Genomic DNA, 96,318 nt, shown 5'->3' on the forward strand with positions numbered 1-96,318 from the left:
GCAGCCCTTTCGCGACGCAAGGCCGCTCCCACACGGATCGCGCCAGCTTTCAGAAATTGAGCAAGACAGTTGCTCCCACAAAGGCTATTTTCCTGTGCTGGCCAATACCCGTTGCCAGTCCGGTTCGTTCAAGCGCCCCAGGATACGTGCCTTGCCATTGCCATCCACCGATACGAACAGGGCGCTGGCATAGTTGCTTTGACGTTCGCCGCCGGCAACGTGCTGCTGGCGGGCAAAGTGGTCGATGCAGCCGTTGTGAGTCACCAGCACCAGGTTGTGGCCCGCGCGTTTGTGTGCAAGCGCTTCGTTGGCGAACTGGCTGTCGCAGCTTTCGAGCCAGTCCTCGCTGGCCACCGCCTGACCCAGTATGAAGTGTGCGGTTTGCCGGGTGCGCAGTTTCGGGCTGCTGAGCAGGTCGGCTTTGTTCAGGCCCAGCTGGTGCAGCCCTTGGCCAACGCGGGCAGCGGCCTGGCTGCCGCTCAGGGTGATCCCCGTGGAGTCGTCCAGGCAGGGGCCGGGGGCGCTGTCGCAGCGTTCGGCGTGGCGGATCATCACGATCACCGCACCGTCGGCCCAGTCCTGCAGCAGGCCGCTGTCACTCAGTTGTTGCTCGTTGCCAAGGTCCACGATATGCGTCCTCGTCGCCAGCCAGGTGGTCAACGCCGCCACAACCATGCACAGGCCCAAGGCGGCTCCGACGGCTTTGCGAGTCAGGCGTCGCTTGCGCCGGGCATGAATGGCGGGGTGCCCCAGGGTGTTGCTCGATAGCATGCGTTGCTCCGTTGGCAGTGCCGCGGCTGGCGCGGTGGTGGATGGCGGCATCCTGCCAAGCGGCCTGTCGGGGGCCGGTGAAGGGCGTGTGAAAATTGCATTTGGCGGCTGCCGGCTGGGTGAAACCCGCGCCCGCGCCTACGCTGTAAACTGCAAGGCGGTAAACCGGAGCAGGCCCGATGACCCCCATCCTCGAACTGGAAAGCGCACGGCTGGTGCTGCGCCAATGGCATGACGATGACTTGCGCGAGTTCGCCGCACTGTGCGCCGACCCACAGGTGATGCGCTACTTTCCGGCGCCGCTGACGCGCGTTGAGGCGGCTGCGTTGATCGGCCGCGTGCGTGGGCATTTCAATGAGTACGGTTTTGGTTTGTGGGCCCTGGAGCGCAAGGACAGTGGCGCGTTCATCGGCATGACTGGGTTGCTCAATGTCAACTTCGACGCGCCTTTTGCCCCGGCGGTGGAGATCGGCTGGCGCCTGGCACGTCGTCACTGGGGCCTGGGCTTTGCCAGCGAGGCGGCGTGGACCTGCCTGCGTTGTGCTTTTGCCCAATTGCGCCTGGAGGAGGTCGTGTCGTTCACCAGCGAATGCAACCTGCCGTCGCAAAAGGTGATGCAAGCCATCGGCATGCAGCAGGACCTGCACGGCAGCTTCGAGCACCCCCGGCTGCCCATCGGCCACCCGCTGCGCCCGCATGTGCTGTACCGGATCGATCGCGCGCATTGGGAGCGCACCCTGCGCGCCTGAATGCACAGCCATGCCCGGCGCGAATGACAAACGCTGTATCATTTGCCTACTTGGAAGGCGCTTGCCCGTAACACGTTCAGCGCCTGTGAAATCGAGCGCCGCTCGGGCGGCGCATCGCGAGCTAGGCTCGCTCCTACGGAGAACCGCCGATGAGTCATGTGTTGGACGACCTGGTCGACCTGTTGAGCCTCGAATCCATCGAGGAGAACCTGTTCCGTGGACGTAGCCAGGACCTGGGCTTCCGCCAGCTTTACGGTGGCCAAGTGCTGGGCCAGTCGTTGTCGGCTGCCAGCCAGACAGTGGAGGACGCGCGCCATGTGCATTCGTTGCACGGCTACTTCCTGCGCCCGGGCGATGCCAGCCTTCCAGTGGTTTACTCGGTAGACCGCGTGCGCGATGGCGGCAGCTTCAGTACACGGCGGGTGACGGCGATCCAGAAGGGCCAGACCATCTTCACCTGCAGTGCATCGTTCCAGTACGACGAGGAAGGCTTCGAGCACCAGGCGCAGATGCCTGACGTGGTCGGCCCGGAAAACCTGCCTACCGAAGTCGAACTGGCCCGTGCCATGGCCGACCAGTTGCCCGAGCGCATTCGCGACAAGGTGCTGTGTGCCAAGCCGATCGAGATCCGCCCGGTCACCGAGCGCGACCCGTTCAACCCCAAGCCGGGCGACCCGGTGAAATACGCCTGGTTCCGCGCCGACGGCAACCTGCCGGACGTGCCTGCCCTGCACAAGTACATGCTGGCCTACGCCTCGGACTTCGGCCTGCTGACCACGGCGTTGCTGCCCCATGGCAAATCGGTGTGGCAGCGCGACATGCAGATCGCCAGCCTCGACCATTCGCTGTGGTTTCACGGCAACCTGCGCGCCGACGAGTGGCTCCTGTACGCCACCGATAGCCCCTGGGCCGGTAACTCCCGTGGCTTCTGCCGCGGCAGCATTTTCAACCAGGCCGGGCAACTGGTGGCATCGTCGAGCCAGGAAGGCCTGATTCGCCATCGCAAGGACTGGGCATGAGCCTGGGCGAGGTGCGCAACTGGGTGTTCGACATGGACGGCACCCTGACCGTGGCCGTGCACGACTTCGCCGCCATTCGGGTGGCGCTGGACATCCCGGCCGAACACGACATCCTCACCCACCTGGCGGCCTTGCCGGCAGAGGAAGCGGCGGCCAAGCATGCCTGGTTGCTGGAGCACGAAAGGGACCTGGCAACGGCCTCCACGGCGGCCACCGGGGCGGTGGAGCTGGTGCGCGAGTTGGCCGGGCGCGGGTGCCGGCTGGGTATTCTGACCCGCAATGCGCGTGAGCTGGCGCATGTAACGCTGGAGGCCATCGGCCTGGCGGACTGCTTCCCGGTGGAACACATTCTTGGGCGTGACGAGGCTGCGCCGAAGCCGAGCCCGGATGGGCTGCTGAAGATTGCCAGCGCCTGGGGCGTGACGCCGAGCGAACTGGTGATGGTGGGGGATTACCGCTTTGACCTGGACTGTGGGCGGGCGGCGGGGGCGCGCACGGTGCTGGTGAACCTGCCGGACAACCCCTGGCCAGAGCTGGTGGATTGGCATGCGGCGGATTGCCGGGCGTTGAAGGTGATGCTGGGCTGACGCGTGTGTTGGCAATGCGGGCCTCTTCGCGGGCATGCCCGCTTCCACAGGTATTGCGCACGTCTCGGGGCCTGTGNCCCGCGAAAGGGCCGGATCTGTCTATGCTGAACCCCATTCTTTGCTCTGATACGGAGACCCACCCATGAGCAGCAAGGCCATCTACGTACAACCCGGCGGCGGCTACGACAAGGTCGAGGTCGGCACCTGCGAGGCCCAGGCCCCCCAGGCCGGCGAGATTACCGTGCGCCTGCACGCCAGTTCCCTCAACTACCACGATTTCGCCGTGGTCAGCGGCATGTGGGGCCCAAGCGAGCGACGCATCCCCATGGCCGATGGCGCCGGCGAGGTGGTTGCGGTGGGGGCTGGCGTCACTGAGTTTCAGGTCGGCGACAATGTGGTCAGCACCTTCTTCCCCGACTGGCTCGATGGCCAGGCCAATGTCGAGGGCTTTGCCCGGGTGCCCGGCGACGGCATCGATGGCTACGCCCGTGAGCAGGTGACTGCCCGCGCCACCGCCTTCACCCTGGCACCCCAGGGTTTCAGCCATGCCGAGGCTGCCACCCTGACCACCGCCGGCCTTACCGCCTGGCGGGCGCTGATGAGCGATGATCACCTCAAGCCCGGCGACACGGTGCTGGTGCAGGGTACCGGCGGTGTGTCGATTTTCGCCCTGCAGTTCGCCAAGCTGGCGGGCGCGACCGTGATCGCCACCTCGTCCAGCGATGCCAAGCTGGAGCGCCTGAAGGCCCTGGGTGCCGACCACCTGATCAACTACAAGAGCACCCCGGCCTGGGGTGAGAAGGTGCGCGAGCTGACTGGCAACCGTGGTGTCGATCATGTGATTGAAGTGGGCGGCCCGGCGACGCTGGAGCAGTCGATGATTGCTGCGCGCATTGGCGGGCATGTTTCGCTGATCGGCATCCTTACCGGAGTGGCCGGGCAGTTGCCGTTGGTGCAGGCGCTGGTGCGGCAGATTCGGCTGCAAGGGGTGCTGGTTGGCAGCCGAGCGCAGCAGCAGGCGATGGTGCGGGCGATCGATGCCAACGGCCTGCGGCCGGTGGTGGACAAGCATTTCGAGCTGGAACAGATCGTCGAGGCGTTCCGTTACCAGGAGAGCAACCGGCATTTCGGCAAGATCTGCCTGACCTGGTGAAGTGAGGGCAGGGTAGCTGGATGTAACGGCCACCCTGCACGCCACTCTGTTCGTAGCATCAAGCCCGAGGCCTTGCACTGCCTGACAGTCAGTCCGGCAGTAGCCGGTCTCGGCTGTTGGACAGGTGCAGGCACACTGCCGCCCGAGCGGCATCCGGGTCTTGTCGGCGGATGGCATTGAGGATCGCCTCATGCTCCAGGTTGGCCAGGTACGCTTGCCGCGCCAGCTTGGCCCCCGCGCGCTCGGCCAGGGCCATGCGGTTGCGCGGTATCAGGCCGTTACCCAGTTGCAGCAGCATCTCGGTGAAATACAGATTGCCGGTGGCCTCGGCAATCAGCAGGTGAAAGCGCCGGTCGGCTTCGATGCAGCTGTCGCCGGCAGCGGCCAGGTCCTGATAGTCATCCAGCGCCTGGCGCATGCGCGCCAGTTGCCCCTCGTCACGACGCAGTGCGGCCAGCGCGGCAGCCTGGCCCTCAAGGCCAATACGCAGCTCCAGCAGATCGCGCACATTCGCCGCGCTCTCCGCCGCAACGCGCAGGCCGGCCTGGGCCTGGCGCTCCATCACGAACGTACCGATCCCGTGGCGCGGCTCCACCAACCCCGAGGCCTGCAGCTTCGACAAGGCTTCGCGAACCACTGTGCGGCTGACCCCGTGCTCGCGCACCAAGGTGTTTTCCGAAGGCAGTTTGTCGCCTGGTTTGAAGGTGCCCAGCAAAATCTGCTGGGTCAGGCTGGAAACCAGGTCATGGGCACGGCTGTGGCCGCGTTTGCGCGCGTGTTCGGGTTCCATGTGTGATCCGCTTCTTGATTTGCTTGTACGACAAGTTAATCGATAGAAATATTTTTTGCCGATTTTTCGCGTATCCAATTCAGCATGTAGTTGATCTGTTTTTGCACGTTAGGATCAAATTGGCATTATGACAGCTTGTATTTTGCTATTTTGCCGACGTTAATGATCTTGTCGTACAACCTCGCTGCGAATAAGCTCCTCCCCACTGCCATGTCAGACAACCCGACCCGCACAAAAACAATTAGTGGGAGATCCGCAAGTGAACGACACCCTCGCTCCGTCTGCCCGGCATGAAGGCGACGCGTTGGCCAGTGCCGTGGCCAAGGTCAAGCGCCACGTCCTGCCGCTGTTCGTCATCATGTTCATCGTCAACTACCTCGACCGCGTCAACATTGGCTTCGTCCGCCCGCACCTGGAAAGCGACCTGGGCATCAGCGCTGCGGCCTTTGGCTTTGGTGCCGGGCTGTTCTTCATCGGTTACGCGCTGTTCGAAGTCCCTTCGAACATGCTGCTGCAAAAGGTCGGTGCCCGGCTGTGGCTGACCCGTATCATGTTCACCTGGGGGCTGGTGGCCACGGCCATGGCCTTCGTACAGAACGAAACCCAGTTCTACGTGTTGCGTTTTCTGCTCGGGGTGGCCGAAGCAGGCTTCTTTCCTGGCGTGATCTACTACTTCACCCGTTGGCTGCCGGCGGCAGAGCGCGGCAAGGCCATTGCCATCTTCCTCAGTGGCTCGGCGCTGGCTTCGTTGATTTCCGGGCCGCTGGCCGGGGCGTTGATGCAGATCCAGGGCCTGGGCCTGCATGGTTGGCAGTGGATGCTGTTCATTGAAGGCATGGCCTCGGTGGTGCTGTGCTTCTTTGTGTTCTTCTGGCTCGACTCCAAGCCGCAGGACGCCAAGTGGCTGAGCAAGGCCGAGCAGGACGCGCTGGTCGCCACCATCGACCGCGAGCAGCAAGCGCGTGAGGCCATCGGCGCGGTCAGGCCGTCGGCCTGGAGCCTCCTCAAGGACCGCCAGATCGTGCTGTTCTGCCTGATCTACTTCTGCATCCAGCTGACCATCTATGCCGCCACCTTCTGGCTGCCCAGCATCATCAAGCGCATGGGCGACCTCAGTGACATGCAGGTCGGTTTCTTCAACTCGATCCCTTGGCTGATCTCGATCCTGGCCATGTACGCCTTCGCCGCCGGTTCCGCGCGCTGGAAGTTCCAGCAGGCCTGGGTGGCCGGCGCCCTGCTGGTCGCTGCCACGGGCATGTTCATGTCCACCACGGGTGGGCCGGTGTTCGCCTTCGTCGCCGTGTGCTTCGCCGCGATCGGCTTCAAGTCAGCGTCGTCACTGTTCTGGCCAATCCCCCAAGGCTACCTGGACGCCCGCATCGCTGCGGCGGTGATTGCCCTGATCAACTCGGTCGGCAACCTCGGCGGTTTTGTTGCCCCCACCACCTTCGGCTTGCTGGAGCAGCAGACTGGCTCGATCCAGGGCGGGCTGTACGGCCTGGCGGTGACCTCGGTGCTGGCGGCGATTGCCATCTTCTTCGTACGCACTCGCCCCAAGGGCGCCCCTTCCGATGACCTCAAGGCCCCTTCGGCCCTGGGCCAGACCCACTGATGACTGCGAGACAACAACCATGAATATGCAGACCAATCCCCCCGTACATGCCAGCACCCCGGTGGTCACCGACCTGCGCGTGGTCCCCGTGGCCGGCCATGACAGCATGCTGCTCAACCTCAGTGGCGCCCATGGCCCGTACTTCACCCGCAACGTGGTGGTGCTGCGCGACAGCGCCGGCAACACCGGCCTGGGTGAAGTGCCCGGTGGCGAGAAGATTCGCCAGACCCTGGAGGACGCCCGCAGCCTGGTGGTCGGCCAGCCGATCGGCCATTACCAGCGTGTGCTCAATGCCATGCGCCAGACCTTCGCCAACCGCGACTCGGCGGGCCGCGGCCTGCAGACCTTCGACCTGCGCATCACCGTGCATGCGGTGACGGCCATTGAGTCGGCATTGCTCGACCTGCTCGGCCAGCACCTGAATGTGCCGATGGCGGCGCTGCTGGGCGAGGGCCAGCAACGCGATGCGGTGAAGATGCTCGGTTATCTGTTCTACATCGGCGACCGCCAGCAGACCGACCTGGCTTACCGTCACGAAGCCGATAGCGATGACGATTGGTTTCGCGTGCGCCACGAAAAGGCCCTGACCCCGGAAGCAGTGGTGCGGCTGGCCGAGGCCGCCAAGGCGCGCTATGGCTTCAGCGACTTCAAGCTCAAGGGCGGCGTGCTGCGTGGTGAAGAAGAGATGGAGGCTGTGACAGCGCTGGCCGAACGCTTCCCCGAAGCGCGCATCACGCTCGACCCCAATGGTGCGTGGTCGCTGAAGGAGGCCATCGCCCTGTGCCGCGACAAGCACAATGTGCTGGCCTACGCCGAAGACCCCTGCGGCGCCGAGAACGGTTACTCGGGCCGTGAGGTGATGGCCGAGTTTCGCCGGGCCACCGGGCTGCCCACCGCCACCAACATGATTGCCACCGACTGGCGGCAGATGGGGCATGCGATCCAGTTGCAATCGGTGGACATCCCGCTGGCCGACCCGCACTTCTGGACCTTGCAGGGCTCGGTGCGGGTGGCGCAGATGTGTAACGACTGGGGCCTGACGTGGGGGTCGCACTCGAACAACCACTTCGACATTTCGCTGGCGATGTTCACCCAGGTGGCGGCTGCTGCGCCGGGGGATATCACTGCGATCGATACGCACTGGATCTGGCAGGATGGCCAGCGGCTGACGCGTGATCCGCTGCGCATTGTCGATGGGCATGTGCGGGTACCGGCGCGGCCGGGCCTGGGCGTGGAACTGGACGAAGACCAGCTGGCCAAGGCCCATGAGTGCTACCGCAACATGGGGCTGGGCGCGCGCGATGACAGCGTGGCGATGCAGTTCCTGATCTCGGGTTGGAGCTTCGATAACAAACGACCTTGCCTGGTACGGTAAGGCGGCTGGCCGCTCCCACCGGGATTGCGCAAGATTCTAGAAATTGAGCAAGCCAGTTGTTTCCCCAGGTACTGCATCAGCCTCAAGCCTGCGGGGGCACCTGTGGGCTTGCCCCGCGAAGCATCCAACACAGTGCATGGCACCGGCTCCGCCGGTGTTCGCGGCTAAAGCCACTCCCACAGGGATTGCACCTGGCTTCAGGCTGGTGTGGGGCCTGTGGGGGTGGCAGGCCCTCAAGCGGCTTCAAAAAAGGCCCGCGCCATTGCAACGAAAGACCCCAGCACCGGGTTGGGGTTGTCCTGGCAGAACGCCAGGAAGATTTCTGCCTGTTGCTCCATCCCCTCCAACGGCCGGAATACCACCTGCTCCAGGCGCAGTGCCTGGGCAGAGGCCGGCACCACGGCACAGCCCAGTCCCACATTGACCAGGCCCAGAATCGAATGAGTCTGACCCAACTGGTGCAGGTAGCGCGGCTGCACTTCGTGCCGCGCAAACAGGTTGGCAATACGGTCATGGAAATACCGCCCTTCGTTGGCGCTGTACATCACGAACGGCTGCTGGTCGAAGTCGCTGGGCGTCAGCCGTTCGTGGTTCGCCAGCGCGTGCCCGGCGGGCAGGGCGGCGACGAAGGGCTCGCGGTGGATTGGCAAGTACTCCACCCGCGCGCTGGGCAGTACCTGGCGCACCAGCCCGACATCGATCAGCCCTGCTTCCAGGTCATGCACCTGGGTGCTGGAGACGCGCTCGCTGAGCACCAGCTCGATGTCCGGCAGCGTCTGCCCGGCGTGCACCAGCAAACGGGGGACCATGCTGTACGCCCCAACGGCGGTGAAACCCAGGGTCAGGCGGCCTGCTTCGCCGTGGGCGATGCGCCGCGCGGAGTGGCTGGCCGATTCGGCAATCTGCAAAATGCGCCGGGCATCCTCGAGGAAGCTCGCGCCCGCCAGGGTGAGCCGCGCCTGACGGTTGTTGCGCTCGAGCAGCAGCACACCCAAGGCATGCTCGAGCAGCTGGATCTGCCGGCTAAGCGGTGGCTGGGTCATATGCAGGCGGGTGGCAGCGCGGCCGAAATGCAGCTCTTCGGCCACGGCCACGAAGCAACGCAGCTGGTGCAATTCCACGATTCAAATCCTGAATTATTCAATCCAGCATCTATATTAGACCTGTATCAAATGCAGGCCTAGCATCGACTCATGTCTTCTCAATGCCGGAAGCCCGCGATGACTCACACCCCGATTGAAGTGCTGCTGACCCAGCCCGTACCCGAGGCGATCGATGCCCAACTGGTCAGCGCCTACCACGTGCATCGGTTGTACCAGCAGCACAACCCGCAACAGCTGCTGGACGAAGCCGCACCGCGCATCCGCGGCGTGGTCACCGGCGGTGCCAAAGGCCTGTCTACCGCGCTGATGGACCAGTTGCCTGCCCTTGAGATCATCGCCATCAGTGGCATCGGTACCGATGCGGTGGATCTGCGCCATGCGGCCAGCCGCGGCATCCATGTCACCACCACCCCGGGGGTGTTGACGGCCGACGTTGCCGACCTGGCCATGGGGTTGATCATCAGCAGCCTGCGTCGCCTGGGCGAGGGGGAGCGGCTGGTGCGCGATGGCTTGTGGGGCAGGGTCGACCTGCCGCTGGCGCGCAGGGTCAGTGGCTGCGCGCTGGGCATCGTCGGCCTTGGCCAGGTGGGCAAGGCCATCGCTCGCCGTGCCGCCGCCTTCGACATGAGCATCGCCTACAACGGCCGGCGCGAGCAGCCAGAAACGGGCTATCGCTATGAGCCGGATCTGGTTGAGTTGGCGCGCTCGGTGGATGTCCTGGTCGTGGCCGCTTCTGCTGACGGCGGGCAAGTGCTGGTGACGGCCGAGGTGCTGGAGGCGCTGGGGCCTCAGGGTTACCTGGTCAATGTGGCACGTGGCAAGTTGGTCGATGAAGACGCGCTGGTGGAAGCGTTGCGCGAGCAGCGTATCGCCGGGGCAGGGCTGGATGTATTTGTCGATGAACCACAGGTGCCGCCGGCATTGCTGGACCTGAACCAGGTCAGCCTGCAACCGCACCGGGGCAGCGCGACGCTGCAGACCCGACTGGAGATGGGGCGCATGGTGCTGGACAACCTTCAGGCCTGTTTCCGAGGTGAAGTGCCACCGAATCGGGTGATCGACAGTTAGCCCCCTTTCGCGGGTACAGGTACTACAAGGCCCTTGCGGCCACCCCTTCTGCGTACAAGAACAATCGCTTCCATCGAGAAGCAAGAGGGTCCACATGAACAGCAAATCCGCCGTTGCCGCACCGCAGGCCGTGGCCGGGATCGGTCGCCATCGCTTCCTGGTGCTGGCGCTGATCTTCGTCATTACCGTCATCAACTACGCCGACCGCGCCACCTTGTCGATCACCGGCACCGAGGTGCTCAAGGACCTGGGGCTCGATCCGGTCATGCTGGGCATGATCTTTTCTGCCTTCGCCTGGGCCTACGCCCTCGGCCAAGTGCCGGGGGGCTGGCTGCTCGACCGCTTCGGTGCCCGCCGCGTGTACGGTATCAGCCTGATCCTCTGGTCGCTGTTTACCTTGCTGCAAGGCACTGTGGGCTGGATGGGGCTGGCCGGCGTCTCGGCGGCGGTGGCACTGTTTTCAATGCGCTTCATGCTTGGGCTGGTGGAGTCGCCGGCCTTCCCGGCCAACTCGCGCATCGTCAGCTGTTGGTTCCCGACCCAGGAGCGTGGCACTGCATCGGCACTGTTCAATTCGGCGCAGTACATGGCGGTGGTGGTGTTCGCCCCCTTGATGGCATGGATGACCCATGCAATGAGCTGGGAGCAGGTGTTCATCTGGATGGGGCTTCTGGGCTTGCTGCTGAGCCTGTTCTGGTTCCGCTTGTACCATGAGCCCCACAGCGCACCTGGGTTGAGCCGTGAAGAGCTGGAATACATGCGCGAAGGTGGCGCCCTGGTCGACCTGGAAAAGGAACGCAAGGCTGCCAAGAGCAAGCCGACCCGGGCAGAGCTTGCGCAACTGTTCACCAGCCGCAACCTGTGGGCGGTGTACCTTGGCCAGTACTGCATCACTGCGCTGACTTACTTCTTCATCACCTGGTTCCCGATCTACCTGATCAAGGGCCGTGGCATGACCATCATGGAGGCCGGCTGGGTGGCCGCACTGCCGGCAATCTGTGGTTTCACTGGCGGTATTCTGGGTGGCTTCGTATCCGACTGGCTGATCCGCCGTGGCGTGCACCCGTCCAGGGCGCGCAAGACCCCGTTCATCATCGGCATGGGGCTGTCCACCAGCCTGGTGCTGGCCAACTATGTGGATGGCAACGCGGCGGTCATAGCCCTGATGACCCTGGCGTTCTTCGGCAAGGGCCTGGCTGCGGTGGGCTGGGCGGTGCTGTCGGACGTGGCGCCGAAGAAGATGGTCGGCCTGTGCGGTGGCGTGTTCAATGGCATCGGCAACATTGCCGGCATCGTCACCCCGCTGGTGATTGGTTACGTGGTTGCCAGCACCGGCTCGTTTCACAACGCACTCTGGTTCGTGGCCGCCCATGGCGTGCTGGGGATCCTCGCTTACCTGTTGCTGGCCAGGCGCTTCGAGCGTACCGGGCAGGCGTAGGCAGACGCCTTGGCAACAGAGGCCCCGGGAAACCGGGGCTTTTTTGTTGGCGGCTTGCAGAAGCGGGTTCATCGAGCGTCGGCGTGCGGCGAAGATATCGGCACCGGCAACACATCCAAATGAAAAACAAAAGCACCAAATGGCCCGGTGGCGCGATCGGGCATGCCATTCGCGACATCTGGCGCTATTGGAAATGCCCTGTCGTGATCGAACAGTTCCGGGGCGTTCTCGTGTAATTAGCCACAGCCCTGCGGGGCTTAAATGAACCCCGAACCGCACTGACACCTTGCTCTGTGACGCGTGCCAAATATCAACAACAGCGCGCGAACAACGTGTCGACTTATTGATTTCAAAGGAGATATTTTCGCCTACGCCTGCCCGTCCTTCCTTGTGTCAGCAAAAAGAGAACAACATCAATGAACACCGTGGGATCTGATGGCAACCTTGCACAAGGTTTCAAGCCACGTCATGTAACGATGCTGTCCATCGCCGGCATCATCGGCGCCGGACTTTTCGTCGGCTCTGGCCACGCCATCGCGGCAGCCGGGCCAGCAACCATAATTTCCTATTTCGTGGCCGGGACCTTGGTGGTACTGGTCATGCGCATGCTCGGCGAAATGGCCGTGGCGCACCCCGACACCGGATCGTTTTCCACCTATGCCGACCAGGCCATTGGCCGCTGGGCCGGCTATACCATCGGCTGGTTGTACTGGTGGTTCTGGGTGCTGGTGATTCCTATCGAAGCATTGGCCGCTGGGCATGTGCTGAACGCCTGGTTCCCGCAGGTGGACAGCTGGATCTTCGCCCTGGCTTCGGTGTTGCTGCTGGCCGGTACCAACCTGTTCAGCGTGGCCAAGTACGGCGAGTTCGAGTTCTGGTTTGCCATCCTCAAGGTCACCGCCATCCTGGGCTTCATCGGCCTGGGCTTTGCCGCGCTGATGGGCTGGCTGCCCAACCGCGAGGTCAGTGGGCTGAGCGGGCTGATGGCCGAATACGGCGGTTTTGCACCGAAGGGCTGGTCGGCGGTGGTCGGCGCGTTCATCACTGTGATGTTCAGCTTCATCGGCACCGAGGCAGTGACCATTGCCGCGTCCGAGTCCAGCGACCCGTCGCGCAACATCGCCAAGGCCACCCGCTCGGTGATCTGGCGTATCAGCACCTTCTACATCCTGTCGATCTTCGTGATCATTTCGGTGGTGCCGTGGAACGACCCGCAGCTGGCGGTGGTGGGTTCGTACCAGCGTGCGCTGGAAATCATGAACATCCCCAACGCCGCGTTCATGGTCGACCTGGTGGTGCTGGTAGCCGTTACCAGCTGCATGAACTCGTCCATCTACATCGCTTCGCGGATGATGTTTTCGCTGGCCAAGCGCGGTGACGCCCCGGCCTTCCTCAACAAGACCTCCAAGGTCGGTGTACCGCGTGCTGCAGTGTTCGGCAGCACCCTGATCGGTGCGGCCATCGCGGTCCTCAACTACTTCGCGCCGAAGGGCGTGTTCGAGTTCCTGCTGGCCAGCTCCGGCGCCATCGCCCTGTTGGTGTACATGGTTATCGCCATCTCGCAGCTGCGCATGCGCCGCCGTCTGGAGCGCGAGAACACCGAACTGAAGTTCCGCATGTGGCTGTTCCCATACCTGACCTGGGCGGTGATCATTTTCATTGCCGGGGCGCTGGCGGTGATGATGTACACGCCTGAGCATCGGGCGGAAGTGAGCTCGACATTGGGCCTGGCGATCGTGATTTCCTTCCTGGGGATCGTGACGTCGAGGGGCCATGCGCAACCGGTGGCAGCGCGATCGATGGGGTGATTCAGTTCACCTGGCTGTAAGGCAAAGGGCACCCGAGGATGGGTGCCCTTTGTTTTTCTGGGCCAGACGAAGGTTCAGCAGCAAGACATGGGGCGGTTCTTCTGGTGTGCTCCAGCAGACTTTTCAAGTAAGGAAACTGGCATGACCACGTGTAAACTCATCCTGCCCGTGCTGGCCGCCGTGGAGAGTTGTGATGCCGTACTTACCCACCGTTCGGCTGTCGACAGAGGCGCGCGCCCGACCAATATTGCGCCTGGTGACTTTATGCAGTATGTGGTGCGCTTCACCGTTTCGTCACTCTCGTGCAGGGATGCTTTGCACGGATACAAGAGCGCTTTGCGCTAAGAGAAAGGAGCTTTTTATGCACGACGAAGGCAGTTCAACTATAGCGAATGGCGCAGCCGTCGAGTTGCCGCCTGGTGTGTTTCCACCGATGGCGGGCTACACCATCGGAGATCTTCTGGCGGTAGCCAATGCCCCTTTCGAGGCATTGCTGAATAATCACGATACCGACCCTGGGCTGATTCGTGAAACGGTTACTGCGCTGGCCCAGCACTTGTACGCGGCATTCGAAAGAGAGGACGCCCAGTACCAGATTGCCACGTGGTATCAAAAGCCGTACGACCAGCCTGGGAAGCGCCAGCGCAGTATTGAGACCATCGCAGAGCAGTTCGGCGTCATCACGCTGAAGGCAACGGCTGAATCATTGAAGGGGTCACCGTTGCTCGGCCTGGGCAAGGCGTTCTATATGAGCCTTGTCGATGCCGCCGGGCAGGCCATAAAGACGCATATTCTGAAGTTGAATCAGGGCTGATGATCTGCCGATGTTCACCCTCGTAGTGGCCGTCACTACCACGCCCGCCCCTGACCTCACCGTTGCGCTCGCTGCCCTGGTCGAAACCGATACGCTGCGACCACACCTGCCAGCGCACCATGCGTGATGAGGCGATGACGAGCGGTGTTATGCACCTGCATGCGTAGCTTGGGGGCGGCGGCGATGACCTGGCGTAAACGGGCAGGGATACCCAGGGCGTCCTTGACCGTTTTCAGAAACTTGCAGCCAGTGTCCTGAAGCTCATGGCGTGACGCCCTTCAGCGCATACAGGTTTGCGTGGCGTTACTGCGTGGCACTCGGCTGGGCAACTTTGCCTTGCCTCAGGCCGAGGCCCAGCAAGCAGCTGGGAGCGAGGTAAAGATCATGCGTTGAACCCCGTCGACAGTATCGGGTTTGGCATTGACCAGAATCTAGCGGCGCATGTTTTAGGGACGCGTCGAACCAGGGAGATGGCGAAATGGACAATAACTGGGGTACGGGTAGAGCGGGCGGCGGCCTGGATGGTGGATATACCGGGTCGCTCGATCATGCAATCTCCAACCTGCATGTCGGGCGCAGTCAGGGGCGCCAGCAAGGTCGTAAAGAGGGCTTCGACGAGGGGCGCTCTCAAGGCTATGCGCAAGGCTGGGACGCAGGGGTGGTATGTGCCAACCAGAAACTGGAGCCGCTCAGGGGGTACGTGAGGCAGTACTTCGAGGAGGCGGTGCAGCTTCGGGCTGTTGTGCAGCGCCAGAAAACCATCATCGACCTGATGTACCAGCAATTGTCCCAGGTCGCCGGCGCGGCCAAGCGCGCTGAGGCTAAACCGACGGCTAGCGAGTCCGAAGCATTTGCAGCCTTGCAGAGCAGTAATGAGTTGCTCAAGGCAAGGCTCGAGGTGATGGACATGCATTATGCAGCTGCGCTCGAGCAGTCCAGGCTGAGGCAGCTGCAATACAAGCGCAGCCTGGTGTTCATGCGGGCGGTGCAAGGGCTACTGGAAGAACTGGTTCACGGCGATAACCCCGAAGCGCGGGACATCCGGCAACGCTTTGTGAAGCGTTACCAGGACCAGGTTGCAAGGGATTTGCGTGCAGGCGAAATCCAGGTCGCCCCTGAACTGGATGAGGTGTTCGGCAAGCAGCTGCCGGAAACGCAGCGGTTCATCATGGACATGCTGCAGTCGGTTGCTCCCGAACAGGATGGTGACGAATCTGCCCCGGCGCCATGAATGACATGCGCGACACAAGGCCGCTACAGGGATTGCGCCAGATGTAATTGATCAGCCTCAGGGGCCAGGGTGCTGGCTGTTTCGCTGGCGGGGCTGTCGGAGGCGGTTGGGGGGCTCGTGGCGCCAGCAGCCAAGGCCTCGACAGGCATACAGACCCCGGCCGCGCACACCTGGGCGGGGTATTGCTGCCTCTCGTAGCGCTGGGCGTTGCGGGACGACTTGGCGAAATGGCCAACAACGCCATGCGCCCTGAGGTCAAGCAGGTCGATCAGGGTACGCTCGCTTCGCAGCCCGTGTGCCGTCCATTCCCTGCAACGATTGGGTCAACGCAAGGCCATCCACCACGCGGTTTCGTATCGGGGTAGGCGGGTGGTTCGCGCAAGATGCCTAGTGTAAAAATAAATGAGGTGTTTTCTCATTCTCGTTCGGCATATAGAGAAGGCCGGATTACAGGCCAGCCCGCCGACCCCCGACACGGAGCGAGAGAATGAGTTTTACCCCGGTTCCACAGCGCCACCCCTTGAGTCGTGCCCTGCATGCTGCACTGTTGGGCCTGGCAGTCAGCACCTACGCACTGCCGTCGCTTGCACAGCCTTTGAGCGCTGATCACAACAGCCCGCTCAAGCAATGGAGCATTCCCGCGGGCCCGCTGGCGCCGGCACTGGACCGCTTTGCGCGCGAGGCGGGTATCAGCCTTTCGTTCGATGCGCAGAACGTGGCCAACCGCAATACCAACGGGGTGCAGGGCGCGCTGGATACACAGTCGGCGCTGTCGTCGCTGCTGCGCGGAACCGAGTTGCAGTTTGAGCCGCAGGGCCCCAATGCGTACCTGGTAATACCGCAGCCTAAGCCTACCGGCCCGCTGGAACTGGGCGCGACCGAGGACTACCGCCTGGCGCCAGTCATCATCAATGCCAAGGTCAAGGCCAGTGCCGACGATGACGCCAACTCGGTGGTTGCCAAGGAGCTGTGGGTTGGCGGCAAGGTAGCGACCAGCATCCTCAACACGCCCGCGTCCGTGTCTGTGGTGACCAACAAGGAAATGCAGCAGCGCAGCGTCAGCACCACCGAAGAGGCGCTGCAGTACACCCCTGGCGTGGTCAGCGACTACTACGGTTCGGACGATCGCAACGACTACTTCCTGATCCGCGGCTTCCAGGCCACCACCTACCGAGACGGCCTGACCCTCAGCTCGATGCGCGGTGTGCGCGAAGACCCTTACGCCTACGAGCGTATCGAAATTCTGCGGGGTGCCAACTCCACCCTGTTCGGCCCGGCAGACCCGGGTGGCTCGGTCAACTTCGTGACCAAGCAACCGCGCTTCGAGAAGTTTGGCCAAGGCTACGTGACCTACGGCTCCTATGACCATGCCGAAACCGGGATCGATGTAGGCGATGCACTGAACGACGAACAAACCCTGGCCGGCCGCTTCACGGCCAAGATGCAGAACAGCGACCGCGAGTACGACCATTCGCAGGACGATAACCGCTTCGTGATGGGCGGCCTGACCTGGGCGCCGACCGACTTCACCTCGGCCACGGTGGTGCTGGATTACCTGAAGACCAACAGCTCGCCGAACAGCGGTGGCTACCCGCTGGACAAGGAATACGACCGCAGCGACTTCTACGGCGAGCCCGGCTACAACTTCCACGATGTCGAGCGCACCAGCCTGAGCGGCAACATTACCCACGACTTCGACAACGGCTTCACCCTGCGCAGCAACCTGCGCTACAGCGAGCTGAGCGATGACTTCGGCTATGTCTACCTGAGCGACAACGCCTCGCGTGTTGGCACCACCATTCCACGCTACGTCTTCGGCACCGACAGCGATGCCGACCAGCTCAATGGCAACTTGATGCTGCAGTACGATGCGCAGTTCGAGCACATCGACAGCAGCACGCTGGTGGGCGTCGAGTACCTCGACTCGACGACCAAACAGAGCTCGGTCTACGGCCTGGCGCCCTCCATCGACATCGCCAACCCGGTATTCACCGGCGTGCCTGGCGGCATCACGCCCTATACCCGCAAAAAGAATGACGCCACCACCAAGGCGGTTTTCCTGCAGCAGAACCTGTCGTTCTTTGACCGCGTCATCGCGACCGCAGGTGTGCGTAACGACTCGATGGACCTGTCGAGCAAGGAATACATCGGTCGCGAGCAGACGGAAAAGGACAACTTCTCCGAAACCTCCTACCGCGCGGCACTGACCTATATCGTCAACGATGAAGTGTCGACCTACGTGAGCATGGTGGAGTCCGTCTCGCCCCCGCAAGTAGGCGTTACCCCGCAGACCGGCAAGCAATACGAAGTGGGCATCAAGTATTCGCCCATGGGCATGGACGCACTCTTTTCTGCCGCTGTTTACGACCTGACCCAAGAGAACGTCACCATTGCCGTGGTGTTGCCAAGCGGCATCATCGAGCAGCAGACGGTGGGCGAGTCACGCGTGCGTGGCCTTGACCTGGAAGCCAAGGCACAAGTCACGCAAGACATCAGCGTGATTGGTGCTTACTCCTACATGGAGTCCGAGGTGCTGCGCGGGTCGCTGTATGACGGCTCTTCCTTGAAGGGCAACGAGTTCACCACGGCGCCCAAACACACCGCATCGCTGTGGAGCTACTACGACATACCTGGCACTGACGTGAGCGTCGGCCTGGGCGCGCGGTATGTGGGGGCGTACTACATGGATGCTGCCAATACCAAGAAGAGCGATGGGACCACGTTGTTTGATGCGGCGCTGAACTACAAGATCGCCAAAGGGACCGACCTGGCGCTGAATGTGAGCAACCTGTTCGATGAGCAGCATGTGGTGGGGTCGGGGACGGCGAATTACTACAACCCGGGGCGTGAGGTGACGGCGAAGGTGAGTTATAGCTGGTAAGGCGGGTAGGGGGCACAGGTTTCGGCGGTGTTCGCGAGTAAGTTTGCCCCCACAGGTGTGCCAAATCTGAGGGGGCAATTGCCTTGCTCAAAGTCTGAAAGTTTGCGCGATCACTGTGGGAGCGGGCGTGCCCGCGAACACCGGCATAGCCGGTGGCAACCAACGCGTCGCGTTCTTTGCGGGAAGGCCAGCTCCCAAGGTTCGTCCCGGGCAAGGCTTTCAGGGGCTAGCGTGTAATGCCTGGTTCCGGATCATCCAGCATCAGCAGAATAATGATCGGAGCCAGCTTGCCGAGCAGGTTGGCGCAGCCCCGCTGCTTATCTCGGTTGACACTGCGAAGAGCTAAGTGTCAGTACTTCATCAACCACGGCTGCAGTTCCTGGAGGTTGCTCACCACCAGTTGCTGGGCCTCGGGCAGTATCGCCATGTTGCGGTGGTCGATCTGATACCGCTGCAACACATACTTCACCAACGCCCTGCGGCTGGGTACCACCAATTGCCCATCCGTCATGCCGAAGTCGGTTTCGATGATTGCCTTCTGCGCCGCGTTCAACCGCCCATCAGGTTCGAAGATGACGGGCACTTCCACATTCCAGTCTTCATCCTGCTCACGCGTGTTCGGCGATGCGTCGAGCAAGTCCGGCTGCCCGCGCAAGCGGCTCAGCACGAAGTCGCGGTACTGGCTGTTCTTTTCGCAATAAGCCCGCACGTGCCAGCGCATGCCGGTGTACACCAGCGTGTGCGGGGCGATCAGGCGTACCTCGACGTTGGGGGTGTTGAAGGACACGTATTCGGTTTCCAGGCGCAGGCCTTCACGGCAGGCTTTGAGCAAGGGGCGCAGCACCTCTGGCCGGATTGGGCGATCGGGTACTTCCAGCACCCGGGTGTGTGCATAGGCCAGTGCCAGCCCGTCGATGTGCGGGGCGCGCTCATTGTTCTGGTACAGCAGGTGCAGATAGGCGCTTGCGCTGTTGTCGATGAACCGTGGCTCGAACTGCTCGCTCGGTACATAGCCCTTGATCTGCTTGTCATACGTCAAGTTTTCGGGCGCATGTTCGGTGATGTAGGTGTTGATGTCCTTCGACGCCTGCTGACGGCTGATGCCAAAGCTCTGCATCAGGTGCCCCGTGGTCAGCCGGCCTTCCCACCAGGCAACGGTCTCGATCAAGCGATAGCGAAGTGCCAGGTCCCAGCGTACCTGCTCGATGGATTGCTTGCGTTTCATACCCTCTCCATGTGCGCGATTACTTTACCTGTATAAGTCTACATTCTAGACGTGTAGTTTTTCATTACATACCTTTGGCTCGCCTTCGGAATGCATCGGAGGCATCAAAGGACATGAACATGACGATGCCGGAAGTGGTTGCGACGGGGGCCTTGGTGGCAATGGGGATCATCCTGCTGGTGCTGATCCAGCAAGGGTTGAAGCTGGGGGAGCTTGGCAAGAAGGTGGAGCACTGCCAGCGGGATTTGCGTTGGTTGCAAATTTGGGAGATGGAGAACCGCGAGCTACGGTCAGCGTTGCGGGCGGAGCGAGAGCATGTTGCGCAGTTGCAGCGCAAGGTGGTCATTTTGCAGGACATGGCTGTGACACAAGGCCGTTAAGTGAGGCTTTTGAATAAGCCGCGGCTTGGGCAGGTGCAGTGCTGAATGCCTACGGAACGGTTCAAAGCCGATTTCACCTGGCCCGGTGGAGACTTACAATCAAATGATGGCATTATGCCTCGTCAGCCTGCGGCTTCTTGAGCTCTAAGGGCTACTGCAGCCCTGCGCGGGGCACGGACCTTTAGAGGCGAAGCCAGTATCGGATCGTGTGAGACCCTGCGCCAGGCGCCATGTTGACCGCCTTGATACCCATGCTTCGCTTTTGCGGGCAGTTGGCAAACCATTTTATGAACGGAATCCGGCATGACCACTGAAGTAGTAGAAAGCAGCTCGTCGTTGATGAAGATGGTGGAAGCCATCGCCATTAGTCCCCAAGATGCGCGGGAGCTGGTCGCCCAGTACCAGGCGCAGGCGCGCAAGGCCTCGCCGTCTGCCTCGGAGCAGAAAATCGAGGACGCGGTGGTCGACAAGATTATCAGCCGCTACTCAAAATTGGCCGCCACCTCTGGTGCTGCCACTGCACTGCCGGGTGTTATCCCGGGTATCGGAACCGCGGTGAGTGCTGTGGGCGGCGGGCTGGCGGACATTTCGGTGTGCATGAAGCTTCAGATTGATATGACGATGTGCCTGGCGGTGGCGATCAACGGGAAGATGTCCAATGAGGACGCCAAGCACATGTCGTACATCATCGCCCTCTACGGTTCGCTGGAGCAGATGGGGACTACGGGAACGACCCGAATCGCCAGCAAAGCCGGGGTGCGGATGGTCAAGAAGTACCTCACGGGTCCGGTTTTGCAAGTGATCAAGGATTTGTTCAAGAAGATCGGGATTACGTTCACCCAGAAGGCTGCCGCTAAAGTGATTCCATTTGGGATTGGGGTTGTAGTGGGGGGCACGGCGAATTATGCGTTGACGAAGTATGTGGGGAAGACTGCTCGGGATACGTTTCGGCTGAGCCTTAAAGAAGAGGGTGTTGCGGACTGAGGGGTGGGGTTTGGGCAAATGGTTAAAAGCGGGCTTTTCGGGGGAGGGCTGGCTAGAGGCTGGGTGTCGGCTAGTGCTGTATTTTTGGGTTTTTAGTGCCGGGGGAAGGTGAACTGGATCAGTAACATGTTGATTAATTGAATGAATATCTGTTTGTGTTTTAAGGTGGAATACCAGTTGGAATACTGCGGCCATTACTCCTCGCCTGCCGATAACCGTCTATCAGCCGACCTCTGACCCAGTCATCTAGCTAAACAACAGCCGGATAACAAGGTGAGGTTGGGCAGATGGTCCTCACGTTCCTGGCAGTGACGGGTCTTGAGGCGCGCGTGGTCCGTAAAGAGGAGATGTGTGTCTGAAATCTTTACAGTTGAATGGGCGAATCGCCGCTGGTGCTGGAAACTGCCTGGCCAGGGCACTTGAACCTGCTCCAATTGTTTACCTGTATGAACAGACAACATGGACGCGGCCTGTCATTTTGCTTAGGGTATGGCCATTCGGCATTACCAGCAAGGCGGCTGCATAGCAGCGATTGCACCCCAGGATGCACAGCCGTGGCGAATTGAGGTTCGTAGGATTACACCGAATGAGCCGAGGGGGTGAGCTTAGTTCAGTGAAATGAAGGACGACTGAGGCGGCGGTGAATTGCTTGCCCCCAGTTCACCGACATCTCACCAGTTGCGCCGTTGGCTGCTTATTTTTGATTATCAATATCCTTGATTCTGGTCCTAGAGTGTGGCTAGTCGTGTTCGACTAAAGTCGCAACCTGTTTTCGGAGTGCGAAATTTTGAAACCTAGCGTCAGCCAACTCTTTAAAGACTGGATGATTGAGACGGGCAAAGCCCCAACCACGGCCAATAATTATGCCAGTGGTGTTAACACTGTTTCGAACGATTATGGTCGAGACGTGTTTGAAATTGACAGCATCGATGACCTCGAACAGGTTTATCAGATCTACAGCCCAGGAGGGGCGCGCGCAGCAATCGGTGGCAGCAATAGCGGTAATGTTTATAACGGCCTCAAGCAGTGGCTGGAGTTTCGGCGTACTCAGCTTCAACTGAGTCCTGGTCTAGCGCCGATGGATCTTGAAGGCTATGCCGATCCTCGGGTACGACAGCTGCTGAACAAAGGCACTGCGCATGAGCAGGCATGGGTGCGGACGTTGTTGGGCATTATGCGCCAAAGCTACCCGCAGGCTGATCACTGGACGGTAAACGTCAACCCCTCGGACATTCGTATCGGTGTTCGACAACTGAACGCCCTGAAAGGCAAGCCCGTATTCAGCTTGTATTGGGACTGGGGCAAGATTCGCTGTTCGCTGCGAAAGGTTGCAGACCATCGAGAGTTGATGGAAGCCGCCGGCCTGGCCTGGGAAATTGAGTCAGATGCGTGCCCAACCCCGACGGAGATCAAGGAGTGGCTCGATTCCGTTGACGAAGTACTCGGGGAGAGGGAATTGACGCTCGGCGGATCGGGTTTTGTGCCCCTTGATTATCATCACTCCGAGCAAGAGGAGTCCACTGTGACGACAGCCGCCCCAGTACCTGCGCTTAACCAGATCCTGTTTGGGCCACCCGGTACCGGTAAAACCTACGCCACCATCGACAGTGCTTTGAAGGTGCTCGACCCTGCATACCTTGACGAGCAGTTGGACAATCGCGAGGCACTTAAGCAGCGCTTCGACGAGCTGGTGGAACAAGATCGCATCCGTTTTGTCACCTTCCACCAGAGTTTCAGTTACGAAGACTTCGTTGAAGGGCTGCGAGCGACCACTGACGAAGCAACTCAGCAGCTGCGGTATGAGGTGGTGGACGGGGTGTTCAAATCACTCTGTGAGGCGGCGGCAGCCAAGGTTACTCAGCAGGCTGAGGCACCGACCGAAGTTGGCCAACGACGCATTTGGAAAATGTCGTTGGGCAACACTCTGGGCGAAGACGCCAGCATTTATCAGGAGTGCCTGGCGGGTGATTACGTGTTGCTGGGCTACGGTGATGCTATCGACTTTTCAGGGTGCACGAGCCGCCAGCAAGTCCAAGAGCGCTTTGCTGCAGTCGGTGTGAAACCTGAAAGCCCGGCGACGGACTATGGCATCACCAGCGTGACCGCTTTCGTCGCGCGGATGAAAGTGGGCGACCTGATTGTCGTGTCTGATGGCAATTTTAAGTTCCGGGCGATTGGTGAGGTGACAGGGGACTACCTGTTCAAGCCGCACGCCGAGTATGAGGCTGGCTATTCGCAAATGCGCCCGGTGAAATGGTTGCGCCAATACCAGCCGTCACTGCCTCACACTGAGTTGCTCAATGGGCAATTCAGCCAGATGACCCTTTACGAGCTGAAAGCACCAACCCTGAACCGAGACAAGCTTAAAGCGCTACTCGGTACTCCCGAAGTGGGCCCCGGTGCTTTGCTACACGTGGGGCAGCGTTTTAGCCAAGGCTATGTAGTGCGCAGCGTTGGGCAGGAATTGGTGGAGTTGGACAAGCCCAAGGGCGGCGTACTACCGCTGCCATTGAGCTTGTTGCGGCAGCTGCTGGTCTATGTGCGAACTGGCCAAATTACCGTTGAAGATATCCGGCGTGGGCGAGTGTTTGAGAAGGTCCCCGAAGCCGAAATGGAAAAGCACATGGTTAACGGCTACCAACATGTGTTTGCACCGATGGTTGAGCAGCTTTTGAAACCGCAAGCGAGCAGCGCGGTGACTGACGCTCGCGTGCTGATCATTGATGAAATTAACCGGGGCAATATTTCGCGCATTTTCGGTGAGTTGATCACGCTGATCGAACCCTCCAAGCGTGCTGGCGAAGAAGAGGCGCTGTCGGTAGTTTTGCCCTACTCCAAGCAGCGCTTCAGCGTGCCCAGCAACCTGCATTTGATCGGCACCATGAACACCACCGACCGTTCCTTGGCCGGGTTGGATATGGCGCTGCGCCGTCGCTTTGTTTTCCAGGAGATGCCACCACGTCCTGAGCTACTAGACGATGTAGTAGTGCAGGGGCTGAACATTGGCCAACTGTTGCGCGTGATGAATCAGCGCATAGAAGTACTGCTGGACCGCGATCACTGCCTGGGGCACGCCTATTTCATGCCGCTTCAGGACGATGGGTCGCTGGAGCATTTGGAGGCAATCTTCCGCAGCCAGATTCTGCCGCTGCTACAGGAGTATTTCTTCGAGGACTGGCAGCGCATTCAGTGGGTTTTCAATGACCATCGTAAGCTATCAGTCGACCGCTTCGTAGTGCCGGATGAGCAGGATTTGACAGCGCTTTTTGGTGACATCAGCGTGCCGGCGCAAGGCCCGACCTGGCGCATTAACCATGAAGCCTTTAAGCGTATATCTGCCTACTTCGGCGTCATCGCGGCAAATACCAAGGTCGTGATGCCTGCTGAGGTATTTGAGGAGTCGGGCGCGTGAGCGCAATCATCAGCGTTCGTGAGTATGCCCGCCTGACCACGGCTGCCGTCGCACCTGGCAGCTTGGATTGTGCGCAAATTTCGGAAAGTGCTTTCGAATGGTTATGCGAGCTGAGCGCCAGCTTCAACCGGAATGGCGCTTCGCTGCTGCATATTGAAGGGCGCCGTATGCTGAAGTGGGATTCCTACGTGGGCATGCTGGAAACACCCTGTGGCACGCGACTAGAGATACTGCCCAAGCACCACGAGCAAGAGGATTGCCTGGTAAAGAGCCGGCGGTTACTGCGCAAGCTAATACAGTATGCCTTACATCTGAAGCCGCGTGAGACGTCAGTGGCCAGCTTGGATTTGTTCGATGCGCCGCTGAGTGAGTGGGTGATTGGGCAGTTTCTTGCTGAGCTGGATTTATTGGTAAAGCGGGGTGTGCGCTTCGACTACCAGCGTATCGAAGAAGAGCAACGTTTTTTACGTGGTCAGCTGAACGTTGTGGCACAAATGCGCCAGCCGCCGGGAAGACAGCATCACTTCCAAATTCGGCATGACATTTTTTTGCCGGATCGGGCCGAGAACCGCTTGCTGAAGCTGGCGCTGGAGCAGGTGGCTAAAAAGACCCAACAGCCCGCCAATTGGCGCCTGGCTAACGAACTGCGCGCCATGCTCGCCGAGCTGCCGGTTAGCCGGCAGGTAAGCCAAGATTTCCGTGCCTGGAGCGGGGACCGGCTGATGGCACACTACCAAGCGATCAAGCCCTGGAGTGAGCTGATACTTAACCAGCAGATGCCTGTTGCCGTAAGCGGCGAGTGGCGAGGGATGAGCCTGCTCTTTCCTATGGAAAAACTATTTGAAAGTTACGTCGAAGGCTGGCTGCGCCGGCGACTGGCGCCGGCAGCACGGCTTACAGCGCAAGCTGCACGGCATAGCCTGTGCGTGCATGATGGCAGCGCTATGTTCCGTTTGGAACCGGACCTGTTGCTGGAGCAGGGCGAGAGAGCTTGGGTGCTAGATACCAAGTGGAAGCGGCTGGACGAGGGCGATAGGCGGAATAAGTATGGGTTGAGCCAAGCCGATTTTTATCAGCTGTTTAGCTATGGTCATCGGTATTTGGGCGGGAGCGGCGAGTTGGCCTTGATTTACCCGCGGACTGCGCAGTTTTCGGCGCCTTTGCCAGCGTTTGAGTTCAGCTCGGAAATGCGGCTTTGGGTGTTGCCGTTTGATGTTGAGGGAGATGAGCTGTTGATTGGTGGGGAGATGGGATTTGGGAGGTGCTTAACGGGGCAAATTGAATCAGGTTGCAGATTCTCTGATTAATAACTTTGATACCGGGTTGCATTTGGAGACAGGTATAGCGTGTGACCTATTCCTAGCCTGCCAAAAACAATAGTGATGACTTTAAGCCGACCTCCGCCCCAATCGCTGCCAACCTGGTCGAAGCGTCAGCCGGCTACGACTGATCTGTTCGAGCTCCTGCTTAGATAGTGGGCCTCGCCTTGGCGCCAACGCGGCGTATCCAACTGGCGGCACAGGCGGTCATCATCATGCGCTGCACTTGCCTGAGGTTTTTCACCACGATCAAATCCGCCTCGAGGGCTGGTCTTCAGGCTAAACGGGTAGATTTGGAAAATCGCTGCGTTTCAGGACGCCGAATCTAGGGGTTGAGCTTTCAGCTTTACGACAGTTACGGCTCAGGCTAAGGTGCTGGCATAAGGACATTATCCTCCAGCATTTGTCCACGGAAGGTTCCTGGGTGCGCGTAATGCGCCCGCTCACTCCGAGTTTGTGGTACCCCCGCAAAAGCGCGCTTGGCAGGGTGCTGTCATTGATCCCACTGGATTGGTCTTTGGCGCATCAGTGTGGGTAATGCGGCCTTACTGAACATCAAAAAATGCTTAATTGAAGGCGGATGGTATGGATTTTTCGACGCTGCGGCACCTATGGGATGGTGCAAGCTCCGAGCAGTTGATCGCACCCTTAATGGTTGCTGGGTTTGTCGCCATTTTGTGCACCTTTTATTTTTTCCACTATTTCTACAAATCTTTCGGTCTTAGCGCCCAGCTGAAGCGTTTGATCAAAAGCTTGGAGAACGCAAAAACAGTTCTCCCGTCAGATCGGCGATCAGAGCTGGAGCGACTGTTCAAAGGCTCCAATCTGGAGCATTCGTGGCGCGAATATGCCGAAACGCTGCACGACCAATACGAGCTCAAGGAAGGCGAACAGGTAATTGGCCGATCGCGAGCCACCGCAGCAGCTGCACACTTCTTTTCACCGCAAAGTGTGGTTGATACCCCGCTGGGAACCGAATTCTATAAACATCTGCCTGGCATTCTGACCGGGATCGGTATTGTCGGAACCTTCTTCGGCTTGATGCTAGGCCTCCAGCACTTTGACCCGAGCACACCCGAACAGGTTAACGCCAGCGTCGATAAACTATTGAAAGACGTGTTGTTCGCATTCTTCGGCTCTTTCATTTCAATCATGGCCTCCATCGCTGTCACGCTCACTGAAAAGTTGCGTTTGGGGCACTGTTACAAGCTGCTTGAGGCACTCAACGAAACGATCGACGGGCTTTTTGACAGCGGTGTCGGTGAGGAATACCTGGCTGAGCTGGTGCGCTCTAGTGCTGAAAGCTCGGTGCAAACCCGCCAGCTGAAGGACAGCCTGGTGACTGATCTGCGGGAAATGTTACAGAACCTGGTTGATACCCAGGTCCGTGAAAGCCTCAAATTGGCAGATACCTTGTCGACGACGTACCGCGACTCTGGGCAGCTGTTGGCCGACCAGGTGAGCGGTGCAATCGAGAACAGCCTCAAATCGCCGCTTGAAGCCATCGCGGGTGCCGTGCAGGCCGCCAGTGGCGATCAGTCCGGGCAGGTACAGAATCTGCTTCAGGATGTTCTGGTTGCCTTCATGAACAAGCTGGAAGGTACGTTCGGCCAGCAGTTCAATGGCCTGCACGAGTTGATGGGCCAGTCGGTTGCCGCCATGCAGTCGATGCAGCAGGGCTTCTCGACGCTGATCCAGGATATGCGTTCGGCTAGCGAGTCCTCGAATCAAAGCAGTTCGACCATGATTGCCCAGCTACTGGCCAATATGCAGGCAGGACAAAGCGCCATGCAAGCCGGGATGAACGAGATGCTCGCCAATCTTCAGGCTTCGGTTGCCCGTATCGGCAACGAAGGAGAGGGGGCTGGCGCGCGAATGGCCGAGCAACTGGAGAAGCTGTTCGCTCAAAGCGAGGCTCGCCAACAGGCAATGGCTGAGAATCTCCAGGCTTTTGTCGAGTCGATCAAGCAGAGCATCGGCCAAGGCCAACAGGAAACCATGGCCAAGATTGCAGGCTCGGTCGAGGTGCTGGGTGAGCAGCTTTCTGCAGTCTTCAAGCAACTGGAACAGGGCCAGCAGCAGATGGATCAATCCACCCGCGCTGCCCAGGCAGACCTGCACCAAGGTACCCGCGAACTGGTGGGCGGCCTCGACGAACAGGTCAAGGCGTTGCTGCAGACGGTTTCCGAGCAACAGAAGTCTGCCCAGGACACCGTCAATGCATTGAGTGCCCAGACTGAGCAGCATCTGCAAAGTATGCAGCTGGGTGCGGATAAGATGCGGGCGGCGGCTGAGCGGTTTGAAACCGCCGGACAAAGCGTTGCGCGAGCCAGTGAGTCGACTGCAGGGCTGATGGGTACAGTCCAGGGCGCAGGAGCTGAGCTTGCACAGGCATCCCGTGAGCTGAATACCGTAGTCGCGGACTACCGGAACAATCGTGAAGCGCTCGCGAAAACGCTCGCGGTCATCGAAGGGGTAGTTGCCAGTGCTCAAGGGGAAGCCAGCGGTCGCAGTCAGTATCTCCAGGACCTGAAGGTTCAAAGCGAGCGGATGCAGGCACTTAACCGTGAAGTGTATGAATACCTCGAAAACATCAGTGGTGTGCTGGGTAACGGCTTCAAGGAATTCGGTGAGGGTATGGACCGGGCGTTGAGGCAAACCTTGGGCAGCCTCGACACCGAGCTCGATAAAGCAGTCAAGAGCCTCGCTGGCGGTGTGGAAGGGGTCAAAGAAAGCCTCGAAGACTTCAGCGACATCATGGAACGCATCAGGCGGTAACGGAGGCTAGTCGATGTTTGGTAAGCAAATGCCTTCGGCTGCCCGTTCCAAGGACGAGGGAGAGAAGCCTTTCTGGATTTCCTTTGCTGATTTGATGACCGCGATGATGATTCTGTTTCTCGTGGTCATGGTGGCGGCTTTGAGCTCCGTGACGCAGCGGATCAACCAGGCGGAGCAGGGGGAGAAGCAGCGTAGCAAGGACATCAGTCAGATTTGCGAGCACCTGAGCCTCAAGGCGAAGACTGCCAGCAAGACCATCGTCGTGGACTGCAAGGACAACCGGATCAGCTTCGGCGATGCTGGCCGCTTTGGGCATAACCAGTACGCGCTGAGCAACGATGGCCAATCGGCACTTCAGGAGGTCGTGCCGATGATTCTGGACGCGGCCAACAGTGAAGAGGGGCGTAAATGGTTCAAGCAGGTTGTGATCGAAGGGTCGACCGACACTGACGGTTCCTACCTGTATAACTTGCACCTGTCATTGCAGCGTTCGGAGTGGGTGATGTGCAGCCTGCTCGATAGTCGCAGCCCGCTCCAGGTCGGATTGTCGCCGGAGCATCAACAGCAGATCAGATCGATGTTTCTGGCGGGTGGTGTGTCGTTCAACAATGCAAAGGACACCAAGGAAGAAAGCCGGCGAGTCGAGTTGCGCATGCAATTCTTTGGCTTGAAGGAGAAGGAGAGCAGTCTCAAGCCTGATGTGCCGGTGTTCACTAACACTGACGTGGAAAAATGTCAGTTGGCGATGAATCGATGACCAGCTCGATCGCGAGGCTTTCCGTCGCCATTAGCAAAAGCCTGTCAGCTCATCGCACAGTGCATGCCCCAGAGCCGTTGGAGCGCTTCCCTCGTCTGACTGCTGCGGGAGTCGACCTTTACGAGCGGTTCGAGCGCGCTGAAAAGGCCTTGCCGCCACCCGAAGAAAAGCGCCGTGCTGCGATAAGCAAATTTCGCAATGTGCTGCCACTTAACGCTTCAGAATGGCGCCTGGTGTTTGCCGGCCTTTCGGACAAGAGTGAACGCGTCGGACCGATATTGGACGATGACCAGCTTTACGCCCGGGTGCATAAAGAAGTTCATAAGCGTATCGAGAAGCGAGAACTGAGCCGCCGGGACTGGTTGGCGCTGTGCTTCAGCTACTTTGGCTACGATGCCGCTACGCCCGAGCAGAACGCCAATTGGTGCCTATTGCGCGAAGATGTTCAGCTCGGTTTCGAATGTGTCCGCGACCAGCAGAAGCGCGTGAAGGAATGGGTGCAGATCGTTCAGCAACATCAGGAGCTTTTTTCCGAGCAAGCAGGTGCCACGCTGGGTGACCAAATGTTCAAGGGCGAGATCAGCGACCTTTCGGCATTGCAGACGATTGCACAGATCCCCGACAAAAGTTGGCTGTGGAACAGGATTTTTAGCGTACTGGTTTCTCGTATTTTCTTGTTGGATGACGCTGAGTTCTCTCAGCGTTTGGCCGACCTGGTCGACATCGGCCGGCAGCACCAGGGGTACATGAATCAGATTCTGAGTGCATGCCTGTCGCGTTACCACTTGGCAGCTTATCGGGAGAAGCCATCGTCACTGCTCAAACAGCTCGCGCTCGACAATTGGGGTAGTCCGCAGATCCGCTCCAGACAAAACAGCTGGCTGCAGTATGTCGATAAAGATGTCTGTGCGATGGTTGTGGCGTGGTTTGCGAAGGAGGATCTGGAACACTTCTTCAACCTGCTGAAGGGCGATGATGACGTCGACCAGTCACGCCTTTTCTACTGGCTGCGGTTTGCCAACCAGATGAGCTACACCAGAATCATCATGGGCTCGGATGCATGGAGTAACGAAGGTCGAGACTTTGCTCATTTCCGTGAGAAGAACAAAGGGCGTCTTGGCCGCCTGATAGGCGCAGCTGGTCATAACAATGCTGTCGTCATGCAGATCGGGAACTACTTTTTCGTGGAGTTCTCGGGAATGGGCGCCTGCTATGTGTATCAGGCAGACAAAGCTCCGTTTGATCCAGAGAAGTCCCAGCTTGGACTCGCTACCGAAATTAAGCAGCGCCATCGTGTGGTGGAGTGGATGCGTCACTTCCCGGCGCCGAGCCGCTCAGATCGCGTTGAGGGATGGCTGATCAAGTTCGATGACACCCTAGAGAGACTGGGCATTCGTATTCAAAGCCATGAGGTAGAGCCTGTCACGTCAAGACTGCTTTCGTTTGACTATCAGCTTCGTGAGTCCATGAGGTCAGTAAAACACACGCTCCATGATCGACGTGCGCAGGGCGGTGCAATCCATATTCAACTCGAAGAAAACGATCAGGCTGCAACCATCGCCCTCCGGCGATTGGGCTTTAAGCCCGAGAACAATAAGCCACTACGGTTCTGGAGAGAGTGATGCTCAAGCGTTTCCTCAAAGGCATTGGCCTGCAGCCGAATTCGGCAGCAGAAAAGACTAAGCCGGCTTTTTCCATTGAGGAGCAGGGTATCTGTTATCCCCTGAGCTTGGCGGAGAATACCGAGTCCTGGTCGCTGGCCAGTTATCTTGATCAGCTGGAAGAAGAAGAGTTCGTCTCCCAGCTGAGCGATCGCTGGCTGCTGACGTGGGATGAGCTCTACCGGCTGCTGGATGAGCCCGAGCACGTAACAAGCCTGCCGCTATTGGGGTTGCCGCCGCTGACAGTCCTTATCCCTCAATTGAGCAGCCAGGGCAGCCTTGCCTCAGACGATTTCAAAGTCTCCATCAGTGGCTGGCGTGATCCGCAGTCCAATGCCAATGTGCAGGTGCAGCGAACGGGGGCCATCGTTCAATATCAGGGAGCCACAGAACTGCTGCCTGAGGCGTCCTGGAAACTGACTGGTGCGGTACGACAGCTTTATCTGGCACAACAAAATGAGCCCGGTGAAGTAACCAACCAGATCGGCTGGGCCAGCATCAGAAAGCTAGCGCGCAAGGCTGGCGCTGGTATGGATGGCTTCTTGGACAAGACCGTCGTTATCAAACCCGAGAAACTGCGGCTCAACCCACGAAAGTCGACGCTTGGCGACACACCAGTTATCGAGTTGCAACCGAGCTTTGATGGCCAGCCGGCCAACTGGCTTGAGAGCTTTGACGGTGCCAAGCAGGTTCAGGATCGATACCGGGTAACGGGTGACGATGGCTCGCTGACTCATGTTCTGATTGAGCCTGAAGTCAAGTCGGTACTGGACTACGTGCGTTCGTTGCCTGGGCGTCGGGTTGCTGGTGACGATGCCCTTTCATTTGTCCGTAACCCTTACAGCACACTCGGCGAAAGTGCCGCACATGTGCTGGATGCCGAATCCTATGAAGACGAGCTCGCCGAGGCCGGTATTTTCTTTCATCGCTTCCATCTGGAACCCAAACCGGATGAAGCGGGCCAGCGTATCGAGCAGGTAACACTGACGCTCGAACCGATTTCTCCAACCCCGCAAGCGCCTATCGAAATTGAGTTCAAAGCGGCTCATGAGTTCGCGCCGCTGGTGCATGAATTGCACCTGAAGTTGGCCGCCGGCATGCCTGCAGGCTTCTGGCAGGGCTATGAGCTGGAACTCAGCGATTTTGATTTGCGCCAGTTGGCAGGCATCAATGACCTGCTCAAGCGTTGGCAAAACGAAGCGGCCGGAATCGAGTTTGAATCGGTCCTGGACCTTTCTCTCTACGGCGACCGTGTGACAGGCATTGGTGAGGCGGAAAGAATTACTTCGCCTTTCCTGGTCAAAGAGGCGACCGAGAACTGGTTGCCGAAAGATGTGGCAGCGCTGGGCATCGACGCAGAAATCCTGGGTCGGTGGGATCCTTCCGATCGTGCTCAATTTGAAGCGTTTGGGCAGCGGCTGGATGAAGCACGCGGTGCCGGTGATGACACGGTCTGTTTGCCAGAGTCCGAAACACCACTCTCGATTGCCGCAGCAGAACAACTGTTGGATGCCTGGTCGAAGAAGATTGCACCTGTCGAGACCGGCCAGGTTGAGCAACGGGAGAAAGTTGGCCGCGCCGTACTGCAAATCGGCCACAATATTGACGAGCCGACTTACGTACAGGTACGTCAAGCAGCGTTACGCGCCGCTTTGGATGCAACGCCAGAGTTGCCTGGTTTGCTCAAGCCTGAGGTCGTTCTGCGTGACCATCAGCTGCAAGGCGTGGCGTGGTTGCAGCATTTGTTCCGCTTGTCCCCCACGGACGTATCGGGTTGCTTGCTCGCTGATGACATGGGGCTTGGGAAAACGATCCAGTTGCTCACCTTCCTGGTCTGGTACTTGGAACAGTACCCAAACGATCAGCCAACACTGATCGTCGCTCCGGTTTCGTTGCTCGATAACTGGGAGCGAGAGCTTCACCGTTTCTTCTTTGCTGACGCGCTGCCTGTATTGAAACTGTATGGCTCAGCCCTGAGTGCAGTGAAGTTCAAGAAGGATGAAATCCCTGCGGACTTGAAAGCCAAAGGCATCAGGAACCTGCTGCGCCCAGGTTGGATGGGCGATGCCCGAATCGTCCTGACGACTTACGAGACGTTGCGCGATCAGGAGTTTTCCCTGGCGCGTCAGCAATGGTCCATCGTCGTATGTGACGAAGCTCAGAAGCTGAAGAACCCGGCGGCACTGGTGACTCAGGCGATCAAAGCCATTCCCGCACGGTTCCGAGTGGCGTGTACTGGTACACCAGTCGAAAATACTTTGATCGATCTATGGTGCCTGTTCGACTTTATTCAGCCAGGATTCCTGGGCGGCTTGAACCAGTTCGGTCGCGACTATCAGCGCCCTATCGAAGCCACACTGGAGCGTGATACGGAGGCGCTGGAACGCCTGCGTGGGCTTATCGAGCCGCAGACTTTGCGGCGGACCAAGCAGGACATCGCCAAGGACCTGCCGGCCAAGATCGAGGACGCAGCATGCCGTTCACTTGGCATGCATGCCCTGCAGCGTAACCTGTATCTGTCCGAAGTATCCGCATACAGCCAGAAGCAGCAGATCGAAGAGCAGCTCGATCAGAAGACCTCCGGCATGCTGGGGTTGCTGCACAGGCTCAAGCTGATTTGTGCTCACCCTTACAGCGTTCAGCCAGACACCCGGTTGCGCGACAACTCGCCGAAGCTTCAGTGGCTGATTCAGACTCTCGAGTCGATCAAAAGGGCCGGCAACGGCGACAAGGTCATCGTCTTTACCGAGTTGCGCGATATTCAGCGGGAACTGCAGCATGCGATTCAGCAGCATTTCGGCTTTCGGGCAACGGTCATCAATGGCGATACCAGTACAAGCAGTCAGAGCGCCAATAGCCGGCAGCGGCTGATCGATCAATTCCAGGAGCTGCCAGGTTTCGCCGTCATCATCCTGTCCACTATCGCCGTCGGATTCGGGGTGAACGTGCAGGCCGCCAATCACGTCATTCACTTTACGCGCTGCTGGAACCCGGCCAAGGAAGATCAAGCGACGGATCGAGCCTATCGGATTGGGCAGCAGAAGGATGTGTATGTGTACTATCCGACGGTTCGAGATGCAGCGATGCCGACGTTTGAGGCGACGCTGGATGAACTTTTGAGTAAGCGACGGGCGTTGGCGCGGGATATGTTGAGTGGGGCTTCGGAGCTTCAGGCTTCGGATTTTGAGGGATTGCTGGGGGCGCGGTGAAGGCTGAGCCTTTAATTAATCAAAATCACAATCGAATTAGAAAGGTGACGGCCAGCCTCGACACACTGTTAATGCCTGCCTCCCTATGCGGGGTTACTTAGCTATGTGTCAATTATGCGTGCAGGTTGTTCATTACTGCATTGGCAATTGCAGAGCTTTCAGCCTCCTGAGGGGTTTCTAACGAAGTATCGCCAGCGAGGCCTGCCTGGATTGTTTACCTGTGAGCTTGTCCAGTCTTGGCGCCGGCAGCTCAATGGCCTACGGTGCGCTGAAGTTTGCATCGCAGGTCGCATACGTCGAAGCAGCTGTGATGTCCATGATGCCGAGTAGGTTGAGCGAAGAGCTATCCGCCTCGGACTCAGCATCGCATTCTTCGTGACGGCGGCATCGATGGCCCATTGGATTACTCGCATCCGCTGTTCTGTGAGCGCATCTGCCTTTGCTTTCTCACCGGGGGCAGCTCCCGGCAGCTTCAGGACAGACGGGGGATAGTGATGATCCAGCGGCGTGATCCAGTCGCACGGGGGATGTTCATTTCGCCATGCTCTGACGTCACAACGCCGCTCGAGTAGCTTGAGTGGAATACTGGTGCTACCTCTGCGCAAAAAACAACGCGTTTTGATGGGACGCGAGCTTTACCCATGCTGGCGGGATAGATATTGTGACGTCGTTCGCACACAGTTAGGTCAAAGAGCCATCAGGGACGTAATCAAGGGTTCTAGCGTACACTTTTACGCCGTCCCAATAATCTCCTCGCTAACCAGATATGCGAGGTCAAGGTAGTTCAACGGGACGGATACATGGACAAGAATTCACTGACTGAGCGCGACATCTGCAGCAAATACATCACACCGGCCATCACCGCGGCGGGCTGGGATTTGCACAAGCAGGTTCGTGAGGAAGTCAGCTTTACCAAGGGGCGCATCATCGTCCGTGGCAAGCTGCACAGCCGAGGCGAATCGCGCCGCGCCGACTACATCCTGTATCACCAGGCCAACCTGCCGCTGGCGGTTATTGAGGCCAAGGACAACAAGCACGCTCTCGGCGCCGGCATGCAGCAGGCGCTCGGTTATGCCGAGGCGCTGGATGTGCCGTTCGTGTTCTCCAGCAACGGTGACGGTTTTCTCTTCCATGATCGCAGTGGCACCGGCGCGCAGAAGGAAACCGAGCTGAGCCTGGAGCAGTTCCCCAGTCCCGAGGAGCTGTGGCAGCGCTACTGCCAGTGGAAGGACCTCAGCGGCGAAAGCCAGCAGAAAGCCGAAGCCCCGTATTACGACGACGGCTCGGGGCGCATGCCGCGCTACTACCAGATGAACGCCATCAACCGTACCGTTGAGGCCGTGGCGCGCGGGCAGGATCGCATCCTGCTGGTCATGGCCACCGGCACCGGCAAGACGTACACTGCCTTCCAGATCATCTGGCGCTTGTGGAAGTCCGGGCAGAAGAAACGCATCCTCTTCCTCGCCGACCGCAACATCCTCGTCGACCAGACCAAGAACAACGACTTCAAGCCCTTCGGCCAGGCGATGACCAAGATTGCCAAACGGCAGATCGAAAAGTCCTACGAAATCTACCTGTCGCTGTATCAGGCCGTGACCGGCAATGAAGAAGAGAAGAATGTCTACAAGCAGTTTTCCCGCGACTTCTTCGACCTCGTGGTGATCGACGAATGCCACCGAGGCAGCGCCTCCGAAGACTCGGCCTGGCGCGAGATTCTCGACTACTTCTCCGGTGCCACCCACATCGGCCTGACCGCTACGCCGAAGGAGACCAAAGAGGTTTCCAGCATCACCTACTTCGGTGAGCCGGTGTACAGCTACACCCTCAAGCAAGGCATCGAAGATGGCTTCCTCGCCCCGTACAAAGTGGTGCGCATCGACTTCGACAAAGACCTGCAAGGCTGGCGCCCGCCCAAGGGCACGCGCGACAAGAACGGTGAGGTGATCGAAGACCGCGTCTATGACCTCAACGACATGGACCGCGACCTGGTGATCGAGGCGCGTACCCAGTTGGTCGCCCGCAAGGTCACCGAATACCTGACCGCCACCGACCCCTTTCAGAAAACCATCATCTTCTGCGACGACATTGACCACGCCGAGCGCATGCGCCAGGCCCTGGTCAACCTCAACCCCAAGCGCGTTGAGGAAAACCGCAAATACGTGATGCGCATTACCGGCGACGACAAGGAAGGCAAGGCCGAGCTGGACAACTTCATCAACCCCGAGTCGCGCTACCCGGTGATCGCCGCCACCAGCAAACTCATGACCACTGGCGTTGATGCCCAGACCTGCAAGCTGGTGGTGCTCGACCAGCACATCAAATCCATGACCGAATTCAAGCAGATCATCGGTCGTGGCACCCGTATCAACGAGGATTACGGCAAGTACTGGTTCACCATCATGGACTTCAAGAAAGCCACCGAACTGTTTGCCGACCCGGCCTTCGACGGGGAGCCGGTGGTAATCTACAACCCCGAGGGCGACTCCTCACCGGTGCCGCCGGAAGAAACCGAGGGCGAAGAGGGTGACGTGATCGACGGTGGCGCTGGGCCAACCGAAGGTGACGAAACCACCGGCGGCGCTGACGACGATGGCCGCAAGAAGCGCGTCAAATACGTGATCAACAACGTCGCCGTGCACGTCATTGCCGAGCGCGTGCAGTACTACGGCCCGGACGGCAAGCTGATCACCGAATCGCTACGCGACTACACCCGCACCTGCGTTAAGAAACAGTTTGCCTCGCTGGATGACTTCCTGCGCCGCTGGAGCGATGCCGAACAGAAGAAAGTCATCATCGATGAATTGGCCGCTCAAGGCGTGATGTGGGAAGCCTTGGACGACGAAGTCTCAGCCAAGCGCGGCCAGCCGCTCGATCCGTTCGACCTGATCTGCCATATCGCCTTCGACCAGCCGCCGCTCACCCGCAAGGAGCGCGCCGAGCAGGTGAAAAAACGCAACTACTTCGCCAAATACTCCGGCGCCGCCCGCCAGGTACTGGAAGCCCTGCTCGACAAATACGCCGACACCGGCGTCGAGCACATCGAAGACATCAAGATTCTTCAGCTGGCGCCATTCAGCCAGATCGGTGCGCCGATTGAGCTGGTCAAGGCCTTTGGCGGCAAACCGGGCTATCAGCAGGCCATTCAGGAGCTTGAGCGACAGCTCTACGGATAACCGATGCCCAAACTTAATTCATTTGAAATCGCAGCTGCACTCATCCGTAAGGGCTTTGTTCTGACCGTAAAAAATCAACATGCTAACGGGTATGAGCAACCTGGTTTTAACGGTCGTGTATTCGTCAAAATGAGCAAAACGGGTGCTCCTGTTGCCAAGCAGCCCTTCCTCATTCATCCAGAACATGCCACCGCAGGTAAATGGAACTCCATCAAGGTACTTTCCCCTTCGTTGCCAAATACCGGGTATCGAAACACCAACATGACGGGTTATCCCACCGTAGCTGGCTCTGACAGTAAATTAGCAATTGCATTGGATATCGCTACAGAGGCCGACCTTCATCAACTCCTTGATCTACTCGGTTATAAATCCTCTGTTTCTGCCCTCCAGTCCGCGACTCCTAAATCTTCGGTCTCAACAGAGGAATTTCTAAACGATCCAAACCTCACCGACACCGAACGCGATGCCCTGATCAAAGCGCGCATCGGCCAGAGCAGCTACCGCGACGACCTGCTGGCCTACTGGGGCGGCTGTGCGATTACCGACTGCTGCGTACCGGAGTTGTTGCGGGCCTCGCATATCAAACCCTGGCGTGCTGCCAGCCCTGCCGAGCGGCTTGATCCGTTCAACGGGCTGTTGCTCACCCCCAATCTTGATCTGGCCTTCGACCGTGGCCTGATCAGCTTTGACGATCAGGGGCAGATTCTTCTTGGCGAGGATCTCGACCCCGACAGCGCCCGTGCGCTCAACATCACCCCTTGTCTGCGCTTGCGCCAGATCAAGCCGCAGCATCGCGACTATCTGGCCTGGCACCGTGAACACCTTTTCAGGAAGTAAGCATGTCCATCAGCAGCACCATCAAATCCATCCAAGACATCATGCGCAAGGACGTCGGCGTCGACGGTGATGCGCAGCGTATTGGCCAGCTTGTGTGGATGCTGTTCCTGAAAATATTCGACGACCGCGAGCAGGAGTGGGAGCTCCTCGATGACGACTATCGTTCGCCGATTCCGGAGAGTTGCCGCTGGCGTACCTGGGCGGCCAACCCGGAGGGCATCACCGGTGATGCCCTGAAGGACTTCATCGACAACAACCTGTTCCCGCAGTTGCAGAACCTCCACGAATACAGCACCACGCCGGCCACCTATGTGGTGCGTGGCGTGTTCGAGGATGCCTACAACTACATGAAGTCCGGCCAGTTGATCCGCCAGGTGATCAACAAGATTCAGGAAGGGGTGGACTTTAACAAGGCGCAGGAGCGCCACGCCTTTGGCGACATGTACGAGCAACTGCTGCGCGACCTGCAGAACGCCGGCAATGCCGGTGAGTTCTACACCCCGCGCCCGGTCACCGAATTCATGGTGCGCATGGTCGACCCCAAGCTGGACGAAAAGGTCATGGACCCGGCCTGCGGCACTGGCGGCTTCCTCACCTGCAGCATCGAGCACAAGCGCAAGCGCTATGTGCAAACCGCCGAGGACGAGCGCGCCCTGCAGGCGAGCATCTTCGGCGTGGAGAAAAAGCCGCTGCCGCACCTGCTGGCCACCACTAACATGATCCTGCACGGCATCGAAGTGCCCAACCAGATCAAGCACGACAACACCCTGGGGCGCCCGCTTATCAGCTGGGGGCCGGCTGAGCGGGTCGATTGCATTGTCGCCAACCCGCCGTTCGGTGGCATGGAAGAAGACGGCATCGAAACCAACTTCCCCACGGCCTTCCGCACCCGTGAAACCGCCGACCTGTTCCTGGTGCTGATCATGCACCTGCTCAAGGACGGCGGCCGCGCCGCCGTAGTGCTGCCCGACGGCTTCCTCTTTGGTGAAGGCATCAAGAGCCGCATCAAGGAAAAGCTGCTGGCCGAGTGCAACCTGCACACCATCGTTCGCCTGCCCAACGGCGTGTTCAACCCCTACACCGGCATCAAGACCAACCTGCTGTTCTTCACCAAAGGCACGCCGACCAAGGACGTGTGGTTCTACGAGCACCAGTACCCGGCCGGTTACAAAAGCTACTCCAAGACTAAGCCCATGCGCGTCGAGGAGTTCGCCGTCGAGGAAGCCTGGTGGGGCAGCGAGGTCGATGGCTTTGCCGCGCGGCGGGAGAACGAGTTCGCCTGGAAGGTCAGCTTCGACGAGCTGCAAAACCGCAACTGGAACCTCGACTGCAAGAACCCTCACGTCGGCGAACAGATCAGTCACGACCCGGACGAACTGCTGCGTGACTACGCCGCGCTGCAAGGCGAGATTGGCGAGCTGCGCGACCAGCTCAAGGCCGTGCTGGCCGAAGCTTTGGAGCGCCAGGTATGACGTCGCTGCTCACCGATAACCTGCCACTGCTGGCGGGCGCGCCCAATGGCATCAAAAAGCTGCGTGAATTGATTCTGGAACTGGCGGTGCGCGGCAAGTTGGTGCCGCAAGATCCCGAGGATTTATCAGCCAGAACGGGCTTGGATGCTTCTCGAACCGAGCGTGCTAAGGCAATGCTCGAAGGTAAGATCAAGAAAGAAAAGCCTGCAATGGAAGTGGCAGATAGTGAGCAGCCATTTGAATTGCCAGACGGTTGGGCCTGGTGTCGTATTGTTGACACGGGAAACTACATCAATGGACTGGCATTCAAACCTAGTGATTGGTCTAGCACGGGTAGACCAATAATCCGGATTCAGAACCTTTCTGGTCGGAACGCTGAGTTTAATCGTACCGAGCGTGAGGTTGATGCCTCAGTGGTGGTTAACCCAGGTGATATTTTGGTTTCTTGGTCGGCTACTCTGGATACCTTTATTTGGCGAGGCGAGCAAGGCGTTCTTAATCAGCATATATTTCGTGTCACTCCAAGCAAAATTGTGAGTGTTCAATATTTATATTGGCTTTTAAAGTGGGCAATAAAGGTTCTCGCTGATAGTGAACATGCTCACGGGCTAGTTATGGCGCATATCAATCGGGGGCCATTTCTAGCTCAGCCCATAGGGCTTCCTCCGTTAACAGAGCAAAACAAAATAGTCGTCAAAATAGCCGAACTGATGGCTCTGTGTGACCGGCTGGAGGCCCGGCAGGCCGATGCCGACAGCGCCCACGCCCAACTGGTGCAAGCGCTGTTGGGCAGCCTGACGCAGGCCAGCGATGCCGCAGACTTTGCGCAAAGCTGGCAGCGCTTGGCTGAGCACTTCCACACCCTATTCACCACCGAATCCAGCATCGACGCCCTCAAGCAAACCCTGCTGCAACTGGCGGTGATGGGCAAGCTGGTGCCCCAAGATTCTAGAGATGAGCCTGCGAGTGAGTTGTTGAAGCGGGTTTCGGAGGAAAAGGCGCGGTTGGTGGCAGAAGGGAAGCTCAAGAAGCAGAAGCCTCTGGGCGATGTTGCTATTTCCGATATCCCGTTTGATGTACCAGATAATTGGGCCTGGTCTCGAATTGGAGAAATTGCGCTTAATACGGAGTACGGCCTGTCTGAGAAAACCTTTGACCTACAGGATGGAGTTCCCGTTTTGAAAATGGGTGACATACAAGAAGGAAGAGTGTTACTTGGCGGGCAGATGGCCGTAAGCAAGAATACAGAGGGTCTACCAGGGCTCTATTTGGAAACGGAAGATTTGCTTTACAATCGAACAAACAGCGCTGAACTGGTCGGTAAAACTGGAGTTTTCTTGGGGCAAGCGGGGGAATACTCCTTTGCTTCTTACTTGATTCGTATCAGATGCCTGAAGGAGCTGTTTTCTCCGCTCTACCTGAATATTTCGATGAATGCGCCAGGCTTTCGTGAAACCCAAATAAACCCGCATTTGAAGCAACAATGTGGGCAGGCAAACGTTAATGGGACGATCATGAAAAACATGCTGGTTTCCGTCCCGCCTCTCCCTGAACAACACCGCATCGTCGCCAAAGTCGATCAACTGATGGCCCTCTGCGAGCAACTCAAAACCCGCCTTAACCAGGCCCTGCAGGTGCACGAACATCTGGCCAGTGCGCTGGTCGAGCAGGCCGTGGCCTGATTTAACAAGAACACCGATAAGGACATCCTGTGCGTCCCGACAAGAAAGCCGTCACCGACCTGTTTACCGAGCGCGCGCAGTACCTGATCCCCTTGTTCCAGCGCGGTTACGTGTGGACGCTGAACGAGCAGGTGCAGCCGCTCTGGGAAGACCTCGTTGACCGCCTGGAGGCAATCGTCCAGCATCAGACCGATGCAGCCATGGTCGGGGCTGGCCGGCTCAGGCCGCTACGCCGGCACTTTCTCGGCACCGTGGTGATCGGCAGCCTCAAGGGCGGCAGCAGTGATGCCGTGGGCAACCGCGATGTGATCGACGGCCAGCAGCGCATCACCACCCTGCAGATCCTGCTGCTGGTGTTTCGCGACCTGGTGGCGCCGCTGGATGACGAGGCGCTGAGCTACGACCTCAAGCCGCTGACGCAGAATATCGGTAAGTACCGTCAGAGCAGCGATTCGCTCAAGGTGCTGCCGACCAATGTCGGCCGCGATGTGATGCAAGCGCTGGCCGAGCTGGGCGGCGCGGAGAAGGTTTGCGAGCGCTTCCCGGCCAAGGTTGGTCGGCAGTATCAGGAACGCCCGGCGATGGTGCGTGCCTACCTGTTCTTCCACTCCATGCTGGCCTGCCACCTGCGTGGCCTGCGCTACGATGACCCGTTGCCGGGCGCCGCGGCGGATGAAGAGCGCACCGTGGCCCATGCGGTGATTCGCTCCATCGACGCGGACAACCAGCTGAAACTGCCGGGCGCCGACCTGCCGCTGCAGGTGGAGCGCGCCCATGCGCTGCTGGTCACCCTGCGCGAGGGCTTCCAGATCATGTCGCTGGAGCTGGAGGACGAGGACGACCCGCAGATCATCTTCGAAACCCTCAATGCCCGGGGCGCACCGCTGCTGCCGAGCGACCTGATCCGCAACTTCATCTTCCTCCACGCTACACGTAACGGCGAAGACGTGGATGAGCTGTATCGCCAGGGCTGGCAGCACTTCGACGAGACGGTGGACACCAGCACCGGCAAGGGCGCCAAGTTCTGGAAGCAGCAGGAGCGGCAGGGCCGCCTGAAAAACTCGCGACTGGACCTGCTGTTTTACCACTACGTGGGCATGCGCAAGTGCGAGGATCTGAAGGTGGCCCACGTATTCAACGAGTTCAAGGACTGGTGGCAGGATGAGCCGCGCGACACTCAGCGCGAGCTGGCGCGCATCACGCACCTGGCGGGGTATTTCCAGACCTTTACGGTGCCGGCGCAGGCGAGTCGCCTCGATCTGTTCTGCCGGCGTCTGAAGCTGCTGGATGTATCCACGGTGACGCCGCTTGTGCTGTATCTACTGGAGCACCATAAGCCGGACTCCGCGGAGTTCCTGCAGGCCATTGGTGATCTGGAGTCTTACTTGGTGCGCCGCTTTATCTGTGGCTACACCACCAAGAGCTACAACCGCACCTTCCTCAACCGCTTGCTGGCGGAGATGGTGCGCGAGCAGAAGACCGATGCCGCGACCCTGCGCGACAAGCTGCTGTCCCTGCAGGGCGACAGCCAGTGCTCGCCGGATGACGAGGCCTTCGCCCGTAACTGGTGCCATCGCGCTCTTTACCAGGGCCGCAACACCAGCAAGGTCCGTGCGGTTCTCGAGGCGCTGGAGCTGTCCATGCGCGGTAGCAAGCAGGAGACCCTAGTGCTACCTGATGGCCTGACTGTGGAGCATGTATTGCCGCAGAAGTGGCAAACGAACTGGCCGCTCGCCGAGGACACACCAGAGAACCAGGAAAGGCGCCGCCGCCTACTGCACAGTATTGGCAACCTCACACTGGTGACCCAGGCCTTCAACTCCGCCCTGAGCAACGAACCCTTTGCCGTGAAGCGGCAGGAGATCGTGACCACCAGTCTGCTGATGCTCAATATGCACTTCCAGGCGTTTGGTGAGAACGATGGCTGGGAAGAAGAGCAAATCGTGTCGCGCGCCGACAAGCTGTTTTCCTATGCCCTGAGCCTCTGGCCTAGGCCGTAATCCCCTCAACGTTGAGTTTTTGCAATTACGTCTTGGATGACTTGAAATGTTGGATCTTCTAAAGCTTCTCTGACCGGATTTTTCGTTGCTGTTCTCAGCAGAAACCAATGGCGTCAGTGCCTGGCTATGGATTGCTACGGCAGCAATCTTCGCTATTTCTGTGATATTCGTCGGGCTTTACGTAGTGTCTTGGAGGAGCGATAAGCTGCTGGTCACAAAAAATTGGATGGCGATCGGCACCAATTCTTTAGCATTTCGTCGCCCATGCTGACGGCATTTTGCCTTTATGCCAGTAAGGTTGAAAGAGTGGATTTTGAACAGGTTCACTCAGCGATAGAATGTCCACGCTAAGATAGTTGAAGGGGAACAGAGAGCCCTGTGGACTGCCTACTCTCGATTCGAGCGTCAGATCAGCAATCCTTGGCCGCTCCCTAATCGCTTCCAGATCAATAGCGCGGTGAGTCGATAGTAATACCGGGTGGCGTCGGAATGGTCTTTCAGGTGCTGAGTGAGAAACCAGCGCACATGCTTGAGCTGCCAGGTCCAGGGATTATCGCGTTGCCATCGCTGTTGAATGACCGCTTGCATGACTCGTGCTTGGCGTAGGTGACGTTGCTGCGTGGCCTTCGAACCCGTCAGTACGCCGCTCAGGAACAGCGTCATATCGAAGGGTTTGCTCATATTCTCCCGCCAATGTAGTCCGACACCACATCGATCCGGTTATGCCCGAGCTCTAGGCTGATTTGTTGGCGCGCCTGTTGATCAAGGTCACGGTCAATGCGATAGCAGTGGCCGCCATTGACCGGTGCGGCGTGGCCCGTGAGCTGCTCGTATCGTTCGCAGGCGTAGGCTGCGCGCAGTTCATGAAAACCCTTCAGCGCATGTGCATGCAGCGTTTCGCGGGCGGGGAGCACGGTTTGGTGCAGGAACATGGCGTAGCTTTCGTCTCGGGCAAGCAAGTTGCGGCTGCCGGTCGGCGATGCCTGACGAACCATCTGCAGGGCCGCTTTCACCGCTTCATTGGCCACGACCCATCGCGGCGCTGATGAGCCTGAACGGCCGCCTTTGGTGCCTTCCTGGATGTTGATGCGGCCTAAGCGTTCGGCTTCGCGGTGCAAGCGTGGCAGGTCAGCCAGGATCGCTTCGCGCAGGCGCATGCCGGTTGCTCGAGCTAAAAGGACTATGGCGGCAACCCGATCGTGTTGCTGTTCGCCAAGCACCTCAGCCAGTCGCAGCACCTGTTGGTGATCTTGGCCATCCGGCGCGCGAGTGCGTACGCTCGAGCGCTGCTGTCCCAACGCCTGACTCGGGCTGGCGATCCTCACATCCTGATCACCGCGCAGCGCAGCAAGGGTGCGGTTGACGCTGCTCAGGCGGTTCTGCGCGGTGGCGATGCAGAGCGCACCTTGCTGGATCTGATGGCGCAGATACTCGGTGTAGTCTTGTAGCGTCTGTCTATTGATCTGGCGCGCATCGTTGTAGCCGGGGCCGTTCTCTGAGCGGCACCAGCGCACGAAGGCTTGCCAGCGATCGTTGTGTGCTTTGACCGTTGCGAAGTGGCCGCCGGCAAACAAATCTTCCAATGCCTGCCGACCGGCATAGGCCAGTTCGCGGCCGTAGCCAAAGTTGCGACCGTCACGCCGACCGACCAGCGTCATTGTCTTCACCTTGACCGTTGGTTTGTAGGTGCAGCAGCAGGGCTTTCCAGTGGGGACCGATGCTGTCCAACTGTCCCCAGTGTGCTGGGCGGATGAGAAGGGCGTTTTCGCCGTGTTGCAGCGAAGCTCCTTCTTCTTGCAACTGCTCGATAAGCCGAGCGAGGTCGATGGGCTCTGATGTTGGAATGGCGACAGCGGCGACACTGGCGACAACCCCCGCCGCATCTGGATTGGCACGTGGCGACAAAGTGGTGGCAGTGGCGGCGACACTCCGTATCTCGGTCGGCGAGCAATGTTGCGCCCGATAGCGGCGCACGGCGTCATTGAGGCGGAACATGGCGCACCTCGAATATGTCCCCGTCATTGTCCAGCCAGTTATGGGCAACCAGCTGCAGCAATAACTCGAAAGTGTATCGCGTGCTTTTACGGGCAAAGCGGGGGCCGTTGCGCGTAAGGTCGCGGAGGCGAAACGGTGGCCAGTTCTTCTTTATCAACCAGCGCAGCAGGCAATCGGCCTCTGCGCGAAGCTTATTCAGTGGTTCCTGTTCAGTCAGGCGTTGGTTCTCGGCCAGGTAGTAATCCATCAGCGTGGAGGCGCGCTGAATGTGCACGTCTTCCAACACAGTCGATTCCTCAATCACCGCCATCACACCAGCCATGCGTAGTACGTTCGCGGCGGCTTTGCCCGCGGCAGCTTGCACGTTGACCAGTTCGCCGAATTCCCCGGACTCGCATTCAATGGTGTCGTGAATGGCAATCCAGGCCTCACGGGCGCGGGGGCTCAACTCCAGCGCCGCAGGGTTGAGGCCACCATCTTTATGGCGTGACCAAGGCTTCTGCATCAGCGCGGCAATGCGTTGCTGGTACAGGTGCACCTTTGGATCTCGGGTCAGGTCGATGGCTTTGTACAGCCGTTGTCCAACCATACGCTCTGGCCAACTGATCAGACAGCGTCCCAGGATGCCCTGGTCTTTGATATCAGCGTCCTGCAGCAAGCGGCCTGCAAGGCGGGGTTGAAGCATCAAGTGCATGCTGAGGCGGCGATCATAGGCACGCAGACTTTCTCCAGTCATCGCACGCGACCGATCAATCGGGCTACCGTCCCACAGCGTCGACAAGTGAGTGATCGCCTTGATCATGTTGTCCTTGCTCATGGTGCTGCCGCCCAAAAACTGCCCGCCCTCATCGCTGAACAACCCCATGCTGGGCAAGCCGTGGCACAGGCTTTTGACCAGGCCCTCAATGGTCGGCTCAGCAGTGAGCAGTCTTGGTTGGACAGGCTCAGGTTGGGCGTCCAGCGCTAGCTGTGCTGACTTTTTCGAGGTCGGTGACTTCGCGGTAAGGCTCATTGCAGCTCGGTGCGCCTTGAGCTGTTCGCCATAGGCGATCCATTGCTGTCTTTCCCAGTCCCGTACGGCCTGCAGCGCAATATGGTCCACCGCGCTTTTGCGATCTCCCGAGCAAGCCACTGTCAGCAAGTACAGCGACAACGGATAGATTCGGCCGTCGAGGTGAACGTTGGCGTGCGCTTGGCTCGCCAAAGCTGCCGTGGCTAGAACAGATTGCGCGGCCATGGCGCAGGGCACGCCGATCACATCGGCCATGCGTTCCACGGCAGGCCCCAATAGATCGCCCAGCGCCGCGACCGGGTAGGGTAGGGGCGTAATCTGCTGTTCCAACAAGGGGCGTGGTGGCCCTTGTACTTCGCGCAGTTGCATAGCCGTCCTCCTTAAACTACCGATCTCTCCCTCACGTCATCCCGCCAAGAATGCTGAGTGTTATCAGGGATCAAGGCCCCTGCGACCTGTGAGGGTGTCCACTGACGCGGGACTGGCGGCTCCTTACGACCAGGAGCAAGGGCATCTCATGATCTGGCCTCCTGAGCACCGTTACCGGTGGGCGGGTGGAGGCTGCATTGGCTGACGAGACCAGTGCCGCGAGATCCTGAGCCAGGTGCAAGCAGCACTGCGATGACCGGGGCATGCCTGAATGTCAGTCTGGAGCAGTCCATTCCCTGGTCTGCGGCACCATCATCTACAGCGCTGTTGCTGGTGATATCGGCGTTTGTCACGCCGATTGTCACGAGGGGAAATGCCGCAAAGCCCTGTGCGATGAGGGCTGCAGCAGTGGTAGGAGCGCCCGTCTCTTTTCTGGAAAAAGAGACGGGCGAACGGTTGGCGCAAAACGTCGGCCGAGCAGGTTCGTTGCTGCAGGGCTAAAGGGTTAGCGGACAGCCGCACTAGGCGGATTGTTTAGAGGGCGTCCATCATTCTGGCGAATGACCGTGCGAGCCTCCGGGCGCGAATCGCACTTTGGGATGAACCACCGGGTTAGCGGCATGACCTTGAAGGCTCTGGTCATCTGGGGTGCTGCCTAAGGCAGCGCTTTGAACCTTCGTTCTATCGGTCACCGCGGTTGGGGTCAATTGGTGAAGGGCACATGGAAATGCGCCAGATTCCACCTCTGGCGTGCTTTGGAAGTCGGTGGCTGTCAGTGGCAAAGTGGCCGTTTGTCGCTTTTTTAGTGTTAGCCCGTGAGCATGGGGATGCGAAGCCTCCCCATGCTCACGGGCTTAGCCGGAGAGGCCAAAGTCGAGGCGAGTTGGCGACTGTCGCCATCCGCTCAGACGGCAAGGATGTAGATGGCACGCGGTCTGTCGCCAGTGTCGCCGTTGTCGCCGCCCTATCGGATGGGTACTACGTTTCGATCCCTAGCCACATTCATCGCGCTGGCCGAGAGATTGCCCGTCGACGCCTTCAGAATGTACTCGCTCCACCAAGCCATCATCGGCCGCCGTCGCTCGATGTAGTCGGCTCGGTTGTAGGCACTGCGCACCTCATCCTTGTCGACGTGTGCCAACGCCACTTCGATGAGCTCCGGGTCCCACCCATGTTCATTCAAGATGGTGCTGGCCATCGAGCGCATGCCGTGGCTGACCAGGCGGTCCTGGAAGCCCATGCGTTTCAATGCCATGTTGGCGGTCTGGCTATTGGCATGAGTACGAGGGTTTCGGTCTGCAGGGAAGACGTATTCCCGATGACCACTGTGGGACTTCAGTATCTCCAGCAATGACATGGCTTGATCGCTCAACGGGATGCTGTGCGGGCGGCTCTTCTTCATCCGCTCCGGTGGGATGGTCCAGACTCGCCTTTCAAAGTCGATGTCTACCCAGCGAGTAGTTGCCGCCTCGGCGGGGCGGGTCATCGTGTGCAACTGCCACTCGATCAGGCAGCGTGTCGTGCGCTTGATACTGGCGTTCGCTATTTCCAGCATGAGCTCAGGAAGCTCCTCGGGCGGTAGCGCCGCCATATTTTCTTTCTTCGGTTTCTTGAACACCGCCCGAATCCCGCTGAGCGGGTTCGCGAAGATCATTCCTGAATTGACCCCGTAGGTCATGATCTCGTTGAGGCGCTGGCTAAGCCGCTTCACCGTTTCCAAGCTGCCTTTGGATTCGATAGGGCGAAGGATCTTGATCACCATCGGTGCACTGACTTCCGAGATTGGAGTCGATTTCATGCTCGGAAAAACGTGCAGCGTGAGTGAGCGCCAGATGTCCTCAGCATAGGCCGGCGTGACCGAGTCCTTTTTCAACTCGAACCAGGCGCTAGCTACTTTCTCGAACGTATGTTCTGTCTCGGCTAGTTTGGCCTGCGCGAGATCATTGCGCTGAGCTTTGGGGTCGATCCCCTGGGCAAGTACTTCCCTAGCTTCAACCGCTTTTCGCCGAGCTTGCGCCAGAGAGACCTCGGGATAGGAGCCGAGCGCCATGTTGATTCGATTCTTGGTGACCGGATGCCTGTAGTTGAAATTCCACTGCATCGAGCGGTTTACCCGGACTCGGAGCTGGAGGCCGTCGCCATCCGTGAGGACATAGTCCTTGTCTTTGGGCTTGACCGCCTTGAGTTGGCGGTCGGAGAGACGAGCTGTTTGAGCGCACATGGGAGAGGCTCCATGACACCTTTTGGTATTCCCAAGATTAGCCCCAGGTAGGCTGGAATACCACCGGGAATACCGGGACGGCTGGAACTCAAAAAACCGTTGTGGCCCTCAAAAGAGCAGTAAACCCTTGATTTCACTGACTTCCAGGCACAAAAAAAGACGTCCGTGGACGTCTTTTTTTGATCATTTGGTGGAGCCGGGGGGATTTGAACCCCCGTCCGCCAGTACTCCGCTGTCGGTACTACATGCTTAGCCGTGTCTACTGATTTAATCCGCAGCCGCCCGACGGGCAGGGTGCTTTGGATGAGTTGTGTAAGTTTTAGTCACTTCGCCCACAACGTGCTACGCGACGATCCTGTTCTGTATGACAATCATTTCGGGTTTACAGGCATCCCCTAGTGATTGCTGGAGCCGAAGCTACCAGAAGCAAAGGTCACTTACGCTGCGAGAGCGTAGGATTCCTCGCCGTAGGTTTCGTCATTGGCAACTATAGAAGTTGCAACAGTGGATTTACGAGTTCTGTTACCAACTCGGCATGCACCTAGAGTTTCGCTACCGGCGTCGAATCCTAATCGGCCCCGCACTAGCTCTTGGCTAACGCACCTTGCGGCGCGTAGGACGGAGTATACGCCATTGCGCGGGCGACGTCGACAGCCGGTCCAGTCGCCCGCTTTTGGGCTCACGCGCCGCCGCTGCTACTGCCGCTGCCTTTCTCGGTTTTTTCCAGGCGCTCCAGCACTTTGCTGGTAATGGCAATGCATTCCTTGGTGTCGCCCGAGGCCTGGGCGGCCTTGGCTTTGTCGACGTGCTCGGTGATGGCTTTGTCCAGGCCTTCGGAAGTGGCGCCGGCGGTGGCCATGCTGTCGTCGATCTTTTGCAGGTTGGCGGCGCAGAGGTCATCGGCGGCGAACACCGGCGAAGCCAGCAGGGTGGCGGCCGCGAACAGGGCCGAAAGTGCGGTACCTTTCATGGGTGTCTCCTCTGGGGCCTCTGGAAGGTGGGCCTGTAAGGTGGACTGCGGGGGATTGGCGGGGGTTCAATCGGGATGGTGGCGGGGCGATATTGAGGTGGGGATGGCACCGGCGTTGCCGGTGTTCGCGGGTTTACCGCGGATACGGCGGGCTGTGTCCACCATCAATCTGTGTGTAGGAGCGGGTTTACCCGCGAATACGGTGTCGGCGGCAATGGTGAACGACGGGTAGAAGTTGGCCAGCAGGGCCGGCCTCTTCGCGGGTAAACCCGCTCCTACGGGGGGCTGTGTACAACCACCGATGTGTGGGCACCACCAATCGGTGTAGGGGCGGGTTTACCTGCGAATGCGGTGGTGGCTGCGACGGTGGACAGCGGGTGGAGATTGGCCAGCAGGGCCGGCCCTTTCGCGGGTAAACCCGCTCCTACACAACGCTCCCCACCTATATCAACGCGTTAGAGGCTGCGTGGCCGGGTGACGCGGTCTACCAGGTACACCAGGCCGTGGTAGTCGATGCCGCTGTGGCTCGACAGGCCTATCTCGCAGGTGCGGCTGGTGGAAATACCTTCGCTGCAATACTGTACGGCGTCCTTCAGGCTGCGCAACGAGTGGGCGTTCAACTCGGGGGTGGTAAAGCCTTTGTCACCGGCAAACCCGCAGCAGTGAATGCCTTCCGGAATCACCACCTGTTTGCTGCAGCGCCGCGCCAGGTCGATCAAGGCCTGGCTTTCGCCCAGGTGCTGGGTGCTGCAGGTCACGTGCACGGCTACCGGTTCGTCCTGGGGGGTGAACTCCAGTCGATCGAGCAGGTGGGTGCGGATGAAGCGCACGGGGTCGTAAAGGTCCAGCCGGGTGTCGCTCAGGTCCTGCACCAGGCGCAGGGTGCAGGGGCTGGTGTCGCAATAGATCGGGTCGAGGCCGCCGCGGCTGGCGTGCAGCAGGGCGGTGATCAGCTCCTGGCGTTTGTGTTCGGCCTGCTCGGGGTAGCCTTTGGAGGCGAACGGCTGGCCGCAGCACAGGCTGTCGGCGTTGTCGGGGAACACCACCTGGTAACCGGCCTTTTCCAGCAGGGCGCGAGTTTTGTCCAGCAGCGAGCTTTGCTCGCGGTCGGCATAGGCCGGGCCCATTACCCGGGAGACGCAGGCGGCCAGGTACACCACGCGGGGGCGTGCGTCGTTGCTGGTGGCGCCGAAGGCCAAGGGGCGCAACGGTTGCGGCATGGCCGGGGTCCATTGGGGCAGGCGGCCTTTGCTGGCTTTGCTCAGCGAGGCGCTCAGGCGGCCCAGGCGCGGGGCGCCTAGCAGCTTGCGTGCGGTGTTGGCGGCGGTCAGGGTCAGGCGCGCACCGCTTAGGGCAGTGTGGAAATGCTCGGCCAGCCAGTCGGCGGTTTTAGCGTGGTCGGCGGCCTGGCTGCGCAGTTTCTTCACCAACTCGCCGGTGTTGATGCCGACTGGGCAGCGCTGGGCGCACAGGCCGGTAGCGGCGCAGGTGTCGATGCCCTGGTACTGGTAGCTTTGCATCAGTTCACGGGTATCGATGCCGGCGCGCTGCTTGGCCTGGATGTCACGCCACATGACGATGCGCTGGCGTGGACTGAGGGTCAGGCCTTTGGAGGGGCATACCGGTTCGCAGAAGCCGCACTCGATGCACTTGTCGACGATTTCGTCGGCGGCCGGCAGCGGCTTGAGGTTCTTCAGGTGGATGTCCGGGTCTTCACTCAATACCACGTCGGGGTTGAGGATGCCGTTGGGGTCGAGCAGGCGCTTGAGCTTCCACATCAGCTGGTAGGCGTCGTGCCCCCACTCCAGCTCCACGAAGGGGGCCATGTTGCGCCCGGTGCCGTGCTCGGCCTTGAGCGAGCCGCCAAACTCCACCGCCACCAGTTGCGCCACGTCGTCCATGAACGCCTGGTAACGGGCGACTTCTTCGGCGCTGTTGAAACCTTGGGTAAAGACGAAGTGCAGGTTGCCTTCCAGCGCGTGGCCGAAAATGATCGCTTCGTCATAGTGGTGCTTGTCGAACAGCTGGATCAGGCGGTTGACGCCTTCGGCCAGTTGCTCGACGGGGAAGGTCACGTCTTCGATGATGACTGTGGTGCCGGTCTGGCGCACGGCACCGACGGCGGGGAAGGTGTCCTTGCGGATTTTCCACAGCTGGTTGTACACGGCCGGGTCTTCGCTGAAGTCCACCTGCTGTTCCAGGGGGAAGTCGGCGATCGAGGCCATGATCTGCTGCAGTTGCTCGTGCAGCAGGCTCTGGCTGGCGGCGCGGGATTCGATCAGCAGGGCGCAGGCATTGTCCGACAGGCCTTTTACCCACAGCGGCATGCCGGGCATGTTCTGCACCGAGCGCAGGCTGCGGCGGTCGAGCAGTTCCACGGCCGAGACCGGCTGCTGCTTGAGCACGGGTACCGCGCGGCAGCAGCTTTCAACGCTGGGGAACACCAGCAGGGCGCTGGCCTTGTGCGGGTGGTCGGGCACGGTGTCGTACGTGACGGCGCTGATAAAGCCCAGGGTGCCTTCGGAGCCGACCAGCAGGTGCTGCAGGATGTCCAGCGGCTGGTCGTAGTCCACCAGTGCGTTCAGTGACAGGCCGGTGGTGTTCTTCAGCCGGTATTTGTGCCGGATGCGCTCGGCCAGCGCGGTGTTGGCGCGGGTTTCGCGGCCCAGGCGGGCCAGTGCTTCCAGCAGCTCGGCGTGGCTGCTTTCGAAGGCGGCGACGCTGGCCGGGTCTTCGCTGTCCAGGCGGGTGCCATCGGCCAGCACCAGGCGCAGGCCCGCCAGGGTGTGGTAGGTGTTTTGCGCGGTACCGCAGCACATGCCACTGGCGTTGTTGGCGACGATGCCGCCGATCTTGCAGGCGTTGATCGAGGCCGGGTCGGGGCCGATCTTGCGCCCGAAGGGGGCCAGCCAGGCGTTGGCCTGGGCGCCGATCACGCCGGGTTGCAGGCGAATCTGCTCGCCCTGGCGACGGATTTCGCGGCCGTTCCAGTTATCGCCGAGCACGATCAGCACCGAGTCGCTGATGGCCTGGCCAGACAGGCTGGTGCCGGCAGCGCGGAAGGTGACCGGCACCCGCTCGCGCTGGGCCAGTTTGATCAGGCCGACCACTTCGTCCTCGGACTCGACGCGCACCACCAGCTTGGGGATCAAGCGGTAGAAGCTGGCGTCGGTGCCGAAGGCCAGGGTGGAGGTGGGGTCGTCGAAGCGGCGTTCGGCGGGGATCAGGCGCTCGGCATCACGCAGGAACGCGGCGGGCAGGCTCATGCAGTCTCCTCGCGGGGCTGTGGCGTCTGTGCGCTACATGCCCCGGGTCATTCAGGCGGTGGTTCTTGCAGGCGTTCAGGCGCCCAGTTCGCGTACCAGCGAGTCGCGGGTGATCTCGCTGATCGACTTGGCACCGGTCAGCACCATGGCCACGCGCATTTCCTTTTCGAACAGCTCAAGCAGGTTTTTCACGCCGGCCTGGCCATGCACGGCAAGGGCATAGAGGAAGGCGCGGCCGATCAGGACGGTGTCGGCACCCAGGGCGATCATGCGCACCACATCCAGGCCACTGCGAATGCCCGAGTCGGCCAGGATCTTCAGGTCGCCTTTGACCGCGTCGGCAATGGCCGGCAGGGCACGGGCGCTGGACAGCACGCCGTCGAGCTGGCGGCCGCCGTGGTTGGACACCACGATACCGTCGGCACCGAACTTGACCGCATCGCGGGCGTCATCGGCATCGAGAATGCCCTTGATGATCATCGGGCCGTCCCAGAACTCGCGGATCCACTCCAAGTCTTTCCAGGAAATGGACGGGTCGAAGTTGTTGCCCAGCCAGCCGATGTAGTCGGCAAGGCCGGTGGGGTTGCCACGGTATTTGGAGATGTTGCCCAGGTCATGCGGGCGGCCCATCACGCCCACATCCCATGCCCACTCGGGGTGGGTCATGGCTTGCAGCACGCGGCGCAGCGGGCCGTTCTTGCCGCTCATGCCAGAGTGGGCGTCGCGGTAGCGGGCACCGGGTACGGGCATGTCCACGGTGAACACCAGGGTCTTGACGCCGGCAGCCTTGGCCCGCTCCAGGGCATTACGCATGAAGCCGCGGTCCTTGAGCACATACAGCTGGAACCACATTGGCCGGTTGATGGCGGGCGCCACTTCTTCGATCGGGCACACCGACACAGTCGACATGGTGAACGGGATGCCATGGGCGGCGGCCGCGCGTGCGGCCTGCACTTCGCCACGGCGGGCGTACATGCCGGTGAGGCCGACCGGGGCCAGGGCCACCGGCATGCTCAGGGTTTCGTCGAACAGCTTGGTTTCCAGGCTGAGCTCGGACATGTTGTTCAGCACGCGCTGGCGCAGGGCGATGCCGGCCAGGTCCGAGACGTTGTGGCGCAGGGTGTGCTCGGCGTAGGCGCCGCCGTCAGCGTAGTGGAACAGGAAGGGGGGCAGCTTGCGTTGGGCCGCGGCGCGATAGTCGGTAGAGGCAGAAATGATCATGGATTCTCGCAGCGTTGCTTGTGGGAGTGCCGGGCGCGCGACGGCGCCCGGCCCCTTTCACTTTAGTGATGAACCAGCATGCCGGTCAGCCAGTAAGCCTGGATCAGGGTGATCAGGCCGACGATGGTGGCGAAGAACAGGCTGTGCTTGACGGTGAAGCGGAACAGGTCGGATTCCTTGCCGACCAGGCCGGTAGCGGCGCAGGCCACGGCGATCGATTGCGGCGAGATCATCTTGCCGGTTACGCCGCCGCTGGTGTTGGCTGCCACCAGCAGGGTGTCGTTGACCCCGATCTGGTGCGCGGTGGTGGCCTGCAGCGAGCTGAACAGGGCGTTGGACGAGGTGTCCGAGCCGGTCAGGAACACGCCCAGCCAGCCGAGGAACGGCGAGAAGAACGGGAACGCGGCGCCGGTACCGGCCAGCACCAGGGCCATGGTCGAGGACATGCCCGAGTAGTTGGTGACGAAGGCGAAGGCCAACACCATGCCGATCGACAGAATCGGCCAGCGCAGTTCCCAGAAGGTTTCTTTGAAAGTGGTAAGACCAGTTTTGAAGTTGATCTTCAGCACCGCCATCGAGATCAGCGCCGAGAGGAAGATCGCGGTGCCGGTGGCGGAGATCGGGTCGAGCTTGAACACCGCCGGCATGGCGGTCGGCGCGGCAACGATCGGTGCGGTCTTGATCACCAGTTGGTCGAGGTGCGGGATGGCGAAGTTGAACACGAAGTTGTACATCGCGCCGCCTGGAGCGAAAGCCGCCTTGAACGGCTTCAGGGTCCAGATGGTGACCAGCACGGTGAGGATCAGGAACGGCGACCAGGCCTTGAAGATCTCGCCAAAGCTGTACGGGCTAGGCTGGCTGCCGCTTGGCTGCACCACGGCTGCGCCGACACTGCCTTTGGCCTCGCTGAACGCACGCTTGGGCTGCCAGACTTTCAGGAACAGGGTGAGGCAGATCAGGCTGGCCAGTGCCGAGGTGATGTCTGGCAGTTCCGGGCCGATGAAGTTCGAGGTGAAGTACTGGGTGACGGCAAAGCTCAGGCCAGCGACCAGGGCGGCAGGCCAGGTTTCCTTCACGCCACGCAGGCCGTCCATCATGAACACCAGCCAGAACGGCACGAACAGCGACAGCAACGGCAGCTGGCGGCCGGTCATGGCGCCGATGTGGAAGGCGTCGATACCGGTGACCTGGCCGGCCACGATGATCGGGATACCCAGGGCGCCGAAGGCCACTGGCGCGGTGTTGGCGATCAGGCACAGGCCGGCAGCGTACAGCGGGTTGAAGCCCAGGCCCACCAGCAGTGCGGCAGTGATGGCCACCGGTGCGCCAAAGCCCGCCGCACCTTCGAGGAAGGCGCCGAAGCAGAAGCCGATCAGCAGCACTTGCAGGCGCTGGTCGTCGGTAATCGACAGCACCGAGCTGCGGATCACTTCGAACTGGCCGCTCTTGACCGTGAGTTTGTACAGGAACACCGCGGCAACGATGATCCAGGCAATTGGCCAGAGGCCATAGAGGAAGCCGTAACCCGCGGCGGCGAGGGCCATGTCGACAGGCATCTGGAAGGCGAAGATCGCCACCAGGATCGACAGCGCGAGGGTGATGCTGCCCGCTACGTGGCCCTTGAGGCGGAACACGGCGAGGGCCAGGAAGAAGAACACGATAGGGATGACCGCCGCCAGTGCGGACAGGCCAAGACTACCAAGCGGGCTATAGAGTTGTTGCCAGGTTTGCATATGGGGTGGCCCCTAATTGTTGTTGGTCAGGCACTGGCATTGGATAATTGGTAAGACCAATTTACAATGGCTGGGCGCTAGGTTAAAAGCGCCGCCGTGGGTGTGTCAATTTGTCCCGTGCAAAACTTTGGTCGCGTGCCGATGAGCGGGCGTCTGATGTGCTCGGAAAATCGCGGCTTGATGGGTGTTTGCGTGGCCTGGATCGGCGAGAATAGGCACCCCCTGAAATTTGCCGGGGGTTTGTGGAGAGCATGTGATGGTTTTTGATCAGGTACGCCAACGGCGCCTGTCCGACGACATTGTCGATCGGCTGGAAGGGATGATTCTGGAAGGCACGCTGACCTCGGGGCAGCGGCTGCCGGCCGAGCGCGTCCTGGCCGAGCAGTTTGGTGTGTCCCGCCCGTCACTGCGTGAGGCGATCCAGAAGCTGGTGGCCAAGGGGTTGTTGGTCAGCCGTCAGGGCGGGGGCAATTTTGTGGCGGAATCGTTGGGGTCCACCTTCAGCGACCCGTTGCTGCAGTTGCTCGAGCACAGTGCCGAAGCGCAGCGTGACCTGCTCGAGTTCCGCCATACCCTGGAGGCGTCCTGCGCCTATTACGCTGCCCAGCGTGCCACCGAGCCGGACCGGGCGCGGTTGAAGGCGGCCTTCGATGCGCTGCAGGACTGCTATGCCAGGGTCGATGAGGTGACCCGTGCGGAAGAGGGCGCGGCTGATGCGCGCTTCCACCTGGCGATCGCCGAGGCCAGCCATAACGCGGTGTTGCTGCACACCATCCGGGGTTTGTTCGACCTGCTCAAACGCAACGTGGTGACCAACATCGGCGGCATGTACCAGCAGCGCACCGAAACCCGGGACATGCTGATCAGCCAGCACCGGGAACTGTACCTGGCGATTGTCGAGGGCAGGGCGGAGGATGCGCGAGAGGTGTCCAGCCGGCACATTTTGTATGTGCAGGAGGTGCTGCATGAGGCGCACGAAGAAGCGCAGCGGGTGGCGCGGGCAGAGCGGCGCAGCGGGCGCTGAGACTTTTAAAGGCAGTACCGGCCTCTTCGCGGGCAAGCCCGCTCCCNCTGGTGCCATTCCTGTGGGGCGTGCGTGCCCGCGAAGAGGCCGCTCCCACAGGATAGGCGCCGGGCTTGAATCTGGTGCCATTCCTGTGGGAGCGGGCTTGCCCGCGAAGAGGCCGGAACAGGTTGAAGAGTAGTTACTCTTCCTTGCCCTTGTTCCGCACAGCCCGCTGCAGCTCGCGGTTGGAATCGCGTTCGCGCATGGTGTCGCGCTTGTCGAATTCCTTCTTGCCCTTGCCCAGTGCGATTTCGCACTTGATCAGGTGCTTGCTCCAGTACAGCGCCAAAGCCACACAGGTGTAGCCTTTTTGCGCCACAGCCGCTTCCACGCGCTCGAGCTCGCGCTTGTTCAGCAGCAGCTTGCGGGTACGTGTAGGGTCGGCGATGACGTGGGTGCTGGCCGTGGTCAGCGGGGTGATGTGGCTGCCGAACAGCCAGGCCTCACCGTCCTTGAGCAGCACGTAGCTGTCAGTCAGGTGCGCCTTGCCGGCTCGCAGGCTTTTTACTTCCCAGCCGGACAGGACCAGCCCGGCCTCGAACTTGTGTTCGATGAAGTAATCGTGTCGCGCTTTCTTGTTTTGCGCGATGGTCCCGGTCGGATGTTTTTTTTGCTTAGCCATAGGGGCGGCATTATAGGCAAGTCCGCGCGTCGTCCGCTATGGGATTTCGGTGTGCTTGAGCCACTGGAATGAATACCGGACAATACAAACCCTGTCATACGCACAGAACCTGTTTTCGGCACGCTGCGAAGCGCCGCCACCCAGCCTTGGAAGTGACGCCTGGATGACTACCCATATTCAACGCTCCGCCCTGCTGCCATACCCCGCCCAGGCGCTTTACGATCTGGTCAACGATGTGGCCAGCTACCCTGAGTTTTTGCCGTGGTGCTCGGCCTCGACGGTGATCGAAACCAGCGATACACACATGCGTGCCAAGCTCGAAGTGGCCAAGGGGGGCATGAGCCAGCACTTCGTGACGCGTAACGTGCTGGTGCCGGGGCAGTCCATCGAGATGAACCTCGAAGAAGGGCCATTCACCCAGCTGCATGGTGTTTGGGTGTTCAAGGCGCTGGGTGAAAAAGCCTGCAAGATCAGCCTGGACCTGTCCTTCGATTACGCCGGGCCAATTGTGCGCGCCACGTTGGGCCCGCTATTCAATCAGGCAGCGAATACGCTGGTCGATGCGTTCTGCCAGCGTGCCAAGCAATTGAATGCCTGACGGATAAGGCGCAAACAAAAAGCCCGGACCAGGTCCGGGCTTTTTTGCATCTGCTGTTCCCGCTTAGCGGGTTTCCAGCGGTGCGGGGGTCGGGACCGGGGTGGTCTCGATGGTGTCGATTTCGCGCTGGATGGACTCTTCGGTCGAACCAGGCTTGGCCGGTTTTTCTTCAGGTTGCGCTGCTGGCTGTTCGGCCTGGCCTGGCTCGGTGGCCGGGCTGACGGTGGTGTCGCTGCTGCCACCGAGGATTTCCTGATCGCGGCTGACGCCTGGCATGAAGTCGCCAGACAGGCTGACCAGTTGATCGCTTTCGTTGAAAAATACACTCATGCGTTCTTGCTGGCGCTTACCGCCACCAGGCTGCAGGCTGTACAGGTAATCCCAACGATTGGTGTTGAAAGTGTCCTGAATCAGCGGGTTGCCCATGATAAACCTTACTTGCCGGCGGGTCATTCCCGGGCGTAATTGGTCTATCATGTCTTGCGTGACGACATTGCCCTGCTGGATGTCGATTTTGTAAACCCCGGGAAACGAGCAACCGGCGAGTGCGAGCAGTCCCACTAGGGTGAGGCTGGTTAGCAAGAGCTTGGTGTTTTGCATCGGTGGGCGACTTCCACTATCTTGGCTGGACAACGTAAACCCCGATCATACCCGTATTAAGAGAAGCTGCGAAGCAGCATCGGCGAGAAAGCTGACCATGGTTGAAAATAGCGAATTGCGCAAAGCCGGTCTCAAGGTGACCCTGCCTCGAGTCAAGATCCTTCAGATGCTCGACTCTACCGAGCAGCGTCACATGAGTGCAGAGGATGTCTACAAGGCGCTGATGGAGGCTGGCGAGGATGTAGGCCTGGCCACCGTCTATCGCGTGCTGACCCAGTTCGAGGCGGCGGGTCTGGTGGTTCGCCACAACTTCGACGGCGGTCATGCAGTGTTCGAGCTGGCCGATGGCGGTCACCACGACCACATGGTGAACGTGGATACCAGTGAAGTCATCGAATTCATGGATGCCGAAATCGAGAAGCGCCAGCGCGAAATCGTGGCCGAGCATGGCTTCGAGCTGGTGGACCACAATCTGGTCCTGTACGTGCGTAAGAAGAAGTAACGGTTTTTCGTTATGGATAGCAAAGGCGACCTTCGGGTCGCCTTTGTGCTTTATAGCCGGGCTAGAAAGAGTGTGAGATTCCTGTGGGAGCGGCCTTGCGTCGCGAAAGGGCTGCCGGGCAGCCCCAGCGATAGGTGGGTTGAAGCTGAAATCCTGGGGCCGCTTTGCGACCCTTTCGCGACGCAAGGCCGCTCCCACAGGGATCGCGCCAGCTTTTAGAAATTGAGCAAGACAGCTGCTCCCACACGGATCGCGCCAGCTTTTAGAAAATTGAGCAAGACAGTTGCTCTCACAATGACCGCGTCAGCCTGGTAGGGGCTCAGGCCTTGCCGCTCACCACCATCTTGCGTGCATGGGCCAGGGACTCCTTGGTCAGGTCAATCCCGCCGAGCATCCGCGCCACTTCTTCCACGCGCTCACGCTTGCCAAGGCTAGCCACGGCGGTGTGGGTGGTGTCGCTGTTGCGCACCTTGTGCACGAACAAATGGTGATGCCCCTGCGCCGCCACCTGCGGCAGGTGGGTCACGGTCAGTACCTGGCCGCGCTCGCCCAGGCGCCGCAGCAGTTGGCCGACGATTTCTGCCGTTGGCCCGCCAATACCCACGTCGACTTCGTCGAACACCAGGGTAGGAATGCGCGAGGTCTGCGCGGTAATGACCTGGATCGCCAGGCTGATACGTGACAGTTCACCGCCCGACGCCACCTTCGCCAGGGCCTTGAGCGGCTGGCCAGGGTTGGCGCTGACCAGCAGTTCGATCTGCTCCAGCCCATGGGGTGACAGTTCGGCGCCTTCGTTCGCTGTCAGTTCGATGCAGAAGCGCCCGCCAGGCATGCCCAGGCGCTGGATTTCCTGCTCCACCGCACCTGCCAGCTGCTGCGCCGCTTGCTGGCGCAGGCCGCTGAGTTCGCGCGCCTTCTCTTTATAGTGCTGGGCGTAGGCGGCAAGCTCTTCGCCCAGCCGCTCGATCGACTCGTCACTGGCGTTAAGGCCTTCCAGCTCCTCCATCAGTTGCTGTTGCAGGTGGGGCAGCTCGGTGGGGTGCACCCGGTGTTTGCGCGCCAGGGTGTAGATGGTGTCCAGGCGCTCTTCCAGGGCTTGCAGGCGCATCGGGTCGGCGTCGAAGTTGTCGAGGAAGCGGTTGAGTTCGCCCACGGCTTCCTCGACCTGAATCTGCGCGCTGGCGATCAGGTTGGCTGCTTCGTTCAGTGCCTTGGGCGAGTTGGTGGCGGCACCCAGGCGGTTGAGGCTGGAGGTGAGGGCGCTCAGCACATTGCCCGAATCACTCTCGCTGCACTGGTCGATGACCTGGCGGCAGATGCCGAACAGGGCTTCGGCGCTGGTCAGGTTCTTGTGTTCCTGTTCCAGCTGCTCCAGTTCGTGCTCGCCCAGGCCGAGGTTGTCCAGTTCTTCCAGTTGGTAACTGAGCAACTGGTGGCGGGCGCGCTGCTCGTCGCCCGAGTTGGACAGGCGCTCCAGCTCCAGGCGGGTCTGGTTCCAGCGCTTGGCTGCAAGCTGTACCTGGCGGGCCAGGTCGACGGCGCCGGCATACTCGTCAAGCAAGCGGCGGTGGGTGTCGGTCTTGAGCAGGGACTGGTGCTCATGCTGGCTGTGGATATCGATCAGCAGTTCGCCCAGCGCCTTGAGGTCGCCGAGCGGGCAGGGCGTGCCGTTGATGTAGCCGCGGCTGCGGCCTTCGGCGGTAATCACCCGGCGCAGGATGCACAGGCCTTCGTTGTCCAGGTCGCGCTCGGCCAGCCAGGTGTGCGCTTCGGGAATGTCCACCAGGTCGAAGGTGGCCAGGATGTCCGCCTTGTCGGTGCCGGGGCGCACCACGCCGCTGTCGGCACGGTCGCCCAGGGCAAGGCCGAGGGCGTCGAGCATGATCGATTTGCCGGCACCGGTCTCGCCGGTGATGACGGACATGCCACGGGCGATCTCGAGGTCGAGGTGCTCGACGATGGCGTAGTTGTGAATGGACAGGTGCACCAGCATGGGGGCGGCTCCCGGAAATCAGGTCTGGTTATTTATACAGTACTTTTTTCAGGCCTGCCAATGCCCCTTCGCAGATTCTGTTGCAGCCTCGAAAACCACCTTGCCCCTTGAACCTGGTTTTTCCGGCCCCATATAGCCGACATCCAAGGCGAGCCTGGCTCGCAGTCCACAAAATTGCGCAGGAGAGACCCCATGGCTGATGAGCAGCTGAACGAGAAAGACCTTAATGTGGAAGAAACCGGTGCAGGCAATGCAGCTGATACCCGTGTTCTGGAGCTCGAGGAACAGCTGGCCGCAGCCAAGGACCAGGCGCTGCGCGCCGTTGCCGACCTGCAGAACGTACGCCGTCGTGCCGAGCAGGATGTGGAAAAAGCCCACAAGTTCGCCCTGGAGAAGTTCTCCAGCGACTTGCTGCCGGTGATCGACAGCCTGGAACTGGCCCTGGCTCACTCCAGTGCCGACGATGAGCACGTCAAGCAGATCCGCGAAGGGGTCGAGCTGACCCTGAAGATGTTCCAGGACACCCTCAAGCGCTACAACCTTGAAGCTGTCGACCCGCACGGCCAGCCGTTCAACCCTGAGCACCACCAGGCCATGGCCATGCAGGAAAACGCCGAGGTCGAGCCAAACAGCGTGCTGAACGTGTTCCAGAAGGGTTACCTGCTGAATGGCCGCCTGCTGCGCCCCGCCATGGTGGTGGTCAGCAAGGCGCCGAGCGCGGCGCAACCCTCGATCAATGAAAAGGCTTGAAATCCTTCGGGGCATCCCCATCTAGGTGTCAAGCCTTCAAGTATTACCGCAGTTGGCCAAAGTAGTCGCTGCTACCAAATTCAAGTTTCGGGAGAGTTAACATGGGTAAAATCATCGGTATCGACCTGGGGACCACCAACTCGTGCGTCTCCATTCTGGAAAACGGTAACGTCAAAGTCATCGAAAACGCCGAAGGTGCGCGTACTACCCCTTCGATCGTGGCCTACGCCAACGATGGCGAAATCCTGGTTGGCCAGTCGGCCAAGCGCCAGGCTGTCACCAACCCGCACAACACCCTGTTCGCAGTGAAGCGCCTGATTGGCCGCCGCTTCGAAGAAGATGTCGTGCAGAAAGACATCAAGCTGGTGCCGTACAAGATCGTCAAGGCGAACAACGGTGACGCCTGGGTCGAGGCTGCTGGCAAGGAAATGGCTCCGCCGCAGATCAGCGCCGAAGTCCTGAAGAAAATGAAGAAGACCGCCGAAGACTACCTCGGCGAGCCGGTCACCGAAGCGGTCATCACCGTTCCGGCCTACTTCAACGACAGCCAGCGCCAGGCGACCAAAGACGCCGGCCGCATCGCTGGCCTGGACGTAAAACGCATCATCAACGAGCCGACTGCCGCTGCACTGGCGTACGGCATGGACAAGGCCAAGGGCGACCACACCGTCATCGTTTATGACCTGGGTGGTGGTACCTTCGACGTTTCGGTCATCGAAATCGCCGAAGTCGACGGTGAGCACCAGTTCGAAGTACTGGCTACCAACGGCGACACCTTCCTGGGTGGCGAAGACTTCGACATGCGCCTGATCGACTACCTTGTCGACGAGTTCAAGAAAGAGTCGGGCATGGACCTGAAGAACGATCCTCTGGCCCTGCAGCGCCTGAAAGAAGCCGCAGAAAAAGCCAAGATCGAGCTGTCGTCCGCTCAGTCGACCGACGTCAACCTGCCGTACATCACTGCAGATGCCACCGGTCCTAAGCACCTGAACGTGAAGATCTCCCGCGCCAAGCTGGAGTCGCTGGTCGAAGACCTGGTCAAGCGTACCATCGAGCCTTGCCGCATTGCCCTGAAAGACGCCGGCATCGACGCCAGCAAGATCGACGACGTGATCCTGGTCGGCGGTCAGACCCGCATGCCGCTGGTGCAGAAAGAAGTGGCCGACTTCTTCGGTAAAGAAGCGCGCAAGGACGTGAACCCGGACGAAGCGGTTGCCATGGGCGCTGCCATCCAGGGTGCGGTACTGGCCGGTGACGTGAAAGACGTACTGCTGCTGGACGTCAGCCCGCTGACCCTGGGTATCGAAACCATGGGCGGCGTGATGACCGCGCTGATCGAGAAGAACACCACCATCCCGACCAAGAAGTCGCAGGTGTTCTCGACTGCCGACGACAACCAGAGCGCCGTGACCATTCACGTGCTGCAAGGTGAGCGTAAGCAGGCTGCGCAGAACAAGTCGCTGGGCAAGTTCGACCTGGCTGACATTCCGCCAGCACCGCGTGGCGTGCCGCAAATCGAAGTGACCTTCGACATCGACGCCAACGGCATCCTGCACGTAGGTGCGAAAGACAAGGCCACCGGCAAGACTCAGTCGATCGTGATCAAGGCCAACTCCGGCCTGTCGGACGAAGAGATCGAGCGCATGGTGCGTGACGCCGAGGCCAACGCCGAGGAAGACCGCAAGTTCGAAGAGCTGGCGGCTGCCCGTAACCAGGGTGACGCGCTGGTGCACTCGACCCGCAAGATGGTCGCTGACGCTGGTGACAAGGTTACCGCTGAAGAGAAAACCGCCATCGAGGCCGCCGTTGTTGCCCTGGAAGCCGCTGTCAAAGGCGACGACAAGGCTGCCATCGACGCCAAGGTTGAAGAGCTGTCCAAGGTCTCTGCCCCGGTTGCCCAGAAGATGTACGCCGAGCAGTCGGCTGAACAGCCTCAGGGTGGCGCGCAGCAGGCCGAGCCGGAAGCCAAGCACGATGACGTGGTTGACGCCGAGTTCGAAGAAGTGAAAGACAACAACAAGCAGTAATCCCTGCATGTTGTCGGCCGGTTCACCGTCGTTTGCCGGTGAGCTGGTAGGATGTCGCCGCGCGGGGGCTTGCTCCCGCGTTGGCGTATCTGGAATTCGAGAATTTTTACAGCATCTGTCAGCGGCTCTTGAGGGTCGTAAGCGGGTGCTGATGGCGTGGCGCAGATGCCACACGCCCAACAAGGTGCAAATGACCTATGTCCAAGCGTGATTATTATGAGGTCCTGGGTGTCGAGCGCGGCGCCACTGAAGCGGACCTCAAGAAGGCTTACCGCCGTTTGGCGATGAAGTACCACCCGGACCGCAACCCGGGCGATAAAGAATCGGAAGACAAGTTCAAGGAGGCCAACGAGGCCTACGAAGTACTGTCAGACGCGAGCAAGCGTGCGGCCTTCGACCAGTATGGCCATGCGGGTGTCGACCCAAGCATGGGTGGCGGTGGTGCCGGCTTTGGTGGTGCCAATTTCTCCGACATCTTCGGCGATGTGTTCAGCGACTTCTTCGGCGGCGGTCGCGGTGGTGGTCGAGGCGGTGCCCAGCGCGGCAGCGACCTGCGCTACACCCTGGAGCTGAACCTGGAAGATGCGGTGCGTGGCACCACGGTCAGCATCCGCGTGCCTACCCTGGTCAACTGCCAGCCTTGCGACGGTTCCGGTGCCAAGAAGGGCTCGACCCCGTCGACCTGCCCGACCTGTGGTGGTATCGGCCAGGTGCGCATGCAGCAAGGCTTCTTCTCGGTGCAGCAAACCTGCCCGCGCTGCCATGGCCAAGGCAAGATCATTACCGACCCGTGCACTTCGTGCCATGGTGAAGGGCGTGTCGAGGAATACAAGACGCTGTCGGTCAAGGTGCCGGCAGGTGTCGATACCGGCGACCGCATCCGTCTGTCGGGTGAGGGCGAGGCCGGTACTCATGGTGGCCCGACTGGCGACCTGTACGTGGTGATCAGCGTGCGTGAGCACGAGATTTTCCAGCGTGATGGCAAGCATTTGTACTGTGAAGTGCCGATCAGCTACACCGATGCTGCCCTGGGCGGCGAGCTGGAAGTGCCGACCCTGGATGGTCGCGTAAAACTGAAGATTCCGGAAGGCACCCAGACCGGTAAGCAGTTCCGTCTGCGTGGCAAGGGTGTAGCCCCGGTGCGTGGGGGTGGTGCGGGTGACCTGCTGTGCCGTGTGGCCGTAGAAACCCCGGTCAATCTCAGTCGCCGTCAGCGTGAGCTGCTCGAAGAGCTGCGTGATTCGCTGGAAGGCGACAGTTCCCACTCGCCCAAGGCCAGCGGCTGGTTCGATGGTGTGAAGCGCTTCTTCGGCGATCTCTGACAAGGAACAGGTTATGCGACGTATTGCAGTGATGGGCGCGGCGGGGCGGATGGGCAAAACCCTCATCGAAGCCGTGCAACAAACCTCGGGCGCGGGGCTGACCGCAGCGATCGATCGCCCTGACAGCTCGTTGGTCGGGGCTGATGCCGGAGAGCTGGCGGCACTTGGCCGAATTGGCGTGCTGTTGTCCGACGACCTGGCCAAGGTTGCCGACGAGTTCGATGTACTGATCGACTTCACTCACCCCTCGGTGACCCTGAAAAACCTCGCGTTCTGCCGCAAGCATGGCAAGGCGATGATCATCGGCACGACCGGTTTTACAGTCGAAGAGAAGCAGCTGTTGGCCGAAGCTGGCAAGGACATTCCAATTGTGTTCGCCGCCAACTTCAGCGTGGGCGTCAACCTTAGCCTCAAGCTGCTGGATATGGCTGCGCGGGTGCTGGGCGATGATGTCGATATCGAAATCATCGAGGCGCACCACCGGCACAAGGTCGATGCGCCATCGGGTACTGCACTGCGCATGGGTGAAGTGGTTGCCAATGCGCTGGGCCGTGATCTGCAGGAAGTGGCCGTGTATGGTCGTGAAGGGCAGACCGGTGCGCGCGATCGCAAGACCATCGGTTTCGCTACCGTGCGTGCCGGCGATGTGGTGGGCGATCACACCGTGTTGTTCGCTGCTGAAGGCGAGCGCCTGGAAATCACCCACAAGGCCTCCAGCCGCATGACCTTCGCCAAGGGTGCCGTACGTGCGGCGCTGTGGCTGGATGGGCGCGAGCCTGGGCTGTACGACATGCAGGATGTGCTTGAACTGCGTTAAGTCGTGAGTGGGGTGTTGGCTGCTTCGCGGGCTTGCCCGCTCCCACNGGGAGCGGGCGAGCCCGCGAAGAGGCTGGCGTGGATGTCAGCCTGTCGCATCGATGTGTTTTAGAGACACATATCCGGTAGACCGAAAACACACTTTTCTGTAAGCTACAGCTTTAGTGTGTCCACTAAAAGCGCGCAGCGAATTGAATTCAGCACATGAAAGCGGGGTGACGTGTCCATACGTCACTCCGCTTTTTTGCAACCTGCGATCGCCCTTTCATGCTTGATTTACGGGAGGTCTTCTTGACAAAGCCAGCCATACTCGCCCTTGCCGACGGCAGTATTTTCCGCGGTGAAGCCATCGGTGCCGACGGTCAGACCGTTGGTGAGGTGGTATTCAACACCGCTATGACCGGCTACCAGGAAATCCTTACAGACCCTTCCTACGCGCAGCAAATCGTTACCCTGACCTACCCGCACATCGGCAACACCGGTACTACCCCGGAAGACGCCGAGTCGAACCGCGTCTGGTCCGCTGGCCTGGTCATCCGTGACCTGCCGCTGCTGGCCAGCAACTGGCGTAATACCCAGTCGCTGCCTGAGTACCTCAAGGCTAACAACGTCGTTGCCATTGCCGGCATCGACACCCGTCGCCTGACCCGTATCCTGCGTGAAAAGGGCGCCCAGAACGGCTGCATTCTGGCGGGTGACAACATCAGCGAAGAAGCTGCCATCGCCGCTGCCCGCGGCTTCCCGGGCCTGAAGGGCATGGACCTGGCCAAGGTCGTTTCCACCAAGGAACGTTACGAGTGGCGCTCCAGCGTGTGGGAGCTGAAAACCGACAGCCACCCGACCATCGACGCTGCCGACCTGCCGTACCACGTGGTTGCCTTCGACTATGGCGTCAAGCTGAACATCCTGCGCATGCTGGTGGCCCGCGGCTGCCGCGTGACCGTGGTGCCAGCCCAGACCCCGGCCAGCGAAGTGCTGGCACTCAACCCGGACGGCGTGTTCCTGTCCAACGGCCCGGGTGACCCTGAGCCGTGCGACTACGCGATCCAGGCGATCAAGGAAATCCTCGAAACCGAGATCCCGGTATTCGGCATCTGCCTCGGCCACCAGCTGCTGGCCCTGGCTTCCGGCGCCAAGACCGTGAAAATGGGCCACGGCCACCACGGTGCCAACCACCCGGTCCAGGACCTGGATACCGGTGTGGTCATGATCACCAGCCAGAACCACGGCTTCGCCGTTGACGAGGCGACCCTGCCGGGTAACGTTCGCGCCATTCACAAGTCGCTGTTCGACGGCACCCTGCAGGGTATCGAGCGTACCGACAAGAGCGCGTTCAGCTTCCAGGGCCACCCTGAAGCGAGCCCGGGCCCGACCGACGTCGCGCCTCTGTTCGATCGTTTCACCGATGCCATGGCCAAGCGCCGCTGAGCATCCTGCTTCAAGGCCCCGGGCCGGCACCTGCCGCGCCCGGCAGCGCCTGACCCAGATTGTTCAAAGCGGCTTGCCGACTGACCCCGGATTTGAGTGACCACCATGCCAAAACGTACAGACATCAAAAGCATCCTGATTCTCGGCGCTGGCCCGATCGTGATCGGCCAGGCCTGCGAATTCGACTACTCCGGCGCGCAGGCCTGTAAAGCCCTGCGCGAGGAAGGTTTCCGCGTCATCCTGGTGAACTCCAACCCAGCCACCATCATGACCGACCCGGCCATGGCCGACGCCACCTACATCGAGCCGATCAAGTGGCAATCGGTGGCCAAGATCATCGAGAAAGAGCGCCCGGACGCCGTCCTGCCGACCATGGGTGGCCAGACCGCCCTGAACTGCGCCCTGGACCTGGAGCGCCACGGCGTTCTGGAAAAGTTCGGCGTAGAGATGATCGGTGCCAATGCTGACACCATCGACAAGGCCGAAGACCGCTCGCGCTTCGACAAGGCCATGAAGGACATCGGCCTGGAGTGCCCGCGCTCCGGTATCGCCCACAGCATGGAAGAGGCCAATGCGGTCCTCGAGAAGCTTGGCTTCCCATGCATCATTCGCCCGTCGTTCACCATGGGCGGCACCGGCGGCGGTATCGCTTACAACCGTGAAGAGTTCGAAGAAATCTGCACCCGTGGTCTGGACCTGTCGCCGACCAAAGAGCTGCTGATCGACGAATCGCTGATCGGCTGGAAGGAATACGAGATGGAGGTGGTCCGCGACAAGAAGGACAACTGCATCATCGTTTGCTCGATCGAGAACTTCGACCCGATGGGTGTGCACACCGGTGACTCGATCACGGTTGCCCCGGCACAGACCCTGACCGACAAGGAATACCAGATCATGCGCAACGCCTCGCTGGCGGTGCTGCGTGAAATCGGTGTGGAAACCGGCGGTTCCAACGTCCAGTTCGGCATTTGCCCGAACACCGGCCGCATGGTCGTCATCGAGATGAACCCGCGCGTATCGCGTTCGTCCGCCCTGGCCTCCAAGGCTACCGGCTTCCCGATCGCCAAGATCGCCGCCAAGCTGGCCATTGGTTACACCCTCGACGAGCTGCAGAACGACATCACTGGCGGTCGCACCCCAGCGTCCTTCGAGCCGTCGATCGACTACGTCGTCACCAAGCTGCCACGCTTCGCCTTCGAGAAATTCCCGAAAGCCGACGCCCGCCTGACCACCCAGATGAAATCCGTGGGTGAAGTCATGGCCATCGGCCGTACTTTCCAGGAATCCCTGCAGAAAGCCCTGCGCGGCCTGGAAGTCGGCGCCTGCGGCCTCGACCCGAAAGTCGACCTGGCCAGCCCGGAAGCCGCCAGCATCCTCAAGCGTGAACTGACCGTGCCGGGTGCCGAGCGTATCTGGTACGTGGCTGACGCCATGCGTTCGGGCATGACCTGCGAAGAAATCTTCAATCTGACCGGCATCGACATGTGGTTCCTGGTGCAGATGGAAGACCTGATCAAGGAAGAAGAGAAGGTCAAGACCCTGGCCCTGTCGGCAATCGACAAGGACTACATGCTGCGCCTCAAGCGCAAGGGCTTCTCGGACCAGCGCCTGGCAGTCCTGCTGGGCATTACCGACAAGAACCTGCGTCGCCACCGCCACAAGCTGGAAGTGTTCCCGGTGTACAAGCGCGTCGACACCTGCGCCGCCGAGTTCGCCACCGACACCGCCTACCTGTACTCCACCTACGAGGAAGAGTGCGAGGCCAACCCGTCGACCCGCGACAAGATCATGATCCTGGGTGGCGGCCCGAACCGTATCGGCCAAGGTATCGAGTTCGACTACTGCTGCGTACACGCCGCCCTGGCGCTGCGTGACGACGGTTACGAGACCATCATGGTCAACTGCAACCCGGAAACCGTCTCCACCGACTACGACACTTCCGACCGCCTGTACTTCGAGCCGCTGACCCTGGAAGACGTGCTGGAAGTCTGCCGCGTCGAGAAGCCGAAGGGCGTGATCGTTCACTACGGCGGCCAGACCCCGCTGAAGCTGGCCCGCGCTCTGGAAGAAGCAGGCGTGCCGATCATCGGTACCAGCCCTGACGCCATCGACCGCGCCGAAGACCGTGAGCGCTTCCAGCAGATGGTTCAGCGCCTGAACCTGCTGCAGCCGCCAAACGCCACCGTGCGCAGCGAAGAAGAGGCTATCCGTGCTGCGGGCAGCATCGGCTACCCGCTGGTCGTGCGTCCGTCCTACGTACTGGGCGGCCGTGCCATGGAGATCGTCTACGAGCTGGACGAGCTCAAGCGCTACCTGCGTGAAGCGGTACAAGTGTCGAACGACAGCCCGGTACTGCTCGACCACTTCCTCAACTGCGCCATCGAGATGGACGTGGATGCGGTGTGCGACGGCACCGACGTGGTCATCGGCGCGATCATGCAGCACATCGAGCAGGCCGGCGTACACTCCGGCGACTCGGCGTGCTCGCTGCCACCTTACTCGCTGAGCAAGGAAGTGCAGGACGAAGTCCGCGTTCAGGTCAAGAAAATGGCGCTGGAGCTGGGCGTGGTCGGCCTGATGAACGTGCAGTTGGCCCTGCAGGGCGACAAGATCTACGTGATCGAAGTCAACCCGCGTGCCTCGCGTACCGTACCGTTCGTGTCCAAGTGCATCGGCACGTCCCTGGCGATGATCGCGGCCCGTGTCATGGCGGGTAAAACCCTGAAAGAGCTGGGCTTCACCCAGGAAATCATCCCGAACTTCTACAGCGTGAAGGAAGCCGTCTTCCCGTTCGCCAAGTTCCCAGGGGTTGACCCGATCCTCGGCCCTGAGATGAAATCGACCGGTGAAGTCATGGGTGTCGGTGACAGCTTCGGTGAAGCCTTCGCCAAAGCCCAGATGGGTGCCAGTGAAGTGCTGCCGACTGGCGGTACCGCGTTCATCAGCGTACGCGACGACGACAAGCCACAAGTGGCCGGCGTTGCCCGCGACCTGATCGCCCTGGGCTTCGAAGTGGTTGCCACTGCCGGCACCGCCAAGGTTATCGAGGCGGCTGGCCTGAAAGTGCGCCGTGTGAACAAAGTGACCGAAGGTCGCCCGCACGTGGTCGACATGATCAAGAACGACGAAGTGTCGCTGATCATCAATACCACCGAAGGTCGCCAGTCGATCGCCGACTCCTACTCGATTCGTCGCAATGCGCTGCAGCACAAGATTTACTGCACCACTACCATTGCGGCTGGTGAAGCCATCTGCGAAGCGCTGAAATTCGGTCCGGAAAAGACCGTTCGTCGCTTGCAGGATCTGCATGCAGGACTGAAAGCATGAGCATTACCAAATACCCGATGACCGTCCAGGGCGCTCGCGCCCTGGAAGAAGAGCACCTGTTCCTGAGCAAGACCGAGCGCCCGCGCCTGAGTCAGGCCATTGGTGAAGCGCGTGAGCTGGGTGACCTCAAGGAAAACGCCGAATACCATGCTGCCCGTGAGGAGCAGGGTATGGTCGAAGCGCGTATCCGTGATATCGAAGGCCGTCTGCAGAATTCGGTGGTCATCGATGTGACCACCATCCCTCACACCGGCAAGGTGATTTTCGGTACCACTGTGGTACTGGCCAACACCGAAACCGATGAAGAGGTGACCTACCAGATCGTTGGCGAGGATGAAGCTGACGTGAAGCAGGGCAAGCTGTCGAGCGGTGCACCCATTGCCCGTGCCATCATCGGCAAGGAAGAAGGTGATACTGTCGTCGTCAAGACGCCTAGTGGCACGGTCGAGTACGAGATTGTCGAAGTCAAGCACATCTGACCGACGCCTGCGGGCGCCGTCCCTCGAGGGGATCCTCTGGCAACTGGCCCAGGTTTTCTGGGTCGGTGGCCTGTGGGTGTTCCATGTAGGGCTGGTGCCTGCGCTCAAGGTCAGTGGCCTGGCCCCGCTGCTGGTGCAGGATATCGCCGGGCAGATCGACCGCTGGTTGATCGGCGTGGCGTTGCTTGGCTTGTTGACTCAGCTGGCAGTGCTGGCGAGGGTGGACGGCCTGGCGGCCTGGTGGCGGCAGTTCCGCGGCCAGATGCTGTTGCTCGGCTTGGGTGCCTGCGTGGGGTATTACACCTTGCGCTACGGTATTTCCGTGGGCGAGCGCTGGCAGATGTTCTGCTTCCTGGTGCTGGGTTTTTCCGGCATCGTGCTGGTGGCCCAGCCGGTACCGGTCAGGGCGCGTTCACCGCGCCACTGATCGGAGCTACCGTTACTTGTAACGGTGGATGTTGGACAGCTGCTTGTTCGGCTGTGGGTTCTTGCGGTAGATCAGGGCTTTCTTGCCGATGGTCTGCACCAGCTCGGCACGGCCGGCCTTGCACAGCTCGGCGATGGTTTCGGCGCGTTCCTCGCGGTCTTCCGAGCGAATTTCGACCTTGATCAGCTCATGGTCGACCAGTGCGCGCTCCAATTCGGCGATCACGCCTTCATTCAAACCGTTGCCAGCAACGATCAGGACCGGCTTCAGGTCATGACCAATGGACTTGTATTGCTTCTTCTGCTCGTTATTGAGCGGCATAATCTGACCCTTTCCGTCTGATTCTGTAAAATTGACCGGCATTTTACCCGAGGGCCACCGGCTCCGCCCAGTCAATCACGACGCATATCATCGAGGTGCCCCGTGGTACAACGTTCCAAAAGCAGCGCAAACTGGCTGCGAGAGCATTTCAACGACCCTTTTGTGAAGCAGGCGCAGAAGGATGGGTATCGCTCGCGTGCGAGCTACAAACTGCTGGAGATCCAGGAGAAGGACCGCCTTATCCGCCCAGGCATGAGCGTGATCGACCTCGGCGCGGCCCCTGGTGGCTGGTCCCAGGTGACCAGTCGTCTGATTGGTGGCCAGGGTCGCCTGATCGCTTCCGACATTCTGGAAATGGACTCGATCGCCGACGTGACCTTCATTCAAGGTGACTTCACCCACGACGAAGTGCTGCAGCGCATTCTCGAAGCGGTGGGCGATTCGCATGTAGACCTTGTGATTTCCGACATGGCCCCCAATATGAGTGGTACGCCCGCGGTGGACATTCCGCGTGCCATGTTCCTCTGCGAGCTGGCCCTCGATCTGGCGACCCGCGTACTCAAGCCCGGGGGCGACTTCCTGATCAAGATTTTCCAGGGCGAAGGTTTTGACGTGTACCTGAAGGATGTGCGCAGCAAGTTCGACAAGGTGCAAATGCGCAAGCCATCGTCGTCACGGGACCGTTCCCGCGAGCAATACCTGTTGGGCAGGGGCTTCAAAGGGTAATGAAAGGTGTGAAGCGGGGTGGTCGATAGTTAATTCCAATCGGCCACTGCGTCAGGATCGTCCGAACTTCGTGTAGTCTAGCTTTCACAAAGGGTTACAGACGGTGCCTGCGGCTGCGTAGGTAATGTAGTAAGTTAGGGCGATGAATATCATGCGAGGCACGGCTGCGTCGTGCGCCGGCCTCAGAGGGTAGCTAATTGAACGACATGGCAAAGAATCTGATCCTGTGGTTGATCATCGCAGCTGTCCTGGTGACAGTGATGAACAACTTCTCCAGCCCTAACGAGCCGCAGACCCTCAACTACTCCGACTTCATCCAGCAGGTCAAGGATGGCAAGGTCGAGCGTGTGACCGTCGATGGCTACATCATTACTGGCAAGCGCACCGATGGCGACAACTTCAAGACTGTGCGCCCGGCTATCACCGACAATGGCCTGATCGGCGATCTGGTCGACAACCACGTGGTCGTCGAAGGCAAGCAGCCTGAGCAACAGAGCATCTGGACGCAGTTGCTGGTGGCGAGCTTCCCGATCCTGGTGATCATTGCCGTGTTCATGTTCTTCATGCGCCAGATGCAAGGTGGCGCGGGCGGCAAGGGCGGGCCGATGAGCTTCGGCAAGAGCAAGGCGCGCCTGCTGTCCGAAGACCAGGTCAAGACCACGCTGGCTGACGTTGCGGGCTGCGACGAGGCCAAGGAAGAGGTTGGCGAGCTGGTCGAGTTCCTGCGCGATCCGGGCAAGTTCCAGCGCCTGGGTGGCCGTATCCCGCGCGGTGTGCTGATGGTCGGCCCACCCGGTACCGGTAAGACCCTGCTGGCCAAGGCCATCGCGGGCGAGGCGAAAGTACCGTTCTTCACCATTTCCGGTTCGGACTTCGTGGAAATGTTCGTGGGTGTCGGTGCCAGCCGTGTGCGCGACATGTTCGAGCAGGCCAAGAAGCACGCCCCGTGCATCATCTTCATCGACGAAATCGACGCCGTTGGTCGCCATCGTGGCGCCGGCATGGGCGGCGGTCACGACGAGCGTGAACAAACCCTCAACCAGTTGCTGGTCGAGATGGACGGCTTCGAGATGAACGATGGCATCATCGTCATCGCCGCCACCAACCGTCCGGATGTGCTCGACCCTGCGCTGCTGCGCCCCGGCCGCTTCGACCGCCAGGTGGTGGTTGGCCTGCCGGACATTCGTGGTCGCGAGCAGATCCTCAAGGTGCACATGCGCAAGGTGCCGATTGGCGAGAACGTCAACCCGGCGGTCATCGCGCGGGGTACCCCAGGCTTCTCCGGCGCCGACCTGGCCAACCTGGTCAACGAGGCCTCGCTGTTTGCCGCGCGTTCCAACAAGCGCCTGGTCGAAATGAAAGAGTTCGAGCTGGCCAAGGACAAGATCATGATGGGCGCTGAGCGCAAGACCATGGTCATGTCCGAGAAGGAAAAGAGAAACACGGCCTATCACGAGGCTGGCCACGCCATTGTCGGTCGCCTGGTGCCTGAGCACGACCCGGTCTACAAGGTTTCGATCATCCCGCGTGGTCGTGCCTTGGGTGTGACCATGTTCCTGCCGGAAGAAGACCGCTACAGCCTGTCCAAGCGTGCGCTGATCAGCCAGATCTGCTCGCTGTATGGCGGCCGTATCGCCGAGGAGATGACCTTGGGCTTCGATGGCGTGACCACCGGCGCGTCCAACGACATCATGCGGGCCAGCCAGCTCGCTCGTAACATGGTGACCAAATGGGGCCTGTCCGAGAAGCTCGGCCCGCTGATGTATGCAGAGGAAGAGGGCGAAGTGTTCCTCGGCCGTAGTGCCGGTAGCCAGCATGCCAGCGTGTCCGGCGAGACGGCCAAACTGATCGACTCCGAGGTACGCAGCATCATCGATCAGTGCTACGCCACTGCCAAACAGTTGCTGATCGACAACCGCGACAAGCTCGAGGCGATGACCGAAGCGCTGATGAAGTACGAGACCATCGATGCCGATCAGATTGACGACATCATGGCTGGGCGCACACCACGTGAGCCGCGTGATTGGGACGATGACAAGCACTCGGGCACGCCTGCGGCCCAGGATGAGCGTCCGGAATCGCCAATCGGCGGCCCAGCGGCTGAACACTAAGGGCATCTATGAGCTCAGTGCAGTACCCCACCCGGTTGCCTTGCGGCAGCCGGGTTCTTGATTTGTCACATACCCATGTCATGGGTATTCTCAATATCACCCCCGATTCCTTCTCCGATGGTGGTCGCTTCAGTCAGCGCGACGAGGCCCTGCGCCATGCCGAAGCGATGGTGGCTGCTGGTGCAACGCTGATCGACATCGGTGGCGAGTCCACGCGCCCGGGGGCGCGTGCAGTCTCGGTGACCGAGGAGCTGGAGCGTGTGGCGCCAATGGTCGAGGCCATCAACAGTCGCCTCGACGTGGTCATTTCGGTCGATACCTCCACGCCTGCTGTCATGCGTGAAGCCGCACGCCTGGGTGCCGGGCTGATCAACGACGTGCGGGCCCTGGAGCGCGACGGCGCCCTGGACGCTGCGGCGGATATCGGTCTGCCGGTGTGCCTCATGCACATGCGTGGCGAGCCAGGCAACATGCAGGACGATCCGCATTACCAGGACGTGACCGCCGACGTCACCCGTTATCTTGAACAGCGGATGGCCGCCTGCGCCGCAGCGGGCATCGACGCTGACAGAATCATCCTTGACCCGGGCTTCGGTTTCGCCAAGACACTGGCGCACAATCTGAGCCTGTTCAAGCACATGGAAGCGCTCTATCGCCTTGGGCGCCCACTGCTGGTGGGCGTTTCACGAAAGAGCATGATCGGCCTGACGCTGGAACGTCCGGTCGGCGAGCGCTTGTACGGCAGCCTTGCGCTGGCGGCGTTGGCCATGACCAAGGGAGCGAGCATCCTTCGGGTACATGACGTGGCCGAAACCGTTGATGTGGTGCGCATGATCGCTGCGGTGCAAAACGCCGAATAAGAACATTGGAGTCCCTATGAGCAGAAAATACTTTGGTACCGACGGCATCCGTGGCCGCGTCGGCGAATACCCGATCACGCCTGACTTCATGCTGAAGCTTGGCTGGGCGGCCGGCATGGCCTTCCGCAAGCAAGGGCACTGCCGCGTGCTGGTGGGCAAGGACACGCGTATCTCCGGCTACATGTTCGAGTCCGCACTCGAAGCCGGCCTGTCCGCGGCAGGTGCCGATGTGATGCTGCTCGGGCCGATGCCGACACCGGCCATCGCTTACCTCACGCGTACCTTCCACGCCGAAGCCGGCATCGTCATCAGTGCCTCGCACAACCCGCACGATGACAACGGCATCAAGTTCTTCTCGGGCCAGGGCACCAAGCTGCCGGACGAGGTCGAGCTGATGATCGAAGAGCTGCTCGACCAACCGATGACCGTTGTCGAGTCGGGCAAGCTGGGCAAGGTTTCGCGTATCAACGATGCCGCCGGCCGCTACATCGAATTCTGCAAGAGCAGCGTGCCGAGCAGCACCAGCTTCGAAGGCCTCAAGCTGGTGGTCGACTGCGCCCATGGTGCGACCTACAAGGTTGCGCCCAGCGTATTCCGTGAGCTGGGTGCCGACGTGACCGTGCTGCATGCGCAACCGGATGGCCTGAACATCAACGAAGGTTGCGGCTCGACACACATCGAATCGCTGCAGGCCGCTGTACTGGTCGGGCACGCCGATCTCGGCATTGCCTTTGACGGTGACGGCGATCGCGTGCTGATGGTCGACCACACGGGCGCCATCGTCGATGGTGACGAGCTGCTGTTCATCATCGCTCGCGACCTGCAGGAGCATGGCAAGCTGCAAGGCGGGGTGGTCGGTACGCTGATGAGTAACCTGGGCCTGGAGCTGGCGCTCAAGGACCTGGACATCCCGTTTGTGCGGGCCAAGGTCGGCGACCGTTACGTCATGGCCGAGCTGTTGGAGCGTGAATGGCTGGTCGGCGGTGAAAACTCCGGTCACGTCGTGTGCTGCAACCACACCACCACCGGCGATGCGATCATTGCCGCGCTGCAGGTGCTGATGGCGCTCAAGCGCCGGGGTGAAACCCTGGCTCAGGCCCGTCAGGCCCTGCGCAAGTGCCCGCAGGTGCTGATCAATGTGCGCTTTGGCGCCAGCAAGGTCGACCCGCTGGAGCACCCCGCCGTCAAGGAAGCCAGTGCCAAGGTTACCGATGCGCTGGCGGGGCGTGGTCGCGTGCTGTTGCGCAAGTCCGGTACCGAGCCGCTGGTGCGGGTCATGGTTGAGGGCGAAGACGAAAGCCAGGTGCGGGCCCATGCTGAAGCACTGGCCAAACTGGTCAGCGAAGTTTGTGTCTGAAGGCGCTTGCCAGCGCAGATCTGGTTGGGTAAGATCTGCGCCCACTTTGACCGACGAGGTAAAGCATGCGTCGCCCTATGGTAGCTGGTAACTGGAAAATGCACGGTACCCGCGCTAGCGTCGCTGAGCTGACCAAAGGCTTGAGTAATCTCGCCTTGCCGAGCGGAGTGGAAGTCGCCGTATTTCCACCAGCCTTGTTCATCAATCAGGTGATTGATGGCCTGGCAGGTAAAGAAATTACTGTCGGTGCACAGAATTCTGCTGTACAACCCGAACAGGGTGCGCTGACCGGGGAAGTTGCTCCCGAGCAGCTGGTTGAAGCAGGTTGCAAGTTGGTGTTGATTGGCCATTCGGAGCGTCGCCAGATTATTGGTGAAACCGACGAAGTGCTCAATCGCAAGTTTGCAGCAGCCCAGGCCAAAGGCTTGAAGCCAGTGCTTTGCATAGGGGAAACCCTTGAGGAGCGCGAGGCTGGCAAAACGCTCGAAGTTGTCGGGCGTCAACTAAGCAGTATCATCGAAGCATTCGGTGTTAAGGCTTTTGCCGATGCAGTAATTGCCTATGAGCCTGTATGGGCCATCGGTACAGGCCTTACGGCCACGCCACAGCAGGCCCAGGATGTGCACGCCGCCATCCGCGGCCAGTTGGCGGCAGAAGATGCTGAAGTGGCTGCGAAGGTGCAGTTGCTATACGGCGGCAGCGTGAAGGCGGCCAATGCGGCCGAACTGTTCGGCATGCCGGATATCGATGGGGGGCTCATTGGTGGGGCTTCCCTGAACGCAGACGAATTCGGTGCAATTTGTCGCGCCGCAGGAAACTGAACAAATGCTGGAAACAGTCATCGTTGTTTTTCATCTGTTGGCAGCGCTGTCGCTTGTAGTGCTGGTTCTGTTGCAACAGGGTAAAGGTGCTGAAGCAGGTGCATCTTTCGGCGCGGGGGCTTCAAATACCGTGTTCGGGAGCCAAGGCTCTGCAACGTTCCTAAGTAAATTAACTGCTATACTCGCTGCCACTTTCTTTTTGACAGCACTTGGGTTAGGATACTTCGCGAAGCAACAAGCTCACCAGCTTAGCCAAGCAGGTCTTCCAGATCCAGCAGTGCTAGAAGTGAAAGAGCCGCAAAAACCGGCAGTTAATGATGATGTACCGGTGCTCCAGCAGCAGAAGAGCGAAACCACCAGTAATACGGGTGATGTACCTCCTCCGGCTCAAGAGCAGAAGTAACGGGTTTCAAGTAGTAGTATTGCCGAGGTGGTGGAATTGGTAGACACGCAACCTTGAGGTGGTTGTGCCCATAGGGTGTAGGGGTTCGAGTCCCCTTCTCGGTACCAATTAAAGCTTGAGAGCCCGCTTTAGCGGGCTTTCTTGTAGGTGAATGTTTGGATTTGACCCTCAACAGGGTTCGGTCTTATACTTTTGCCCCAGCTTTGTCGCGGGGTGGAGCAGCTTGGTAGCTCGTCGGGCTCATAACCCGAAGGTCGTTGGTTCAAATCCAGCCCCCGCAACCAGCTTCAGCGGAGCCCCTTTTCAGGGGCTTTTTGCTAACCGAACAGTTTCGGCGTCGTTGTCCTACGGCGCTTTCAGGGATGGGCGCTTCGCCCATTTTTTATTTGCACAGCATGCACGAGGGGGTTCAGGTGTCGAGCAAGCTAGAACAGTTGCAGGCCTTGTTGGCCCCGGTTGTCGAGGGTCTGGGCTATCAGTGCTGGGGGATCGAATACGTTTCCCAGGGTAAGCATTCGGTACTGCGCATCTACATCGACAAGGAAGGCGGTATTCTGGTGGACGACTGCGAAGCAGTCAGCCGTCAGGCCAGCGCAATCCTCGATGTGGAAGATCCAATCAGCAGTGAGTACACCCTCGAGGTGTCTTCTCCAGGCATGGATCGCCCACTGTTCACGCTGGAACAGTTTGCCTCGCATGCCGGCGAACAAGTGAAGATCAAGCTGCGCTCACCCTTCGAGGGTCGTCGTAACTTCCAGGGCCTTCTCCGCGGTGTGGAGGAGCAGGATGTGGTGGTCCAGGTGGACAACCAGGAGTTCCTGTTACCGATCGACTCGATCGACAAGGCCAATATTATTCCCAGTTTTGACTGAGACGTGCCGGGCCCGGCGGACTATCCGGGCCCAATGGCTTGCGCAAGGCGAGGCGTACGATGAGCAAAGAAGTACTGCTGGTTGTTGAATCGGTATCCAACGAAAAAGGTGTACCGCCCGGCGTCATTTTCGAAGCGCTGGAAGTGGCCCTGGCCACTGCAACCAAAAAACGTTTTGAAGACGAAGTCGACCTACGTGTGGAAATCAACCGCCACACCGGTAGCTACGAGACTTTCCGTCGCTGGACCGTGGTCGACGAAGCCGATCTTGATGATCCGGCGATCGAGACCTGGCTGGACAAGATCAAGGACACCCACCCTGAGGCCAAGGTCGGTGACGTGATCGAAGAGAAGATCGAGTCCATCGAGTTCGGTCGTATTGCCGCCCAGACCGCCAAGCAGGTCATCGTGCAGAAGGTCCGTGAGGCCGAGCGTGCCCAGGTGGTCGATGCCTACCGTGAGCGCGTTGGCGAGATCATCTCCGGTACCGTAAAAAAGGTTACCCGCGACAACGTCATCGTTGACCTGGGCAACAACGCCGAGGCCTTGCTGGCTCGCGAAGACATCATTCCGCGCGAAACCTTCCGTGTTGGTGTGCGCCTGCGTGCGCTGCTCAAGGAAATTCGCACCGAAAACCGTGGCCCACAGCTGATCCTGTCGCGCACCGCGCCGCAGATGCTGATCGAGCTTTTCCGCATTGAAGTGCCGGAAATTGCCGAGGGCCTCATCGAAGTCATGGCTGCTTCCCGTGATCCGGGTTCGCGAGCCAAGATTGCCGTCCGCTCCAAGGACAAGCGTATCGATCCGCAAGGTGCCTGTATCGGCATGCGTGGTTCGCGCGTCCAGGCCGTATCCGGGGAGCTGGGTGGTGAGCGTGTGGATATCGTCCTGTGGGACGATAACCCGGCGCAGTTCGTCATCAACGCCATGTCGCCGGCTGAAGTCGCGGCGATCATCGTTGATGAAGATGCCCATGCCATGGACATCGCCGTCGCCGAGGACAACCTGGCCCAGGCCATTGGCCGTGGCGGTCAGAACGTTCGCCTGGCCAGTCAGTTGACCGGCTGGACCCTGAACGTGATGACCGAGAAGGACATCCAGGCCAAGCAACAGGCCGAAACCGGTGACATCCTGCGCAATTTCATCGAGGAACTGGAAGTCGACGAGGAGCTGGCCCAAGTGCTGGTCGACGAAGGCTTCACCAGCCTTGAAGAAATTGCCTACGTACCGTTGGAAGAAATGCTCAACATCGATGGCTTTGACGAAGATATCGTCAATGAGCTCCGCGCTCGAGCCAAGGACCGTTTGTTGACCAAGGCCATCGCTACCGAAGAAAAACTGGCAGACGCCCACCCGGCCGAAGACCTGCTCTCCCTTGAGGGCATGGACAAAGACCTGGCGGCTGAACTGGCGGTGCGCGGCGTGGTTAACCGCGAAGACCTGGCCGAGCAGTCGATCGACGATCTGCTCGACATCGACGGCATCGACGAAGAGCGTGCCGGCAAGTTGATCATGGCCGCCCGAGCCCACTGGTTCGAGTAATTAGGCGCGGCCTGAGGAGAGAAGTGCATGACGCAAGTCACGGTGAAAGAACTGGCCCAAGAGGTCGAGGCACCGGTAGAGCGCCTGCTGCAGCAGATGCGTGAGGCAGGTCTGCCGCACACCGACGCCGGTCAGGTAGTGACCGACAATGAGAAGCAGACCCTGCTGACTCATTTGAAAAGCAGCCACAAGAGCAAGGCGGAAGAGCCGCGCAAGATTACCTTGCAGCGCAAAACCACCAGCACCCTGCGTGTCGCCGGTAGCAAGAGCATCAGCGTAGAAGTACGCAAGAAGAAAGTTTTCGTGCAGCGCAGCCCTGAAGAAATCCAGGCTGAGCAGAAGCGTGAGCTGGAAGAGCGCCGCGCGGCTGAAAATGCCGCTCGCGACAAGGTCGAGGCCGAAGTTCGCCAGCGCAACGAAGAGCAGGCTCGCCGTCAGGCGGCCGGCTCCACCGCCGCCGCCCCTGCGCCTGCTGCCAAGCCAGAGCCGGCTCCTGCCGCTGCTCCGGTCGCTGCTCCGGCCCCGGTAGTCGCAGACGCCCCGGCCTCTGAAGACGCCGCAGCCCGTGCTGCCGAGCGCAAGAAAGACGAGACCCGTCGCAACGAAAGCCGTACCCGTGATGACGACCGTCGTCGTGGCGAAGCGCCTCGTGTGTCGATCAAGGTCAAGGTCAAGGAGAAGGAAAAGGCGCCGACTCCGCGTGCTGCTCCGCGCACTACCGACGAAGAGAGCGATGGCGCTCGTCGTGGCCGTGGTGGCAAGAGCAAGCTGAAAAAGCGTAATCAGCACGGCTTCCAGAACCCGACCGGCCCCGTCATCCGTGACGTGACCATCGGCGAGACCATCACCGTCTCCGAGCTGGCCAACCAGATGTCCGTCAAGGGCGCTGAAGTGGTCAAGTTCATGTTCAAGATGGGGACCCCGGTCACCATCAACCAGGTGCTCGACCAGGAAACCGCTCAGCTGATCGCCGAAGAGCTGGGCCACAAGGTCACGCTGGTCAGCGACACCGCCCTGGAAGACTCCCTGGCCGAATCGCTGAAGTTCGAAGGCCAGACCGAGTCGCGTGCGCCGGTGGTTACCGTCATGGGTCACGTTGACCATGGTAAGACCTCGCTGCTCGACTACATCCGTCGTGCCAAGGTTGCCGCTGGCGAAGCCGGTGGTATCACCCAGCACATCGGTGCCTACCACGTGGAAACCGACCGCGGCATGGTCACCTTCCTCGATACCCCTGGTCACGCTGCGTTCACCCAGATGCGTGCCCGTGGTGCCAAGGCGACCGACATTGTCATCCTGGTGGTGGCGGCGGACGACGGTGTGATGCCGCAAACCCGCGAAGCCGTTCAGCATGCCAAGGCAGCCGGTGTTCCGCTGGTCGTTGCAGTGAACAAGATCGACAAGCCAGGTGCTGACCTCGATCGCATCCGTAACGAGCTGTCCGTCGAAGGCGTTACCTCCGAGGACTGGGGTGGAGACACGCCGTTCGTCAAGGTTTCGGCGAAGATGGGTACCGGTGTCGACGAGCTGCTCGAAGCCGTTCTGCTGCAGGCCGAGATCCTCGAACTGACCGCTACCCCAACCGCGCCAGGTCGTGGTGTGGTTGTCGAATCGCGCCTGGACAAGGGCCGTGGCCCGGTGGCGACCATCCTGGTTCAGGACGGTACCCTGCGTCAGGGCGACATGGTCCTGTGCGGCTCCAACTATGGCCGCGTACGTGCCATGCTCGACGAGAACGGCAAGCCTGTGAAGGAAGCTGGCCCGTCGATCCCGGTCGAAATCCTCGGCCTGGACGGTACTCCGGAAGCCGGTGACGAGCTGTCCGTGGTTGCCGACGAGAAGAAAGCCCGTGAAGTTGCCCTGTTCCGTCAAGGCAAGTATCGCGAGGTCAAGCTGGCCCGTGCTCACGCCGGCAAGCTGGAAAACATCTTCGAGACCATGGGGCAGGAAGAGAAGAAAACCCTCAACATCGTTCTCAAGACCGATGTGCGTGGTTCTCTGGAAGCGCTGCAGGGTTCGCTCGGCGGCCTGGGCAACGACGAAGTGCAAGTGCGCGTGATTGGTGGTGGCGTCGGTGGTATCACCGAGAGCGATGCCAACCTGGCGCTGGCTTCGAATGCAGTACTGTTCGGCTTCAACGTGCGTGCCGACGCCGGTGCGCGCAAGATCGTCGAGCAGGAAGGTCTGGATATGCGTTATTACAACGTGATCTACGACATCATCGAAGACGTCAAGAAGGCCCTGACCGGCATGCTCGGCAGCGATGTTCGCGAGAACATCCTGGGTGTCGCCGAAGTACGTGACGTGTTCCGTTCGCCGAAGTTCGGCGCCATCGCTGGCTGTATGGTCATCGAGGGTACCGTGTACCGCAACCGTCCGATTCGCGTACTGCGTGATGACGTTGTGATCTTCGAAGGCGAGCTGGAATCGCTGCGTCGCTTCAAGGACGATGCTTCCGAAGTCCGTTCGGGCATGGAGTGCGGTATTGGCGTCAAGAGCTACAACGACGTCAAGGTCGGCGACAAGATCGAAGTCTTCGAGAAAGTCCAGGTGGCTCGTACCCTTTAAGGGCGAGCGAGCCGCAAGCGCCTGCTACAGGGCGGCTTGCGGTACCTCTTCAGGTAGCGCCCGGTCAGGCATTCGTCTGTCCGGGCGTTTGCCGCTTTAAGTTACAGGTAGCAAGAATGGCCAAAGAATATAGCCGTACCCAACGTATTGGCGATCAGATGCAGCGCGAGCTGGCCGAGCTGATCCGTCGCGAAGTCAAGGACCCGCGTGTCGGTCTGGTGACTATCACCGCCGTGGACGTGAGCCGTGACCTGGGCCATGCCAAGGTGTTCATCACCGTCATGGGCGAGGAAACCCCGGATGCCGTGCAGCAATCGCTCAAGGCATTGAATAGCGCCGCCAGCTTCCTGCGTCTGCACCTGGGGCGTTCGATGCAACTGCGCAGCGTGCCGCAGCTGCACTTCCATTTCGATGAAAGTGTCAGCCGTGGTGTGCACCTGTCGGCGCTGATCGAGCGTGCAGTGGCCGAAGACCGCCTGCACAAGGATGCCGACGAGTCGGACACCAAGGAGTAAGCGGTGGCCCAGGTCAAACGTATCCGCCGCAATGTCAGCGGCATCATCCTGCTCGACAAGCCGCTGGGCTTCACGTCCAATGCCGCCTTGCAGAAAGTGCGTTGGCTGCTGAACGCGGAAAAGGCCGGCCATACCGGTAGCCTCGACCCGCTGGCGACCGGCGTGTTGCCGCTGTGCTTCGGTGAAGCGACCAAGTTTTCGCAGTACTTGCTGGATTCCGACAAGGGCTACGAAACCGTCATGCAGATGGGGCAGACTACCAACACCGGCGATGCCGAGGGTGAGGTGCTGCAGACCCGCGACGTGACCGTTGGTCGCGCCGACATCGAAGCGCTGCTACCCCGTTTCCGCGGCCCGATCAGCCAGATACCGCCTATGTACTCGGCGCTCAAGCGTGACGGCCAGCCGCTGTACAAACTGGCACGTGCAGGAGAGGTAGTGGAGCGCGAGGCGCGTTCTGTTACTATTAACCGCTTGGAGTTGCTCGAGTGCGAAGGCACCCGTGCACGGTTGAGCGTAGGATGCAGCAAAGGCACCTATATCCGCACGCTGGTGGAGGATATCGGTGAAGCCCTTGGTTGCGGCGCCTATGTCGCCGAGCTGCGCAGGACCCAGGCAGGGCCCTTTGCGTTGGCACAGACGGTCACCCTCGAGGAACTCGAACAGGCCCATGCCGAAGGTGGCAACGAAGCGCTCGACCGCTTCCTGATGCCATCGGACAGCGGGCTGCAGGACTGGCCGTTGGTCAGCCTGTCGGAACACAGTGCGTTCTACTGGCTGCATGGCCAGGCGGTACGCGCGCCGGACGCGCCACAATTTGGCATGGTGCGGGTACAGGATCACAATGCACGCTTCATCGGTATCGGTGAGGTGAGCGAAGACGGGCGCATTGCGCCGCGTCGGCTGATTCGGTCGGAATGACCGAAACCGCGGGGTCAGGCAGTTGCCGAGCCCCACGGCATCAAGGGTGGCTGTCAGTAGGCACGGTCACACCTTTTTTATTAATACAGGGATTTGTCCCTGGCCTATTGGACCCCGCTTGCGGGATCCGTTATCAGGAGAAGCCAAATGGCCCTCAGCGTTGAAGAAAAAGCTCAGATCGTTGCCGAATACCAGCAAGCCGCCGGCGATACCGGTAGCCCGGAAGTGCAGGTTGCTCTGCTGACCGCCAACATCAACAAGCTGCAAGGCCACTTCAAGGCCAACGATAAAGACCACCACTCCCGTCGTGGTCTGATCCGTATGGTCAACCAGCGTCGTAAGCTGCTGGATTACCTGAAGGGCAAAGACACCACTCGTTACAGCGCCCTGATCGGTCGCCTGGGCCTGCGTCGCTAATAGCGGCCTGGTCAGTGGTGTGCGTGGGGTGTCGCAGGCTTCGGCAGGGCTGTTTTGCAGCGCTGCCGTTGGGCACTTCACGCGTATCTCCGAGGTTGGCAGCCTGGCAATGCTGAGCGGTTTTTCCGCTTGGTGCCAGGCTCCCAGCCTCGTGTTGTATCTGGACGGTCAATGGGGCCGATTCCCCGTTCTGCCCAAGAATTCGCAAGAAACCAGTTCCCCCAAGAGCCACTGAAAAAGGTAGGAAACCGTGAACCCGGTAATCAAGACTTTCCAGTTCGGTCAATCGACCGTCACTCTCGAAACGGGCCGTATTGCCCGTCAGGCAACCGGCGCCGTGCTGGTTACCGTCGACAACGACGTCACCGTGCTGGTGACTGTGGTAGGCGCCAAACAGGCTGATCCAGGCAAGGGTTTCTTCCCGCTGTCGGTTCACTACCAGGAAAAGACCTACGCCGCTGGCAAGATCCCAGGTGGCTTCTTCAAGCGTGAAGGCCGTCCTTCCGAGAAAGAGACGCTGACCTCGCGCCTGATCGACCGTCCGATCCGTCCGCTGTTCCCGGAAGGCTTCATGAACGAAGTGCAGGTCGTCTGCACCGTGGTTTCCACCAGCAAGAAGACCGACCCGGACATCGCTGCGATGATCGGTACCTCGGCTGCCCTGGCCATTTCCGGTATTCCGTTCGAAGGCCCGATCGGCGCTGCCCGCGTTGCCTTCCACGAAAGCACTGGCTACCTGCTGAACCCGACCTACGAGCAACTGGCTGCCTCGAGCCTGGACATGGTCGTTGCCGGTACCTCCGACGCCGTACTGATGGTTGAATCGGAAGCTCAAGAGCTGACCGAAGACCAGATGCTGGGTGCCGTACTGTTCGCCCACGACGAATTCCAGGCTGTTATCCAGGCTGTCAAAGAGCTGGCTGCCGAAGCTGGCAAGCCGACTTGGGACTGGAAACCTGCCGTTGCCAACACCGAGCTGTTCAATGCTATCCGCGCCGAGTTCGGCGAAGCGGTTTCGCAGGGCTACACCATCACCGTCAAAGCCGACCGCTATGCGCGTCTGGGTGAGCTGCGTGACCAGGCGGTTGCCAAGTTCTCCGGTGAAGAAGGCCAGCCTTCGGCTTCCGAAGTAAAAGACATCTTCGGCGAAATCGAATACCGCACCGTTCGCGAAAACATCGTCAACGGCAAGCCACGTATCGACGGCCGCGACACCAAGACTGTGCGTCCGCTGAACATCGAAGTGGGTGTGCTGCCGAAAACTCACGGTTCGGCACTGTTCACCCGTGGCGAAACCCAGGCCCTGGTCGTTGCGACCCTGGGTACTGCCCGTGATGCCCAGCTGCTGGACACCCTCGAAGGCGAGAAGAAAGACCCCTTCATGCTGCACTACAACTTCCCACCGTTCTCGGTAGGTGAGTGTGGCCGCATGGGCGGTGCTGGCCGTCGCGAAATCGGCCACGGCCGTCTGGCCCGCCGTTCGGTTCAGGCCATGCTGCCTGCTGCTGACGTGTTCCCGTACACCATCCGTGTGGTTTCGGAAATCACCGAATCCAACGGTTCCAGCTCCATGGCTTCGGTCTGCGGTGCTTCCCTGGCCCTGATGGACGCCGGTGTGCCGATGAAGGCGCCAGTTGCCGGTATCGCCATGGGCCTGGTCAAGGAAGGCGACAAGTTCGCAGTCCTGACTGACATCCTGGGTGACGAAGACCACCTGGGCGACATGGACTTCAAGGTAGCCGGTACCGCCAAAGGCGTCACCGCGCTGCAGATGGACATCAAGATCAACGGCATCACCGAAGAGATCATGGAAATCGCCCTGGGCCAAGCCCTGGAAGCGCGCCTGAACATCCTCGGCCAGATGAACCAGGTCATTGGCCAGTCGCGTACCGAACTGTCGGCCAACGCCCCGACCATGATCGCGATGAAGATCGACACCGACAAGATCCGTGACGTCATCGGTAAAGGCGGCGCCACCATTCGCGCCATCTGCGAAGAGACCAAGGCTTCGATCGACATCGAAGACGACGGCTCGATCAAGATCTTCGGCGAAACCAAGGAAGCGGCAGATGCTGCCAAGCAGCGCATCCTGGGCATCACCGCCGAGGCCGAGATCGGCAAGATCTACGTCGGCAAGGTCGAGCGCATTGTCGATTTCGGCGCCTTCGTCAACATCCTGCCTGGCAAGGACGGCCTGGTGCACATCTCCATGCTGAGCGATGCTCGCGTCGAGAAAGTCACCGACATCCTCAAAGAAGGCCAGGAAGTCGAAGTGCTGGTACTGGACGTAGACAACCGCGGCCGTATCAAGCTGTCGATCAAAGACGTTGCTGCGGCCAAGGCCTCGGGCGTCTAAGTGACCGTCACGCAATAGAGAAAGGGCCCTTCGGGGCCCTTTTTTCATGGGGGCGGGAACCTTTTGCGGACTTGCATCTTGCATGCAGGTTTACCGCGCAGATTGCAAAATGCACGACCGCAGCAGTGATGGCGTGTTGCTAACTGATTGATTTAAAAGGAAATAAACGAAGAAGCCAAGCTGGCACAGCCCATGCAACTACCTTCATACCTGACGCCAGGACATACGGCGCAGACCCTTCGAAAAACAGGAGTGACCCACATGAAGAAGTTCGCCATTGCTGCCGCTACTGCTACCGCTCTGACCCTGACCATGGCTAACGGTGCATTCGCCGCTGAGCCAACCCAGGCTCCAGTCATGTTGGCGGCCAACACCGTCGACAACGCCAAGCAAGAAGGCTCCGACACTTGGATCACTACCAAGGTTAAAGCTGATCTGCTGACTGAAAAAGGCATCCCAGGCAGCGACATCAAAGTCGAGACCAGCCAAGGTGTTGTTTCGCTGTCTTCTGATGTGAAGGTTACCGAATCGCAGAAAGCAGAAGCGGTGCGCATCACCAAGAACATCAAAGGCGTCAAGAGCGTAATGTCTGACGGCCTGAAAGCCGAGTAAAGGAATGTCCCGTCGGCCAAATGGATTTGGCCACTTTCAGCAAAGCCCTGGCCCGTGCCAGGGCTTTTTCTTGAGTTCAATACACTGGGTTGCGCGCGATCACATCGCTTTCGAAGCATTCCTGTTCAAGGATCAGAGGCTCCACCAATGGGCGGCTGTCGCGAAAATGCGCGGTCTGGGTATGCGCTTTATACGCAGCATCATCGCGGTAGATTTCGTACAGGTAGATCACCTCCGGATCAACCCGGTCCTGCGACACATCGAACACCAGACAGCCAGGCTCACTCGCCACGGAAGCTGCAGCATTGACCTTGATTGCACTCAGGAAAGCGTCGGCGCATCCAGGCTTCACTCGGGTCTTGATGAACAGGCTATACACAAATCTCTCCTTTTGTTTTAAATTCAATAATGAATTGTATACAAAAATGGAGCTTCGCCAATGTCCGAATTGCCTGCACGCCCTGGCCGCCTGAATGGCTTGCGCCACATCGCCCTGCTGGTGCCTAACCTGGAAGAGTGTGAACGCTTCTACGTCGATGTGCTGGGCATGGAAGTGCTGAATCGCGCCAATGAGGACCTGGTGTACCTCACTTGCGGTAACGACAACCTGTCATTGGGGCGTGGGGCAGGGGCGGCCAACGGGTTGCAGACCCTGGATCACTACGGGTTCGTTGTCGACAGTGTGGAGGAGCTGGAGGCCTGGTATGCCTACTTCAAGGCCCGTGGCGTGACCTTGCTCGACCGGCCGTTCAACCATGGTGACGGCGCACGCAGCTTCCACCTGCTGGACCCGGCCGGGAACAAGGTTCAACCGTTGTATCACCCGGCGGTGTCGGGGCAGCGCTTGGTTTAAAGCCCGTGCTGGCCTCTTCGCGGGCACGCCCGCTCCCACAGGTAGTGCGCAGGCCTGTGGGGGCAGGCGTGCCTGCGAACAGGCCAGGCCTGCCAGAGGGGATTACTCGGCATCCAGGTGCATCGGTGTCACCACCCGGCCATCGCTTTGAGGCTGCCCCAGGCTGGTATCGATGAAGTACACCCGGTCGTCTTCCAGCTTGCCCTTGTCGACCAGGTAGTCCTTGATGCTGCTGGCCCGCTCCTGCCCCAAGGTACGCAGCAAGGCGGTACTCTCGGCCCACGACTTGATCACGGCCTCGCGCAGCTTGGCGGCGCGCTCGTCACGGCCCAACTGCTCCCATTCGGCAGGCGGCTGCTGCTTCAGGCGGGTGCGGTAGATGCCTTCGAGCATCGCCGGTTTGTCACTGTCGTCAACCACCAGCATCGAGGCATTGGCCGGCACCTTGTCACCCCGTCGCTGCAGGATCTTGTACCAGGTGGCCTGGTACTCACGCTCCAGGCGTTGTTGCGCGATGAGCGGGCCATCACTGGCCTGGGCGCTGGTGCCTTCGATTTCCAGGCGCAGTTCCGGGCGCTCTTTCAGCGCGGATGCCAGCTTGTCCAAGGACGACTGGGCCTCGCCGCTGAGTTCGCTGGAGCCGGGGGCGAAGGCCACGTTGCCAAGGTCTTCCGAGCTACCGCCGCTGATCAGCCCGCCAATGAATTTGAATGGCGCCTGCGCCGCGCGCAGCACCAGGTTGCGCAGGGTTTGCCAAACAATCGGCATCACGCTGAATTGCGGGTTGTTGAGGTCGCCAGACACCGGCAGCTCGATCGAGATCTTGCCCTCGGTATCCTTCAGCAATGCCACCGCCAGGCGGATCGGAAGGTCGACCGCATCCGGGCTGTCGACTTTCTCGCCCAGCTGCAGTTGCTCCACTACTACCTTGTTCTCGGCCTTGAGCTGGCCGTTGGTGATCAAGTAGTGCAGGTCCAGGTTCAGCCGTCCCTTGCGGATGCGGAAACCGGCGAACTTGCCGGAGTAGGGCGTCAGCGTGGTCAGTTCGACGCGCTTGAAGCTGGTGGCAATGTCCAGGCTGGCCAGTGGATTGAACGGGTTGAGTGCGCCCTTGATGGTAACCGGTGCGTAGCGGTCTACCTTGCCCTTGACGTCGACCTTGGCCGGCCGTGGCTTGCGGTTGTCGATGGTGCCGATCTGCCCGTTGAGTTGCTGGATGGCTGTGGCGAAGTTGGGGGTTAGCGACAGGTCGGCAAAGTTGGCCGAACCGTCATTGATGTCGATCTGCCCGATATGGATGCCAAGCGGCTTGTTGCTGCTGGCCGTGGTCGGCTTGGGCTGGCGGCTCGCCGGGGCGTCGGCCGGTTGCGGGATCAGCAGATCATTCACGTTAGTAGTGCGGTCTTCGTTGATGATGAAGCGTGCATAGGGCTGCAGCAGGGTCACCTTGTCGATCGACAGAGCATCGCCGTGCACGTAGGACAAGCCGTCGACGTTCACCTGCTGCCATTTGACGAAGTCGCGGCTCTTGATGGTGTCGAGGGTATGCAACTGGCTGACCTGCGCCTTGCCGGTCACATTGAAGGCCAGCGGCGCGGTGTTCTTCAGGTCGACCTTGAGGTCGCTCGAGAGCATGCCGCTGCGCAGCTCCAGCAGGATGAACGGGCTGATGTAGGCCTGGGCTACACGCAGGTCGATGTCGCGGGTGCTCACATCCAGCTTTGCCCATATCGGTGCCAGGTTGACCTGGCCTGCAGCCTGCAGCTTGCCTTGCTTACCCACACCTGTATCGAGTTTGAGGGTGAAGGGCGACTGGTTGAGGCTGTCGAAACCTTGCAGGTCGGCATTGAGAGGGCCAAGGTCCAAGGCTACCGGTGCCTTTTGGCTGCGATCTTCCAGGTGTACCAGGTAGTTGCGCAACTGCACGTCCTTGAGCAGCACTTGCCAGGGTTTGCTTGGCTCTTTGACCGCTTTCTCTTCAGGCGTAGGTGCTGCGGCCGCCGGCTCGGCCTTTTCCTTCGGCGTGGCCTTGGCGGGTTGGCTGGCGAACAGCTTCTGCCAGTCGAGCTGGCCATCTTTTTCCAGCGCCGCCCAGGTTTCGAGCTTTTCGCTGCGAACCTTGCCCACCGTGACCTGCTGCTTGACCAGGTCAATGGAGGTTTCGCTAACCTCCAGGCTGGCCAGGCGTGCCAACGGTCGGCCATCCGGCGCCTTGATCGCGAATGGCGCGATGCGCACGGAGACGTTATCCAGCAGCAGCTCGGTCTGTTTGGCGAGGTTGAGCTTGTAGTGCGTATCGAGGCTTACCACGCCGTCTTCCAGCACCAGTGGCACGGCATCGCGCACGTAGGGCCAGAACAGCTTCATCTTGCCGTCAGTGACCTTCAGTGTGCCTTCGGAGGCGATCGGCGACAGGCTCAGCGTGCCCTTCCAGTCGATGCGTCCGCCATTGGGGCCGCTGGCCACCAAGGTCATGTCGGCGTTGTCGTTGGGCAGGGTGCTGAGGTTTTTCAGCTCCAGATTCATGTTGTCGTAGAGGAACTCGATCGGCTCGCTGGGCCGCAGGTCCTCGAAGTGCAGGTAGCCGTCGACGAGCTTGATGCTGCCAATACGCAGCGGGAACGGGTCGCTGGGCGGCTCTTCGGGTTTGGCTTCGCTGGCCGGTAGTTTGAACAACCCGGTCAGGTTGAGGGTACCGTCCTTGGCGAACAGCACTTCGTTGCGCGGTTTGTCGAGCTCCACCGCTTCCAGATGCAGGGCTTTTGTCCACAGGCTGTCGAGCGAGGCGTTAGCGTAAAGACGCTCGAAACCGACCTGCTCCTTGCCCGGCTCGCCGATCTGCAGGCCCCACAGCGTCAGCTCGAGGCTGAATGGGTTGAGTTCGATCCGTTCGAGGTGGGCCGGCACGGTGGCGTATTGGGCCAACTGCTGGTTGGCGATGCGCAGTGCGACACCGGGAAGAATGAGAAAGCCGAGCAGGCTATACAGGGCTACCAAGGCCACGATTGCGCCAGCGGCGCGAGTCAATCCTTTGTACATGTGTCGCTTCGTCTGTCTAAGCAGGAGTGCTTGGAGTATGGCACGTTAAATCAGTTCCGCAGGGGGCACCCTTTTCGCTCAATCAATGCCCATGCGCCGTTTGGCCCGGTGTGCCGAGCCGTCGCGCATTGCCCAGCGAAGTACCGGCGCGGTGCGGCGCAGGCCCAGGCGGATCAGGCGCTGCTGCAGGGGCCCGTGCTGCAGGCCGAGCAGTGCCTGGGCCCAGCCGGGCAGCAAGTCGATACCCGCGTGCAGCATCAGTTTGCCAACTGGCTGTGCCAGGCGGCTGGGGGCAGGGGCGTCGAGCAGGATTCGCATGACCTCATGGCTGCGCGCATCACAGTGCAGCTGCGGGCGTATGCGTTGCAGATAGTCTTCAACTTGCTGGCACGAGCGCGGCACGTCACGGGCACCGAGGCGCTCGGCGATCAGGGCGATTTCGTTGTAATAGGCATCCTGCTCGGCGCGTGGCAGGTGTGGGTTGCGGTAACGCAGGTGGGCGGCGAGGAAACGGCTGACCTCCGCTACATGCACCCAGGTCAACAGATCCGGGTCGCTGGCCGCATAAGGGCGGCCATCCGGTGCAGTGCCGGTGACCTGCAGGTGAATGGTGCGCACTTTGTCGATCAGCCACTCGGCATCGCCAGTGGCGCCGAAGGTGGTGCCGGAAATGAACTGGCTGGTGCGGCGCAAGCGGCCGAGCAGGTCTTCACGAAAATTGGAGTGGTCCCACACACCGGCCAGGGCCAGGGGATGCAACAACTGCAGCATCAGCGCGCTGATGCCACCGACCAGCATGCTCGGGAAGTCGCCATGTACCCGCCAGCTAATACTGTGCGGGCCGAACAGGCCGGGGTCGCCCTTGGGCGATTCCAGGTCGAGCTGGCCGAGGGCCAGCCCAGTGAGGCTCATGACCTGGGTTTCGATACGGCGACGAAGGGCTTCCATGGCGACCTGCTGTACAGGGCGGCCAGATTTGCGGCCGCCGGTTACTGGTTGAGGCGTTTGTCGATCAGGCCCTGTACCACGCTTGGGTCGGCCAGGGTCGAGGTATCGCCCAGGTTTTCCAGCTCATTGCAGGCGATTTTGCGCAGTATACGCCGCATGATCTTGCCTGAGCGCGTCTTGGGTAGCGCTGGCGCCCACTGAATCAGCTCAGGCTTGGCGAAGCTGCCGATTTCCTTGCTGACCAGGGCCAGCAGCTCGGCCTTCAGCGTGTCATCTGGTGTCACGCCATTCATGGTCGTGACGAAGGCGTAGACGCCTTGGCCCTTGAGGTCGTGGGGATAACCGACCACCGCGGCTTCGGCCACGCTGTCATGCAGCACAAGTGCGCTTTCCACTTCAGCGGTGCCGATGCGGTGCCCGGATACGTTGATCACATCGTCGATGCGCCCGGTGATCCAGTAGTCGCCATCGGCATCGCGGCGGGCACCGTCGCCTGTGAAGTAGTAGCCGGGCAAGGGCTTGAAGTAGGTGTCGACCATCCGCTGGTGGTCGCCGTAGACACTGCGGATCTGCCCCGGCCAGCTGGCTTTGATCGCCAGCACGCCGGCGCCGGGGCCTTCGATCAGTTTGCCTTTTTCGTCCAGGAGCACCGGTTGCACGCCGAACATTGGCTGGGTAGCGCAGCCGGGTTTGAGTGACTGCGTGCCGGGCAGCGGGGTGAGCATGATGCCGCCGGTTTCGGTCTGCCACCAGGTATCCACAATCGGGCAGCGCTTCTGCCCGACCTCCTCGAAATACCATTCCCAGGCTTCCGGGTTGATCGGCTCGCCGACGCTGCCCAGCAGGCGCAGGCTTTTGCGTGAGGTGCCCTGCAGTGGCGCAGAGCCCTCGCGCATCAGTGCGCGCAGGGCGGTCGGGGCGGTGTAGAAGATGTTCACCTGGTGCTTGTCCACCACCTGCCAGAAGCGCGAGGTATCCGGGTAGTTGGGCACGCCTTCGAACATCAGCGAGATTGCGCCATTGGCCAGCGGGCCGTAGACGATGTAGCTGTGGCCAGTCACCCAGCCGACATCGGCGGTGCACCAGAACACCTCGCCGTCACGATAATCGAACACCACCTTGAAGGTCATCGTTGCCTGCAGCAGGTAGCCGCCGGTGGTATGCAGCACCCCTTTGGGTTTGCCGGTGCTGCCGGAGGTGTAGAGGATGAACAGCGGGTCTTCGGCCTCCATCGGTTCTGGGGGGCAGTCGTCGCCGGCATCCTTCGTCGCTTCGTGATACCAGAGGTCGCGGCCCTCGGTCCACGCAACATCGCCGCCAGTGCGACGCACCACCAATACGCTACTGACCGCAGGGCAGCTGGCCAGGGCCTTGTCGACGTTCTGTTTCAGCGGGATGCGTTTGCCGCCACGCACGCCTTCATCGGCGGTGATCACGGTGCGGCAGTCGGCATCGAGAATACGGTCTCGCAAGGCATCGGGGGAGAAACCGCCGAACACTACCGAGTGGATGGCGCCGATGCGGGTGCAGGCGAGCATGGCGAAGGCGGCCTCGGGAATCATTGGCATGTAGATGCACACCCGGTCGCCTTTCTTCACACCGCGCGCTTTCATTGCATTGGCCAGGCGGCAGACCTGACGGTGCAGTTCGCGGTAGGTGATGGCCTTGGAGTCCTTGGGATCGTCGCCTTCCCACAGCAGGGCCGTTTGCTCGCCGCGCTGGGCCAGATGACGGTCGATGCAGTTGTAGCTGACGTTGAGTTGCGCACCGTCGAACCAGCGGGCCTTGCCGGTATGCAGGTCGCATTGCTGCACGCTTGACCAAGGCTTGATCCAGTCCAGACGTTTGGCCTGTTCGGCCCAGAAGGTGTCTGGGTCTTCGACCGACTGGCGGTAGAGGCGGCGGTAGTCTTCGGGGGTGAGGGCGGCGGACTGGCTGACGGCCAGGGCCTGGGGGTATTTGCGGATATCGAACATGGCGGGTGGTCCTGCTCTTGTAAGGGGCGATGGACTGCAACGGCTATTCGATAGGACAGTGTAGCTGGGAGCGGTGTTCAACCTGGGCCGGCCTCTTCGCGGGTAAACCCGCTCCTACGAAGTAACNGGGTTTACCCGCGAAGAGGCCGGCACAAGCTTCGGATCAACCGCGGTGACGGCCGCGGAAGTAGTTGATCAGGCCTTGGGTGGAACCGTCTTCGGCGCTGTCTTCCAGGCTGCCGACCAAGCGCTGGTAAACGCCCTTGCCCAGTTCCTTGCCCAGCTCAACGCCCCACTGGTCGAAGGCGTTGATACCCCAGATAACGCTCTGTACGAACACCTTGTGCTCGTACATCGCCACCAACGCGCCCAGGCGGCGCGGGCTGATGCGCTCGACCACCAACGTGTTGCTCGGGCGGTTACCCGGGATTACCTTGTGCGGGGCCAGCTTTTCGATGTCCGCTTCGTTGAGGCCTTTAGCGCGCAATTCGGCTTCGGCTTCCTCGCGGGTTTTGCCCAGCATCAGCGCCTGGCTCTGCGACAGGCAATTGGCGTACAGCCACTGGTGGTGGTCGGCCACCGGGTTGAAGCTCACCACCGGCACGATGAAGTCGGCCGGAATCAACTGGGTGCCTTGGTGCAGCAACTGGTGGTAGGCATGCTGGCCGTTGCAGCCCACGCCGCCCCAGATTACCGGCCCGGTGTCGGTCTTCACCGGGGTACCGTCTTGCAATACGCTCTTGCCGTTGGATTCCATGTCCAGCTGCTGCAAGTGCTTGGTGATGTTGCGCAGGTAGTGGTCGTACGGCAGGATCGCGTGACTGTTCGCGTCCCAGAAGTTGCCATACCACACGCCCAGCAAGGCCAGTAGCACCGGCATGTTCTTGTCGAACGGTGCGGTCTGGAAGTGCTGGTCCATGGTGTAGGCGCCGGACAGCAGTTCCTTGAAGTTGGCAGTGCCGATGGCCAGGGCGATCGGCAGGCCGATGGCCGACCACAGCGAGTAGCGCCCGCCCACCCAGTCCCACATCGGGAAGATGTTTTCTTCGCGGATACCGAACGCTACAGC

General features: G+C 60.3%; 71 protein-coding genes, 2 tRNA genes, 1 other RNA gene and 2 pseudogenes. 53 read left to right on the top strand and 23 right to left on the bottom strand.

All coding sequences use genetic code 11. The annotated features are described in order from the left end of the window. Window positions 1-84: 84 nt before the first annotated feature. Window positions 85-771, bottom strand: a complete 687-nt coding sequence (locus tag ACTJJN_RS02230; RefSeq protein WP_088513247.1) for a histidine phosphatase family protein — start codon at window positions 769-771, stop codon at window positions 85-87. Window positions 772-950: 179 nt separating this feature from the next. Between ACTJJN_RS02230 and ACTJJN_RS02235 the strand changes: the two genes are divergently transcribed. From ACTJJN_RS02235 to ACTJJN_RS02250, 4 genes are all read left to right on the top strand, one after another. Further along, entirely contained in the window at window positions 951-1,520 is a 570-nt protein-coding gene (locus tag ACTJJN_RS02235; RefSeq protein ID WP_003249850.1) for a GNAT family N-acetyltransferase, read from the top strand. A gap of 149 nt (window positions 1,521-1,669) precedes the next feature. Next, window positions 1,670-2,539 carry an acyl-CoA thioesterase II gene (tesB, locus tag ACTJJN_RS02240; protein WP_003249851.1) on the top strand — a complete coding sequence of 290 codons (870 nt, stop codon included), beginning with the start codon at window positions 1,670-1,672 and terminating at the stop codon, window positions 2,537-2,539. Further along, window positions 2,536-3,126, top strand: a complete 591-nt coding sequence (locus ACTJJN_RS02245; protein ID WP_003249853.1) for an HAD family hydrolase — start codon at window positions 2,536-2,538, stop codon at window positions 3,124-3,126. The genes tesB and ACTJJN_RS02245 overlap by 4 nt, the downstream gene beginning before the upstream one ends. Before the next feature lie 142 nt (window positions 3,127-3,268). Further along, window positions 3,269-4,279: a zinc-dependent alcohol dehydrogenase family protein gene (locus tag ACTJJN_RS02250; protein WP_010955388.1), complete on the top strand. Its 1,011-nt coding sequence runs from the start codon at window positions 3,269-3,271 to the stop codon at window positions 4,277-4,279. Window positions 4,280-4,367: 88 nt separating this feature from the next. Here the strand turns inward: ACTJJN_RS02250 and ACTJJN_RS02255 are convergent, their stop codons facing one another. After that, window positions 4,368-5,069 carry a FadR/GntR family transcriptional regulator gene (locus tag ACTJJN_RS02255; RefSeq protein ID WP_003249857.1) on the bottom strand — a complete coding sequence of 234 codons (702 nt, stop codon included), beginning with the start codon at window positions 5,067-5,069 and terminating at the stop codon, window positions 4,368-4,370. Between the two features lie 259 nt (window positions 5,070-5,328). Between ACTJJN_RS02255 and ACTJJN_RS02260 the strand changes: the two genes are divergently transcribed. After that, window positions 5,329-6,681, top strand: a complete 1,353-nt coding sequence (locus ACTJJN_RS02260) for an MFS transporter (RefSeq protein WP_088513243.1) — start codon at window positions 5,329-5,331, stop codon at window positions 6,679-6,681. A gap of 19 nt (window positions 6,682-6,700) precedes the next feature. Beyond that, window positions 6,701-8,056 (top strand): glucarate dehydratase, encoded by a 1,356-nt coding sequence (gudD, locus tag ACTJJN_RS02265; protein ID WP_440780874.1) that lies wholly within the window; start codon window positions 6,701-6,703, stop codon window positions 8,054-8,056. Between the two features lie 233 nt (window positions 8,057-8,289). On the opposite strand, the gene ACTJJN_RS02270 is transcribed toward gudD, so the two are convergent. After that, a complete protein-coding gene (locus tag ACTJJN_RS02270; protein ID WP_012053780.1) occupies window positions 8,290-9,177 on the bottom strand; it encodes a LysR substrate-binding domain-containing protein in 888 nt (295 codons plus the stop codon). Window positions 9,178-9,276: 99 nt separating this feature from the next. Between ACTJJN_RS02270 and ACTJJN_RS02275 the strand changes: the two genes are divergently transcribed. The 6 genes from ACTJJN_RS02275 to ACTJJN_RS02300 all read left to right on the top strand — a co-directional run bounded on the left by ACTJJN_RS02275 (window position 9,277) and on the right by ACTJJN_RS02300 (window position 18,399). After that, window positions 9,277-10,227 (top strand): 2-hydroxyacid dehydrogenase, encoded by a 951-nt coding sequence (locus ACTJJN_RS02275; protein ID WP_014754541.1) that lies wholly within the window; start codon window positions 9,277-9,279, stop codon window positions 10,225-10,227. A 94-nt stretch (window positions 10,228-10,321) separates the two neighbouring features. Then, window positions 10,322-11,665 carry an MFS transporter gene (locus ACTJJN_RS02280; RefSeq protein ID WP_014754540.1) on the top strand — a complete coding sequence of 448 codons (1,344 nt, stop codon included), beginning with the start codon at window positions 10,322-10,324 and terminating at the stop codon, window positions 11,663-11,665. Between the two features lie 416 nt (window positions 11,666-12,081). Next, window positions 12,082-13,473 (top strand): amino acid permease, encoded by a 1,392-nt coding sequence (locus ACTJJN_RS02285; protein ID WP_003249863.1) that lies wholly within the window; start codon window positions 12,082-12,084, stop codon window positions 13,471-13,473. Between the two features lie 361 nt (window positions 13,474-13,834). Further along, complete coding sequence (locus ACTJJN_RS02290; RefSeq protein WP_003249866.1) at window positions 13,835-14,287, top strand: hypothetical protein; 453 nt, start codon at window positions 13,835-13,837, stop codon at window positions 14,285-14,287. 478 nt (window positions 14,288-14,765) lie between these two features. Further along, entirely contained in the window at window positions 14,766-15,518 is a 753-nt protein-coding gene (locus ACTJJN_RS02295; protein ID WP_014754535.1) for a hypothetical protein, read from the top strand. 487 nt (window positions 15,519-16,005) lie between these two features. Continuing rightward, window positions 16,006-18,399 carry a TonB-dependent siderophore receptor gene (locus ACTJJN_RS02300; RefSeq protein WP_017147969.1) on the top strand — a complete coding sequence of 798 codons (2,394 nt, stop codon included), beginning with the start codon at window positions 16,006-16,008 and terminating at the stop codon, window positions 18,397-18,399. Window positions 18,400-18,748: 349 nt separating this feature from the next. Here the strand turns inward: ACTJJN_RS02300 and ACTJJN_RS02305 are convergent, their stop codons facing one another. Then, window positions 18,749-19,624 (bottom strand): WYL domain-containing protein, encoded by an 876-nt coding sequence (locus ACTJJN_RS02305; protein WP_012053774.1) that lies wholly within the window; start codon window positions 19,622-19,624, stop codon window positions 18,749-18,751. 119 nt (window positions 19,625-19,743) lie between these two features. On the opposite strand from ACTJJN_RS02305, the gene ACTJJN_RS02310 reads away from it, so the two are divergent. The 13 genes and pseudogenes from ACTJJN_RS02310 (at window position 19,744) to ACTJJN_RS02370 (ending at window position 43,288) form a co-directional block, all read left to right on the top strand. Continuing rightward, the gene (locus tag ACTJJN_RS02310; protein WP_017147968.1) at window positions 19,744-20,004 is read left to right on the top strand and encodes a hypothetical protein; all 261 of its coding nucleotides are present in this window, start codon (window positions 19,744-19,746) and stop codon (window positions 20,002-20,004) included. Window positions 20,005-20,307: 303 nt separating this feature from the next. Then, window positions 20,308-20,988, top strand: a complete 681-nt coding sequence (locus ACTJJN_RS02315) for an EcsC family protein (RefSeq protein WP_012053772.1) — start codon at window positions 20,308-20,310, stop codon at window positions 20,986-20,988. A gap of 823 nt (window positions 20,989-21,811) precedes the next feature. Further along, window positions 21,812-24,400, top strand: coding sequence for an AAA family ATPase (locus tag ACTJJN_RS02320; RefSeq protein WP_012053771.1), 2,589 nt, complete (start codon window positions 21,812-21,814; stop codon window positions 24,398-24,400). Continuing rightward, window positions 24,397-25,707: an McrC family protein gene (locus ACTJJN_RS02325; protein ID WP_012053770.1), complete on the top strand. Its 1,311-nt coding sequence runs from the start codon at window positions 24,397-24,399 to the stop codon at window positions 25,705-25,707. Before ACTJJN_RS02320 ends, ACTJJN_RS02325 begins: the two co-directional genes overlap by 4 nt. Before the next feature lie 597 nt (window positions 25,708-26,304). After that, entirely contained in the window at window positions 26,305-28,497 is a 2,193-nt protein-coding gene (gene zorA1 / locus ACTJJN_RS02330; protein WP_012053769.1) for a type I Zorya anti-phage system protein ZorA1, read from the top strand. A 13-nt stretch (window positions 28,498-28,510) separates the two neighbouring features. Then, the gene (gene zorB1 / locus ACTJJN_RS02335) at window positions 28,511-29,254 is read left to right on the top strand and encodes a type I Zorya anti-phage system protein ZorB1 (RefSeq protein WP_012053768.1); all 744 of its coding nucleotides are present in this window, start codon (window positions 28,511-28,513) and stop codon (window positions 29,252-29,254) included. After that, window positions 29,251-30,876 (top strand): type I Zorya anti-phage system protein ZorC, encoded by a 1,626-nt coding sequence (gene zorC, locus ACTJJN_RS02340; RefSeq protein ID WP_012053767.1) that lies wholly within the window; start codon window positions 29,251-29,253, stop codon window positions 30,874-30,876. Before zorB1 ends, zorC begins: the two co-directional genes overlap by 4 nt. Continuing rightward, on the top strand, window positions 30,876-34,124 hold the full coding sequence (gene zorD, locus ACTJJN_RS02345; protein ID WP_012053766.1) for a type I Zorya anti-phage system protein ZorD: 3,249 nt from the start codon (window positions 30,876-30,878) through the stop codon (window positions 34,122-34,124). The genes zorC and zorD overlap by 1 nt, the downstream gene beginning before the upstream one ends. Window positions 34,125-34,924: 800 nt before the next feature. Continuing rightward, complete coding sequence (gene hsdR / locus ACTJJN_RS02350) at window positions 34,925-37,297, top strand: EcoAI/FtnUII family type I restriction enzme subunit R (protein ID WP_012053765.1); 2,373 nt, start codon at window positions 34,925-34,927, stop codon at window positions 37,295-37,297. A 435-nt stretch (window positions 37,298-37,732) separates the two neighbouring features. Next, a pseudogene (locus ACTJJN_RS02355) lies at window positions 37,733-38,134 on the top strand (HNH endonuclease); the annotation flags it as partial. A gap of 2 nt (window positions 38,135-38,136) precedes the next feature. After that, window positions 38,137-39,606, top strand: coding sequence for a type I restriction-modification system subunit M (locus tag ACTJJN_RS02360; RefSeq protein ID WP_012053763.1), 1,470 nt, complete (start codon window positions 38,137-38,139; stop codon window positions 39,604-39,606). Next, window positions 39,603-41,288, top strand: coding sequence for a restriction endonuclease subunit S (locus tag ACTJJN_RS02365; RefSeq protein WP_012053762.1), 1,686 nt, complete (start codon window positions 39,603-39,605; stop codon window positions 41,286-41,288). Before ACTJJN_RS02360 ends, ACTJJN_RS02365 begins: the two co-directional genes overlap by 4 nt. A gap of 29 nt (window positions 41,289-41,317) precedes the next feature. Then, entirely contained in the window at window positions 41,318-43,288 is a 1,971-nt protein-coding gene (locus tag ACTJJN_RS02370; RefSeq protein WP_012053761.1) for a DUF262 domain-containing protein, read from the top strand. A gap of 405 nt (window positions 43,289-43,693) precedes the next feature. Here the strand turns inward: ACTJJN_RS02370 and ACTJJN_RS02375 are convergent, their stop codons facing one another. The 10 genes from ACTJJN_RS02375 to ACTJJN_RS02420 form a co-directional block, all read right to left on the bottom strand. Further along, window positions 43,694-43,969 carry a hypothetical protein gene (locus ACTJJN_RS02375; RefSeq protein ID WP_012053760.1) on the bottom strand — a complete coding sequence of 92 codons (276 nt, stop codon included), beginning with the start codon at window positions 43,967-43,969 and terminating at the stop codon, window positions 43,694-43,696. Beyond that, window positions 43,966-44,946 carry an integrase domain-containing protein gene (locus ACTJJN_RS02380; RefSeq protein ID WP_012053759.1) on the bottom strand — a complete coding sequence of 327 codons (981 nt, stop codon included), beginning with the start codon at window positions 44,944-44,946 and terminating at the stop codon, window positions 43,966-43,968. The genes ACTJJN_RS02375 and ACTJJN_RS02380 overlap by 4 nt, the downstream gene beginning before the upstream one ends. Beyond that, window positions 44,924-45,283, bottom strand: a complete 360-nt coding sequence (locus ACTJJN_RS02385) for a hypothetical protein (protein ID WP_012053758.1) — start codon at window positions 45,281-45,283, stop codon at window positions 44,924-44,926. Before ACTJJN_RS02385 ends, ACTJJN_RS02380 begins: the two co-directional genes overlap by 23 nt. Next, window positions 45,267-46,664 carry a YfjI family protein gene (locus ACTJJN_RS02390; RefSeq protein ID WP_012053757.1) on the bottom strand — a complete coding sequence of 466 codons (1,398 nt, stop codon included), beginning with the start codon at window positions 46,662-46,664 and terminating at the stop codon, window positions 45,267-45,269. Before ACTJJN_RS02390 ends, ACTJJN_RS02385 begins: the two co-directional genes overlap by 17 nt. Window positions 46,665-47,628: 964 nt before the next feature. Then, a complete protein-coding gene (locus ACTJJN_RS02395; RefSeq protein WP_012053756.1) occupies window positions 47,629-48,885 on the bottom strand; it encodes an integrase domain-containing protein in 1,257 nt (418 codons plus the stop codon). Between the two features lie 188 nt (window positions 48,886-49,073). Further along, window positions 49,074-49,465, bottom strand: a transfer-messenger RNA (tmRNA) gene (ssrA, locus tag ACTJJN_RS02400). A gap of 99 nt (window positions 49,466-49,564) precedes the next feature. After that, the gene (locus ACTJJN_RS02405; RefSeq protein WP_004576166.1) at window positions 49,565-49,855 is read right to left on the bottom strand and encodes a hypothetical protein; all 291 of its coding nucleotides are present in this window, start codon (window positions 49,853-49,855) and stop codon (window positions 49,565-49,567) included. Between the two features lie 455 nt (window positions 49,856-50,310). Continuing rightward, entirely contained in the window at window positions 50,311-53,121 is a 2,811-nt protein-coding gene (locus ACTJJN_RS02410; RefSeq protein ID WP_440780881.1) for an FAD-binding and (Fe-S)-binding domain-containing protein, read from the bottom strand. A 75-nt stretch (window positions 53,122-53,196) separates the two neighbouring features. Beyond that, window positions 53,197-54,342, bottom strand: coding sequence for an FMN-dependent L-lactate dehydrogenase LldD (lldD, locus tag ACTJJN_RS02415; protein WP_003249907.1), 1,146 nt, complete (start codon window positions 54,340-54,342; stop codon window positions 53,197-53,199). Between the two features lie 62 nt (window positions 54,343-54,404). Continuing rightward, window positions 54,405-56,075 (bottom strand): lactate permease LctP family transporter, encoded by a 1,671-nt coding sequence (locus ACTJJN_RS02420; RefSeq protein ID WP_003249910.1) that lies wholly within the window; start codon window positions 56,073-56,075, stop codon window positions 54,405-54,407. A 256-nt stretch (window positions 56,076-56,331) separates the two neighbouring features. On the opposite strand from ACTJJN_RS02420, the gene ACTJJN_RS02425 reads away from it, so the two are divergent. Further along, window positions 56,332-57,099: an FCD domain-containing protein gene (locus ACTJJN_RS02425; RefSeq protein WP_010955371.1), complete on the top strand. Its 768-nt coding sequence runs from the start codon at window positions 56,332-56,334 to the stop codon at window positions 57,097-57,099. A gap of 181 nt (window positions 57,100-57,280) precedes the next feature. On the opposite strand, the gene smpB is transcribed toward ACTJJN_RS02425, so the two are convergent. After that, the gene (smpB, locus tag ACTJJN_RS02430; protein WP_003249914.1) at window positions 57,281-57,763 is read right to left on the bottom strand and encodes an SsrA-binding protein SmpB; all 483 of its coding nucleotides are present in this window, start codon (window positions 57,761-57,763) and stop codon (window positions 57,281-57,283) included. A gap of 163 nt (window positions 57,764-57,926) precedes the next feature. On the opposite strand from smpB, the gene ACTJJN_RS02435 reads away from it, so the two are divergent. Beyond that, window positions 57,927-58,361: a type II toxin-antitoxin system RatA family toxin gene (locus ACTJJN_RS02435; RefSeq protein ID WP_014592414.1), complete on the top strand. Its 435-nt coding sequence runs from the start codon at window positions 57,927-57,929 to the stop codon at window positions 58,359-58,361. A gap of 63 nt (window positions 58,362-58,424) precedes the next feature. Here ACTJJN_RS02435 and ACTJJN_RS02440 read toward each other — a convergent pair whose 3' ends face one another. Next, window positions 58,425-58,961, bottom strand: coding sequence for an outer membrane protein assembly factor BamE (locus tag ACTJJN_RS02440; RefSeq protein WP_023390041.1), 537 nt, complete (start codon window positions 58,959-58,961; stop codon window positions 58,425-58,427). A 97-nt stretch (window positions 58,962-59,058) separates the two neighbouring features. Between ACTJJN_RS02440 and fur the strand changes: the two genes are divergently transcribed. Continuing rightward, the gene (gene fur / locus ACTJJN_RS02445; RefSeq protein WP_003249922.1) at window positions 59,059-59,463 is read left to right on the top strand and encodes a ferric iron uptake transcriptional regulator; all 405 of its coding nucleotides are present in this window, start codon (window positions 59,059-59,061) and stop codon (window positions 59,461-59,463) included. A 319-nt stretch (window positions 59,464-59,782) separates the two neighbouring features. Here the strand turns inward: fur and recN are convergent, their stop codons facing one another. Beyond that, complete coding sequence (gene recN / locus ACTJJN_RS02450) at window positions 59,783-61,456, bottom strand: DNA repair protein RecN (protein WP_003249924.1); 1,674 nt, start codon at window positions 61,454-61,456, stop codon at window positions 59,783-59,785. 192 nt (window positions 61,457-61,648) lie between these two features. Here recN and grpE point away from each other — a divergent pair, with 192 nt between their 5' ends. The 8 genes from grpE to ACTJJN_RS02490 all read left to right on the top strand — a co-directional run bounded on the left by grpE (window position 61,649) and on the right by ACTJJN_RS02490 (window position 72,032). Continuing rightward, window positions 61,649-62,206, top strand: coding sequence for a nucleotide exchange factor GrpE (gene grpE / locus ACTJJN_RS02455; protein ID WP_010955367.1), 558 nt, complete (start codon window positions 61,649-61,651; stop codon window positions 62,204-62,206). Window positions 62,207-62,307: 101 nt separating this feature from the next. Beyond that, window positions 62,308-64,233 (top strand): molecular chaperone DnaK, encoded by a 1,926-nt coding sequence (dnaK, locus tag ACTJJN_RS02460; protein WP_010955366.1) that lies wholly within the window; start codon window positions 62,308-62,310, stop codon window positions 64,231-64,233. A 197-nt stretch (window positions 64,234-64,430) separates the two neighbouring features. Beyond that, window positions 64,431-65,555 (top strand): molecular chaperone DnaJ, encoded by a 1,125-nt coding sequence (gene dnaJ / locus ACTJJN_RS02465; protein ID WP_192907666.1) that lies wholly within the window; start codon window positions 64,431-64,433, stop codon window positions 65,553-65,555. A gap of 13 nt (window positions 65,556-65,568) precedes the next feature. Beyond that, window positions 65,569-66,372, top strand: a complete 804-nt coding sequence (dapB, locus tag ACTJJN_RS02470; protein WP_012053753.1) for a 4-hydroxy-tetrahydrodipicolinate reductase — start codon at window positions 65,569-65,571, stop codon at window positions 66,370-66,372. Between the two features lie 290 nt (window positions 66,373-66,662). Continuing rightward, entirely contained in the window at window positions 66,663-67,799 is a 1,137-nt protein-coding gene (gene carA / locus ACTJJN_RS02475; RefSeq protein WP_003249935.1) for a glutamine-hydrolyzing carbamoyl-phosphate synthase small subunit, read from the top strand. A 105-nt stretch (window positions 67,800-67,904) separates the two neighbouring features. Then, window positions 67,905-71,126: a carbamoyl-phosphate synthase large subunit gene (gene carB, locus ACTJJN_RS02480; RefSeq protein ID WP_003249937.1), complete on the top strand. Its 3,222-nt coding sequence runs from the start codon at window positions 67,905-67,907 to the stop codon at window positions 71,124-71,126. A 2-nt stretch (window positions 71,127-71,128) separates the two neighbouring features. Further along, window positions 71,129-71,605, top strand: a complete 477-nt coding sequence (gene greA / locus ACTJJN_RS02485) for a transcription elongation factor GreA (protein WP_024717413.1) — start codon at window positions 71,129-71,131, stop codon at window positions 71,603-71,605. After that, window positions 71,583-72,032 (top strand): MFS transporter, encoded by a 450-nt coding sequence (locus ACTJJN_RS02490; protein ID WP_161775297.1) that lies wholly within the window; start codon window positions 71,583-71,585, stop codon window positions 72,030-72,032. The genes greA and ACTJJN_RS02490 overlap by 23 nt, the downstream gene beginning before the upstream one ends. A 12-nt stretch (window positions 72,033-72,044) precedes the next feature. On the opposite strand, the gene yhbY is transcribed toward ACTJJN_RS02490, so the two are convergent. Continuing rightward, window positions 72,045-72,353 (bottom strand): ribosome assembly RNA-binding protein YhbY, encoded by a 309-nt coding sequence (gene yhbY / locus ACTJJN_RS02495; RefSeq protein WP_003249945.1) that lies wholly within the window; start codon window positions 72,351-72,353, stop codon window positions 72,045-72,047. A gap of 102 nt (window positions 72,354-72,455) precedes the next feature. On the opposite strand from yhbY, the gene rlmE reads away from it, so the two are divergent. From rlmE to ACTJJN_RS02575, 16 genes are all read left to right on the top strand, one after another. Beyond that, the gene (gene rlmE, locus ACTJJN_RS02500) at window positions 72,456-73,079 is read left to right on the top strand and encodes a 23S rRNA (uridine(2552)-2'-O)-methyltransferase RlmE (protein ID WP_003249947.1); all 624 of its coding nucleotides are present in this window, start codon (window positions 72,456-72,458) and stop codon (window positions 73,077-73,079) included. 206 nt (window positions 73,080-73,285) lie between these two features. Next, window positions 73,286-75,190, top strand: a complete 1,905-nt coding sequence (gene ftsH / locus ACTJJN_RS02505; RefSeq protein WP_012053749.1) for an ATP-dependent zinc metalloprotease FtsH — start codon at window positions 73,286-73,288, stop codon at window positions 75,188-75,190. A gap of 8 nt (window positions 75,191-75,198) precedes the next feature. Then, window positions 75,199-76,050, top strand: a complete 852-nt coding sequence (gene folP, locus ACTJJN_RS02510) for a dihydropteroate synthase (RefSeq protein ID WP_440780885.1) — start codon at window positions 75,199-75,201, stop codon at window positions 76,048-76,050. 16 nt (window positions 76,051-76,066) lie between these two features. Further along, window positions 76,067-77,407: a phosphoglucosamine mutase gene (gene glmM / locus ACTJJN_RS02515; RefSeq protein ID WP_003249955.1), complete on the top strand. Its 1,341-nt coding sequence runs from the start codon at window positions 76,067-76,069 to the stop codon at window positions 77,405-77,407. Between the two features lie 65 nt (window positions 77,408-77,472). Beyond that, window positions 77,473-78,228, top strand: a complete 756-nt coding sequence (tpiA, locus tag ACTJJN_RS02520) for a triose-phosphate isomerase (protein WP_003249956.1) — start codon at window positions 77,473-77,475, stop codon at window positions 78,226-78,228. 4 nt (window positions 78,229-78,232) lie between these two features. After that, window positions 78,233-78,631 carry a preprotein translocase subunit SecG gene (gene secG, locus ACTJJN_RS02525; RefSeq protein WP_003249958.1) on the top strand — a complete coding sequence of 133 codons (399 nt, stop codon included), beginning with the start codon at window positions 78,233-78,235 and terminating at the stop codon, window positions 78,629-78,631. 21 nt (window positions 78,632-78,652) lie between these two features. Beyond that, window positions 78,653-78,738: transfer RNA gene (locus ACTJJN_RS02530), tRNA-Leu, on the top strand. 100 nt (window positions 78,739-78,838) lie between these two features. Beyond that, a tRNA-Met gene (locus ACTJJN_RS02535) sits at window positions 78,839-78,915 on the top strand. A gap of 129 nt (window positions 78,916-79,044) precedes the next feature. Continuing rightward, window positions 79,045-79,503, top strand: a complete 459-nt coding sequence (rimP, locus tag ACTJJN_RS02540; protein WP_003249960.1) for a ribosome maturation factor RimP — start codon at window positions 79,045-79,047, stop codon at window positions 79,501-79,503. 59 nt (window positions 79,504-79,562) lie between these two features. Continuing rightward, window positions 79,563-81,044 carry a transcription termination factor NusA gene (gene nusA, locus ACTJJN_RS02545; protein ID WP_003249963.1) on the top strand — a complete coding sequence of 494 codons (1,482 nt, stop codon included), beginning with the start codon at window positions 79,563-79,565 and terminating at the stop codon, window positions 81,042-81,044. Window positions 81,045-81,071: 27 nt separating this feature from the next. After that, window positions 81,072-83,612, top strand: a complete 2,541-nt coding sequence (gene infB, locus ACTJJN_RS02550) for a translation initiation factor IF-2 (protein WP_004575779.1) — start codon at window positions 81,072-81,074, stop codon at window positions 83,610-83,612. Window positions 83,613-83,728: 116 nt separating this feature from the next. After that, on the top strand, window positions 83,729-84,127 hold the full coding sequence (rbfA, locus tag ACTJJN_RS02555) for a 30S ribosome-binding factor RbfA (RefSeq protein ID WP_003249967.1): 399 nt from the start codon (window positions 83,729-83,731) through the stop codon (window positions 84,125-84,127). A gap of 3 nt (window positions 84,128-84,130) precedes the next feature. Continuing rightward, on the top strand, window positions 84,131-85,048 hold the full coding sequence (gene truB, locus ACTJJN_RS02560; protein ID WP_003249968.1) for a tRNA pseudouridine(55) synthase TruB: 918 nt from the start codon (window positions 84,131-84,133) through the stop codon (window positions 85,046-85,048). 147 nt (window positions 85,049-85,195) lie between these two features. Beyond that, entirely contained in the window at window positions 85,196-85,465 is a 270-nt protein-coding gene (gene rpsO / locus ACTJJN_RS02565; RefSeq protein ID WP_003249971.1) for a 30S ribosomal protein S15, read from the top strand. A gap of 250 nt (window positions 85,466-85,715) precedes the next feature. Further along, entirely contained in the window at window positions 85,716-87,821 is a 2,106-nt protein-coding gene (gene pnp, locus ACTJJN_RS02570; RefSeq protein WP_004575780.1) for a polyribonucleotide nucleotidyltransferase, read from the top strand. Window positions 87,822-88,082: 261 nt separating this feature from the next. Beyond that, window positions 88,083-88,433 carry a BON domain-containing protein gene (locus ACTJJN_RS02575; RefSeq protein ID WP_003249976.1) on the top strand — a complete coding sequence of 117 codons (351 nt, stop codon included), beginning with the start codon at window positions 88,083-88,085 and terminating at the stop codon, window positions 88,431-88,433. Between the two features lie 76 nt (window positions 88,434-88,509). Here ACTJJN_RS02575 and ACTJJN_RS02580 read toward each other — a convergent pair whose 3' ends face one another. Continuing rightward, the gene (locus tag ACTJJN_RS02580; protein WP_012053745.1) at window positions 88,510-88,812 is read right to left on the bottom strand and encodes a putative quinol monooxygenase; all 303 of its coding nucleotides are present in this window, start codon (window positions 88,810-88,812) and stop codon (window positions 88,510-88,512) included. Window positions 88,813-88,872: 60 nt separating this feature from the next. Here ACTJJN_RS02580 and ACTJJN_RS02585 point away from each other — a divergent pair, with 60 nt between their 5' ends. After that, window positions 88,873-89,286 (top strand): VOC family protein, encoded by a 414-nt coding sequence (locus tag ACTJJN_RS02585; protein ID WP_003249980.1) that lies wholly within the window; start codon window positions 88,873-88,875, stop codon window positions 89,284-89,286. 102 nt (window positions 89,287-89,388) lie between these two features. Here the strand turns inward: ACTJJN_RS02585 and ACTJJN_RS02590 are convergent, their stop codons facing one another. The 4 genes and pseudogenes from ACTJJN_RS02590 to ACTJJN_RS02605 all read right to left on the bottom strand — a co-directional run. Beyond that, window positions 89,389-92,325, bottom strand: coding sequence for a DUF748 domain-containing protein (locus ACTJJN_RS02590; protein WP_440780889.1), 2,937 nt, complete (start codon window positions 92,323-92,325; stop codon window positions 89,389-89,391). Between the two features lie 78 nt (window positions 92,326-92,403). Beyond that, window positions 92,404-93,273 carry an oxygenase MpaB family protein gene (locus tag ACTJJN_RS02595; RefSeq protein WP_012053743.1) on the bottom strand — a complete coding sequence of 290 codons (870 nt, stop codon included), beginning with the start codon at window positions 93,271-93,273 and terminating at the stop codon, window positions 92,404-92,406. Between the two features lie 41 nt (window positions 93,274-93,314). After that, entirely contained in the window at window positions 93,315-95,249 is a 1,935-nt protein-coding gene (gene acs / locus ACTJJN_RS02600; RefSeq protein ID WP_019752967.1) for an acetate--CoA ligase, read from the bottom strand. Window positions 95,250-95,412: 163 nt separating this feature from the next. Next, window positions 95,413-96,318, bottom strand: a pseudogene (locus tag ACTJJN_RS02605) (glucose-6-phosphate isomerase); the annotation flags it as partial.

It is taken from the genome of Pseudomonas sp. 22515 (genome assembly GCF_052044625.1).
In the GTDB taxonomy this organism is placed as follows: Bacteria; Pseudomonadota; Gammaproteobacteria; order Pseudomonadales; family Pseudomonadaceae; genus Aquipseudomonas; species Aquipseudomonas alloputida.

Coding starts and splice junctions, on each gene's coding strand:
- acs (WP_019752967.1), bottom strand. CDS start 95,249: ATGTTCGATATCCGCAAATACCCCCAGGCCCTGGCCGTCAGCCAGTCC.
- ACTJJN_RS02310 (WP_017147968.1), top strand. CDS start 19,744: ATGACGATGCCGGAAGTGGTTGCGACGGGGGCCTTGGTGGCAATGGGG.
- ftsH (WP_012053749.1), top strand. CDS start 73,286: ATGGCAAAGAATCTGATCCTGTGGTTGATCATCGCAGCTGTCCTGGTG.
- gudD (WP_440780874.1), top strand. CDS start 6,701: ATGAATATGCAGACCAATCCCCCCGTACATGCCAGCACCCCGGTGGTC.
- grpE (WP_010955367.1), top strand. CDS start 61,649: ATGGCTGATGAGCAGCTGAACGAGAAAGACCTTAATGTGGAAGAAACC.
- ACTJJN_RS02380 (WP_012053759.1), bottom strand. CDS start 44,946: ATGACGCTGGTCGGTCGGCGTGACGGTCGCAACTTTGGCTACGGCCGC.
- fur (WP_003249922.1), top strand. CDS start 59,059: ATGGTTGAAAATAGCGAATTGCGCAAAGCCGGTCTCAAGGTGACCCTG.
- ACTJJN_RS02420 (WP_003249910.1), bottom strand. CDS start 56,075: ATGCAAACCTGGCAACAACTCTATAGCCCGCTTGGTAGTCTTGGCCTG.
- ACTJJN_RS02360 (WP_012053763.1), top strand. CDS start 38,137: ATGTCCATCAGCAGCACCATCAAATCCATCCAAGACATCATGCGCAAG.
- zorD (WP_012053766.1), top strand. CDS start 30,876: ATGCTCAAGCGTTTCCTCAAAGGCATTGGCCTGCAGCCGAATTCGGCA.
- zorB1 (WP_012053768.1), top strand. CDS start 28,511: ATGTTTGGTAAGCAAATGCCTTCGGCTGCCCGTTCCAAGGACGAGGGA.
- recN (WP_003249924.1), bottom strand. CDS start 61,456: ATGCTGGTGCACCTGTCCATTCACAACTACGCCATCGTCGAGCACCTC.
- ACTJJN_RS02300 (WP_017147969.1), top strand. CDS start 16,006: ATGAGTTTTACCCCGGTTCCACAGCGCCACCCCTTGAGTCGTGCCCTG.
- ACTJJN_RS02365 (WP_012053762.1), top strand. CDS start 39,603: ATGACGTCGCTGCTCACCGATAACCTGCCACTGCTGGCGGGCGCGCCC.
- infB (WP_004575779.1), top strand. CDS start 81,072: ATGACGCAAGTCACGGTGAAAGAACTGGCCCAAGAGGTCGAGGCACCG.
- lldD (WP_003249907.1), bottom strand. CDS start 54,342: ATGATCATTTCTGCCTCTACCGACTATCGCGCCGCGGCCCAACGCAAG.
- ACTJJN_RS02595 (WP_012053743.1), bottom strand. CDS start 93,273: ATGGAAGCCCTTCGTCGCCGTATCGAAACCCAGGTCATGAGCCTCACT.
- dnaK (WP_010955366.1), top strand. CDS start 62,308: ATGGGTAAAATCATCGGTATCGACCTGGGGACCACCAACTCGTGCGTC.
- ACTJJN_RS02305 (WP_012053774.1), bottom strand. CDS start 19,624: ATGAAACGCAAGCAATCCATCGAGCAGGTACGCTGGGACCTGGCACTT.
- smpB (WP_003249914.1), bottom strand. CDS start 57,763: ATGGCTAAGCAAAAAAAACATCCGACCGGGACCATCGCGCAAAACAAG.
- nusA (WP_003249963.1), top strand. CDS start 79,563: ATGAGCAAAGAAGTACTGCTGGTTGTTGAATCGGTATCCAACGAAAAA.
- carB (WP_003249937.1), top strand. CDS start 67,905: ATGCCAAAACGTACAGACATCAAAAGCATCCTGATTCTCGGCGCTGGC.
- secG (WP_003249958.1), top strand. CDS start 78,233: ATGCTGGAAACAGTCATCGTTGTTTTTCATCTGTTGGCAGCGCTGTCG.
- zorC (WP_012053767.1), top strand. CDS start 29,251: ATGACCAGCTCGATCGCGAGGCTTTCCGTCGCCATTAGCAAAAGCCTG.
- ACTJJN_RS02405 (WP_004576166.1), bottom strand. CDS start 49,855: ATGAAAGGTACCGCACTTTCGGCCCTGTTCGCGGCCGCCACCCTGCTG.
- zorA1 (WP_012053769.1), top strand. CDS start 26,305: ATGGATTTTTCGACGCTGCGGCACCTATGGGATGGTGCAAGCTCCGAG.
- ACTJJN_RS02410 (WP_440780881.1), bottom strand. CDS start 53,121: ATGAGCCTGCCCGCCGCGTTCCTGCGTGATGCCGAGCGCCTGATCCCC.
- rbfA (WP_003249967.1), top strand. CDS start 83,729: ATGGCCAAAGAATATAGCCGTACCCAACGTATTGGCGATCAGATGCAG.
- hsdR (WP_012053765.1), top strand. CDS start 34,925: ATGGACAAGAATTCACTGACTGAGCGCGACATCTGCAGCAAATACATC.
- ACTJJN_RS02390 (WP_012053757.1), bottom strand. CDS start 46,664: ATGCAACTGCGCGAAGTACAAGGGCCACCACGCCCCTTGTTGGAACAG.
- ACTJJN_RS02250 (WP_010955388.1), top strand. CDS start 3,269: ATGAGCAGCAAGGCCATCTACGTACAACCCGGCGGCGGCTACGACAAG.
- ACTJJN_RS02575 (WP_003249976.1), top strand. CDS start 88,083: ATGAAGAAGTTCGCCATTGCTGCCGCTACTGCTACCGCTCTGACCCTG.
- ACTJJN_RS02435 (WP_014592414.1), top strand. CDS start 57,927: ATGACTACCCATATTCAACGCTCCGCCCTGCTGCCATACCCCGCCCAG.
- ACTJJN_RS02440 (WP_023390041.1), bottom strand. CDS start 58,961: ATGCAAAACACCAAGCTCTTGCTAACCAGCCTCACCCTAGTGGGACTG.
- ACTJJN_RS02285 (WP_003249863.1), top strand. CDS start 12,082: ATGAACACCGTGGGATCTGATGGCAACCTTGCACAAGGTTTCAAGCCA.
- ACTJJN_RS02375 (WP_012053760.1), bottom strand. CDS start 43,969: ATGAGCAAACCCTTCGATATGACGCTGTTCCTGAGCGGCGTACTGACG.
- rpsO (WP_003249971.1), top strand. CDS start 85,196: ATGGCCCTCAGCGTTGAAGAAAAAGCTCAGATCGTTGCCGAATACCAG.
- ACTJJN_RS02425 (WP_010955371.1), top strand. CDS start 56,332: ATGGTTTTTGATCAGGTACGCCAACGGCGCCTGTCCGACGACATTGTC.
- ACTJJN_RS02395 (WP_012053756.1), bottom strand. CDS start 48,885: ATGTGCGCTCAAACAGCTCGTCTCTCCGACCGCCAACTCAAGGCGGTC.
- ACTJJN_RS02275 (WP_014754541.1), top strand. CDS start 9,277: ATGACTCACACCCCGATTGAAGTGCTGCTGACCCAGCCCGTACCCGAG.
- ACTJJN_RS02255 (WP_003249857.1), bottom strand. CDS start 5,069: ATGGAACCCGAACACGCGCGCAAACGCGGCCACAGCCGTGCCCATGAC.
- ACTJJN_RS02585 (WP_003249980.1), top strand. CDS start 88,873: ATGTCCGAATTGCCTGCACGCCCTGGCCGCCTGAATGGCTTGCGCCAC.
- glmM (WP_003249955.1), top strand. CDS start 76,067: ATGAGCAGAAAATACTTTGGTACCGACGGCATCCGTGGCCGCGTCGGC.
- ACTJJN_RS02235 (WP_003249850.1), top strand. CDS start 951: ATGACCCCCATCCTCGAACTGGAAAGCGCACGGCTGGTGCTGCGCCAA.
- tesB (WP_003249851.1), top strand. CDS start 1,670: ATGAGTCATGTGTTGGACGACCTGGTCGACCTGTTGAGCCTCGAATCC.
- ACTJJN_RS02320 (WP_012053771.1), top strand. CDS start 21,812: ATGATTGAGACGGGCAAAGCCCCAACCACGGCCAATAATTATGCCAGT.
- ACTJJN_RS02245 (WP_003249853.1), top strand. CDS start 2,536: ATGAGCCTGGGCGAGGTGCGCAACTGGGTGTTCGACATGGACGGCACC.
- ACTJJN_RS02315 (WP_012053772.1), top strand. CDS start 20,308: ATGACCACTGAAGTAGTAGAAAGCAGCTCGTCGTTGATGAAGATGGTG.
- ACTJJN_RS02280 (WP_014754540.1), top strand. CDS start 10,322: ATGAACAGCAAATCCGCCGTTGCCGCACCGCAGGCCGTGGCCGGGATC.
- dapB (WP_012053753.1), top strand. CDS start 65,569: ATGCGACGTATTGCAGTGATGGGCGCGGCGGGGCGGATGGGCAAAACC.
- ACTJJN_RS02295 (WP_014754535.1), top strand. CDS start 14,766: ATGGACAATAACTGGGGTACGGGTAGAGCGGGCGGCGGCCTGGATGGT.
- yhbY (WP_003249945.1), bottom strand. CDS start 72,353: ATGCCGCTCAATAACGAGCAGAAGAAGCAATACAAGTCCATTGGTCAT.
- dnaJ (WP_192907666.1), top strand. CDS start 64,431: ATGTCCAAGCGTGATTATTATGAGGTCCTGGGTGTCGAGCGCGGCGCC.
- folP (WP_440780885.1), top strand. CDS start 75,199: ATGAGCTCAGTGCAGTACCCCACCCGGTTGCCTTGCGGCAGCCGGGTT.
- ACTJJN_RS02590 (WP_440780889.1), bottom strand. CDS start 92,325: ATGTACAAAGGATTGACTCGCGCCGCTGGCGCAATCGTGGCCTTGGTA.
- ACTJJN_RS02290 (WP_003249866.1), top strand. CDS start 13,835: ATGCACGACGAAGGCAGTTCAACTATAGCGAATGGCGCAGCCGTCGAG.
- tpiA (WP_003249956.1), top strand. CDS start 77,473: ATGCGTCGCCCTATGGTAGCTGGTAACTGGAAAATGCACGGTACCCGC.
- ACTJJN_RS02230 (WP_088513247.1), bottom strand. CDS start 771: ATGCTATCGAGCAACACCCTGGGGCACCCCGCCATTCATGCCCGGCGC.
- ACTJJN_RS02385 (WP_012053758.1), bottom strand. CDS start 45,283: ATGTTCCGCCTCAATGACGCCGTGCGCCGCTATCGGGCGCAACATTGC.